General features: G+C 71.4%; 109 protein-coding genes and 7 tRNA genes (2 of these 116 running past the window's edge). 30 read left to right on the top strand and 86 right to left on the bottom strand.

The window, feature by feature from the left end; translation table 11 throughout:
- The 12 genes from coaBC to pyrR form a co-directional block, all read right to left on the bottom strand.
- Positions 1-395, bottom strand: the start of a protein-coding gene (coaBC, locus tag ACMTAK_RS11400) for a bifunctional phosphopantothenoylcysteine decarboxylase/phosphopantothenate--cysteine ligase CoaBC (RefSeq protein ID WP_413806108.1). It extends 814 nt beyond the left edge of the window; the window shows 395 of its 1,209 coding nt (coding positions 1-395); it begins with the start codon at positions 393-395; its stop codon lies beyond the left edge, outside the window.
- Between the two features lie 139 nt (positions 396-534).
- On the bottom strand, positions 535-795 hold the full coding sequence (gene rpoZ / locus ACMTAK_RS11405; RefSeq protein ID WP_020867048.1) for a DNA-directed RNA polymerase subunit omega: 261 nt from the start codon (positions 793-795) through the stop codon (positions 535-537).
- A 58-nt stretch (positions 796-853) separates the two neighbouring features.
- Positions 854-1,420: a guanylate kinase gene (gene gmk / locus ACMTAK_RS11410; protein ID WP_413806109.1), complete on the bottom strand. Its 567-nt coding sequence runs from the start codon at positions 1,418-1,420 to the stop codon at positions 854-856.
- 48 nt (positions 1,421-1,468) lie between these two features.
- Complete coding sequence (locus ACMTAK_RS11415; protein ID WP_009713618.1) at positions 1,469-1,792, bottom strand: integration host factor; 324 nt, start codon at positions 1,790-1,792, stop codon at positions 1,469-1,471.
- 203 nt (positions 1,793-1,995) lie between these two features.
- Positions 1,996-2,859: an orotidine-5'-phosphate decarboxylase gene (pyrF, locus tag ACMTAK_RS11420; protein ID WP_413806110.1), complete on the bottom strand. Its 864-nt coding sequence runs from the start codon at positions 2,857-2,859 to the stop codon at positions 1,996-1,998.
- 180 nt (positions 2,860-3,039) lie between these two features.
- A complete protein-coding gene (locus ACMTAK_RS11425) occupies positions 3,040-4,140 on the bottom strand; it encodes a quinone-dependent dihydroorotate dehydrogenase (RefSeq protein WP_413806111.1) in 1,101 nt (366 codons plus the stop codon).
- Between the two features lie 90 nt (positions 4,141-4,230).
- Positions 4,231-7,542 carry a carbamoyl-phosphate synthase large subunit gene (gene carB / locus ACMTAK_RS11430; RefSeq protein WP_413806112.1) on the bottom strand — a complete coding sequence of 1,104 codons (3,312 nt, stop codon included), beginning with the start codon at positions 7,540-7,542 and terminating at the stop codon, positions 4,231-4,233.
- Positions 7,535-8,674: a glutamine-hydrolyzing carbamoyl-phosphate synthase small subunit gene (carA, locus tag ACMTAK_RS11435; RefSeq protein ID WP_413806113.1), complete on the bottom strand. Its 1,140-nt coding sequence runs from the start codon at positions 8,672-8,674 to the stop codon at positions 7,535-7,537. Before carA ends, carB begins: the two co-directional genes overlap by 8 nt.
- Complete coding sequence (locus tag ACMTAK_RS11440; protein ID WP_413806114.1) at positions 8,671-9,267, bottom strand: PH-like domain-containing protein; 597 nt, start codon at positions 9,265-9,267, stop codon at positions 8,671-8,673. The genes carA and ACMTAK_RS11440 overlap by 4 nt, the downstream gene beginning before the upstream one ends.
- Positions 9,264-10,559 carry a dihydroorotase gene (locus ACMTAK_RS11445; RefSeq protein WP_413806115.1) on the bottom strand — a complete coding sequence of 432 codons (1,296 nt, stop codon included), beginning with the start codon at positions 10,557-10,559 and terminating at the stop codon, positions 9,264-9,266. Before ACMTAK_RS11445 ends, ACMTAK_RS11440 begins: the two co-directional genes overlap by 4 nt.
- 2 nt (positions 10,560-10,561) lie before the next feature.
- Positions 10,562-11,542 (bottom strand): aspartate carbamoyltransferase catalytic subunit, encoded by a 981-nt coding sequence (locus tag ACMTAK_RS11450; protein WP_413806116.1) that lies wholly within the window; start codon positions 11,540-11,542, stop codon positions 10,562-10,564.
- Between the two features lie 139 nt (positions 11,543-11,681).
- Entirely contained in the window at positions 11,682-12,263 is a 582-nt protein-coding gene (gene pyrR / locus ACMTAK_RS11455) for a bifunctional pyr operon transcriptional regulator/uracil phosphoribosyltransferase PyrR (RefSeq protein WP_137980357.1), read from the bottom strand.
- Positions 12,264-12,485: 222 nt separating this feature from the next.
- Here pyrR and bldD point away from each other — a divergent pair, with 222 nt between their 5' ends.
- Positions 12,486-12,986 (top strand): transcriptional regulator BldD, encoded by a 501-nt coding sequence (gene bldD / locus ACMTAK_RS11460; protein WP_014056259.1) that lies wholly within the window; start codon positions 12,486-12,488, stop codon positions 12,984-12,986.
- 103 nt (positions 12,987-13,089) lie between these two features.
- Here the strand turns inward: bldD and nusB are convergent, their stop codons facing one another.
- The 14 genes from nusB to rpsD all read right to left on the bottom strand — a co-directional run bounded on the left by nusB (position 13,090) and on the right by rpsD (position 27,265).
- Positions 13,090-13,539: a transcription antitermination factor NusB gene (nusB, locus tag ACMTAK_RS11465; RefSeq protein WP_413806117.1), complete on the bottom strand. Its 450-nt coding sequence runs from the start codon at positions 13,537-13,539 to the stop codon at positions 13,090-13,092.
- 2 nt (positions 13,540-13,541) lie between these two features.
- Positions 13,542-14,108 carry an elongation factor P gene (gene efp, locus ACMTAK_RS11470; protein WP_037951647.1) on the bottom strand — a complete coding sequence of 189 codons (567 nt, stop codon included), beginning with the start codon at positions 14,106-14,108 and terminating at the stop codon, positions 13,542-13,544.
- A 64-nt stretch (positions 14,109-14,172) separates the two neighbouring features.
- Positions 14,173-15,291, bottom strand: a complete 1,119-nt coding sequence (locus tag ACMTAK_RS11475; protein WP_413806118.1) for an aminopeptidase P family protein — start codon at positions 15,289-15,291, stop codon at positions 14,173-14,175.
- Positions 15,292-15,514: 223 nt separating this feature from the next.
- Positions 15,515-16,384, bottom strand: coding sequence for a Pro-rich N-terminal domain-containing protein (locus ACMTAK_RS11480; protein ID WP_413806119.1), 870 nt, complete (start codon positions 16,382-16,384; stop codon positions 15,515-15,517).
- Between the two features lie 281 nt (positions 16,385-16,665).
- Positions 16,666-17,823: a 3-dehydroquinate synthase gene (aroB, locus tag ACMTAK_RS11485; protein ID WP_413806120.1), complete on the bottom strand. Its 1,158-nt coding sequence runs from the start codon at positions 17,821-17,823 to the stop codon at positions 16,666-16,668.
- Positions 17,820-18,302, bottom strand: a complete 483-nt coding sequence (locus ACMTAK_RS11490; RefSeq protein ID WP_413812859.1) for a shikimate kinase — start codon at positions 18,300-18,302, stop codon at positions 17,820-17,822. The genes aroB and ACMTAK_RS11490 overlap by 4 nt, the downstream gene beginning before the upstream one ends.
- A gap of 44 nt (positions 18,303-18,346) precedes the next feature.
- On the bottom strand, positions 18,347-19,531 hold the full coding sequence (aroC, locus tag ACMTAK_RS11495) for a chorismate synthase (RefSeq protein ID WP_413806121.1): 1,185 nt from the start codon (positions 19,529-19,531) through the stop codon (positions 18,347-18,349).
- Between the two features lie 215 nt (positions 19,532-19,746).
- The gene (locus ACMTAK_RS11500) at positions 19,747-20,574 is read right to left on the bottom strand and encodes a shikimate dehydrogenase (protein ID WP_413806122.1); all 828 of its coding nucleotides are present in this window, start codon (positions 20,572-20,574) and stop codon (positions 19,747-19,749) included.
- Positions 20,575-20,580: 6 nt separating this feature from the next.
- Entirely contained in the window at positions 20,581-22,341 is a 1,761-nt protein-coding gene (mltG, locus tag ACMTAK_RS11505; RefSeq protein ID WP_413806123.1) for an endolytic transglycosylase MltG, read from the bottom strand.
- Positions 22,342-22,432: 91 nt separating this feature from the next.
- Positions 22,433-22,897, bottom strand: a complete 465-nt coding sequence (ruvX, locus tag ACMTAK_RS11510; protein WP_037951639.1) for a Holliday junction resolvase RuvX — start codon at positions 22,895-22,897, stop codon at positions 22,433-22,435.
- A gap of 2 nt (positions 22,898-22,899) precedes the next feature.
- Positions 22,900-25,572, bottom strand: coding sequence for an alanine--tRNA ligase (gene alaS, locus ACMTAK_RS11515; RefSeq protein ID WP_413806124.1), 2,673 nt, complete (start codon positions 25,570-25,572; stop codon positions 22,900-22,902).
- Positions 25,572-25,901: a DUF6167 family protein gene (locus tag ACMTAK_RS11520; RefSeq protein WP_413806125.1), complete on the bottom strand. Its 330-nt coding sequence runs from the start codon at positions 25,899-25,901 to the stop codon at positions 25,572-25,574. The genes alaS and ACMTAK_RS11520 overlap by 1 nt, the downstream gene beginning before the upstream one ends.
- Positions 25,902-25,909: 8 nt before the next feature.
- Positions 25,910-26,356 carry a DUF948 domain-containing protein gene (locus ACMTAK_RS11525; protein WP_413806126.1) on the bottom strand — a complete coding sequence of 149 codons (447 nt, stop codon included), beginning with the start codon at positions 26,354-26,356 and terminating at the stop codon, positions 25,910-25,912.
- 297 nt (positions 26,357-26,653) lie between these two features.
- Positions 26,654-27,265: a 30S ribosomal protein S4 gene (gene rpsD, locus ACMTAK_RS11530; RefSeq protein ID WP_210947494.1), complete on the bottom strand. Its 612-nt coding sequence runs from the start codon at positions 27,263-27,265 to the stop codon at positions 26,654-26,656.
- Positions 27,266-27,458: 193 nt separating this feature from the next.
- Between rpsD and ACMTAK_RS11535 the strand changes: the two genes are divergently transcribed.
- A complete protein-coding gene (locus ACMTAK_RS11535) occupies positions 27,459-28,223 on the top strand; it encodes a DUF2470 domain-containing protein (protein WP_413806127.1) in 765 nt (254 codons plus the stop codon).
- Positions 28,224-28,278: 55 nt separating this feature from the next.
- On the opposite strand, the gene ACMTAK_RS11540 is transcribed toward ACMTAK_RS11535, so the two are convergent.
- The 4 genes from ACMTAK_RS11540 to ACMTAK_RS11555 form a co-directional block, all read right to left on the bottom strand.
- Complete coding sequence (locus tag ACMTAK_RS11540) at positions 28,279-29,664, bottom strand: replication-associated recombination protein A (protein WP_413806128.1); 1,386 nt, start codon at positions 29,662-29,664, stop codon at positions 28,279-28,281.
- Between the two features lie 62 nt (positions 29,665-29,726).
- Positions 29,727-30,368 carry a vitamin K epoxide reductase family protein gene (locus ACMTAK_RS11545; protein WP_413812860.1) on the bottom strand — a complete coding sequence of 214 codons (642 nt, stop codon included), beginning with the start codon at positions 30,366-30,368 and terminating at the stop codon, positions 29,727-29,729.
- A gap of 394 nt (positions 30,369-30,762) precedes the next feature.
- Positions 30,763-32,025 (bottom strand): histidine--tRNA ligase, encoded by a 1,263-nt coding sequence (gene hisS, locus ACMTAK_RS11550; RefSeq protein WP_413806129.1) that lies wholly within the window; start codon positions 32,023-32,025, stop codon positions 30,763-30,765.
- Positions 32,026-32,038: 13 nt separating this feature from the next.
- Entirely contained in the window at positions 32,039-32,755 is a 717-nt protein-coding gene (locus tag ACMTAK_RS11555; RefSeq protein ID WP_413806130.1) for an MBL fold metallo-hydrolase, read from the bottom strand.
- Positions 32,756-32,907: 152 nt separating this feature from the next.
- Between ACMTAK_RS11555 and ACMTAK_RS11560 the strand changes: the two genes are divergently transcribed.
- Positions 32,908-33,774 (top strand): peptidylprolyl isomerase, encoded by an 867-nt coding sequence (locus ACMTAK_RS11560; protein WP_413806131.1) that lies wholly within the window; start codon positions 32,908-32,910, stop codon positions 33,772-33,774.
- A 209-nt stretch (positions 33,775-33,983) separates the two neighbouring features.
- Positions 33,984-35,213 (top strand): DUF349 domain-containing protein, encoded by a 1,230-nt coding sequence (locus ACMTAK_RS11565; protein WP_413806132.1) that lies wholly within the window; start codon positions 33,984-33,986, stop codon positions 35,211-35,213.
- Positions 35,214-35,343: 130 nt separating this feature from the next.
- On the opposite strand, the gene ACMTAK_RS11570 is transcribed toward ACMTAK_RS11565, so the two are convergent.
- The 15 genes from ACMTAK_RS11570 to pgsA form a co-directional block, all read right to left on the bottom strand.
- Positions 35,344-37,875, bottom strand: coding sequence for a RelA/SpoT family protein (locus ACMTAK_RS11570; protein WP_413806133.1), 2,532 nt, complete (start codon positions 37,873-37,875; stop codon positions 35,344-35,346).
- Positions 37,876-38,068: 193 nt separating this feature from the next.
- Entirely contained in the window at positions 38,069-38,665 is a 597-nt protein-coding gene (locus tag ACMTAK_RS11575; RefSeq protein ID WP_413806134.1) for an adenine phosphoribosyltransferase, read from the bottom strand.
- A gap of 17 nt (positions 38,666-38,682) precedes the next feature.
- A complete protein-coding gene (secF, locus tag ACMTAK_RS11580; protein ID WP_413806135.1) occupies positions 38,683-39,801 on the bottom strand; it encodes a protein translocase subunit SecF in 1,119 nt (372 codons plus the stop codon).
- Position 39,802: 1 nt separating this feature from the next.
- Positions 39,803-41,599: a protein translocase subunit SecD gene (gene secD, locus ACMTAK_RS11585; RefSeq protein ID WP_413806136.1), complete on the bottom strand. Its 1,797-nt coding sequence runs from the start codon at positions 41,597-41,599 to the stop codon at positions 39,803-39,805.
- Between the two features lie 151 nt (positions 41,600-41,750).
- Positions 41,751-42,305 (bottom strand): preprotein translocase subunit YajC, encoded by a 555-nt coding sequence (gene yajC / locus ACMTAK_RS11590; RefSeq protein ID WP_413806137.1) that lies wholly within the window; start codon positions 42,303-42,305, stop codon positions 41,751-41,753.
- Positions 42,306-42,578: 273 nt separating this feature from the next.
- Entirely contained in the window at positions 42,579-43,667 is a 1,089-nt protein-coding gene (gene ruvB, locus ACMTAK_RS11595; protein WP_413806138.1) for a Holliday junction branch migration DNA helicase RuvB, read from the bottom strand.
- A 67-nt stretch (positions 43,668-43,734) separates the two neighbouring features.
- Positions 43,735-44,355: a Holliday junction branch migration protein RuvA gene (ruvA, locus tag ACMTAK_RS11600; protein WP_413806139.1), complete on the bottom strand. Its 621-nt coding sequence runs from the start codon at positions 44,353-44,355 to the stop codon at positions 43,735-43,737.
- On the bottom strand, positions 44,352-45,011 hold the full coding sequence (gene ruvC, locus ACMTAK_RS11605) for a crossover junction endodeoxyribonuclease RuvC (protein ID WP_413806140.1): 660 nt from the start codon (positions 45,009-45,011) through the stop codon (positions 44,352-44,354). The genes ruvA and ruvC overlap by 4 nt, the downstream gene beginning before the upstream one ends.
- 148 nt (positions 45,012-45,159) lie before the next feature.
- Entirely contained in the window at positions 45,160-45,912 is a 753-nt protein-coding gene (locus ACMTAK_RS11610; protein WP_020867089.1) for a YebC/PmpR family DNA-binding transcriptional regulator, read from the bottom strand.
- A 114-nt stretch (positions 45,913-46,026) separates the two neighbouring features.
- Positions 46,027-46,647, bottom strand: coding sequence for a pyridoxal 5'-phosphate synthase glutaminase subunit PdxT (gene pdxT / locus ACMTAK_RS11615; protein ID WP_413806141.1), 621 nt, complete (start codon positions 46,645-46,647; stop codon positions 46,027-46,029).
- 91 nt (positions 46,648-46,738) lie between these two features.
- Positions 46,739-47,659, bottom strand: coding sequence for a pyridoxal 5'-phosphate synthase lyase subunit PdxS (gene pdxS / locus ACMTAK_RS11620; protein WP_078559159.1), 921 nt, complete (start codon positions 47,657-47,659; stop codon positions 46,739-46,741).
- A gap of 226 nt (positions 47,660-47,885) precedes the next feature.
- The gene (locus tag ACMTAK_RS11625; RefSeq protein ID WP_262700932.1) at positions 47,886-48,443 is read right to left on the bottom strand and encodes a hypothetical protein; all 558 of its coding nucleotides are present in this window, start codon (positions 48,441-48,443) and stop codon (positions 47,886-47,888) included.
- A 249-nt stretch (positions 48,444-48,692) separates the two neighbouring features.
- Positions 48,693-49,853 (bottom strand): glycosyltransferase family 4 protein, encoded by a 1,161-nt coding sequence (locus ACMTAK_RS11630; RefSeq protein WP_413806142.1) that lies wholly within the window; start codon positions 49,851-49,853, stop codon positions 48,693-48,695.
- Positions 49,850-50,803, bottom strand: a complete 954-nt coding sequence (locus ACMTAK_RS11635; RefSeq protein ID WP_413806143.1) for a phosphatidylinositol mannoside acyltransferase — start codon at positions 50,801-50,803, stop codon at positions 49,850-49,852. The genes ACMTAK_RS11630 and ACMTAK_RS11635 overlap by 4 nt, the downstream gene beginning before the upstream one ends.
- Positions 50,800-51,468, bottom strand: a complete 669-nt coding sequence (gene pgsA / locus ACMTAK_RS11640) for a phosphatidylinositol phosphate synthase (protein ID WP_413806144.1) — start codon at positions 51,466-51,468, stop codon at positions 50,800-50,802. The genes ACMTAK_RS11635 and pgsA overlap by 4 nt, the downstream gene beginning before the upstream one ends.
- 206 nt (positions 51,469-51,674) lie before the next feature.
- On the opposite strand from pgsA, the gene ACMTAK_RS11645 reads away from it, so the two are divergent.
- Positions 51,675-53,882, top strand: a complete 2,208-nt coding sequence (locus tag ACMTAK_RS11645) for an elongation factor G-like protein EF-G2 (protein ID WP_413806145.1) — start codon at positions 51,675-51,677, stop codon at positions 53,880-53,882.
- 257 nt (positions 53,883-54,139) lie between these two features.
- Positions 54,140-55,792, top strand: coding sequence for a hypothetical protein (locus ACMTAK_RS11650; protein ID WP_413806146.1), 1,653 nt, complete (start codon positions 54,140-54,142; stop codon positions 55,790-55,792).
- A 75-nt stretch (positions 55,793-55,867) separates the two neighbouring features.
- On the opposite strand, the gene ACMTAK_RS11655 is transcribed toward ACMTAK_RS11650, so the two are convergent.
- The 4 genes from ACMTAK_RS11655 to ACMTAK_RS11670 form a co-directional block, all read right to left on the bottom strand.
- Complete coding sequence (locus ACMTAK_RS11655; protein ID WP_413806147.1) at positions 55,868-56,434, bottom strand: HIT family protein; 567 nt, start codon at positions 56,432-56,434, stop codon at positions 55,868-55,870.
- Between the two features lie 91 nt (positions 56,435-56,525).
- Positions 56,526-58,505 (bottom strand): threonine--tRNA ligase, encoded by a 1,980-nt coding sequence (gene thrS, locus ACMTAK_RS11660; RefSeq protein ID WP_413806148.1) that lies wholly within the window; start codon positions 58,503-58,505, stop codon positions 56,526-56,528.
- A 217-nt stretch (positions 58,506-58,722) separates the two neighbouring features.
- Positions 58,723-59,883 carry a serine/threonine-protein kinase gene (locus tag ACMTAK_RS11665; protein WP_413806149.1) on the bottom strand — a complete coding sequence of 387 codons (1,161 nt, stop codon included), beginning with the start codon at positions 59,881-59,883 and terminating at the stop codon, positions 58,723-58,725.
- The gene (locus ACMTAK_RS11670; protein WP_413806150.1) at positions 59,883-60,461 is read right to left on the bottom strand and encodes a DUF4365 domain-containing protein; all 579 of its coding nucleotides are present in this window, start codon (positions 60,459-60,461) and stop codon (positions 59,883-59,885) included. Before ACMTAK_RS11670 ends, ACMTAK_RS11665 begins: the two co-directional genes overlap by 1 nt.
- A 160-nt stretch (positions 60,462-60,621) precedes the next feature.
- Between ACMTAK_RS11670 and ACMTAK_RS11675 the strand changes: the two genes are divergently transcribed.
- A complete protein-coding gene (locus tag ACMTAK_RS11675; RefSeq protein WP_413806151.1) occupies positions 60,622-61,347 on the top strand; it encodes a 3'-5' exonuclease in 726 nt (241 codons plus the stop codon).
- A 139-nt stretch (positions 61,348-61,486) separates the two neighbouring features.
- Here the strand turns inward: ACMTAK_RS11675 and ACMTAK_RS11680 are convergent, their stop codons facing one another.
- From ACMTAK_RS11680 to ACMTAK_RS11725, 10 genes are all read right to left on the bottom strand, one after another.
- Entirely contained in the window at positions 61,487-61,858 is a 372-nt protein-coding gene (locus ACMTAK_RS11680; RefSeq protein ID WP_413806152.1) for a VOC family protein, read from the bottom strand.
- 114 nt (positions 61,859-61,972) lie between these two features.
- Positions 61,973-62,047: transfer RNA gene (locus ACMTAK_RS11685), tRNA-Val, on the bottom strand.
- A 78-nt stretch (positions 62,048-62,125) separates the two neighbouring features.
- Positions 62,126-62,623, bottom strand: coding sequence for an SRPBCC family protein (locus ACMTAK_RS11690; RefSeq protein ID WP_413806153.1), 498 nt, complete (start codon positions 62,621-62,623; stop codon positions 62,126-62,128).
- Between the two features lie 41 nt (positions 62,624-62,664).
- Positions 62,665-65,412: an exo-rhamnogalacturonan lyase family protein gene (locus ACMTAK_RS11695; RefSeq protein ID WP_413806154.1), complete on the bottom strand. Its 2,748-nt coding sequence runs from the start codon at positions 65,410-65,412 to the stop codon at positions 62,665-62,667.
- 91 nt (positions 65,413-65,503) lie between these two features.
- The gene (locus ACMTAK_RS11700; protein WP_413806155.1) at positions 65,504-66,139 is read right to left on the bottom strand and encodes a YesL family protein; all 636 of its coding nucleotides are present in this window, start codon (positions 66,137-66,139) and stop codon (positions 65,504-65,506) included.
- Positions 66,140-66,146: 7 nt separating this feature from the next.
- On the bottom strand, positions 66,147-67,007 hold the full coding sequence (locus tag ACMTAK_RS11705; protein ID WP_413806156.1) for a carbohydrate ABC transporter permease: 861 nt from the start codon (positions 67,005-67,007) through the stop codon (positions 66,147-66,149).
- Positions 67,004-68,008, bottom strand: a complete 1,005-nt coding sequence (locus ACMTAK_RS11710; RefSeq protein ID WP_413806157.1) for a carbohydrate ABC transporter permease — start codon at positions 68,006-68,008, stop codon at positions 67,004-67,006. The genes ACMTAK_RS11705 and ACMTAK_RS11710 overlap by 4 nt, the downstream gene beginning before the upstream one ends.
- An 11-nt stretch (positions 68,009-68,019) precedes the next feature.
- Positions 68,020-69,300, bottom strand: a complete 1,281-nt coding sequence (locus tag ACMTAK_RS11715; RefSeq protein ID WP_413806158.1) for an ABC transporter substrate-binding protein — start codon at positions 69,298-69,300, stop codon at positions 68,020-68,022.
- 268 nt (positions 69,301-69,568) lie between these two features.
- Positions 69,569-69,640, bottom strand: a tRNA-Val gene (locus ACMTAK_RS11720).
- Between the two features lie 107 nt (positions 69,641-69,747).
- The gene (locus ACMTAK_RS11725) at positions 69,748-70,203 is read right to left on the bottom strand and encodes a TIGR02611 family protein (RefSeq protein WP_413806159.1); all 456 of its coding nucleotides are present in this window, start codon (positions 70,201-70,203) and stop codon (positions 69,748-69,750) included.
- 190 nt (positions 70,204-70,393) lie between these two features.
- Between ACMTAK_RS11725 and ACMTAK_RS11730 the strand changes: the two genes are divergently transcribed.
- The gene (locus ACMTAK_RS11730) at positions 70,394-70,807 is read left to right on the top strand and encodes an SsgA family sporulation/cell division regulator (RefSeq protein WP_003959770.1); all 414 of its coding nucleotides are present in this window, start codon (positions 70,394-70,396) and stop codon (positions 70,805-70,807) included.
- Between the two features lie 298 nt (positions 70,808-71,105).
- Positions 71,106-71,675, top strand: coding sequence for a CGNR zinc finger domain-containing protein (locus ACMTAK_RS11735; RefSeq protein ID WP_413806160.1), 570 nt, complete (start codon positions 71,106-71,108; stop codon positions 71,673-71,675).
- 91 nt (positions 71,676-71,766) lie between these two features.
- On the opposite strand, the gene ACMTAK_RS11740 is transcribed toward ACMTAK_RS11735, so the two are convergent.
- Both ACMTAK_RS11740 and ACMTAK_RS11745 read right to left on the bottom strand, forming a co-directional pair.
- Positions 71,767-71,940, bottom strand: a complete 174-nt coding sequence (locus ACMTAK_RS11740; RefSeq protein WP_198268756.1) for a hypothetical protein — start codon at positions 71,938-71,940, stop codon at positions 71,767-71,769.
- A gap of 68 nt (positions 71,941-72,008) precedes the next feature.
- Positions 72,009-72,470 (bottom strand): hypothetical protein, encoded by a 462-nt coding sequence (locus ACMTAK_RS11745; RefSeq protein WP_413812861.1) that lies wholly within the window; start codon positions 72,468-72,470, stop codon positions 72,009-72,011.
- A 133-nt stretch (positions 72,471-72,603) separates the two neighbouring features.
- On the opposite strand from ACMTAK_RS11745, the gene ACMTAK_RS11750 reads away from it, so the two are divergent.
- Positions 72,604-73,119: a DsbA family protein gene (locus ACMTAK_RS11750; RefSeq protein ID WP_413806161.1), complete on the top strand. Its 516-nt coding sequence runs from the start codon at positions 72,604-72,606 to the stop codon at positions 73,117-73,119.
- An 82-nt stretch (positions 73,120-73,201) separates the two neighbouring features.
- Here the strand turns inward: ACMTAK_RS11750 and ACMTAK_RS11755 are convergent, their stop codons facing one another.
- The 3 genes from ACMTAK_RS11755 to ACMTAK_RS11765 form a co-directional block, all read right to left on the bottom strand.
- Complete coding sequence (locus ACMTAK_RS11755) at positions 73,202-74,047, bottom strand: GNAT family N-acetyltransferase (protein ID WP_413806162.1); 846 nt, start codon at positions 74,045-74,047, stop codon at positions 73,202-73,204.
- A gap of 129 nt (positions 74,048-74,176) precedes the next feature.
- Positions 74,177-75,004, bottom strand: a complete 828-nt coding sequence (locus ACMTAK_RS11760) for an aminotransferase class IV (RefSeq protein ID WP_413806163.1) — start codon at positions 75,002-75,004, stop codon at positions 74,177-74,179.
- Complete coding sequence (locus tag ACMTAK_RS11765) at positions 75,001-76,056, bottom strand: chorismate-binding protein (protein WP_413806164.1); 1,056 nt, start codon at positions 76,054-76,056, stop codon at positions 75,001-75,003. Before ACMTAK_RS11765 ends, ACMTAK_RS11760 begins: the two co-directional genes overlap by 4 nt.
- A gap of 160 nt (positions 76,057-76,216) precedes the next feature.
- Between ACMTAK_RS11765 and ACMTAK_RS11770 the strand changes: the two genes are divergently transcribed.
- The 5 genes from ACMTAK_RS11770 (at position 76,217) to ACMTAK_RS11790 (ending at position 76,641) form a co-directional block, all read left to right on the top strand.
- Positions 76,217-76,289 (top strand) — tRNA-Gly (locus ACMTAK_RS11770).
- A gap of 28 nt (positions 76,290-76,317) precedes the next feature.
- Positions 76,318-76,388, top strand: a tRNA-Cys gene (locus tag ACMTAK_RS11775).
- A gap of 1 nt (position 76,389) precedes the next feature.
- Positions 76,390-76,461, top strand: a tRNA-Val gene (locus ACMTAK_RS11780).
- Between the two features lie 25 nt (positions 76,462-76,486).
- Positions 76,487-76,558 (top strand) — tRNA-Val (locus tag ACMTAK_RS11785).
- Positions 76,559-76,569: 11 nt separating this feature from the next.
- A tRNA-Val gene (locus ACMTAK_RS11790) sits at positions 76,570-76,641 on the top strand.
- 76 nt (positions 76,642-76,717) lie between these two features.
- Here the strand turns inward: ACMTAK_RS11790 and ACMTAK_RS11795 are convergent.
- From ACMTAK_RS11795 to ACMTAK_RS11810, 4 genes are all read right to left on the bottom strand, one after another.
- Entirely contained in the window at positions 76,718-76,999 is a 282-nt protein-coding gene (locus ACMTAK_RS11795; protein WP_020867118.1) for a TFIIB-type zinc ribbon-containing protein, read from the bottom strand.
- A 77-nt stretch (positions 77,000-77,076) separates the two neighbouring features.
- Positions 77,077-78,093, bottom strand: a complete 1,017-nt coding sequence (locus ACMTAK_RS11800) for a phosphotransferase (RefSeq protein WP_413806165.1) — start codon at positions 78,091-78,093, stop codon at positions 77,077-77,079.
- A 338-nt stretch (positions 78,094-78,431) separates the two neighbouring features.
- Entirely contained in the window at positions 78,432-78,650 is a 219-nt protein-coding gene (locus tag ACMTAK_RS11805; RefSeq protein ID WP_413806166.1) for a hypothetical protein, read from the bottom strand.
- Positions 78,651-78,936: 286 nt separating this feature from the next.
- Positions 78,937-79,173 carry a hypothetical protein gene (locus ACMTAK_RS11810; RefSeq protein ID WP_137980317.1) on the bottom strand — a complete coding sequence of 79 codons (237 nt, stop codon included), beginning with the start codon at positions 79,171-79,173 and terminating at the stop codon, positions 78,937-78,939.
- Positions 79,174-79,641: 468 nt separating this feature from the next.
- Here ACMTAK_RS11810 and ACMTAK_RS11815 point away from each other — a divergent pair, with 468 nt between their 5' ends.
- Positions 79,642-80,973, top strand: coding sequence for a serine/threonine-protein kinase (locus tag ACMTAK_RS11815; protein ID WP_413806167.1), 1,332 nt, complete (start codon positions 79,642-79,644; stop codon positions 80,971-80,973).
- 128 nt (positions 80,974-81,101) lie between these two features.
- Here ACMTAK_RS11815 and ACMTAK_RS11820 read toward each other — a convergent pair whose 3' ends face one another.
- From ACMTAK_RS11820 to ACMTAK_RS11860, 9 genes are all read right to left on the bottom strand, one after another.
- Positions 81,102-81,920, bottom strand: coding sequence for a TrmH family RNA methyltransferase (locus ACMTAK_RS11820; RefSeq protein WP_413806168.1), 819 nt, complete (start codon positions 81,918-81,920; stop codon positions 81,102-81,104).
- An 81-nt stretch (positions 81,921-82,001) separates the two neighbouring features.
- Complete coding sequence (gene cobA, locus ACMTAK_RS11825; RefSeq protein WP_413806169.1) at positions 82,002-83,222, bottom strand: uroporphyrinogen-III C-methyltransferase; 1,221 nt, start codon at positions 83,220-83,222, stop codon at positions 82,002-82,004.
- Positions 83,223-83,329: 107 nt separating this feature from the next.
- Positions 83,330-87,586, bottom strand: coding sequence for a nicotinate-nucleotide--dimethylbenzimidazole phosphoribosyltransferase (gene cobT / locus ACMTAK_RS11830; RefSeq protein WP_413806170.1), 4,257 nt, complete (start codon positions 87,584-87,586; stop codon positions 83,330-83,332).
- Positions 87,587-87,866: 280 nt separating this feature from the next.
- On the bottom strand, positions 87,867-89,120 hold the full coding sequence (gene cbiE, locus ACMTAK_RS11835) for a precorrin-6y C5,15-methyltransferase (decarboxylating) subunit CbiE (RefSeq protein ID WP_262700900.1): 1,254 nt from the start codon (positions 89,118-89,120) through the stop codon (positions 87,867-87,869).
- Between the two features lie 293 nt (positions 89,121-89,413).
- On the bottom strand, positions 89,414-90,061 hold the full coding sequence (locus ACMTAK_RS11840; RefSeq protein WP_413806171.1) for a GNAT family N-acetyltransferase: 648 nt from the start codon (positions 90,059-90,061) through the stop codon (positions 89,414-89,416).
- A 195-nt stretch (positions 90,062-90,256) separates the two neighbouring features.
- A complete protein-coding gene (locus ACMTAK_RS11845; RefSeq protein ID WP_413806172.1) occupies positions 90,257-91,081 on the bottom strand; it encodes a MetQ/NlpA family ABC transporter substrate-binding protein in 825 nt (274 codons plus the stop codon).
- Between the two features lie 92 nt (positions 91,082-91,173).
- On the bottom strand, positions 91,174-91,962 hold the full coding sequence (locus ACMTAK_RS11850) for a methionine ABC transporter permease (RefSeq protein ID WP_413806173.1): 789 nt from the start codon (positions 91,960-91,962) through the stop codon (positions 91,174-91,176).
- On the bottom strand, positions 91,959-93,014 hold the full coding sequence (locus tag ACMTAK_RS11855; protein ID WP_413806174.1) for a methionine ABC transporter ATP-binding protein: 1,056 nt from the start codon (positions 93,012-93,014) through the stop codon (positions 91,959-91,961). Before ACMTAK_RS11855 ends, ACMTAK_RS11850 begins: the two co-directional genes overlap by 4 nt.
- Positions 93,015-93,416: 402 nt before the next feature.
- Positions 93,417-94,064, bottom strand: a complete 648-nt coding sequence (locus ACMTAK_RS11860; protein ID WP_413806175.1) for an HAD-IA family hydrolase — start codon at positions 94,062-94,064, stop codon at positions 93,417-93,419.
- 149 nt (positions 94,065-94,213) lie between these two features.
- Here ACMTAK_RS11860 and ACMTAK_RS11865 point away from each other — a divergent pair, with 149 nt between their 5' ends.
- Together ACMTAK_RS11865 and ACMTAK_RS11870 are read left to right on the top strand one after the other, a co-directional pair.
- Entirely contained in the window at positions 94,214-94,582 is a 369-nt protein-coding gene (locus tag ACMTAK_RS11865) for a hypothetical protein (protein ID WP_020867132.1), read from the top strand.
- A gap of 16 nt (positions 94,583-94,598) precedes the next feature.
- Positions 94,599-95,075, top strand: coding sequence for a hypothetical protein (locus ACMTAK_RS11870; protein ID WP_413812862.1), 477 nt, complete (start codon positions 94,599-94,601; stop codon positions 95,073-95,075).
- 24 nt (positions 95,076-95,099) lie between these two features.
- Here the strand turns inward: ACMTAK_RS11870 and ACMTAK_RS11875 are convergent, their stop codons facing one another.
- From ACMTAK_RS11875 to ACMTAK_RS11885, 3 genes are all read right to left on the bottom strand, one after another.
- On the bottom strand, positions 95,100-95,603 hold the full coding sequence (locus ACMTAK_RS11875) for a GNAT family N-acetyltransferase (protein ID WP_262700894.1): 504 nt from the start codon (positions 95,601-95,603) through the stop codon (positions 95,100-95,102).
- A gap of 123 nt (positions 95,604-95,726) precedes the next feature.
- Positions 95,727-96,248, bottom strand: coding sequence for a sigma-70 RNA polymerase sigma factor region 4 domain-containing protein (locus ACMTAK_RS11880; protein WP_413806176.1), 522 nt, complete (start codon positions 96,246-96,248; stop codon positions 95,727-95,729).
- A 135-nt stretch (positions 96,249-96,383) separates the two neighbouring features.
- Positions 96,384-97,547: a glycerophosphodiester phosphodiesterase gene (locus ACMTAK_RS11885; protein WP_413806177.1), complete on the bottom strand. Its 1,164-nt coding sequence runs from the start codon at positions 97,545-97,547 to the stop codon at positions 96,384-96,386.
- 304 nt (positions 97,548-97,851) lie between these two features.
- Here ACMTAK_RS11885 and ACMTAK_RS11890 point away from each other — a divergent pair, with 304 nt between their 5' ends.
- Both ACMTAK_RS11890 and ACMTAK_RS11895 read left to right on the top strand, forming a co-directional pair.
- Entirely contained in the window at positions 97,852-98,484 is a 633-nt protein-coding gene (locus ACMTAK_RS11890) for a lysophospholipid acyltransferase family protein (RefSeq protein WP_166484177.1), read from the top strand.
- 219 nt (positions 98,485-98,703) lie between these two features.
- Positions 98,704-99,510 (top strand): alpha/beta fold hydrolase, encoded by an 807-nt coding sequence (locus tag ACMTAK_RS11895; protein ID WP_413812863.1) that lies wholly within the window; start codon positions 98,704-98,706, stop codon positions 99,508-99,510.
- Positions 99,511-99,583: 73 nt separating this feature from the next.
- On the opposite strand, the gene ACMTAK_RS11900 is transcribed toward ACMTAK_RS11895, so the two are convergent.
- The 3 genes from ACMTAK_RS11900 to ACMTAK_RS11910 form a co-directional block, all read right to left on the bottom strand.
- Positions 99,584-100,573, bottom strand: coding sequence for an aldo/keto reductase (locus ACMTAK_RS11900; protein WP_413806178.1), 990 nt, complete (start codon positions 100,571-100,573; stop codon positions 99,584-99,586).
- A 38-nt stretch (positions 100,574-100,611) separates the two neighbouring features.
- The gene (gene argH / locus ACMTAK_RS11905) at positions 100,612-102,042 is read right to left on the bottom strand and encodes an argininosuccinate lyase (protein ID WP_413806179.1); all 1,431 of its coding nucleotides are present in this window, start codon (positions 102,040-102,042) and stop codon (positions 100,612-100,614) included.
- A gap of 113 nt (positions 102,043-102,155) precedes the next feature.
- Positions 102,156-103,352: an argininosuccinate synthase gene (locus tag ACMTAK_RS11910; protein WP_413806180.1), complete on the bottom strand. Its 1,197-nt coding sequence runs from the start codon at positions 103,350-103,352 to the stop codon at positions 102,156-102,158.
- A 140-nt stretch (positions 103,353-103,492) separates the two neighbouring features.
- Here ACMTAK_RS11910 and ACMTAK_RS11915 point away from each other — a divergent pair, with 140 nt between their 5' ends.
- The 8 genes from ACMTAK_RS11915 (at position 103,493) to ACMTAK_RS11950 (ending at position 108,534) form a co-directional block, all read left to right on the top strand.
- Positions 103,493-104,035 carry a Uma2 family endonuclease gene (locus ACMTAK_RS11915; protein ID WP_413806181.1) on the top strand — a complete coding sequence of 181 codons (543 nt, stop codon included), beginning with the start codon at positions 103,493-103,495 and terminating at the stop codon, positions 104,033-104,035.
- A gap of 89 nt (positions 104,036-104,124) precedes the next feature.
- Complete coding sequence (locus tag ACMTAK_RS11920) at positions 104,125-104,310, top strand: hypothetical protein (RefSeq protein WP_413806182.1); 186 nt, start codon at positions 104,125-104,127, stop codon at positions 104,308-104,310.
- Positions 104,307-104,498, top strand: coding sequence for an SDR family oxidoreductase (locus ACMTAK_RS11925; RefSeq protein WP_413806183.1), 192 nt, complete (start codon positions 104,307-104,309; stop codon positions 104,496-104,498). The genes ACMTAK_RS11920 and ACMTAK_RS11925 overlap by 4 nt, the downstream gene beginning before the upstream one ends.
- 52 nt (positions 104,499-104,550) lie before the next feature.
- The gene (locus ACMTAK_RS11930; protein WP_413806184.1) at positions 104,551-104,784 is read left to right on the top strand and encodes a hypothetical protein; all 234 of its coding nucleotides are present in this window, start codon (positions 104,551-104,553) and stop codon (positions 104,782-104,784) included.
- 113 nt (positions 104,785-104,897) lie between these two features.
- Complete coding sequence (locus ACMTAK_RS11935; protein WP_413806185.1) at positions 104,898-105,752, top strand: endonuclease/exonuclease/phosphatase family protein; 855 nt, start codon at positions 104,898-104,900, stop codon at positions 105,750-105,752.
- A gap of 175 nt (positions 105,753-105,927) precedes the next feature.
- On the top strand, positions 105,928-107,256 hold the full coding sequence (locus tag ACMTAK_RS11940) for a ferredoxin reductase family protein (RefSeq protein WP_413812864.1): 1,329 nt from the start codon (positions 105,928-105,930) through the stop codon (positions 107,254-107,256).
- 13 nt (positions 107,257-107,269) lie between these two features.
- Positions 107,270-107,746: an FMN-binding protein gene (locus tag ACMTAK_RS11945; protein ID WP_413806186.1), complete on the top strand. Its 477-nt coding sequence runs from the start codon at positions 107,270-107,272 to the stop codon at positions 107,744-107,746.
- An 8-nt stretch (positions 107,747-107,754) separates the two neighbouring features.
- Complete coding sequence (locus tag ACMTAK_RS11950; protein WP_413806187.1) at positions 107,755-108,534, top strand: FAD:protein FMN transferase; 780 nt, start codon at positions 107,755-107,757, stop codon at positions 108,532-108,534.
- 72 nt (positions 108,535-108,606) lie between these two features.
- Here ACMTAK_RS11950 and ACMTAK_RS11955 read toward each other — a convergent pair whose 3' ends face one another.
- Positions 108,607-109,005, bottom strand: a complete 399-nt coding sequence (locus tag ACMTAK_RS11955; RefSeq protein WP_413806188.1) for a DUF488 domain-containing protein — start codon at positions 109,003-109,005, stop codon at positions 108,607-108,609.
- Positions 109,006-109,056: 51 nt separating this feature from the next.
- On the opposite strand from ACMTAK_RS11955, the gene ACMTAK_RS11960 reads away from it, so the two are divergent.
- Positions 109,057-109,647, top strand: coding sequence for a pyridoxamine 5'-phosphate oxidase family protein (locus ACMTAK_RS11960; protein ID WP_413806189.1), 591 nt, complete (start codon positions 109,057-109,059; stop codon positions 109,645-109,647).
- A 66-nt stretch (positions 109,648-109,713) separates the two neighbouring features.
- Positions 109,714-110,730: a bile acid:sodium symporter family protein gene (locus ACMTAK_RS11965; protein WP_413806190.1), complete on the top strand. Its 1,017-nt coding sequence runs from the start codon at positions 109,714-109,716 to the stop codon at positions 110,728-110,730.
- 56 nt (positions 110,731-110,786) lie between these two features.
- On the opposite strand, the gene ACMTAK_RS11970 is transcribed toward ACMTAK_RS11965, so the two are convergent.
- Both ACMTAK_RS11970 and ACMTAK_RS11975 read right to left on the bottom strand, forming a co-directional pair.
- Positions 110,787-112,484, bottom strand: coding sequence for an adenine deaminase C-terminal domain-containing protein (locus tag ACMTAK_RS11970; protein WP_413806191.1), 1,698 nt, complete (start codon positions 112,482-112,484; stop codon positions 110,787-110,789).
- A 51-nt stretch (positions 112,485-112,535) separates the two neighbouring features.
- On the bottom strand, positions 112,536-112,803 hold the 3' portion of the coding sequence (locus ACMTAK_RS11975; RefSeq protein WP_413806192.1) for a nucleoside hydrolase. It continues 845 nt past the right edge of the window; 268 of the gene's 1,113 nt are visible here — the last part of the coding sequence; the start codon falls outside the window, past its right edge — the gene reads right to left on this strand; the stop codon is at positions 112,536-112,538.

Raw genomic sequence — 112,803 nt, forward strand, 5'->3', positions numbered from 1 at the left:
TCCTGGGTGGCCGGGTGCTCCCACATCTCGGTGTGCATCGCGGGTGCGAAGACGACCGGACAGCGCGCGGTGAGCAGCGTATTGGTGAGCAGGTCGTCCGCCAGGCCGTGGGCCGCCTTGGCGAGCAGATCGGCGGTGGCGGGGGCGATCACGACCAGAGCGGCGGACTGGCCGATGCGGACGTGGGGCACCTCGTGGACGGACTCCCAGACCTCGGTCGTCGCCGGATGCCCGGACAGCGCCGACCACGTCGCCTCGCCGACGAAGTGCAGCGCCGAGGCGGTCGGCACGACGCGTACGTCATGGCCGGACTCGGTGAGGCGGCGCAGCAGCTCGCACGCCTTGTAGGCGGCGATCCCGCCACTGACGCCCAGGACCACCTCGGGCTTGTCCATCGCTGCTCTCCCCACCGGGTACGTCGCATGCCGCATCGGGCGTTACGTCCAGTCACGGTACGCCGGGTCGGCTCACGTACCCATGACACACCACGGGCCCGGCATCACTGCCGGGCCGGTGGTTCAAGCGATCCGGAACCTACTGGGCGGGGCCCTCGATGGCCTCCGAGGTCAGCAGGCCCGCGTTGATCTCACGGAGCGCGATCGAGAGGGGCTTCTCGTGGACGTGGGTGTCCACGAGGGGGCCGACGTACTCGAGCAGGCCCTCACCGAGCTGGGAGTAGTACGCGTTGATCTGACGCGCGCGCTTGGCAGCGTAGATCACCAGGCTGTACTTGGAGTCGGTGGCCTCGAGCAGCTCATCAATCGGAGGGTTGATGATCCCCTCGGGCGCGGTCATGGGAGAGGACACTCTCTAGCCTTCCTTATTTCGCCTGATGGCAAGAGTGAATCGAAGATCAAGCCACTCGCATCAAGGCTAGCAGCTCATTCGCCACGTCCTCGACGGAGGTATTGACCAAGGTCGTATCGAACTCTGGCTCGGCGGCCAGCTCGGTCCGCGCGGCCTCCAGCCGCCGCTCGATCACCTCGGGCGCCTCGGTGCCCCGGCCGGTGAGCCGGCGCACCAGCTCCTCCCAGCTCGGCGGAGCGAGGAAGACCAGCCGCGCCTCCGGCATGGACTCGCGGATCTGCCGGGCGCCCTGCAGATCGATCTCCAGCAGCACCGGCTCGCCGGCTGCGAGGCGGTCCATGACCGCCTCGCGCGGGGTGCCGTAGCGATTGCCCGCGAATTCGGCCCACTCCAGCAGCTCACCATTGGCTATGAGCTTGTCGAACTCCCCGTCGTCCACGAAGAAGTAGTGGACGCCGTCCCGCTCCCCGGGGCGCGGTCGCCGGGTAGTGGCGGAGACCGAGAGCCAGACCTCGGGGTGTTCCTTGCGCATATGGGCGACGACCGTGCTCTTGCCGACCCCGGAGGGGCCGGAGAGCACGGTCAGTCGCGGTCGTGCGGAGTGTGCTGCCATGGAGCGATTATCCAGGTTCCCGGGGGTGCCTGGAAACGCCGGGCCGGGTCAGCCGGCGGCGCCGCCGAACTCACGCTCGAGCGACGCGATCTGGTTGGAGCCCAGACCCCGCACACGACGGCTCTCGGAGATGCCGAGCCGCTCCATGATCTGCTTGGCGCGGACCTTGCCGACGCCGGGCAGGGACTCGAGGAGAGCGGACACCTTCATCTTGCCGATGACATCGTTCTCCTGGCCCTGCTTGATGACCTCGTGCAGGGAGGCGCCGGAGTGCTTGAGTCGATTCTTGACCTCGGCGCGCTCCCGGCGAGCCGCGGCGGCCTTTTCTAGCGCGGCTGCGCGCTGTTCAGGGGTAAGGGGCGGAAGAGCCACGCCTACGTCACCTCGGATGTCGAACTGTCGGATATGGACCGGTGAGGAACCTAGTCGCCCCTCACCTGGGGAGCAACGCGCAACGCAGCGCGCGTTCGCTCTCGTCGGAGACTAGCGGCCGATCCCGCTCCAGTCAGCGAGAACAGACGAAAAGTCCTGGTCAGACTCGCTCGACTTGGACATTTGCGGACAAAGTAGCCGGGTTATTCGGCCACGGTGCGCACTTCATCAGCCATTCGGGAGGCCGCCGCGACCAGCGACGCGGCGTCCGGACCATGCCGGAGCACCCCCCGGCTGACGCTCGGAAGAACATTTCGCACCGCCGCGCCGAAGACCGACGGAAGATCGGCGGGGGTCGCGCCCTGGGCCCCGATGCCGGGGGCCAGCAGCGGCCCGCCGATCGCCAGATCGGCGCCCAGCCGGTGCGCGGTGCCGCCGAGCGTGGCCCCGACGACGGCCCCGTACGAGCCGAGGCGGCCCTCAGCGGCCTCGGCGGCGTTCTCGGCCTTGAGCGCGGTCAGCACGGAGGCCGCCACGGTCGTCCCGTCGGGCCGTACCGCGTGCTGCACCTCGGCGCCCTCCGGGTTGGACGTCAGCGCCAGCGCGAAGACGCCCGCCCCCGCCGCCCGCGCCGCGTCCAGCGCCGGGCGCAGCGAGCCGAAGCCGAGGTAGGGGCTGACGGTGACCGCGTCCGAGAAGAGCGGGCCCGCCGGATCCAGATAGGCGGAGGCGTACGCGGCCATGGTCGAGCCGATGTCGCCGCGCTTGACGTCCATCAGCACCAGCGCCCCGGCGGCGCGGGCGTCGGCGACGGCCCGCTCCAGCACCGCGATGCCGCGGGAGCCGAACCGCTCGAAGAAGGCCGACTGCGGCTTGAGGACGGCCACCCGCCCGGCGAGGGCGTCCACGACGGTCCGGGTGAACCGCTCAAGACCGGCCACATCGTCCCCCAGGCCCCAGTCGGCGAGCAGGGAGGCGTGCGGGTCGATGCCGACGCAGAGCGGACCGCGGGCGTCCATGGCGGCGCGCAGGCGGGTGCCGAAGGGGGTGGGAGTAGGGGTCGTCATGGGTCTCTCCTCAAGAAGTTCCAGGCCTTCCGGGCGCGCCCTCAGCCCCTCCGGCACGCCGGGGGCCGGGCGGTGATGCCCCGATCCCGGCCCCTCAGGGGGCACCTCCCAGCGGTAGCTGGGGGAGTTTGCGGAGCGGGGTCCGGGGCGGAGCCCCGGCGGGGAGCGGAGCCCCAGCGGCTAGGCGGCGGCTTCGGCCCCGACCGCGTCGGCCAGGGTGTCGTACGGGGATGCTGCGAGCCGGGCGGCGAGGCCGCGGTGGATCTCGCGGGTCCAGAACGGCCCGCGGTAGATGAACGCGCTGTAGCCCTGCACCAGCGTCGCCCCCGCGAGGATGCGCTCCCAGGCGTCGTCCGCCGTCTCGATCCCGCCGACCCCGACCAGGGTCAGCCGGTCCCCCACCCGGGCGTACAGGCGGCGCAGCACCTCCAGGGAGCGCGCCTTCAGGGGCGCGCCGGACAGGCCGCCGGTCTCGGCGGTGAGCCGGGCGGGGGAGGTGAGACCGAGGCCGTCGCGCGCGATGGTGGTGTTCGTCGCGATGATGCCGTCCAGGCCGAGCTCGACCGCCAGATCGGCGACCGCGTCCACGTCCTCGTCGGCGAGATCCGGCGCGATTTTGACCAGAAGTGGCACCTTTCGGCCGGTGACCGTGCGGTCCGCGGCCTCGCGGACCGCGGTCAGCAGCGGCCGCAGGTGGTCCACGGCCTGGAGATTCCGCAGTCCGGGGGTATTGGGCGAGGAGACGTTGACGACGAGGTAGTCGGCGTGGGCGGCGAGCCGCTCGGTGGACGTCACATAGTCGGCGACGGCCTCCGCCTCCGGGACGACCTTCGTCTTGCCGATGTTGACGCCGACCGTCGTGCGGAAGGCCGGGCGCCGGGCCGCGAGGCGGGCCGCGACCGCCGCCGAGCCCTCGTTGTTGAAGCCCATCCGGTTGATCAGGGCGCGGTCGGCGACCAGCCGGAAGAGCCGCCGCTTGGGGTTGCCGGGCTGCGGCTGGGCGGTGACCGTGCCGATCTCGACATGGTCGAAGCCCAGCATGGCCATGCCGTCGATCGCGGCGGCGTTCTTGTCGAATCCGGCGGCGAGCCCGAAGGGCCCGTGCATCCGCAGGCCCAGCGCCTCGGTGCGCAGCGCCTTGTGGCGGGGGGCGAGGACGGCGGCGGCGAAGGTCCGCAGGACGGGGACGCGGGCGGTCAGACGGATCCAGGAGAAGGCCAGGTGATGGGCCTTCTCCGGGTCCATGCGCCGGAAGATCAGGTTGAAGAGGAGCGCGTACATGAGGGGCTTTCTGCGGAGTGGGCGAGGGGCTGAGGAAGCAGGGCGGGCTCATGAAGAGGGGGACACCGGCCGGTGTCCCCCTCTCTCGCCTCACTCCTCGCGGGCGGCGGTCAGATGTTCCGCGTGTTCCTGGAGCGACCGGACGCCGACCGCGCCCCGGCCCAGCGCCTCGATGCCCTGGACGGCGGCCGCGAGCGCCTGGACGGTGGTCAGGCACGGAACGCCGCGGGCGACGGACGCCGTACGGATGTCATAGCCGTCGAGCCGGCCGCCGGTGCCGTACGGGGTGTTGACGATCAGGTCGACCTCGCCCTCATGGATGAGCTGGACGATGGTCTTCTCGCCGTCCGGACCCTCGCCCTCGCTGTGCTTGCGCACCACGGTCGCGTTGATCCCGTTGCGCTTGAGCACCTCCGCGGTGCCCGAGGTGGCCAGCAGCTCGAAGCCGAGGCCGACCAGCTCCCGGGCCGGGAAGATCATCGAGCGCTTGTCACGGTTGGCGACGGAGACGAACGCGCGCCCCTTGGTCGGCAGCGCGCCGTACGCCCCGGCCTGCGACTTGGCATAGGCCGCGCCGAAGACCGAGTCGATGCCCATGACCTCGCCGGTGGAGCGCATCTCCGGGCCGAGGATGGTGTCCACCCCTCGCCCGGAGGCGTCCCGGAACCGGCTCCAGGGCATCACGGCCTCCTTGACGGAGATCGGCGCGTCCATCGGCAGCGTGCCGCCGTCGCCGCTGGAGGGCAGCAGCCCCTCGGCGCGCAGTTCGGCGATGGTGGCGCCCAGCGAGATCCGGGCCGCGGCCTTGGCCAGGGGGACGGCGGTGGCCTTGGAGGTGAAGGGCACGGTACGGGAGGCGCGCGGGTTGGCCTCCAGCACATAGAGGATGTCCCCGGCCATCGCGAACTGGATGTTGATCAGCCCGCGGACGCCGACCCCGCGCGCGATGGCCTCGGTCGAGGCGCGCAGCCGCTTGATGTCGAAGCCACCGAGGGTGATCGGGGGCAGAGCGCAGGCCGAGTCGCCGGAGTGGATCCCGGCCTCCTCGATGTGCTCCATGACGCCGCCGAGGTAGAGCTCAGCGCCGTCGTAGAGCGCGTCCACGTCGATTTCTATGGCGTCGTCGAGGAAGCGGTCGATCAGCACCGGGTGCTCGGAGATCAGCCCGGCGTGCCGCTCCAGGTACGCGGCGAGCGAGGGCTCGTCGTAGACGATCTCCATGCCGCGGCCGCCGAGCACGTAGGAGGGGCGCACCATGACCGGGTAGCCGATCTCGGCGGCGATGCCCTTGGCCTGCTCGAAGGAGAAGGCGGTGCCGTACTTGGGCGCGGGCAGCCCGGCCTCGGTGAGTACCCGGCCGAAGGCGCCGCGCTCCTCGGCGAGGTTGATCGCCTCGGGCGAGGTGCCGACGATCGGCACGCCGTTGTCCTTGAGCGCCTGGGCCAGGCCCAGCGGGGTCTGGCCGCCGAGCTGGACGATCACCCCGGCCACCGGGCCCGCCTGCGCTTCCGCGTGGACGATCTCCAGCACGTCCTCCAGGGTGAGCGGCTCGAAGTAGAGCCGGTCGGAGGTGTCGTAGTCGGTGGAGACGGTCTCCGGGTTGCAGTTGACCATGACGGTCTCGTAGCCCGCGTCATGCAGCGCGAAGGAGGCGTGGACGCAGGAGTAGTCGAACTCGATGCCCTGGCCGATGCGGTTGGGGCCCGAGCCGAGGATGATCACCGCGGGGGTCTCGCGCGGGGCGACCTCGGACTCCTCGTCGTAGGAGGAGTAGAAGTACGGGGTCCGGGCGGCGAACTCGGCGGCGCAGGTGTCGACCGTCTTGTAGACGGGCCGGATGCCCAGCGCGTGCCGCACCTCGCGGACCACGTCCTCACGCAGCGAGCGGATCCCGGCGATCTGGGCGTCGGAGAAGCCGTGCCGCTTGGCCTCGGCGAGCAGCTCGGGGCCGAGCTTGGAGGCGGCGGCGATCTCGTCCGCGACCTCCTTGATCAGGAACAGCTGGTCGACGAACCAGGGGTCGATCTTCGTGGCGTCGAAGACCTCCTGCGGGGTGGCCCCGGCGCGGATGGCCTGCATCACGGTGTTGATCCGGCCGTCGGTGGGGACCACGGCCGCCTGGAGCAGCTCGGCCTTGCTCCCGGGCTCCCCGGTGAAGTCGAACTGGCTGCCCTTCTTCTCCAGCGAGCGCAGCGCCTTCTGGAGCGCCTCGGTGAAGTTGCGGCCGATGGCCATGGCCTCGCCGACCGACTTCATGGTGGTGGTGAGCCGGGCGTCGGCGGCCGGGAACTTCTCGAAGGCGAAGCGCGGCACCTTGACCACGACGTAGTCGAGCGTGGGCTCGAAGGACGCCGGGGTCTCCTGGGTGATGTCGTTGGGGATCTCGTCCAGGGTGTAGCCGACGGCCAGCTTCGCGGCGATCTTGGCGATGGGGAAGCCGGTGGCCTTCGAGGCGAGCGCCGAGGAGCGGGAGACGCGCGGGTTCATCTCGATGACGATGACCCGGCCGTCCTCGGGGTTGACCGCGAACTGGATGTTGCAGCCGCCGGTGTCGACGCCGACCTCGCGGATGACGGCGATGCCGATGTCCCGCAGGATCTGGTACTCGCGGTCGGTGAGCGTCATCGCCGGGGCGACGGTGATCGAGTCACCGGTGTGCACGCCCATGGGGTCGAAGTTCTCGATGGAGCAGACGACCACCACATTGTCGTTGCGGTCGCGCATCAGCTCCAGCTCGTACTCCTTCCAGCCGAGGATGGACTCCTCCAGGAGCACCTCGGTGGTCGGCGAGAGGGCCAGGCCCTGTCCGGCGATACGGCGCAGCTCGTCCTCGTCGTGGGCGAAGCCGGAGCCCGCGCCGCCCATGGTGAAGGAGGGGCGGACCACGACGGGATAGCCACCGAGCTCCTCGACGCCCGCGAGGACGTCGTCCATGGAGTGGCAGATGACCGAGCGGGCGGACTCACCGTGGCCGATCCTGGCCTGGACGGCCTCGACGACCTCCTTGAACTGGTCGCGGTCCTCACCCTTGTGGATCGCCTGGACATTGGCGCCGATCAGCTCGACGCCGTACTCCTCGAGGGTGCCCGCCTCGTGCAGCGAGATGGCGGTGTTGAGCGCGGTCTGGCCGCCGAGGGTGGGCAGCAGCGCGTCGGGGCGCTCCTTGGCGATGATCTTCTCGACGTACTCCGGGGTGATCGGCTCGACATAGGTGGCGTCGGCGATCTCCGGGTCGGTCATGATCGTGGCCGGGTTGGAGTTGACCAGGATGACCCGCAGGCCCTCGGCCCTCAGCACCCGGCACGCCTGGGTGCCGGAGTAGTCGAACTCGGCGGCCTGGCCGATGACGATCGGGCCGGAGCCGATGACCAGAACGGACTGGATGTCGGTGCGCTTAGGCACGCTGGCCCTCCATCAGGGACACGAAGCGGTCGAAAAGGTACGCGGCGTCATGCGGACCGGCGGCGGCTTCGGGGTGGTACTGGACGCTGAACGCGGGGCGGTCGAGCAGCCGCAGCCCCTCGACCACGTTGTCGTTGAGGCAGACGTGGGAGACCTCGGCGCGGCCGAAGGGGGTGTCGGACGGCGCGTCGAGCGGGGCGTCCACGGCGAAGCCGTGGTTGTGGGCGGTGACCTCCACCTTGCCGGTGGTGCGGTCCTGCACCGGCTGGTTGATCCCGCGGTGGCCGTACTTCAGCTTGAAGGTGCCGAAGCCGAGCGCGCGGCCGAGGATCTGGTTGCCGAAGCAGATGCCGAACAGCGGCGTGGAGCGCTCCAGCACGGCCCGCATCAGGGAGACGGGGTGGTCGGCGGTGGCCGGGTCGCCGGGGCCGTTGGAGAAGAAGACCCCGTCCGGGTTCACCGCGTAGACGTCCTCGGCGGTGGCGGTCGCGGGCAGGATGTGCACCTCGATGCCGCGCTCGGCCATCCGCTGCGGGGTCATGCCCTTGATGCCCAGGTCGATGGCGGCGACGGTGAACTTCCTGGTCCCGATCGCCGGGACGACGTAAGCCTCCTCGGTGGCCACCTCGCCGCTGAGGTCGGCGCCCTTCATCTGGGGGGCTTCCCGCACCTTCGCCAGCAGCGCGGCCTCGTCGGCGAGCGCGCCACCGGAGAAGATGCCCACGCGCATGGCGCCGCGCTCGCGCAGATGGCGGGTGAGGGCGCGGGTGTCGATCCCGCTGATGCCGACGACGCCCTGGTCGCTGAGCTCCTCGTCGAGCGAGCGGCGGGAGCGCCAGTTGGAGGGCGTACGGGCCGGGTCGCGCACGACGTAGCCGGAGACCCAGATCCGCTTCGACTCCGGGTCCTCGTCGTTGACGCCGGTGTTCCCGATGTGCGGGGCGGTCATCACGACGACCTGGCGGTGGTAGGAGGGGTCGGTCAGGGTCTCCTGGTAGCCGGTCATCCCGGTGGAGAACACGGCCTCGCCGAAGGTCTCCCCCACGGCCCCGTAGGCCCGGCCGCGGAAGGTGCGGCCGTCCTCCAGGACGAGGACTGCGGGGCTCGTGGCCCCCCTGTTGGAGGTGGTCATCGTGCGCCTTCCTGGTTGTGCTCGGTGTTCTTGACGGCCAGGGCCTCGACCCAGGCCGGGTGCTCGGCCGCGTGGTCGGAGCGGAAACCGGAGTCGATCAGCCGGTCACCGTGGCTCCAGGTGATCAGCAGCAGCCCGCCCTCGGCGAGGACCTTGCCCGCGATGCCCTTGTCGAGCCGGGCGCCGCGCAGCTCGGCGGCGGGGATGAAGAAGTCCTGCGCGCCCGGCCGTACGACGCTCACGCCCTGGTCGGTGAGGGTGAGCTCAACCCTGCTTCGGGTGCCGAGGCCATGGGCGACGATCCGGTCCAGCCACTGCCCGGCGGTGGTGGAGCCGTGGTAGCGGCCGGTGAGCGTCAGCCTGGCCGCACCGGGCTCATCGGGGGCCGCGGGCAGCTCGGGGAGGTCGCCCTGGAGGGTGCCGCGCCACTTCCAGCCCTCGTGCATCAGCCAGTAGACCAGCGCGATGACCAGCAGCAGCCCGACGACCCAGCCGATGCGGGCGGCCCACTCCGTCACGTCCTGCGATTTCTGCTCGGCCGCGAGGCCCGCGAATCCCGCGAGGCCCGCCACCGGATGACTCGGAGTCGTCACGCCAGCTTCCCGTCCACAACCGTCGCCCGGCCCCGCAGGAAGGTGTACGTCACGCGGCCCGGCAGTTCGCGGCCCTCGTAGGGGGTGTTGCGGCTGCGGGAGGCGAAGCCCGCGGGGTTCACCACACCACGGTAAGCCGAGTCGAGCAGGGTGAGGTTGGCGGGCTCCCCGGCGGCGATGGGACGGCCGTGGCCGGTCAGGCGGCCGATGGCCGAGGGTCGCGCCGACATCCGGTCGGCGACGCCCGTCCAGTCCAGCAGCCCGGTGTCCACCATGGTGTGCTGGACCACGGACAGCGCCGTCTCCAGGCCCACCATGCCCATGGCCGCCGCGCCCCACTCGCAGTCCTTGTCCTCGTGCGGATGCGGTGCGTGGTCGGTGGCCACACAGTCGATGGTGCCGTCGGCGAGCGCCTCACGCAGCGCCATCACATCGGCCTCGGTGCGCAGCGGCGGGTTCACCTTGTAGACGGGGTCGTAGGAGCGTACGAGCTCGTCGGTCAGCAGCAGGTGGTGCGGGGTGACCTCGGCGGTGACGTTCCAGCCCTTGGACTTGGCCCAGCGGACGATCTCGACCGAGCCCGCGGTGGACAGATGGCAGATGTGCACCCGGGAGCCGACGTGCGCGGCGAGCAGTACGTCGCGGGCGATGATCGACTCCTCGGCGACGGCCGGCCAGCCGCCCAGACCCAGCTCGGCGGAGACGACGCCCTCGTTCATCTGGGCGCCCTCGGTGAGGCGGGGCTCCTGGGCGTGCTGGGCGATGACGCCGTCGAACGCCTTCACATACTCCAGCGCCCGGCGCATGATCACCGCGTCGTCCACGCACTTGCCGTCGTCGGAGAAGACCCGCACCCCGGCGGCGGAGTCGTGCATCGCGCCCAGCTCGGCGAGCTTCTTGCCCTCCAGGCCCACGGTCACCGCCCCGATGGGCTGGACGTCGCAGTAGCCGGACTCCTTGCCCAGCCGCCACACCTGCTCGACGACGCCCGCGGTGTCGGCCACGGGGAAGGTGTTGGCCATGGCGTGGACGGCGGTGAAGCCGCCGATGGCGGCGGCCCGGGTGCCGGTGAGGACCGTCTCGGAGTCCTCCCGGCCGGGCTCGCGCAGATGGGTGTGGAGGTCGACCAGGCCCGGCAGCAGGATCTGCCCGGTGGCGTCGATCACGGTGGCGCCGTCCGCGTCAAGCCCCGTGCCGACCGCGGCGATACGCTCGCCCTCGATCAGCACGTCGCGCGGCTCACCGCCGAGCGGCTTCGCCCCGCGCAGCAGCGTCTTGTGGGTGTCGCTCATGGTCACTTGCTCTCCTCGGTGCGGGCGGCGGCGACGGCGGACTCGTTCCCGCCGAGCAGCAGATACAGGACGGCCATGCGGATCGAGACGCCGTTGGCGACCTGCTCGACGGCGGTGCAGCGGTCGGAGTCCGCGACATCCGCGGTGATCTCCATGCCGCGGTTCATGGGGCCGGGGTGCATCACGATGGCGTGCTCCGGCATCCGCGCCATCCGGTCGCCGTCCAGGCCGTAGCGGCGGGCGTACTCGCGCTCGGTGGGGAAGAACGCGGCGTTCATGCGCTCGCGCTGGACGCGCAGCATCATCACGGCGTCGGTCTTGCCGACCACCGCGTCCAGGTCGTAGGAGACCTCGCAGGGCCAGCTCTCCACGCCGAAGGGGACCAGCGTCGGCGGGGCGACCAGGGTGACCTCGGCGCCCAGGGTGGACAGCAGATGGACGTTGGAGCGGGCCACCCGGCTGTGCAGGACGTCGCCGACGATGGTGATCCGGCGGCCGGACAGGTCCTGGCCCACGCCGGACGCCCCGGAGGCCAGCCGGCGGCGCATGGTGAACGCGTCGAGCAGCGCCTGGGTGGGGTGCTCATGGGTGCCGTCACCCGCGTTCACCACGGCGCCTTTGATCCAGCCGGAGGTGGCCAGCCGGTGCGGGGCGCCGGAGGCGTGGTGGCGGATCACCACGGCGTCGGCGCCCATCGCCTCCAGGGTGAGCGCGGTGTCCTTCAGGGACTCGCCCTTGGAGACCGAGGACCCCTTGGCGGAGAAGTTGATCACGTCGGCGGACAGCCGCTTGGCGGCCGCCTCGAAGGAGATGCGGGTGCGGGTGGAGTCCTCGAAGAAGAGGTTGACGACGGTACGGCCGCGCAGGGTCGGCAGTTTCTTGATCGGCCGGTCGGCGAGCCGGGCCAGTTCCTCGGCGGTGTCGAGGATCAGGACGGCGTCGTCGCGCGAGAGATCGGCGGCCGAGATGAGGTGGCGCTTCATCCGGTTGCTCCGTGGGTGAAGGAGGTGTGCGGGCGTGCGGGCGGGCAGGCGCGGGGACCGGTGACGTGGCGGCACCGGTGGTCCGTCGGGCGGGTTCCCCTTCGGTCGCCGGGGCGGCACTCGCCGTCGGTGAGAGGCGCTACTTCCCGTCCGCTGGGGTGGTCCCGCGCAGGCCGAGGAGCACGCTGTCGCGGCCGTCCTCCTCGGTGAGCTGGACCTTGACCGTCTCCCGCAGCGACGTGGGGAGGTTCTTGCCGACGTAGTCGGCGCGGATCGGCAGTTCCCGGTGGCCGCGGTCGACGAGGACCGCGAGCTGGACCGCGCGCGGCCGCCCGATGTCGCCGAGGGCGTCGAGTGCGGCGCGGATGGTGCGGCCGGAGAAGAGCACATCGTCCACGAGGACCACGAGGCGGCCGTCGATGCCGTCGTCGGGGATCTCGGTGCGGGCGAGCGCGCGGGCCGGGCGCAGCCTCAGGTCGTCGCGGTACATCGTGATGTCGAGCGAGCCGACCGGGATCCGGCCGGGCTTGCCGGTGATCTCTTCGAGCCGGGCGGCCAGCCGCCGGGCGAGAAAGACACCACGGGTGGGAATGCCGAGCAGCACCACGTCATCGGCGCCTTTGGCGCGCTCGACGATCTCGTGGGCGATGCGGGTGAGAACGCGCGCGATATCCGGTGCTTCCAGCACCGAGCGCGCGGCGTCCGAGGTGTGTGCGTCCATACGAAACGGACCTCCTTCTCCGCCTCACGGGACGGACCTTAAAGGACGGTCGGATTTGCGCCATTCACACTAGCAGGGGTGAGGACCGGCCCCGTCAACACCCCTGGCCGGAGCCCCTCCGCTCCATTCGGCTTGACGAATGGAAATTACGCTGCGTAACCTCACAGTGAGTGACCAGCCGCGCGGCACAGCCGCACGTCGATACAGCGTCCGGGGAGCTTTATGTCCAGCGAATACGCCAAACAGCTCGGGGCCAAGCTCCGCGCCATCCGCACCCAGCAGGGCCTCTCCCTCCACGGTGTCGAGGAGAAGTCCCAGGGCCGCTGGAAGGCCGTGGTGGTGGGATCGTACGAGCGCGGCGACCGCGCCGTGACCGTGCAGCGTCTCGCCGAGCTGGCCGACTTCTACGGCGTCCCGGTGCAGGAATTGCTTCCGGGCACGAGCCCGGCCGGGGCCGCCGAGCCGCCGCCGAAGCTGGTACTGGACCTGGAGCGACTGGCCCATGTGCCGGTCGAGAAGGCGGGCCCGCTTCAGCGGTACGCCGCGACGATCCAGAGCCAGCGCGGTGACTACAACGGCAAGGTGCTCTCGATCCGTCAGGACGATCTGCGCACCCTCGCCGTCATCTATGACCAGTCGCCGTCCGTGCTGACCGAACAGCTGATCAGCTGGGGCGTGCTGGGCGCCGACGCCCGCCGCGCGGTCCAGCATGAAGACGTCTGAGTCCCGCTTCCCCTGTTCACCAGCAGAAACGTGCCGCCGGGGGCAGTGGAGCCCTTCTGGGTCCTCCACCGCCCCCGGCGGCTTTGTCGTGTGATGAGCGCGGCTATGCCTGGTGCCGGGGCTCCTGCTCGCGACGCAGACTCGGCTTCAGCTCCTTGATGCGGCCCAGCAGGCCGTTGACAAAGGCCGGCGAGTCATCGGTGGAGAACTCCTTGGCGAGCTGCACCGCCTCGTCGATCACCACCGCGTCCGGGGTCGCGTCCTCCCACACCAGCTCATACGCGCCCAGCCGCAGGATGTTCCGGTCCACGACCGGCATCCGGTCCAGCGTCCAGCCCACCGCGTAGGTGGCGATCAGCTCGTCGATCCGGTCGATGTGCTGGGCATATCCCTCGACGAGCTGCATCGTGTATTCGCTGACCGGCGGCTGCCGGTCGTCGGTCCGGGCGAGCCGGATCCAGTCCGCGAGCACGGTCTGCACGGCGCTGCCGCGCTGATCGGCCTCGAAGAGGATCTGGAAGGCGCGCTTACGGGCCTTGTTGCGGGCAGCCACGGTTAGTTGTTCACCCGACCGAGGTACTCACCGGAGCGGGTGTCGACCTTGATCTTCTCACCGGTGGTGATGAACAGCGGCACACCGATCTCGTAGCCGGTCTCCAGCTTGGCGGGCTTGGTGCCACCGGTGGAGCGGTCACCCTGGACGCCCGGCTCGGTGTACTCGATCACCAGCTCGACGGCGGCGGGCAGCTCGACGTACAGCGGGTTGCCCTCGTACATCGCCACGACGGCCTCGAAGCCCTCGAGCAGGTAGCGGGCGTTGTCGCCGACGACCTCGGGGGTGATGTAGATCTGGTCGAAGGTGTCCATGTCCATGAACACAAAGCTCTCGCCGTCCTTGTACGAGAACTGCATGCCGCGCTTGTCGACATTGGCCGTCTCGACCTTCACACCGGCGTTGAAGGTCTTGTCGACCACCTTGCCGGACAGCACGTTCTTGAGCTTGGTGCGCACGAAAGCGGGGCCCTTGCCGGGCTTGACGTGCTGGAACTCGACTACGGACCACAGCTGGCCGCCGTCGAGCTTGAGCACCATGCCGTTCTTGAGGTCGTTCGTGGATGCCACGGTTGCGGGATCTCCTGGACTGCAGCTGGCGGAGACCAGAGAGCCGCCGGCGCGCCCGGTTCCGCTAGAGCGCGAGCAGCTCTTTGGTCGTGATGGTGAGTAGCTCGGGTCCGCCGTCCGCCTCGGGGCGGACGACGAGCGTGTCATCGATCCGGACACCGCCCCGGCCCGGGAGGTGGACCCCCGGCTCGACGGTGACCGGCACACAAGCGTCCAGTTTACCCATGGCGGACGGTGTGAGCCGAGGGTCCTCGTCGATTTCCAGGCCCACACCGTGTCCGGTGCACGGTTCCAGCCCGTCCCCGAAGCCCGCGGCGGTCAGCACCTGACGGGTCACCCGGTCCACGTCCCGGTACGCCCGGCCCGGCAACAGCGCCTCCCGCCCGGCCCGCTGAGCGGCGAAGACGGCGTCGTACAGCTCGACCTGCCAGTCCGCGGGCGAGGGACCGATGACGAAGGTACGGCCCACCTGGCAGCGGTAGCCGCGGTAGTCGGCGCCGAGGCAGATGGTGAGGAAATCGCCCTCCTCGACCCTCCGGTCGGTGGGCAGATGGCCGGGGCGCCCGGCGTTGGGCCCCGCCGCGACCACGGTGGGGAAGGCCGGGCCGTCCGCGCCGTGGTCCACCAGCCGGCGCTCCAGCTCCAGCGCCAGATGCCGCTCGGTGCGGCCCACCAGGATCGACTCCAGCAACTCACCGAGCGCCTGGTCGGCGAGCTCTCCGGCGATCCGCATACGGGAGATCTCCTCGCCGTCCTTGATGAGCCGCAACTGCTCGACGGCACGGCCCAGATCGGCGAGGCGGACGCGGGGGGCGGCGGCGCCGAGCGCCCGATGGCGGGCGACGGTCAGATCGTGCTCCTCGACGGCCAGCGACTCGGCGCCGTCCGCCGCGGCCAGATCGGCGGCTGCCACGGCCGGATCGCCGTCCGCGCCGGGCACCACCAGCAGCCGCGGCTCGTCGGAACGCGGCGGGCCCGAGCCCGAGGAGAGCGGGGGCGCGGACGGGACCTCGGTGGCCACCAGCACGTCCTGGACGGGGCCGAGCAGCAGCACGGCCCCGGGCGGCACGACGCCGCACAGATAGCGCACATTGGCGGGCCGGGACACCAGCGCCGCCGCGCTCCCGGCCGCGGTGCACTGATCGTGCAGACGGGCACGTCGGGCCGCGTACACCTCGGACATGTCCCCGAGCGTACGCAGACTCGGGGGCCACGGCTTCCCCAGTGGCTCCGGCGAGTGAGCCGAAGGGGCGCGTCGCCGTCGAAAGGGAGTCGCGCGCGGGGAGCGAGGGCAGCGACCGGCATGCGGCTCCGCCGCGTGGGCGACCGAGCACGTCGACCGTCGACAGGGGCACCTCCCAGCGGTAGCCGGGGGAGAACCGAGCCTCGAAAAAGGAGGCCGGGGGCTACCAGCTCGGGGGGCTCGCGATGGAGCGGGTGACGACCTCGTCGAGCATGCGGGCCGTGGTCTCCACGTCGTACGTGGAGTTGTCGATGATGGGCAGCCCCGAGCCGTACCACCCCGCCATCCGGCCGTGGATCCGTGCCACCTCCTCGTCGCTGAGGCGGCGGTTACCGCTGCGGGCCGCGTTCCGCTCCAGGACGATCTCCAGGCCCGGAAGGACCACCACCGGCAGCAGCCCGGGGCCCACATGGCGCTTCCAGCCGCCGAGGCCGACGACCGGGCGGTCGGGGAAGACGGCGTCGTCGAGGATGCAGGAGATCCCGTTGGCCAGGAAGTTACGGGCGGCGAAGCCGCAGGTGCGGCGGGCGAGACGATACTGCGCCTCGGAGTGCTCGTTCCACCCCGACTGGGGGTTGGCGAAGCCGGACCGGACCCACTCCCGCACATCGTCCAGGCTGATGTGCGCGGTCGGCACCCGGCGGCGGTCGGCCCAGTAGCGCGCGACCGTGGTCTTGCCCGCCCCGGCCGGTCCGATCAGCAGCACCGCCACCGCCGCCTGCGAGACATCGGCGAGCGACGGGTCCGACGGGGGGTGCGGCAGCGGCACCGGGCCGCCGGGCGGCAGCTGGACATGGCCGGTGGTGTTCACCGTCTCCAGCGGCGCCCCGGGGGGCGCGGGCGGGGCCGGCGGAGGGGACACCGGATGCTGCGCGGGCGGTACCGGGTGCCCGGCCGCGGGAGGCGCGGGGGGATTGGGGTGAGGTCCCGGGTGATGGCTCGCACTCGCGCCCTGGGCCCATCCCGCGCCCTGCGACCCGGGAACCGGCCCCGGCCGGTGGGGCGGTGGCAGCGGAGCTCCCGCATGCTGCATCCGGTGGCACTCCGTCTCGTACAGGGAGTTCTCGTCCGACAACTGTCAGGTGCTGATACGGCGGTGAGGCCGTTCCTACCGAACGGTACCTGCCCAAGGCTCCGCTGTGTGAACGGACCGCGAACCCGCTGTGTCCCCGCCGCCCCTCGCCAGCCAGGCATTTCGTCCCTCAAGGGCCGCAACCGCGAGGGCTCGGGGGCTGTTCGAACGCCCGCGGCGGGGCCGCGGGCGTTCGAAGGCGATGACAGAGTTGTGACGCGGGAAGTCGGTTACCGCCCGGGTCAGCCGGAGACCTCGGCGTACGCCGCGAGCAGCACCGCCGGGTCCGGGCCCTCCAGCACGGTGGGCTTGGCGATGCCGTCCAGGACGATGAAACGCAGCAGGTCACCGCGGGACTTCTTGTCGACCTTCATGGTCTCCAGCAGCTTGGGCCACTGGTCGCCGCGGTAGGTGAGCGGTAGGCCGACTGCCTCCAGGACGGTACGGTGCCGGTCGGCCGTGGCGTCGTCCAGACGGCCCGCCAGACGGCCCAGCTCGGCGGCGAAGACCATGCCCACGGAGACGGCCGCGCCATGGCGCCAGTTGTAGCGTTCGTTCTTCTCGATGGCGTGGGCGAGCGTATGCCCGTAGTTGAGGATCTCCCGCAGCCCGGACTCCTTGAGGTCGCTGGAGACGACCTCGGCCTTGACCCGGATGGAACGCTCGATGAGCTCGGCGGTGTGCGGACCGGCGGGCGTACGGGCGGCGACCGGGTCCCGCTCGATCAGCTCCAGGATCTCCGGGTCGGCGATGAAGCCCGCCTTGATGACCTCGGCGAGCCCGCTGACGTAGTCGTTGACCGGCAGCGAGTCCAGCGCGGCCAGATCGCACAGCACCCCGGCCGGGGGGTGGAAGGCGCCGACGAGGTTCTTGCCCTCGGCCGTGTTGATCCCGGTCTTGCCGCCGACGGCGGCGTCGACCATGCCGAGCACGGTCGTGGGGACGGCGATCCAGCGCACTCCGCGCAGCCAGGTGGCGGCGACGAATCCGGCGAGGTCGGTGGTCGCGCCGCCGCCGACGCCGACGATCACATCGGTGCGGGTGAAGCCGGTCTGGCCGAGCGCCTTCCAGCAGTACGCGGCGACCTCGGCGGTCTTGGCCTCCTCCGCGTTGGGCAGCTGGATCGCGATGGCGTCGTACCCCTGATCGGCGAGGTCCTGGCGGATCGCCTCACCGGTCTCGGCCAGCGCCTCGGGGTGCAGGACGGCGACGCGTTGGACATGGCCGCGGCGCGGAGCGCCTCCCTTGAGGGTGGTGGTGGGAGACGGGCGGGCAGCTGTGCCGAGCAGCCCGGGAAGCTCGCCGAGCAGCTGCCGGCCGATCAGCACCTCGTACGGCGCGGTGCCCGCGGTGCCTCCGACCTGGACGCGCGTGGGGGTATCGGCCACAGGGGGTGTCATGCGTTCTTCAGCTCCAGTACGTCCAGGACGGCCTCGGCGACGGCCTCGGGGGTGCGGTCCTCGGTCGACACCACGGCGCGGGCGACCTCGGTGTACAGCGGGCGGCGCTGCTCCATCAGCTCGCGCCAGCGCTGGCGCGGATTGACCGCGAGCAGCGGGCGCGGGGCGTCAAGACCGGTGCGCTTGACGGCCTCGGCGACGCCCATCTCCAGGAAGACGACGGGGAGGCCGGTGAGCAGCGCCCGGGTGCCCTCGTCGAGGACGGCGCCGCCGCCCAGCGCGAGCACGCCCCGGTGCTCGGCGACGGCGGTCCGCACCGCCTGCCGCTCCAGCTCGCGGAAGCGCGGCTCGCCCTCGTCGATGAAGATCTCCGAGATCTCCTTGCCCGCCGTCGCGACGATGTCGGTGTCGGTGTCGCGGAAGGTGGTGCCGAGCCGCTCCGCGAGCGCCTGCCCGACGGTGGTCTTCCCGACCCCCATGGGCCCGACCAGCACGACGGCGGGGCCCTGACTGACCTCCCCGGTCACCGGATGGCCAGGTTCTCGAGGAAGCCAAGCACATTGCGGTGGGTCTCGGTGACCGAGTCGCCGCCGAACTTCTCCGCGACCGCGTCCGCCAGGACCAGCGCGACCATCGCCTCGGCGACGATCCCGGCCGCCGGGACGGCGCAGACGTCGGAACGCTGGTGGTGGGCCTTGGTGGCCTCGCCGGTGGTCACATCGACCGTGGCCAGCGCCCGCGGCACGGTCGCGATCGGCTTCATCGCGGCCCGGACGCGCAGCAGCTCGCCGGTGCTCAGCCCGCCCTCGGTGCCGCCGGAGCGGCCCGAGGAGCGCCGGATGCCCTCGTCCGTGGAGAGGATCTCGTCATGGGCCTTGGAGCCGGGCACCCGCGCGAGGTCGAAACCGTCGCCGACCTCGACGCCCTTGATGGCCTGGATGCCCATCAGCGCACCGGCCAGCCGCGCGTCGAGCCGGCGGTCCCAGTGCACATGCGAGCCGAGGCCCACCGGCACGCCGTACGCGAGCACCTCGACGACGCCGCCGAGCGTGTCGCCGTCCTTGTGGGCCTGGTCGATCTCGGCCACCATCGCCTTGCTCGCGTCGGCGTCCAGGCAGCGCACCGGGTCGGCGTCCAGCCTCTCGACGTCGGAGGGCTTGGGGTAGACGCCGTACGGCGCCTTCGCGGCGGCCAGCTCCACGACATGCGAGACGATCTCGATCCCGGCCGTCTCCTTGAGGTAGGAGCGGGCGACGGTGCCCAGCGCCACCCGGGCGGCGGTCTCGCGGGCGCTGGCGCGCTCCAGGATCGGCCGGGCCTCGTCGAAGCCGTACTTCTGCATCCCGGCCAGGTCGGCATGGCCGGGGCGGGGACGGGTCAGCGGGGCGTTACGGGCGACTCCCTCGAGGATCTCGGGGTCCACCGGGTCGGCGGCCATGACCTGCTCCCACTTGGGCCACTCCGTGTTGCCGACCATGATCGCGACCGGGGAGCCGAGGGTCAGCCCGTGGCGTACGCCACCGAGGAAGGTGACCTCGTCGCGCTCGAACTTCATCCGGGCACCGCGGCCGTAGCCGAGCCGCCGTCGGGCCAGGGCGTCGGCCACCATGTCGGTGGTGATCGGCACCCCGGCGGGCAGCCCCTCCAGCGTCGCCACGAGTGCGGGGCCGTGCGACTCCCCCGCGGTCAGCCAGCGCAACCTGCTCAACGGTGCTCCCTCATGCGCGTGCCTCGACGTCCTGCGGCGCGGCCCGGTCCGCGCGACTCCGGCCCGCACCTCCGATCCTCCCACGACCGGGGCGTCCGCTCGGTTCCTGGTCCATGGGCTGGACGCCCGCGGCGCCCCGGGGACGGGCCGAACAGGGCCGACGAGGGGCCGGGGACGGGCCGGACGGGGGCCGGCAAAGGGCCCCGTGGGACGGCTCAGCGGGCCGCCAGCGCCTCGCGCATCGCGGCCAGCGGCGCGGGGGCGCGGCCCGTCATCTGCTCGACCTGGAGCACCGCCTGGTGCACCAGGAGGTCCAGGCCGCCGACCACCGAGCCGCCGCGCGCCGCCCAGGCGGCGGCCAGCGGGGTGGGCCAGGGCTCGTAGAGGACGTCGAAGAGCGCGCCGGGGCGGTCCGGTACGGCCGCGGCGAGCGCGTCGGCGGTGCCCGCGGGGGTGGTGGCGATCACCAGCGGCGCGCCGAGCGCCTCGGCCGCGTCGCCCCAGTCCGCCGTGCGCACCGCGACGCCCAGCCGCTCGCCCCACTGCCGCATCTCGGCGGCGCGGGCCTCGCTGCGGACGTATGCGGTGACCTCGCCGTCGCAGATCCGGGAGAGCGCGGCCAGCGCCGAGGAGGCCGTGGCGCCGGCGCCCAGCACGGCGGCGCGCGCCACGCGCCCGACGCCGCGCTCCCGCAGCGCCGCCAGCATGCCGGGGATATCGGTGTTGTCCCCGCGCCTGCGGCCGTCGTCTCCGAAGACCACCGTGTTGACGGCCTCCACCGAGGCCGCGGTGTCGCTGATCTCGTCCAGCAGCGGGATGACGGCCCGCTTGAGCGGCATGGTCAGGGACAGTCCGGCCCAGGCCGGTCCCGCGTCCTCGCCGAGGTGCTTGAAGAAGTCCGGCAGCCCGGTCTCGTCCACCTCGAAGCGGCCGTACGTCCAGCCGGTCAGGCCCAGTTCGCGGTAGGCGGCGCGGTGCAGCACCGGTGACAGGGAGTGGGCGATCGGCGAACCGAGCACCGCTGCCCTGCGGTTTTCCGACATCTTTCCTCAGCCGTTGTTCGTGCGCTGCTTATTGAACTTGTTGACCCACTTCTGGTGATCCGCGTAGGTCTTGGAGAACTGACTCGTCTTGCCGTCCAGCGAGACGAAGTAATACCAGCCGTCGCTGGTCGGATTCATCGCCGCCTTCAGCGCGTCGTGGCCCGGATTTCCGATCGGACCGGGCGGAAGTCCCTTGTAGAAGTACGTGTTGTACGGGTTGTCGTACTGCTTGATCTCACTGATCGGGATATCGATCTTGCTCTGGTTCTTGATGTAGTTGTAGGTGGAGTCGAATTCCACCTTGCCGTAGGTCTCGGGGTTCGCGGGCTTGAGCCGGTTGTAGACGACCTCGGCCATCTTCCGGAAGTCATCGTGGGTGACGCCCTCCGCCTGGACCAGGCTGGCCACGCTGATCAGCTGGAGCGGGGACTTGAGGCCCAATTCCCTGGCCTTGCCCTCCAGATCCTGACCCGAGTAGTTCCGATTGGCCTCGGCGACCATCTTCCGCAGCACGTCCGCGGGTTTGGCGCCCTCGCCCACGCTGTAGCGGGACGGGTACAGGAATCCTTCCAGCGGATCCTTGATCTTGCTGTTGTCGTCGGCCCAGGAGGGCAGCCCGAGGTTCTTGGCCTCCTTCTTGGCGACGCCCGCGGTGGTCCCCGCCTTGAGGCCGATCTTCTTGTCGATCGCCGCGTAGATCGTGGCGTCGCGCATGCCCTCGGTGACGATCAGGGCGTTGCTGCTGCTGGGGTCGAGCATCAGCTTGACCGCTGCCGCGCCGGACATCTCCTTGCGCAGGGTGTAGGTGCCCGGCTGGACGAACTTGCCGCTGTCCTCCACGGCATCGACGAAGGCGCCGCTGCTCTTGACCACGCCCTTGTCGGCGAGTATCGAGCCGATCTCGGCGTTGCCGGAGCCGGAGGGCACCTCCACCTCGATCCGGCCGGTGCCCTGGCCGGAGTAGTCGGGTGCGGGGCCGAAGCGGGTCTGCCAGAAGTCGTAGGCATAGTAGCCGCCTCCGCCGACCACGCCCACCAGGACGACGGTCACGAAGAGGCAGGCCACGCCGCTGCGGCGCTTCTTGGGCTTGCCCTTCTCGCCGGAGCGCTCGCCGTCCTCGCCGTCGTCGTCCGCGTCATCCGCGTCGCCCCGGCCGCCGCCGGTGAAGAACGGATGGTCGTCCTCGTCGTCCGCCTGGAGGGGAGGCTCGTCGGGGGCCTCGCGCTGGCGCGGCACCTGGTGCTCCGCGGGGACCGTGGGCATCTGCTGTGTGCCCTGTTGTCCCTGGTAGGCGTCCTGGCCCGGATAGGAACCGCCCTGGCCGCCCTGGCCGCCATAGGGATCCTGTGGGTCCATCCCGCCGTACGAGCCGCCCTGGGCCGGGTAGGGGCCGCCCTGGCCGGGGTACTCCTGCGGGTGCCGCTGATGCGGGTAGCCGGCGTCCTGGCCGTCCCACTGGGGCTGCTGATGCTGCTGCGGGTCCTGCGAATAGCCGTGCGGATACTGCTGGTGCCCGTAAGGGTCCTGGCCGTACGCGCCCTGGCCGTACGGATCCTGGCCGTAGGCGTCCTGTGCGTACGGGTCCTGGGCGTAGGTGTCCTGCTGGGCGTAGGTGTCCTGCTGAGCGTAGGGATCCTGCGCGTAGCGGTCCTGTGCGTAGGGATCCTGGCCGGCCGCCGCGTGGTGGCCGCTCCACTCTCGGTCCCCGTACAGCGGATCCTCGGGGTGCCACGGTTGGGAGCCGGGTCCCCGGCCGTACTCAGTCATCGATCCCCTAGCGACGGAGGTGGTCACCGCTCGGCGTGTGCGTGGCACGGGCGGCGGCGGCCATGCCGCGCGGAACGTTACCGTATCGCGATCAGATGACCACTTCGACGGCTTCCCCCGGAGCCCTCCCCGAGACCCGCTCGGTCTCCAGCGCGCTCTGCAGGATCACCACGGCCGCCGCCTGGTCAACGACGGAACGGCCCTTCTTGGACGTCATCCCGGAGGCGCGCAGCCCCTGGGACGCTGTGACAGTGGTCATACGCTCGTCGACGAGCCGTACCGGCACCGGGTTGACCCGCCGCGCCAACTCGCGGGCGAAGGTGCGTACTTTGGCCGCGGCCGGCCCCTCGCGCCCGTTGAGCGAGCGCGGCAGGCCGACCACCACCTCGATCGGCTCGTACTCCTCGACGATCGCCACGAGCCGCTTGTGGGCGGCCGGGATGTCACGTCCCGGCACGGTCTCCACGGGGGTGGCGAGGATCCCGTCGGGGTCGCACGAGGCGACCCCGATCCGGGCGTCCCCGACGTCGATGGCGATCCGCCTGCCGCGTCGCACGACTACCGGTCCGATTCCGCGACAAGCCGCTCGACGGCCTCGATGGCCTCGCCGACGGCCCCCGGGTTCTGGCCGCCGCCCTGGGCCACGTCCGGCTTGCCGCCGCCTCCGCCGCCGAGCGTCTTGGCGGCGGTGCGGACCAGGTCACCGGCCTTGAGCCCGCGCTCACGGGCGGCCTCGTTGGTGGCGATCACGGTCAGCGGACGGCTGTTCGCCACGGTGAAGAGGGCGACGACGGCCGGGCGGTCGCCCGGGATGCGGCCACGCACGTCCAGGACCAGCTTGCGCAGATCGTCGGGGGAGGTGCCGTCCGGCACCTTGGCGGCCACCAGGGCAACGCCCCGGACGTCCTTGGCGCCCTGGACGAGACCGGCGGCGGCCTGCAGCACCTTCTCGGCGCGGAACCGCTCGATCTCCTTCTCGGCCTCCTTGAGCTTGCTCAGCATGCCGGAGATCTTCTCCGGGAGCTCCTCGGGGCGGCCCTTGACCAGGTCGGTGAGCTGGGAGACGACCGTGTGCTCCCGGGCGAGGAAGTTGTAGGCGTCCACGCCCACCAGGGCCTCGACCCGGCGCACCCCGGAGCCGATGGAGGACTCGCCGAGCAGCTTCACCAGACCCAGCTGGGCGGTGTTGTGCACATGCGTGCCACCGCACAGCTCCTTGGAGAAGTCGCCGATGGTCACCACGCGCACCCGGTCGCCGTACTTCTCGCCGAACTCGGCGATGGCGCCCTGCTTCTTGGCGTCGTCCATGCTCATCACCTCGGCGGTGACGTCGAGCTCGCGCGAGAGCACCTCGTTGATCTTCTGCTCGACGTCCGTGAGGACCGCGCCGGGTACGGCGGTCGGCGAACCGAAGTCGAAGCGGAAGCGGCCGGGCGAGTTCTCCGAACCGGCCTGGGCGGCGGTCGGGCCCAGGGCGTCGCGCAGCGCCTGGTGGGTGAGGTGGGTGGCGCTGTGGGCGCGGGCGATGGCACGGCGGCGCTTGATGTCGATCCGGGCGTGGGCCCCGGCGCCGACCGTCACCTCGCCGACCTGGACGACACCCTTGTGCACGCTGACCCCGGGCACCGGCTGCTGGACGTCCCGGACCTCCACCACGGCGCCGGTGTCCAGCTTGATCCGGCCGGTGTCGGCGAGCTGGCCGCCGCCCTCGGCGTAGAACGGGGTGCGGTCCAGGACGACCTCGACCTCGTCGCCCTCGGTGGCGGCGGGCGAGGACAACCCGTCGACCAGCAGACCGACGACGGTGGACTCGCCCTCGGTGTGGATGTAGCCGGTGAACTCGGTCAGGCCGGAGCTGTCGGCCACCTCGCGGTAGGCGGACAGGTCGGCGTGGCCGGTCTTCTTGGCCTTGGCGTCGGCCTTGGCGCGCTCCCGCTGCTCCTTCATCAGGCGGCGGAAGCCCTCCTCGTCCACCGAGAGGCCCTGTTCGGCGGCCATCTCAAGGGTGAGGTCGATCGGGAAGCCCCAGGTGTCATGGAGCAGGAACGCCTTGTCGCCGGGGAGCACGCTGCCGCCGGTGGCCTTGGTGTCGGTGACGGCGGTGTCGAGGATGTTGGTACCGGCCTTGAGCGTCTTGAGGAAGGCCGACTCCTCGGCGAGGGCGACGGTCTCGATGCGCTTGCGGTCGGTGAGCAGCTCCGGGTACTGCTGGCCCATCGTCTTGAGGACGACGTCGACCAGCTCGCCGACGACCGGCTCGGTGGCGCCGAGGATGCGCATATTGCGGATGGCGCGGCGCATGATGCGGCGCAGCACATAGCCGCGGCCCTCGTTGCCGGGGGTGACGCCGTCGCCGATGAGCATGACGGAGGTGCGCATGTGGTCGGCGACCACGCGCAGCGAGACGTCGGAAGTGTGGGCGGCGCCGTAGGCGACCCCGGTCAGCTCGGTGGCCTTGTCCATGACGACGCGCAGGGTGTCGGTCTCGTACATGTTCCGCACGCCCTGGAGGATCATCGCCAGGCGCTCGAGGCCGAGACCGGTGTCGATGTTCTTGCTGGGGAGCTCGCCGAGGATCGGGAAGTTCTCCTTGCCCTCGCCCGGACCGCGCTCGTACTGCATGAAGACCAGGTTCCAGATCTCCACGTAGCGCTCGTCGTTGACGGCCGGGCCGCCCTCCTCGCCGAACTCCGGACCACGGTCGTAGTTGATCTCGGAGCAGGGGCCGCAGGGGCCGGGGACGCCCATGGACCAGTAGTTCGGGCCCATGCCCAGGCGCTGGATCCGCGTCGAGGGGACGCCGATCACCTCGCGCCAGATGCGCTCGGCCTCGTCGTCCTGCTCATAGACGGTGATCCACAGCCGCTCGGGGTCGAGGCCGTAGCCACCCTCCTCCTGGGAGCCGGTCAGCAGCTCCCAGGCGTACTTGATGGCGCCTTCCTTGAAGTAGTCACCGAACGAGAAGTTCCCGCACATCTGGAAGAAGGTGCCGTGGCGGGTGGTCTTGCCGACCTCTTCGATGTCCGGGGTGCGTACGCACTTCTGCACGCTGACGGCGCGGTCGAAGGGCGGCTTGACCTCACCGAGGAAGTACGGCTTGAAGGGCACCATGCCCGCGGGGACCAGCAGCAGCGTCGGGTCGTCCGCGATGAGCGACGCCGACGGCACGACGGTGTGCCCGCGCTCCTCGAAGAAGCGCAGCCAGCGGCGGCGGATTTCAGCCGACTCCATCAGTGGTCCTCATTTCCGGCTTTGTGGAGCTTGTAGGGGGTGGTGCGGCTCAGCTCGGCCCGGCCCCGCTGGGCCGGCAGCCGCTTGCGGTCGTCCGGCGGTGGCGCGGAGAGCCCGAGCGCGTCCTTGAGCGCGGCCTCGCGGTCGGCCATGCCGTCCCGTACGTCGAGGGCGAAGACCTTGATCCGCCGGCCCGCCAGCACCGCCCGGTCGGCGGCCTGCGCCGCCAGGCTCTCCGGGGTGAGCTGGTTGAGCTTGCGGTTGACCTTGGTGGTGGCCCATACCCCGGCGGCGACGCCGGTGGTGAACCAGAATGTGCGGCGGAACATCCGGTCTGTCAGCCCTTCGATCCACGGTTGCGGCGGCCGCCCCGGCGGGCGGACGGCAGGGTCTTGCCGATGACGACGTTGTGCGCGGGCGCGGGTTCGTCCTCCGCCCGCCCCTTGCGGCCGATCGCCCGCCGGACGCCGTAGCCGAACGCGGCCACCTTGACCAGCGGTCCGCCGAAGGCGGTGGAGACGGTCGAGGAGAGCGCGGAGGCGTTGGAGGTGACCTCCTGGACGTCGGAGGCGATCGAGTCCACCCGGGCGAGCTGGGTGTTGGCCTCGCGCACGGTCGCGGACGCCTCGCTCAGCAGCGGCACCGCCTGGTCGGTGACCTCCGCCACCAGCCTGGTGGCCGCCTTGAGCGTCTGTGCCAGCCTCACCAGCGCCAGCGCCAGGAAGGACACCAGGATCGCCCAGAAGACGGCCACGAGGATCCCGGCCACCTCTCCACCGGACACGTCGCACCGCTCCCTGTCGCCGCTCGTCGTCGTTGTCTCGTGTTGGTCGTGCTCGGCGCGCCGACGTGTCGTGATGACGCGTCGTCCGGCGTCGTCCGTCGCCCGCCGCTCTCGGGCGGTATCCGGGTGCGGGCGGCAGGTATCGACCTTATCGCGCCGCGGACGCGCACCCGAAACGCATAACGGCCGCCGGGCACCCGGACCGGACCCGCCACCGGACAAGCCCGCGGGTTCCCCGTTCGACCGGTGTCGAGGGGGAACCCGCGGGCTTGGGTGCGTACGGTCCGCTCCGCCGGATCAGCGGGCGTAGTACTCGACGACGAGCTGCTCGTCGCAGATCACCGGGATCTCCTTGCGGTTGGGGTCCCGGTCCAGGCGGAAGGCGAGCGCCTTCAGGTTGACCTGGAGGTAGCGCGGGGTCTCGCCGTCGGGGGCGTAGCCACCCTCGCGCGCCACCTGGAAGGGGACCTTCTCGCGGCTGCGCTCGCGGACCATCACCACGTCGTCCGGGCGGACCCGGAAGGACGGCTTGTCGACCTTGCGGCCGTTGACCTCGATGTGGCCGTGGGTGACCATCTGGCGGGCCTGGTAGATGGTGCGGGCGATGCCCGACCGCAGTACGAGCGCGTCCAGCCGGCGCTCGAGTTCGATGACCAGCGCCTCGCCCGTCTTGCCTCCGGCCTTCCGAGCGCGGTCGTAGGCACGGGCCATCTGGCGCTCGCTGATGTCGTACTGAGCGCGCAGCCGCTGCTTCTCCAGCAACCGGACCTTGTAGTCACTGGTCTGCTTGCGGCCACGGCCGTGCTCGCCCGGCGGGTAGGGGCGTGCCTCGAAGTACTTGACGGCCTTCGGGGTCAGAGCGATGCCGAGCGCCCGCGACTTCTTGACCTTGGGACGCGACTGGTTCACGGGGAACGAACCTCCATGTAAGTTAGGTGAGCCTTACCTTAGCCGAGGAGAACGCATGTTTCGACCTGGGATCCCCCTGCCCAGCACTGGTAAGAGCCCCGAGGAGGGTCAGCCGCGCCCCATGGAAAGCGCCCTGCGGCCCACACCGGCAGAGCGCGTACGTACTCTCGTCGAATCCAAGGCTACGGCTTCGTTGACGATTCCCGGAATCGAGGCCCTGGACGACTTGGGGATGGACGGTCCCGCCGCCCGTACGGTCGCCCCGGACGGGGACGTGCTGTTGCTGATGCCCAGCGCCTCCCCCGCCGCCCGCGCCGCCGCCCACGCCCAGGACGACGAGCTGACCTGCGTGATGGAGATCACCGACGTCGCCCCCGTCGCGATGCCCCACCGGATCCGCGGCCGCGCCTGGGTGGCCGGCTGGCTCACCCCCGTCCCCTGTGGCGAGCCCACGCGCACCGCGGCGGCGCTGCTGGCCGAGCGGCATCCGGTGGGCGAACTGCTCGGCCTCGACCAGGCGCCGCGGCCGCCGCGGCGCGGTGGGCCGGCCGCCGGGGTGGGGCCCGCCGGGAGAGCCGCCTGGACGCTGCTGCGGCTGGAGGTCGGCGAGGCGTGTGTGGACGACCTGTGGGGCGCGGACGGCGTCGAGCCGGACGACTTCACCTCGGCCGACCCCGATCCGCTGGTCCGGCACGAGGCCGAGCTGCTCCAGCATCTGCACGCCGCCCACAGCGAGCAGGTGCGCGGGCTGTGCGCACTGCTCGGCGACCGCTCCGACCTGGTCTGCACCCGGGGCCCGGCCGCCCCGGTGGCGCTGGACCGCTTCGGCCTGCGGGTGCGCTTCACGGACGAGGCGGACCGGCCGTTCGACGCGCGCTTCGACTTTCCCGAGCCGGTGCGGAACGTGTCCGAGCTGCGGTACGCGATGCACGCCCTGTTCGACGCGGCGACGGGCTGAGGACGTCCGCTATGCCGAGGCCGGGGCCCGTACGGCGAGGGCCTTGGCCCGGCCGCTACGTGGCCGGGGCCTGGCCGTCGGCTGACGGCGGCGGGTCGCCGCGCAGCCGCGCCCGCACCCGCTCCACCACATCCGCGTACCGCGCCTCGGCCCCGTACCGCGTGGGCTCGTAGTACCGCTTGCCGTGGATCTTGTCCGGTGCGTACTGCTGCGCCGCGATTCCGCCCGGCAGATCGTGCGGATAGAGATAGCCCTGTGCGTGGCCCAGCTTCTTGGCGCCCTGGTAGTGGCCGTCGCGCAGATGCGGCGGCACCGGCCCGGCCAGGCCCGCCCGCACATCGGCCAGCGCGGCGCCGATCGCGGTGGTGGCGGCGTTGGACTTGGGGGCGAGCGCCAGGGCGATGGTGGCGTGGCTCAGAGTGAGCGCGGCCTCCGGGAAGCCGATCAGGGCGACCGCCTGCGCCGCGGCCACGGCGGTGGGCAGGGCGGTGGGATCGGCCAGGCCGATGTCCTCGCTCGCCGAGATCATCAGCCGGCGGGCGATGAACCGCGGGTCCTCCCCCGCCTCGATCATCCGGGCCAGATAGTGCAGCGCCGCGTCCACGTCCGAGCCGCGGATGGACTTGATGAGGGCGCTTGCCACGTCGTAGTGCTGGTCCCCGGCGCGGTCGTACTTCACCGCGGCCCGGTCGACCGCCTCCTCCAGCGAGGTGAGCGTGACCTCGGACTCGCCCTTGTCCAGGGCCGCCCCGGCGCCCGCCTCCAGCGCGGTGAGCGCCCGCCGGGCGTCGCCACCCGCTATCCGCAGCAGATGCGCCTCGGCGTCCTCGGGGAGCGTGACCGCCCCGCCGAGCCCGCGCTCGTCGGTGAGCGCGCGCCGCAGCAGCCCGCGCAGATCGTCGTCGATCAGCGGCTCCAGAGTGAGCAGCAGCGAGCGGGAGAGCAGCGGGGAGATCACGGAGAAGTACGGATTCTCGGTGGTGGCCGCGATCAGCGTCACCCAGCGGTTCTCCACGGCGGGCAGCAGCGAGTCCTGTTGGGCCTTGCTGAAGCGGTGGATCTCGTCCAGGAAGAGCACGGTGTCCCGCCCGTACGCCCCGGAGGAGCGGCGCGCGCCGTCGATGACGGCCCGGACCTCCTTGACCCCCGCGGTGATGGCCGACAGCTCGACGAAGCGCTTCTGGGTGGCCTGGCTGACCACATACGCCAGCGTCGTCTTGCCGATGCCCGGCGGGCCCCAGAGGATCACCGACGACGGCCCGGCCGGCCCCCCGCCACCCTCGCCCACGAGCCGCCGCAGCGGGGATCCGGGGCGCAGCAGATGCTGCTGGCCCACGACCTCGTCGAGGGTGCGCGGACGCATCCGCACGGCCAGCGGACTGCTGGCCGGGTCCTTCTCCTGGCGGTCGTCTGCGGCGGCGGTGAACAGGTCTGGCTCCACCCGGGAAGCCTATGCCAACCCACCGACAACGCCGCCGCGCGCAGGGTCCGGAGGGCGCGGGCTCAGCCCTGGGCGCCCGTCCAGAAGTCCCACCAGCGGGTCAGGATCAGCATGCCGATGACGCCGATCCACATCACCGGGACCACCCAGTGGAACTCCATGAGCCCGCGCCGCAGCCCGTCCGGCGCGGGGAGGTATCCGTGTTTGAGGTTGTGGCCGGTGACGTAGCAGAACATCACGATGGTGGCGACCCAGGCGAGGCAGCACCACAGGCACAGCGAGCCGATGACGTACAGCGACTCGTACTGGAGCCAGGTCACGAAGCCGACGCCGAAGAGCGTGCCCGCGTTGAAGGTCAGCCAGTACCAGCGCGGGAAGCGCGCCCCGGTCAGCAGCGACATGCCCACGCAGATCACGATGGCGTAGGCGACGAGGCCGAGCATCGGGTTCGGGAAGCCGAACGCCTGCGCCTGGTCGCTCTCCATGATGTTGCCGCAGGAGACCACGGGGTTGAGGCTGCAACCGGGCGTGAAGACCTTACCGTCGGCCTTGTACTCGAGGATCTTGTTCTTGTCGATCGTGATGACCCAGGCGGCCAGCAGTCCCAGCGCTCCAGTGATCACGAGCAGGAGGGCGAAGGCACGGCTGCCTCCCGTCCCGGCCCGCGAGCCCTCCCGCGCCTCGCCGGACTCCACGTCGTCCATCACTGTCGTCGCCATACTCGCCGTCCGTCGCTCTCCGCAGTCTCCAGCCCCGTCGGGCAAGGCCATTGTGCCGCACCCGCTGTCGCCGCAAGGCGCGCTTATCACGGTCATGCCATGGTGCCCTGTCCCCCGTTCAGAGGACATAAGACGGGCTTCCCGGTCGTCCCTGCTGGGCCGGGACCCGCCTCCGGGGAGCGCGGGGGGCGGCCCCGAATCGGCATCGATTGGGAGGATGAATCCGCCCCGGCCGAGTTGACGGTCCGCGAGACCGTGCGCCGTTTCATGGCTACCACCCCCGGCAGGAAGCGGCGAAAGGGAGCCCAGGGCGTTCCCCGGGCCCCCTTTTGAGGCTCGCTCAGCGAGTGAGCCTCACTCAGCGAGTTATGAGGATCCCTCAGCCAAGGCGTCCGCGGACCGCCTCGACCACCTCGGTCAGCGGGACCGGGGACTGCTCGCCGGACTCCATGTCCTTCAGCTGGACCACGTTCTCGGCGAGGTCGCGCTCGCCCGCCACGATCGCGTAGCGGGCGCCGCTGCGGTTGGCGGCCTTCATCGCGGCCTTCAGGCCCTTGCCGCCGTAGGCGAAGTCCGTGGCGACGCCCGCCGTACGGAGCTCACCGACCAGGCCGAAGAGGACCTTGCGGGCCTCCTCCCCCAGCGGCACCGCGAAGACGCTGACGGCGGCGGGCAGGTTCAGCTCGACGCCCTCGGCCTCCAGGGCCAGCACCGTACGGTCCACGCCGAGCGCCCAGCCCACCGAGGGCAGGGCCGGGCCGCCGATCATCTCGGACAGGCCGTCGTAGCGGCCGCCGCCGCCGACCGCGGACTGGGAGCCCAGGCCGTCGTGGACGAACTCGAAGGTGGTGCGGGTGTAGTAGTCCAGGCCGCGCACCAGCCTCGCGTCGTCCTCGAAGTCCACCCCCCGCGCGGTGATCAGCTCGCGGACCTCCGCGTGGTACGCCTTGCACTCCTCGCACAGGTAGTCGCGCAGCAGCGGGGCGTCGGCCAGCTGCGCGCGCACCGCCTCGCGCTTGTCGTCCAGCACCCGCAGCGGGTTGATCTCCACGCGTCGCCGGGTGTCCTCGTCCAGGTCCAGGGCGCGCAGGAAGTCCTGGAGGGCGGCCCGGTAGACGGGGCGGCAGGTGGCGTCGCCCAATGAGTTCAGCAGGATGCGGAAGTTCCGCAGCCCCAGCGAGCGGTAGGCGTCGTGGGCCAGGACGATCAGCTCGGCGTCCAGGGCCGGGTCCTCGGCGCCGATCGCCTCCGCGCCGACCTGCGAGAAGTGGCGGTAGCGGCCCTTCTGCGGGCGCTCGTAGCGGTAGTACGAGCCCGAGTACCAGAGCTTGACCGGCAGCGATCCGGCCTTGTGGAGATTGGCCTCCAGGGCGGCGCGCAGCACCGAGGCGGTGCCCTCGGGCCGCAGCGCGAGCTCGTCGCCGCCCTTGGTGGTGAGGGTGTACATCTCCTTGGTCACGATGTCGGTGGACTCGCCGACGCCGCGCGCGAAGAGCTCCACGTTCTCGAAACCGGGGGTCTCGATGTAGCCGTAGCCGGAGCGCTTGAGCGGTGCGGCGATCGCCTCGCGCACCGCGAGGTAGGTCGCCGAGGCCGGCGGGATCAGGTCGTACGTGCCCCGGGGGGCTTTGAAGGTGCTCAACGGAAGTCTCTCGTCACATTCCTCGTCGCGGAGCCGGGCGCCGGGCGCCGTCTCCCAGGCCGGCGGCCACCTCGCGCAGATACGGGTTGGTGGCGCGCTCACGGCCGATGCTGGTCTGGGGGCCATGGCCGGACAGCACCACGGTCGAGTCGTCGAGCGGCAGGACCACACGGGCCAGCGAGTCGAGGATCTCGGCGTGATCGCCGCCGGGCAGATCGGTGCGTCCGATGGAGCCGGCGAAGAGCAGATCGCCCGCGAAGAAGACGGACGGGATGTCCGCCTGCTCGGGCATCTGGAAGGTCACCGACCCCTTGGTATGGCCCGGGGTGTGCGCGACGGTGAGCTCCAGACCGGCCAGGCCCAGCTCGGCGCCGTCGGCCAGCTCCTTGAGGTCGTCCGGCTCGCCCACGGTGAGTTCACCCATCAGCGGCATGCCGATGGAGCGCCCGAACGCCTTCTCGGGGTCGCTCATCATGTAGCGGTCGGCCGGGTGGATCCACGCCGGTACGTCATGCGCGCCGCAGACCGGGACGACCGAGGCGACATGGTCGATGTGGCCGTGGGTGAGAACGACGGCGACGGGCTTGAGCCGGTGCTTGGCGACCGCCTCCGCAACGCCTTGGGCCGCCTGGTGGCCCGGGTCGATGATCACGCACTCCTCACCGGCGGCGGGGGCGACCAGATAGCAATTGGTCCCCCAGGCCCCGGCGGGGAACCCGGCAATGAGCACGATCGTCCTTAGAAGTCGTCCGGTGAAAGATTGTCGGCGGCTTCAGAGCCTACCGGCGGCGCCCCGGCCACAGCGAACCCGTATACGGTACGGCCGAGCCCTCGTACACAACAGCAGCACACCGACGGCACACGCCATGAGGAGACGACCCGGTGGTCAGTAACGAGCAGCGGCGGCGGCAACTCGCCCGGGAGAAATACCTTCGGCAGCAGCAGCGGCGCGAAACCGCCCGGCACAAGTCGCGCCAGCGCAATGTGGTGATCGCCGCCGTGCTGGCCGTGGTGCTGGCCGGTGGCGGTGCAGTCGCGGCCACAGGCGCGCTGTCCGGGAACGACAAGGACAAGAAGAAGGACGACGCCGCCGCCTCCGCCACCCCCTCGACCGCCCCCACCAGCAAGGCGCCCGACCCCTGCGCCAAGGAGGCGAAGGCGGTCGCGGGCAAGAAGCCCAAGAAGCTGTCGTGGAAGAAGGAGCCGGCGGTCACGATCGACAAGTCGGCCTCCTACACGATGAAGCTGGAGACGACCTGCGGGGACATCTCCGTGACCATGGACGCGGGCAAGGCGCCGCACACGGTCAACTCCTTCAGCTTCCTGGCGGGCAAGGGCTACTTCGACCACACCAAGTGCCACCGGCTGGTGAACCAGGGGATCTACGTGCTCCAGTGCGGTGACCCGCAGGGCACCGGCGCGGGCGGCCCCGGCTACACCCTCCCGGACGAGAACCTGAAGGACGCCTCGCTCAAGGGCGGCAAGTACCCGGCGGGGACCGTCGCCATGGCCAACCAGTACAACCCGCAGACCAAGCAGGGCCGGAACACCGGCGGCAGCCAGTTCTTCCTGGTCTACAAGAAGAGTGACCTCCCGCCGGACTACACGCCCTTCGGCACCGTGGACAAGGCCGGGATGAAGGTCCTGCAGAAGATCGCCAACGCGGGGGCGGCTCCGCCGGACCAGACGATGAACACCGCCCCGAACGCCAGCGTGGTGATCAACAAGGCGACCGTCGGCAAGTCCTGAGGTCGCCGGGCTCGCGTACTGCGAAATTTCGGTCGCGCAGGATACGGACAGCCGGGGCACCGGTCGCCTATGTTGGCGTTGTGCAGGGTGCCTGGCCCGATGGCCGCCACCCTGATATGAGACCGGCCAGGGCGTATCCCGGCCGGAAGAAACTGTGGACGATGCCCGCGGGCCGCGCGCCCGCCCCGGCATCATGTGGAGGAGGCGCTGTGAGCAGCGAGCCTTGGGGCCGCGTCGACGAGGCGGGGACCGTGTACGTGCGTACGGCCGACGGGGAGCAGGTCGTCGGATCGTGGCAGGCGGGATCGCCGGAAGAGGCCCTCGCCTACTTCGAGCGCAAGTACGACGGTCTGGTCGTCGAGATCGGCCTCCTCGAGCGCAGGGTCAAGACCACCGATCTGTCGGCCAAGGACGCGACGGCGGCCATCGGGCACATCCGCCAGCAGGTCGACGAGCATCATGTGGTCGGCGATCTGGAAGCGCTGAGGAAGCGGCTCGACAAGCTCGCCGGAGAGGTCGAGGTCCGCCGCGAGCAGCGCAAGGCGGCCAAGGCGGTCCAGGCCGACGAGGCCCGCAGGGCCAAGGAGGACCTGGTCGCCGAGGCCGAGCAGCTGGCCGCCAGCGAGCAGTGGCGGGCGGCCGGGGAGCGGCTGCGCGCCCTGGTCGACACCTGGAAGGGCCTGCCCCGGCTGGACCGCAAGACCGACGACGAGCTGTGGCACCGCTTCTCGCACGCCCGCTCGGCGTTCTCCAAGCGGCGCAAGGCGCACTTCGCGGCCCTGGACGCACAGCGCGAGGAGGCCCGGCAGACCAAGGAGAAGCTGGTCGCCGAGGCCGAGGCGCTCTCCGGCTCCACCGACTGGGGTCCGACCGCGGCCCGGTACCGGGAGCTGATGTCGGACTGGAAGGCCGCGGGCCGTGCCCAGCGCGAGTCCGAGGAGGATCTGTGGAACCGCTTCCGCGGTGCGCAGGACGTCTTCTTCCAGGCCCGTAGCGAGGTCTTCGCGGAGCGTGACGCCGAGCAGCGGGAGAATCTCACCCGTAAGGAGGAGCTCGTCGTCGAGGCCGAGAAGCTGCTGCCGGTCTCGGACCTCAAGGCGTCCCGCGCGGCCTTCCGGTCGATCAACGAGCGGTGGGAGGCCATCGGCCATGTGCCGAGGGACGCCCGCGCCCGTATCGAGGGCCGGATGCACGCGGTGGAGCGCGCCATCCAGGACGCCGAGGAAACGGAGTGGCGGCGGACCAACCCCGAGGCGCGGGCGCGTGCCGCGGGACTCACCGGCCAGCTCCAGGACGCCGTCGACAAGCTGCGGTCCCAGATCGACGCGGCCCGCGCGGCGGGGAACAACGCGAAGGCCGACAAGCTCTCCAAGGAGCTCGAGGGCCGGCAGGCGCTGCTGGACCAGGCGCTGAAGGGCCTCCAGGAGTTCGGCGGCTGAGCGCGCGCTGATCCGCGTACGGCGGCGGCCCCCGGTGCGAAGGCGCCGGGGGCCGCCGCCGTCGTGTGCTCAGCGGACCCTCCCAGCGGATCCCCTCAGCGGATCCCCTCAGCGGATCCGCGGCGCGTTCTCAGCGGGCGCGGGCCGAGGTGACCCGGTAGACGTCGTAGACGCCCTCCACGCCGCGTACGGCCTTCAGGACGTGGCCCAGGTGCTTGGGGTCGCCCATCTCGAAGGTGAAGCGCGAGGTGGCCACCCGGTCGCGGGAGGTCTGCACGGCCGCGGAGAGAATGTTGACGTGCTGGTCGGACAGCACGCGGGTGACGTCCGACAGCAGCCGGGACCGGTCCAGCGCCTCGACCTGGATGGCCACCAGGAAGACCGACGACTGGGTGGGCGCCCATTCCACGTCGAGGATGCGCTCGGGCTGCTGGGAGAGCGAGTCCACGTTGACGCAGTCGGCACGGTGCACCGAGACGCCGCTGCCGCGGGTGACGAAGCCGATGATGGGGTCGCCGGGCACCGGCGTACAGCAGCGGGCCAGCTTGACCCACACATCCTCGACGCCCTTGACCACCACGCCCGGATCGGCGCTGGAGCGGCGCTTGGTGCGGCGGATGGGCGGGGCGGTCTCGGCGATGTCCTCGTTGGCGGCCTCCTCGCCGCCGAGCGCCTGGACGAGCTTCTGCACCACGTTCTGCGCGGAGACATGGCCCTCGCCGATCGCCGCGTAGAGCGCGGAGATGTCGGGGTAGCGCATCTCATGGGCGAGGGTGACCAGCGAGTCGCCGGTCAGGATCCGCTGGATGGGCAGGTTCTGCTTGCGCATCGCCCGGACGATCGCGTCCTTGCCCTGTTCGATGGCCTCGTCGCGGCGCTCCTTGGAGAACCAGGCGCGGATCTTGTTACGGGCCCGCGGCGACTTGACGAAGCCCAGCCAGTCGCGGGACGGACCGGCGCCCGCCGCCTTGGAGGTGAAGACCTCCACCAGGTCGCCGTTGTCCAGGGTGGACTCCAGCGGCACCAGCCGCCCGTTGACCCGGGCGCCGATCGTACGGTGGCCGACCTCGGTGTGCACGGCGTAGGCGAAGTCGACCGGGGTGGCTCCGGCCGGTAGCGCTATGACGTCGCCCTTGGGCGTGAAGACGAAGACCTCGTTGCGGGACAGGTCGAAGCGCAGGGACTCCAGGAACTCGCCCGGGTCCTCGGTCTCCTTCTGCCAGTCGAGGAGCTGCCGCAGCCACGCCATGTCGTTGATGGCGTCGTCCTTGCCCGCCTTACGGGGCACATCGGTGCGCACCTTGGAGGCGCCGGCCACCGCCTCCTGCTTGTACTTCCAGTGCGCGGCGATGCCGTACTCGGCGCGGCGGTGCATGTCGAAGGTGCGGATCTGCAGCTCGACCGGCTTGCCGCTGGGCCCGATGACCGTCGTGTGCAGCGACTGGTACATGTTGAACTTGGGCATCGCGATGTAGTCCTTGAACCGCCCCGGCACCGGGTTCCACCGCGCGTGGATGGTCCCGAGCGCCGCGTAGCAGTCGCGGACGGTGTCGACGAGGACCCGGATGCCCACCAGGTCGTAGATCTCGGCGAAGTCGCGGCCGCGCACGATCATCTTCTGGTAGACGGAGTAGTAGTGCTTCGGCCGGCCGGTGACGGTCGCCTTGATCCGCGCCGCCCGCAGATCGCCCTGGACCTGGTCGGTGACGACGGCCAGGTACTCGTCGCGCTTGGGGGCCCGCTCGGCGACCAGCCGCACGATCTCGTCGTACATCTTGGGGTAGAGGATCGCGAAGGCGAGGTCCTCCAGCTCCCATTTGATGGTGTTCATGCCCAGGCGATGGGCGAGCGGGGCGTAGATCTCAAGGGTCTCGCGGGCCTTCTTCTCCTGCTTCTCCCGCTTGAGGTAGCGCATGGTGCGCATGTTGTGCAGCCGGTCGGCCAGCTTGATCACCAGCACCCGGGGGTCCCGGGCCATGGCGACGACCATCTTGCGCACGGTCTCGGCCTGGGCCGCCTCGCCGAACTTGACCTTGTCCAGCTTGGTGACGCCGTCGACGAGCAGGGCGACCTGGTCGCCGAAGTCGCGGCGCAGGGTGTCCAGGCCGTACTCGGTGTCCTCGACGGTGTCATGCAGCAGCCCGGCCATCAAAGTGGCCGGATCCATACCCAGCTCGGCCAGGATCGTGGTCACCGCGAGGGGGTGGGTGATGTACGGATCGCCGCTCTTGCGCTTCTGGCCGCGGTGCCAGCGCTCGGCCACCTGGTACGCGCGCTCGATCTGGCGCAGCGTCGCGGCCTCCGCCTTGGGGTCGTTACCGCGCACGATGCGCAGCAGCGGCTCAAGCACCGGGTTGTACGGGCTGGAGCGCTGGACGCCGAGGCGCGCCAGACGGGCCCGGACGCGGTTGGACGAGCCCGAACGGGGCGCGGGGCTCTGTATGGGGCGCGCGGGGGGCGTGGTGGCGGGCAGGCTGTTGCCACGGCCCGCGGCGGGCTTCGGGCTGGTCTGCTCGGGGCCGCGCCGGACCGCGCCGTCACCGCTGTTCCTGGGCACGCCTGGGTCCGCCGTCGGCTCGGCGGCGGTGGGCGCGTCCGGCTGTGCGGAGGGGGTTCCGCCCGGACGGACTTTGGGCGAGAGCGGCTGGGCCTCGTCTGGCAAGAGCACTCCTAGCGGTCCGGACCCGAAAGGGTCGGGCTGCCATGGTATCGATCCCGCCACTCCGCTTGCCTCTCGACCGCCAAGCCGGGCATGACGGGGCGCGGGGCGGCATGGCGGAGGGCGGGGACCCGGCGGTGCGCGTCCCCGCCCTCCAGCGGTCCTCCCGGCCCGGTGTACGGGCTCCAAGCCCGGCTCAGACCGTGATCAGGGCCTCCAGCGGGGCGCTGTCGAGCGAGCCCAGCAGCCGGTCACGGCCGTCGAGGAAGCCGAGCTCCAGCAGCACGGCGACCCCGGCGATCCGGGCGCCGGCCCGCCGGATGAGCCTCAGGGACGCCTCGGCGGTGCCGCCGGTGGCCAGCACGTCGTCGATCACCAGCACCCGGTCACCGGGCTCCAGCGCGTCGGCGTGTATCTCGATCTCGGCCGTGCCGTACTCCAGCTCGTACGCCTGGGCGAGCGTGGCCCCGGGGAGCTTGCCGGCCTTGCGGACCGGTACGAAGCCGATTCCGGCGCGGACCGCGGCCGGGGCGGCGAGGATGAAACCGCGCGCCTCCAGGCCCACCACCTTGTCCGCCCGGTGCCGGAGGCACAGCTCGGCGAGCGCCTCGGTGAGCGCGCCGAAGGCCGCGGCGTCGGCGAGCAGCGGGGTGATGTCCTTGAACATCACGCCCGGCTTGGGGTAGTCCGGCACGTCCTGGATGCGGCTGAGCAGCAGCGCGCGCAGCTCCTCGGCGGAGGCTCCGCCGAATCCGTCCGGGCTGCCCGCCGTGGTCTTCGCCGTCTCGGTCATCTCCCAGGCTCCCCCGCTCATCGCCGCTTGCCCGACGGCCGGCCGCGCCCCCGGTTGCGGGAAGGCTGGCGGCGCTGGCCGACGACTCCGGCGGGGGCCGCGGCGGCGTCCTCCAGGGCGGGCGCGTCGTCCTCCTCGGCGGCCGGGTCGGCCGCCTCGGCCTTGGCGGCCGCGGCACGCTTGGCCTTCACCCGCTTGGCCAGGGACTTCATCCTCGGTTCGCGCTCCTTCAGATCGGCGACCAGCGGGGTCGCGATGAAGATCGAGGAGTACGCACCGGCGGCGAGGCCGACGAAGAGCGCCAGGGAGATGTCGTTGAGCATGCCCGCGCCGAGCAGACCGCCGCCGATGAACAGCAGCGCGCCGACCGGCAGCAGCGCCACGATCGTGGTGTTGATGGACCGCACCAGGGTCGAGTTGAGGCTGCGGTTGGCGATCTCGCTGTAAGTGAAGCGGGTCTGTTTGGTGATGTCCTTCGACGCTTCCTTGAGACCGTCGAAGACCACGACGGTGTCGTAGAGCGAATAACCGAGGATCGTCAGCAGACCGATCACGGTGCCCGGGGTGACCTCGAAGCCGACCAGTGCGTAGACACCGACCGTGATGGTGAGGTCGTGGATCAGGGCGATCAGGGCGGCCAGCGCCATCCGCCACTCGAAGGCGATGGCGAGATAGATCACCACCAGCACCATGAAGATCGCCAGACCCTGCCAGGCCTTGCTGGCGATCTGCTCACCCCAGCTCGGGCCGACCAGCTGGGTGTCGATCTTGCTGGTCTTGACGCCCAGCTCCTTCGCGAGCTCCTCCTGGACCGGCAGCGCCTCCTTGGTGCCCAGCTCGCTGATCTGGATCCGCATCCCGCCGCGGCCGAGCTCCTGGACGACGACGGTGTGGCCGCCGGAGGCGTCCTCGGCCGCCTGGCGCACATCGGTGCTGGAGACCTTGGTGTTGGGGGTCGTGAAGACCGCGCCGCCGGAGAACTCGATGCCCATGTTCAGGCCGCGCACCGCCAGGCCCACGATGGCCGTGATGGTGATCAGTATCGAGATGCCGTACCAGATCTTCCGCTTGCCGACGAAGTCGTAACCGACCTCGCCTCGGTAGAGCCTGGCGCCGAGAGTGCCGAGTCGCGACATCTCACGCCTCCTTCGTGTCGGCGGGGCCGGGGGCGGCGGAACGGCGGCGGCGCAGCGGCGGCGTGGCCCCGAGGCGCTTGGGGTCAAGGCCGGACCACGAGTGGCCGCTCCCGAAGAACGGACGGCGGGCGAGGATCGTCATCAGCGGCTTGGTGAAGAGGAACACCACGGCGATGTCGAGCAGCGTGGTCAGGCCCAGGGTGAAGGCGAAGCCCTGCACCTTGCCCACGGTGACGATGTAGAGCACCGCGGCGGCCAGGAACGACACGAAGTCGGACACCAGGATGGTGCGCCGGGCCCGCGGCCAGCCGCGCTCGACGGCGGGGCGCAGCGAGCGGCCCTCCCGGATCTCGTCGCGGATCCGTTCGAAGTAGACGATGAACGAGTCGGCGGTGATACCGATGGCCACGATCGCGCCGCAGACCGCCGGGAGGTTCAGCGCGAAGCCGATACCGGGGCCGAGCAGCACCATGATCGTGTACGTCAGGATCGCGGAGACGCCGAGGCTGGCCATGGCCACGAGGGCGAGACCGCGGTAGTAGACGACCAGGTAGATCACGACGAGCGCGAGGCCGATGGCGCCGGCGATCAGACCGGCGTTCAGCTGCTCACCGCCGAGCGCGGCCGAGACGGTGGTCTCGTCGGCGATGTCGAAGGACAGCGGGAGCGCGCCGAAGGACAGCACGTTGGCCAGGTCCTCGGAGCTCTGCTGGGTGAAGCCGCCGGAGATGGTGGCCCGGCCGCCGGTGATGGCGCCCTGGGTGACCTCGGGGTCGGAGACGACCTCGCCGTCCAGGACGATCGCGAAGCGGTTCTGCGGGGACTGCTGCTTGGTCAGCTCGCCGGTGGTCTTGGCGAACTTCTTGGAGCCCTTGCTGTTGAAGTCGAGCTGGACGATCCAGCCCGCCCCGTTCTGGCTCTCGAAGACCGACGAGGCGTCGTCCACGTCGGTGCCCTCGACCTCGGAGGGGCCGAGGACGAACTTGGCGTCGCCCTTCTGGCTGCAGGCCAGCACCGAGTCGGTCGGCTTGGCGTTGGCCGCCTTCTCGGCCGCCGCGGCGCGTCCGGCCGGCTTGGTGCAGTCCAGCTTCGCGAACTGCTTGGCCAGCTCTTCCTGACTGTTGGAGCCCGACGGGCTCTTGGACGGGTCGGGCTTCGGGGTCTTCGACGGCGAGGGGCTCCCGCTGGGCTTCTCGTCGGCCTTCAGGCCCTCGGAGAGGGCCCGCCCCTGGGTGCTGGGGCTGGCGGAGGAGGACGAGGAGGCCGATGACGAGGCCGATGGCGTACCGGACGGCTTGCCGCCCTTGTCGTCGCCCTTGTCCTGGCCCTTGCCGCTGGCGCTGGCCGACGGGCTGGGGGTGGAGTTGGGCTTCTCGGGGGTCTTCTGGCCGCTGGTGGTCGTGACCACCGGCCGGAAGTAGAGCTGGGCGGTGGTGCCGACCTGCTGCCGGGCCTGCTTCGCGTTCGTCCCCTTGGGGATGTTCACGATGATGTGCTTCTCACCCTGCGTCTGGACCTCGGCCTCGGACACACCCAGACCGTTGACCCGCCGCTCGATGATCCCCACGGCGGTGTTCATGTTGTCCGTGTTGATCGCGTTGGGCTTGCCCGGTTGGTTCTTGGCCTCCAGCGTGAAGCTGGTGCCGCCCGCGAGATCGATGCCCAGTCGCGGCGTGGTGTGACCGGAGACGAACATGCCTCCGGTCAGCGCCGCGATGGCGATCAGGATGACGGCCAAGGGGCGCCCTGGCCTGCCCTGTGACCCGGAGGACCTGCGGCCCTTCTTCGGTGCTGCCACCTTCTCGTATCTCCCTGTCCAACCGCCCCGCATCGGGTGTGCGCGGGGCGGCCACGAAGTCTTGTGGGGACAAGCCCCCGCCGGAGCCTAGACCGTCCAGGGAACCGCGGCGCACCGATCGAGGGCGCGCCGCGGTTCCCGGATGACGGACTTACTTCGCGTCGGTGCCGCCGTCCCGCTTGTCGTCCTCGGAGGTGCCCGCCGCGGCGGCGGCGTCGTCCTTGCCGAGGTCGATCTTCTTGACGTCCGTCTTCCCGGCCTCGTCGTCCGCCTCGTCGGCCGCGTCGGCCTTCTCGACCGCGTCGTCGTCCGCCTCGTCGGCCGCGTCGGCCTTCTCGGCGGACGAGTCGGCGTCGGCGGCCTCGGTCAGCGAGGAGGCGTCGTCGGGAACGACAGGGGTGTCGGCGGCGTCCTCGTCGGGGTCGATGCCGTGCACCACACGGTTGTACTCGTCGTCCGGCAGGACGGCTCCCACCGCGTTCTTCGCGTAGATCGCGTGCACGCCGGGGGCCACCTCGAGGAGGACCGTGTCGTCGTGGACCTCCTTGACCGTCGCGTACATGCCGCCGATGGTCCGCACGCCGGAACCCGGCTGCATCTCATTGCGCATCGACTGGGCCTGGCGCTGCTTGTTCTTGGCCGAACGCGTCATCAGGAACATGGCCCCGATAAGCACGATGAACGGCAGGAGAGTCACGATATTCACGGGACGGAAATTCCTTCACACGACCGCGGGGAGCGGCCTGGTCTACGGGGGTGGGTATACCGCACAGTGAGCGGACGGCATACGGACGGCATCGGCGGAGTCTAAGCGAGCCCACGCCACTGGAACAACGCCCGGCGCGGTACCGGGGTTCCTGACCCCGCCATTATTGGTCCTCTAGGCCATGATGCAGGGTAAGCGAGCGCTTATGCCTTGCCGCGGCCCGTCCGGCCCGTCATGGCACGTCACGCACCATCCTGCCGCGCCCCCGGCCCATCATGTCTCGAAGAGGCCCGCCTGACCACCGGCGGCGGTCTGCGGCGGTGGGGTGAGCCCCATATGCGCCCAGGCCGCCGGGGTACCGATCCGCCCCCGGGGGGTACGGGCCAGCAGCCCCTCCCGGACCAGGAAGGGCTCGGCGACCTCCTCCACCGTCTCACGCTCCTCCCCCACCGCGACCGCCAGGGTCGACAGGCCCACCGGCCCGCCGCCGAACAGCTTGAGCAGGGCGCTGAGCACCGCCCGGTCCAGCCGGTCCAGGCCGCGCTCGTCCACGTCGTAGACGGCCAGGGCGCTGGCGGCGATCTCGCGGGTGATCACGCCGTCCGCCTTGACCTGGGCGTAGTCGCGCACCCGGCGCAGCAGCCGGTTGGAGATCCGGGGGGTGCCGCGGGAGCGGCCCGCGATCTCGGACGCCCCCTCGGGGTCGATGGTCACGTCGAGCAGCCCGGCGGAACGGTGGACGACCCGCTCCAGCTCGGCCGGGGCGTAGAACTCCATATGGCCGGTGAAGCCGAAACGGTCGCGCAGCGGGGGCGGCAGCAGCCCGGCCCGGGTGGTGGCGCCGACCAGGGTGAACGGCGGCAGCTCCAGCGGGATGGCGGTGGCCCCGGGCCCCTTGCCGACGATGACGTCGACGCGGAAGTCCTCCATCGCCATGTAGAGCATCTCCTCGGCGGGCCGGGACATCCGGTGGATCTCGTCGAGGAAGAGCACCTCGCCCTCGGTGAGGGAGGAGAGGATCGCGGCCAGGTCGCCGGCGTGCTGGATGGCGGGGCCGGAGGTGATCCGGATCGGCGCGCCCATCTCGGCCGCGATGATCATGGAGAGGGTGGTCTTGCCCAGCCCGGGCGCGCCGGAGAGCAGCACATGGTCGGCGGTGCCGCCGCGCTGCCGGGCCGCCTTGAGCACCAGGTCCAGCTGCTCGCGGACCCGCTCCTGGCCGACGAACTCGCCGAGGTCCTTGGGGCGCAGCGCGGCCTCCACCGCCTGGTCGTCGCCGTCCGCGTCGGCGCCCACCAGCCTGCCGCCCGCGCCGGACGGGGCGTCGTCGGCGGTGGCCGGAGGGGTCTCGTCCCAGTTCACTGCGTTTCGCCTCGCGATGTCGTCTTCGGGGGTGCCGCCGGTCGCGGCCAGCCGCGGCCGCGGTGGCTCACCGTGTGCGGTTCAGGGTCTGCAGGGCGGCCCGCAGCAGCTGAGCCACCTGGGGCGTACCGCCCGCGGCCATCGTCTCCTCGGCCTTCGGGGTGACGGCGGCCACCGCCTCGTCGGCCTCCCGGGTGGCGTAACCGAGGCCGACCAGCGCGGTGTGCAGCTGGTCGCTCCAGCCGGGGGCGGCCGCCGAGCGGGCGCCGGGCACGGCGGAGCCGAGCGGCTCGCCGAGCCGGTCCTTGAGCTCCAGCAGCAGCCGCTGCGCCCCCTTCTTGCCGATACCGGGGACGGCGGTGAGCGCCTTCTCGTCCCCGGTGGACACCGCGAGCCGCAGCGCGTCCGGGGAGTGCACGGCCAGCATGGCCTGGGCCAGCCGGGGGCCGACCCCGCTGGCGGTCTGGAGCAGCTCGAAGGCCTGGCGCTCGTCGTCGTCGGCGAAGCCGTAGAGGGTCAGCGAGTCCTCACGGACGACGAGGGAGGTGGCCAGCCGGGCCTGCTGGCCGACGCGCAGCCCGGCCAGGGTGGCCGGGGTGCACTGGACCGCCATCCCGACCCCGCCGACCTCGATCACGGCGGTGTCCGGGGCGACGGCCGCCACCGGACCGGAGACGAACGCGATCATGAGGTACGGCCTTTCGTGGTACGCGCGCTGCTCGGGGTACGGGCGGGGCTCGTCGGGCGGGCGGAGCTCGGGGTACGGGCGGGGTCGGTGGTGCCGGCGGGGTCAGTGATGCGAGCGGGGCTCGTGGTGCTGCCGGGGCTCGTGGTGCGGTGGGCGGCGACGGCCTGCTGGAGGCGGTTGGCCGCGGGGGCCCGCCAGATATGGCAGATGGCGAGCGCCAGCGCGTCGGCGGCGTCGGCCGGCTTGGGCGGTGCGTCCAGCCGTAGCAGCCGGGTCACCATCGAGCCGACCTGCGCCTTGTCGGCGCGCCCGGACCCGGTGACGGCCGCCTTGACCTCGCTGGGGGTGTGCAGCGCGACCGGCAGCCCGCGGCGGGCCGCGCACAGCATGGCGACGGCGCTGGCCTGGGCGGTGCCCATGACGGTGCGGACGTTGTGCTGGCTGAACACCCGCTCCACGGCGACGAATTCCGGCCGGTGGGCGTCCAGCCACTCCTCGATGCCGCGCTCGATGAGGACAAGCCGGTCGGCGGTCGCGGTATCCGCTCCGGTCCGTATGACGCCGACGCCGAGCATCCGCAGCGGGCGGCCCGCGACCCCCTCGACCACGCCGACGCCGCACCGCGTCAGCCCCGGGTCCACGCCCAGCACACGCACCGCGCCCCTCCCCTCACCGCGCTTCGGCCACCTGTTCCTGCGCAGGCTAGCGGCTGCCGCCGACAACGCCCGCCGACAACGCCGACGGGCCGGTGGGGTGCTGCCCCGCCGGCCCGTCCCTGTCGTCGACCGCCGTGCCGATCCGCCGTCAGGCGTCCACCTTGGCCATGACCTCGTCGGAGACATCGAAGTTGGCGAAGACGTTCTGCACGTCGTCGCTGTCCTCGAGAGCGTCGATCAGCTTGAAGATCTTGCGCGCGGCGTCTTCCTCGAGCTGGACCTGCATCGTGGGCACGAAGTTGGCATCGGCCGAGTCGTAGTCGATGCCCGCCTCCTGGAGGGCGGTACGGACCGCGACCAGGTCGGTGGCCTCGCTGATGACCTCGAAGGACTCACCGAGGTCGTTGACCTCCTCGGCGCCCGCGTCCAGGACCGCGCCCAGCACGTCGTCCTCGGTGAGCTCGCCCTTGGGGACGATGACGACGCCCTTACGGTTGAACAGGTACGACACGGAGCCCGGGTCGGCCATCGAGCCGCCGTTGCGCGTCATCGCGACGCGGACGTCGGAGGCCGCGCGGTTGCGGTTGTCGGTCAGACACTCGATGAGGACGGCCACGCCGTTGGGGCCGTAGCCCTCGTACATGATCGTCTCGTACTCGGCGCCACCGGCCTCGAGACCGGCACCGCGCTTGACCGCGCTGTCGATGTTCTTGTTCGGAACCGAACTCTTCTTCGCCTTCTGGATGGCGTCGAAGAGCGTCGGGTTGCCCTCCGGATCGGCACCGCCCATCCGGGCCGCGACCTCGACGTTCTTGATCAGCTTCGCGAAGAGCTTGCCGCGCTTGGCATCGATCACGGCCTTCTTGTGCTTCGTCGTAGCCCATTTAGAGTGGCCGGACATCCGCCTGTCTCCTTCGCGTAACCCATTGCTGTACGAACGCCTGAGATCCTACCGGGATCGGCCCGGCCTGCGGCGAGGACGGCCCTCCCGTCTCCCACCACCCTCAACGGAGCGCTACGCGCGCCGCACCATGTCCACGAAGAGCCGGTGCACCCGGTGGTCCCCGGTCAGCTCGGGGTGGAACGAGGTCGCCAGGACGTTGCCCTGACGGACGGCGACGGTGTGCCCGTCGAACGTCGCGAGCACCTCGGCACCGCCGCCCACGGACTCGACCCACGGCGCGCGGATGAAGACCCCCTCGACCGGGCCGTCCTCGATGCCCTGGATGTCGACCTCGGCCTCGAAGGACTCGTTCTGACGGCCGAAGGCGTTACGGCGCACGATCATGTCGATGCCGCCGATGGTCTCCTGGTCGTCCCGGCCGTCGAGGATCTTGTCCGCGAGCATGATCATGCCCGCGCACGTACCGTACACCGGCATCCCGGCCCGGACCCGCTCGCGCAGCGGCTCCAGCAGCCCGAAGATGACCGCCAGCTTGGACATGGTGGTCGACTCGCCCCCGGGGATCACCAGGGCCGCGACCTCGGCGAGTTCCTCGGGCCTGCGGACCTGCCGGGGCGTGGCCCCGGCCGCGGTGAGCGCGGCGAGATGCTCGCGGACATCGCCCTGGAGGGCGAGCACACCGATCACGGGGGCGTCGGCGGTGGACTTGGCCGGTATGGACGACGTAGTCACGGAAGCGAAGACCTCTCGAACGTCAGGGGCACCACGCGCCGGACCGCTGGGCCGGGGCGCGTGGTGCCATGTGGTGCCGTACGGGCGCCGGTTACCAGCCGCGGCTGGCGTAGCGCTCGGACTCGGGGAGGGTGTCGCAGTTGATGCCGACCATGGCCTCGCCGAGGTTCCGGGACGCCTCCGCGATGACCTTGGGGTCGTCGTAGAAGGTGGTGGCCTTCACGATCGCGGCGGCGCGCTTGGCCGGGTCGCCCGACTTGAAGATGCCGGAGCCCACGAACACGCCCTCGGCGCCGAGCTGGCGCATCAGCGCGGCGTCGGCCGGGGTGGCGACGCCACCGGCGGAGAACAGCACGACCGGCAGCTTGCCGGTCTGCGCGATCTCGGCGACCAGCTCGTACGGGGCGCGGATCTCCTTGGCGGCCGCGTAGAGCTCATGGTTGTCCAGGCCGCGCAGCCGGGCGATCTCGCCCTTGATCTGACGCAGGTGGCGCACGGCCTCGACGACGTTGCCGGTACCGGCCTCGCCCTTGGAACGGATCATGGCCGCACCCTCGGCGATCCGGCGCAGCGCCTCGCCCAGGTTGGTGGCTCCGCAGACGAACGGGGTGGTGAAGGACCACTTGTCGCTGTGGTTGACCTCGTCGGCGGGGGTGAGCACCTCGGACTCGTCGATGTAGTCGACGCCGAGCGACTGCAGCACCTGCGCCTCGACGAAGTGGCCGATCCGCGACTTGGCCATCACCGGGATGGAGACCGCGTTGATGATGCCCTCGATCATGTCCGGGTCGGACATCCGGGCCACGCCGCCATCCTTACGGATGTCGGCCGGCACCCGCTCGAGGGCCATGACCGCGACGGCTCCGGCGTCCTCGGCGACCTTGGCCTGCTCGGGGGTGACGACGTCCATGATCACGCCACCCTTGAGCTGCTCGGCCATACCGCGCTTGACGCGGGCGGTGCCGGTCGCGGGGGCGTCGGAGTTGGACGTGCTGGCGGGCGTGATGGACACGGTTTGACCTCACTCGATAATGAAAAGTGCGATGAGCCCATCGTAGGGCCGTTCGATACCGGTTCATGACCCGGCCATCTGGTCCAGGTCATGAGCGTGTGTGCTACACGAATGACAAAACCGCGTCGGGGCGGGGATCGGCAAGGGCCAATCAAAGGCCGGTGGCTCGAAACGACCGGTGAATCATCGGCGCGCGAAGGGCGGTCACCCCTCGGCACAGGGCTCCTCAGCGCTCGGCTTCCTCGGTGCCCGGCACCCGCCCCAGCGCCGCCGGTGGCTCGTCGTCCATCTCGAAGGCGAGCGGGAACGGAGCGTGGCCCGCCAGCCGGAACCAGCGCACCGTCCGATGGCGGCGCAGCGCCCGCGCCGCGCGCACCGCGTCGTTGTGGAACCGCCGGGCCATCGGCACCCGCCTTACCGCCTCCGTGAGCTCCCCCAGCGCGTCCTCACCGCCCGGCGCCTCCCGTACCGCCTCGGCCTGGGCACTGTCCTCGAAGACGGCCCGCAGCGCCTGGCTCAGCTCGCTCTCGGCGACCTCGCGGTGCTCCTCCTCGGACTGCCGGGCGGCGTGCGCGGCCTGGTACAGCACGATCGAGGCGGCGGGGTCGAGCACTCCGGCGGTGGCCAGCTCCTGGGCGACGGAGGCACGCCGCAGCAGCTGCGCGTCCAGCGCGGCCCGTGCCGCGTCCAGACGGCTGTGCAGCCGGTCGAGGCGTCCCGCGGTCCAGCTCAGATAGACGGCGATGACGACCAGTGCGACCGCGATCCAGATCAAGGTGCTCACGGCCCGCCACGCTACCGCCTGGCGCCCCCGGAGTCCGGGGCGGAACCCTCAGCCGGGGCCGCCGCGCGGGGCGGTGTGAGGCGCCTCCGGGCGGGTCCTGAGCAGGTCGGAGGAAGCCCGCTACGGTTCGGACAGCGCCCCGAAGGGGCGCGGGGGTGTGCCGATGTGCGGCTCCGCCGCGCGGGCGCGACCAGCCACGACGGCACCGCAGCCGACCGACGACCCGTCGCGACACTTCCAGCGGAGCGCTTAGTCCCTCGCGAGCCCCAGCCGCGCCCACAGCCCCGTACGGTCGTCGGCGGCCACCGACGCCGCCCCGTCCGTCACCGTCTCGTAGACCGCCAGGATGTCCGCCCCCACCGTCGACCAGTCGAAGCGCCGTACGTGCCGACTGCCCCGCTCCCGCAGCTCGGCCAGCCGCTTCCCGTCGCCCAGCAGCCTCACCGCGGCCGCCGCCAGGGCGTCCGCGTCCTCGTTGGCGAACAGCTCGCCCGCCGCTCCCCCGTCCAGCACCTGGGCGAACGCGTCCAGATCGCTGGCGAGTACCGCTGCCCCCGCCGACATGGCCTCGACGAGGATGATGCCGAAGCTCTCGCCGCCCGTATTGGGCGCGATGTAGACATCGACGCTGCGCAGCAGCCGCGCCTTGTCCTCGTCGCTGACCATCCCCAGGAACTCCACGCGCTCCCGCAGCGGAGCGGGCAGATCGGACACGGCCTCCTTCTCGTCACCCCGCCCGGCGATCAGCAGCCGCACCCCCGGCCGGGCCTCGAAGACCTTCGGGAGGGCGCGCATCAGCACCGGCAGCCCCTTACGGGGCTCGTCGATCCGGCCGATGAAGCCGATCGTCTCCCTCTGCCACTCCTCCTTCGGCTCGGCGTCCGCGAAGAAGTCCACATCGACGCCGTTGGGGATGACCACCGCGTCCCCGCCGAGGTGCTCCACCAGCGTCCGGCGCGCGTACTCGCTCACCGCGATCCGCGCGCTGATCTTCTCCAGCGCCGGCTGGAGGATCGGATACGCGGCGATCATGGCCCGGGAGCGCGGATTGGAGGTGTGGAACGTCGCGACGATGGGCCCCTGGGCCGCCCAGCAGGCCAGCAGCCCCAGCGAGGGCGAGGTGGGCTCGTGGATGTGGATGACGTCGAAGGCGCCGTCGTGCAGCCAGCGGCGCACCCGCGCGGCCGACAGGAACCCGAAGTTCAGCCGGGCCACCGAGCCGTTGTACGGCACCGGCACCGCGCGCCCGGCGGAGACCACGTACGGCGGCAGCGGCGTCTCGTCGTCCGCCGGGGCCAGCACGGAGACCTCGTGGCCGCGCCGGATCAGATGGTCGGCCAGATCGCGGATGTGGAACTGGACACCGCCTGGGACATCCCAGGAGTACGGGCAGACGATCCCGATCCTCAAGACTTCTCCGTTTCAGGGCGTCCAGGGCCGCCGGGGCCCTCGGGACCTCCAGCGCTTCCGGGACCGCGGTCCAGGTCCACGAGCCACAGCCGCTGCAGCATGTGCCAGTCCTCCGGGTGCTCGGAGATCCCCGAGGCGAAGGCGTCGGCCGTCTCCTGGGTCATGACGGCGACCCGCTCCGCGCGGTTCCCGTCCCCGGGCGCCTCGACCGGCGGATGCACCCGCCCGCGCATCACGGGCGACTCGTCGTACCAGAGGGTCACCGGCAGCAGCAGGGCGCCGGTCTGCAGGGCGAGCGCGGCGGGCCCGGCGGGCATCTTCGCGCGCTCGCCGAAGAAGGACACCTCCACGCCGGAGGCCGACAGATCGCGGTCGGCCACCAGACACACCAGACCGCCCGCGCGCAGCCGCCGCGCCAGCGTCCCGAAGGCGCTCCCGCCCTGGTGCGGCAGCACCTCCATGCCCAGCCCCTCGCGGTAGGCCACGAACCGGTCGTACAGCGACTCCGGCTTCAGCCGCTCCGCGACCGTGGTGAAGGGCACTCCCAGATGGGTGGTCACCCAGGCCCCGGCGAGGTCGTAGTTGCCCATGTGCGGCAGCGCCAGGATCACGCCCCGCCCCTCGGCGAGACCGTCCACCAGATAGTGCACGTCCTTGACGTCGAAGCCGCCCCGTATGCGCTCCGGGCTCCACGCCGGAAGCCGGAAGGACTCCATCCAGTAGCGCAGGTACGAGCGCATGCCCGCCCGCGACAGCTCGGCCAGCCGCCGGGGCGAGGCATCCGGCACCACGCGCGCCAGATTGGCCTCCAGGCGCAGCACGCCCTTGCCGCGCCGCTTCCACGTCTGGTCGGCGATGCGCTGCCCCAGCGCCACGGCGACCGGCTCCGGGAGCTTCTTGACCACGCTCCAGCCGAGTCCGTACAGCGCGTCGGTCAGCCTCTCCTTCACCGCGCCTCGCCCTCCTGGGGCACCGTCCGCTCCCCGGCGTCCGCCTCGGCGGCCTCCCGGCGCACTGTCACCACCCGCTGGACGAGGGTCACCGCGCTGCCGACGGCCACGATCCACAGCGCGATCGGGAGCAGGATCTCGATATGCGGCACGCCGAACTTGTGCAGCCCCGAGAAGCCGCACGCCACCAGCGAGATCACCAGCCGCTCGGCACGCTCCACCAGCCCGTTGACGTTCACCGGCAGGCCGATGCTCTCGCCGCGGGCCTTGGTGTACGAGACCACCTGACCGCTGGCGAGGCAGAAGATCGTCACCGCACACAGCACATTGTCGTCCCCGCGGCCCGCGTACCACAACGTCAGACCGCCGAAGATCGCGCCGTCGGCCACCCGGTCCAGCGTGGAGTCGAGGAACGCGCCCCAGCGGCTGGAGCGCCCCAGCTGCCGCGCCATATTGCCGTCGACCAGGTCGGAGAAGACGAACAGCGTGATGACGACGGTGCCCCAGAAGAACTCCCCCCGGGGATAGAAGACCAGTGCGCCCGCGCACACGCCGGCGGTGCCGGTGAGGGTCACCGCGTCGGGACTGACCCCGAGGCGGATCAGCAGGGCGGCGAACGGTGTGAGAACACGCGTGAAGAATGCACGCGCGTACTTGTTCAGCATGGCCTTCCCGGGGGGTCGAAACGGGCCGGGTGGTCAAGAGGCCACCGGCGCGCCCATCGTAGCCACGCCCCGGAGGGGCGCCGTGCACCTGTCGGACGGCTCCGCGACCCCGCGCGCGGTACGGCCGCATGTGTGACGTATGGACGCACCGTTACAGGGGTGGAAAGCTCGAAGTATCGCAAGGTGTCGACCGGGAGGCGAGACACATGGGCGACAAGACGAGTACACACCCAGGGGCCGCCGGAAGGGCAGTGGCGGCCGACCGGCCCAGCTCCCTGCGGAATGTGGTTCTGGTCGGCCACAGTGGGACCGGAAAGACGACGCTGGTGGAGGCCCTCGCACTGGCGACGGGCGCGGTCAACCGGGCAGGCAGAGTCGAGGACGGCGGCTGTCTCTCGGACTACGACGACATCGAGCACCGGCAGCAGCGTTCGATCCAGTTGTCGCTGGTCCCCGTCGAATGGGGCGGGATGAAGATCAATCTCCTGGACACCCCGGGCTATGCCGATTTCGTCGGCGAACTCAGGGCCGGTCTGCGAGCCGCGGACGCGGCCCTTTTCGTTGTCTCGGCCGCCCAGGACGCCCTGGGCATCACCGGAGCCACCCGCATGATCTGGGACGAGTGCGCCGCGGTCGGGATGCCGCGCGCCATCGTGATCACCCACCTCGAGGCCGCCCGCGCCAGCTTCGAGGAGATGACCGAGCTGTGCCGGGACAGCTTCGGCGGCGACGACCCCGACGCCGTGCTCCCGCTGTACCTGCCGCTGCGCGGCGAGCCGGGGCCGGACGGGCACGCCCCCGTGACCGGGCTCATCGGACTGCTCACCCAGCGGGTCTTCGACTACTCCTCGGGAGTGCGCACCGAATCACCGCCCCAGGAGGACCAGCTGCCGCTGGTCGAGGAGGCCCGCGGCCGGCTCATCGAGGGGATCATCGCCGAGAGCGAGGACGAGACCCTCATGGACCGCTATCTCGGCGGTGAGGAGATCGACGTCAAGACGCTGATCGAGGATCTGGAGAAGGCCGTCGCACGCGGCAGCTTCCACCCCGTGCTGGCGGCGGCGCCCGCCGCGGCGGGGTCCAAGCAGGGCCTGGGCACCGTCGAACTGCTGGACCTGGTGACCGGCGGCTTCCCGTCCCCGCTGGAGCGCGAGACGCCTGCCGTCACCACCCCGCAGGGCACCGCACGCCCGCCGCTGAGCTGCGATCCGGACGGTCCGCTGGCAGCCGAGGTGGTCAAGACCTCCTCCGATCCGTATGTCGGCCGGATCTCCTTGGTGCGGGTCTTCTCCGGCACCCTCCGCCCCGACGAGACCGTCCATGTGTCCGGCCACGGTCTGGAGGACCGCGGCCATGAGGACCACGACGTGGACGAGCGGGTCGGCGCCCTGTCCGCGCCCTTCGGCAAACAGCAGCGCACCCTCCCCCAGGCCATCGCGGGCGATCTGGCGTGCGTGGCCAAGCTGACCCGCGCCGAGACCGGGGACACGCTCTCGTCCAAGGACCGGCCGCTCCTGATGGAGCCCTGGCAGATGCCCGATCCGCTGCTGCCGGTGGCCATCCAGGCGCACAGCAAACCGGACGAGGACAAGCTGTCGCTGGGCCTGTCCCGGCTGGTCGCCGAGGACCCGACGATGCGCCTGGAGCAGAACCCGGACACCCATCAGGTGGTGCTGTGGTGCCTGGGCGAGGCACATATGGACGTCGCGCTGGAGCGGCTGCGCAGCCGGTACGGCGTCCAGGTGGACGCGGTGCCGTACAAGGTCTCGCTGCGCGAGACCTTCGGGGCGAAGTCGGCCGGGCGCGGCCGCCATGTCAAGCAGTCCGGAGGGCACGGCCAGTACGCGATCTGCGAGATCGAGGTGGAGCCGCTGCCGGAGGGCTCGGGCATCGAGTTCGTGGACAAGGTCGTGGGCGGCGCGGTGCCCCGGCAGTTCATCCCGTCCGTCGAGAAGGGCGTGCGCGGTCAGGCCGCGCGCGGCGTCGCCGCCGGGTATCCCCTGGTCGACGTGCGGGTCACGCTGCTGGACGGCAAGGCGCACTCGGTGGACTCCTCCGACGCCGCCTTCCAGACGGCGGGCGCGCTCGCGCTGCGCGAGGCGGCCGCCGACGCCCGGATCGACCTGCTGGAACCGGTGGTGGAAGTGAGCGTGCTGGTCTCGGACGACTATGTCGGCGCCGTCATGAGCGATCTGTCCGGCCGGCGCGGCCGGGTCGTCGGCACCGAACAGTCCGGCGGCGGACAGACCTTGATCAAGGCAGATGTGCCGGAGATCGAGATCGGTCGGTACGCGGTCGATCTGCGATCGCTTTCGCATGGCACGGGACGGTTCAGCCGCTCCTACGCCCGGCATGAGCCGATGCCCCACCAGCTGGCCGAGCGAATGCGCGAACAAGTCGCCGCTGAGGCGTAGTTCACGGCCCGTCCGTGGCGCAGTTCACGGCCGTGCCACGGCCCGTCCGCGGCGTACGTCACGGCCCGCCCGCCCCGACCGCGCCGGGGCGGGCGGGCCTTTGCCGTCGGCCGTCCACCGGCGGTTCCACCGGCGGTTCCGCGGGCGGTCTTCGCCACGAGGGTTTTCCACAGGCCGCACACGCCCTGGCGACAGGCGGTGCACACCCCGGATACGCTGAGGTCGCAGCGCAAGAGCGTGCCGTATTGGGGGCGTTGGTGACGGACGGATTCGACTTCAGTCCCGGGGCGCAGGTTCCCCTGTCGGGAGCGGCGGGACAGACGGCGGCGACGCAGGCCCTGGCCTCGGCCGCCTACCGCGACGACCCCGTGGCAAAGTTGCTCGACGCCAATTCGGAGTGGACGGTCTCGGAGGTCAAGAAGCCGAGGATCTCCCTCTTCGAGCCGAACCTGGGCGAGGCGTTCGCGCGCGCCGTCCAGTTGAGAATGCTCGGCGGCGGCCGGGGCCAGGTGATCCAGTCCTTCGGCATGGAGCCGCAGACGGTCGTCGAGCACTGTCTGGCAGCCAACCGCATCCGCAAAACCCGTGACGCCCGGCTCACCGCCGTCATGGTGATCTTCGGGCTGCTCTTCCTGCCCGGGACGCTGCTGTGGCTCGGCGTCTTCCAACTGCGCCGCTCGGTCGCCGGGGCCCAGGACAAGCGCATGGGCGCACTCGGCACGGCGCTGCTGGTGGCGCTCGGCGTGATGGTCGTCATCTTCCTGATCAAGCTGCCCTTCGGGGGCTTCTGGGGGATCTATCTCCGGGGCGTCGTGGTCGCCCCGGTGATCGGCTGGTACATCGCCAAGCAGATCTGCGAGCGCACCGCCAAGGACCTCCGGGACTCCTGGGGCGGGCTGCTCTCCGGCGGCGGCGTCGGCGCCAAGGTGCCCGAGACGGTGCCCAACCACCCGGGCCAGACCGCGGCCGAGGAGCTGCGCAAGTCGCTCCACAAGCTCACCGCCGAGCAGTACAGCAATGTGGTCTTCTACGCCGGTCCCAAGGGCATATTGGGCATGGGCACCCGCTGGGGCAGCTGGCAGCTGGCCGAGGACCTGGTCTCGGCCGATCCCGACAAGGAGATCGACCCCTTCCGCAGCTGGGACGTCATACGGGCGATCCACGACCAGCTGCGCATGCTGGAGCGCACCCCGCTGCACACCGGCGGCTTCCCCACACCCTCCGTGCGCCACTGGGTGGTCTCGCCGATCGGCGAGGGGGCCAAGGCGGTCGAGCGCGGCGGCACCTCCGAGGAGGAGGGCTTCCAGATAAAGGGCGTCGAGCTCCAGCGGATCTGCGACCAGCAGCAGTTCGGCGCCGGTGACCGGCACTACCTGGGCGTGCAGTTCGTGCTCTGGGACGGCCAGTTGGTGATCACCCTGATGATCACGGTGACCCTGCTGCACAAGACGCTGCGGATCGAGGTCACCGGGCATGCGCTGGGGCCGGTGCACCCGCTGTTCACCAGCAAGCCCTCGGCTCCCTCCAAGACGGTCGCCAAGACCTTCCGGTTCTGGGAGACCAAGTCCATCCCGCTGCCGCTGGTGAACGCGAAGGAGGTCGTGCGGCTGACCGCGCGCGCCCCCTTCACCTGGTACCCGCCGATACTGGACCACCTCGGGGGCAAGCTGGTGCTGCCCGAGCCGTTCGGTCTGCGGCACGCCTGGGCGGACAAGCCCTGGCGGCACCGCTTCATGGCGGACGACGCGCTGCGCGCCGCCACCCCCGTACTGCGGGTGGTCCATGAGGCGGCCATCGGGGTGCTCAAGAACCACGGCGTGGACACCGAGCGCTTCGGCAACCGCTCGCTGGCGCTCAGCGGCCAGGTCCAGGACGTGGCCCCGAAGAAGGCCGATCTGTACGACGCGTAAGGGCGCGACGCGTAAGGCGGCCGCTCATGGGTCGGGCCCTGGCCGTGCGGCCGGGTCCCGACCCATGAGCGGCCGCTAGGCCGCCGGCCGGGGCCAGGCGTCGGCGAGCAACCGGCGGGTGTCGGCGAGGAGTTGCGGCAGTACCTTGGTCCTGCCGATCACGGGCATGAAGTTGGTGTCCCCGCCCCAGCGCGGCACCACATGCTGATGCAGATGCGCCGCGATTCCGGCGCCCGCCACGGTCCCTTGGTTCATGCCGATGTTGAAACCGTGCGCACCCGAGGCGGTACGCAGCGCGGTCATCGCGGCCTTGGTGTATTCCGCGAGCTCGACCGTCTCCTCGGCGGTGAGCTCGGTGTAGTCGGCGATGTGCCGGAACGGGACGACCATGAGATGGCCGCCGGTGTACGGATACAGATTGAGCACGGCGTACACGGACTCGCCACGAGTGATGATCAAGCCGTCCTCGTCGGACTTCTCCGGAATGGAGCAGAACGGACAGCCATCGCCCGCGCCCGGGCCGGTCGGCTTGTTCTCACCCTGGATGTAGGCCATCCGATGGGGCGTCCACAGGCGCTGGAACGCGTCAGGCGTCCCCACTCCGATCTGCTGTTCCGGCTCACTCGTCATGCGGGCCAGCATATTCGCCCCGCAGGGGTGAGGAAGAGCCGAGGGGCGGCCCTGGTCAGGGCCGCCCCTCGGAATCCTGGCCTCCGTGGAGACCGCTGTTGGATCAGACCTGGATCCGGCGCTCCACGGCGTCGGCGATCTCGGCCAGCGCCTGGTCGATCGGGATGCCGTTCTTCTGCGAGCCGTCGCGATAGCGGAAGCTCACGGCGCCGTTTGCGACGTCCTCGTCCCCGGCGATCACCATGAACGGGATCTTGGACTTCTGGGCGTTGCGGATCTTCTTCTGCATCCGGTCCGAGGACGAGTCCACCTCCATCCGCAGGCCCTTCGCCTTGGCCTGCGCGGCGAACTCCTCCAGGTACGGCACATGGGTGTCGCCGATCGGGATGCCGACCGCCTGGACCGGGGCGAGCCACACCGGGAAGGCGCCCGCGTAGTGCTCCAGCAGCACCGCGAAGAAGCGCTCGATCGAGCCGAAGAGCGCCCGGTGGATCATGACGGGCTGCTGGCGGGAGCCGTCCGCCGCGGTGTACTCCAGCTCGAACCGGGCCGGCTGGTTGAAGTCGACTTGGATAGTCGACATCTGCCAGGTGCGGCCGATCGCGTCCCGGGCCTGGACCGAGATCTTCGGGCCGTAGAAGGCCGCGCCGCCCGGGTCCATGACGAGCTCCAGGCCCTGCTTCTCGGCGGCCTTGCGCAGCTCCTCCGTGGCCTCTTCCCACTGGTCGTCGCTGCCCATGAACTTGTCGGAGTCGTCCCGGGTGGACAGCTCCAGATAGAAGTCGTTCAGACCGTAGTCGCGGAGCAGATCCAGCACGAAGGTGAGCAGATTGTCCAGCTCATCGGCCATCTGCTCCTTGGTGCAGTAGATGTGCGAGTCGTCCTGGGTGAAGCCCCGGGCCCGGGTCAGGCCGTGGACGACGCCGGACTTCTCGTAGCGGTAGACCGTGCCGAACTCGAAGAGCCGCAGCGGCAGCTCGCGGTAGGACCGCCCACGCGCCCGGAAGACCAGGTTGTGCATCGGGCAGTTCATGGCCTTGAGGTAGTAGTCCTGGCCCTCGAACTCCATGGGCGGGAACATGCCGTCCATATAGTGCGGCAGATGGCCGGAGGTCTCGAAGAGGCGGGCCTTGGTGATGTGCGGGGTGTTGACGAACTCGTACCCCGCCTCCTCGTGCCGCTTGCGCGAGTACTGCTCCATCTCCTTGCGGATCACGCCGCCCCTGGGGTGGAACACCGCGAGGCCCGAGCCCAGCTCGTCGGGGAAGGAGAACAGGTCCAGCTCCGCGCCCAGCTTGCGGTGGTCGCGCTTCTCGGCCTCGGCGAGGAAGTCCAGGTACGCCTTCAGCTCGTCCTTGGTCGGCCAGGCGGTGCCGTAGATCCGCTGGAGCTGGGGGTTCTTCTCGCTGCCCCGCCAGTACGCGGCGGCGCTGCGCATCAGCTTGAAGGCCGGGATGTTCCGCGTGGTCGGCAGGTGCGGACCGCGGCACAGATCCTTCCAGCACAGCTCGCCGGTCTTGGCGTCGAGGTTGTCGTAGATGGTCAGTTCGCCCGCGCCGACCTCGGCCGACGCGCCCTCGGCGGCGTCCGCGGCCGACCCCTTGAGGCCGATCAGCTCCAGCTTGTACGGCTCGGCGGACAGCTCCTCGCGCGCCTCCTCGTCGGTGACCGCGCGGCGGGAGAACCGCTGCCCCCTCTTCTGGATCTCCTGCATCTTCTTCTCGATGCGCTTGAGATCGTCCGGGTGGAACGGGGTCTCGACGTCGAAGTCGTAGTAGAAGCCGTCCTTGATCGGCGGGCCGATGCCCAGCTTCGCCTCCGGGAACAGCTCCTGCACCGCCTGGGCCATCACATGCGCGGTGGAGTGGCGCAGAATGTCCAGACCGTCCTGGCTGGTGATCTCCACGGGCTCGATCTCGTCGCCCTCGGCCGGCCGGTACGCCAGATCCTTGAGCTGCCCGCCCACGCGCACGGCGACGATCGAGCGGTCGCCGGCGAAGAGGTCAGCCGTCGTAGTGCCCGTGGCCACCACGCGTTCTTCCCGCTCGGAATCGCGTTGGATGATCACACGGACGTCTGACACCGGTCTCTCCTGACTGATGGATGGCTCCCCGCGGCGAATGCCGCGCAGCGTGAATCGTACCGAGCCGACGGGCGGGACCGCGAAACGGTTGCGGACGCCGTCACCCGCCCGGGGTGACGGTCACCGGACGCCGCCACCGCGGGCGAGGGCCGACGGACGGACGCCACCACCGCCCGGGGCGGCTCTCGCCCGCCGCCATCACGATCCCCGGCGGCGGTCAGGGGCCGCCGCCGCACGCCTCCTCGAAGAAGTCCAGGTTCTCCTGGAGCGACTTGACCAGGCGGTCCCGCTCGGCCTCGTCCACCTGGACCGGGGTGACGCCACCGGCCCCGCTGAGCCGCCGGAAGCCGCCGCGGCTCTCCAGCCGCCCCCGCACCCGGATCGGCAGCCCCACCAGATGGGCATGGCCGGCGATGCGGTAGTCCTCCTCGTCCAGGGTGATCCGCACCTGTGCGACCTCCGCGCCGGAGAGCACCCGCAGCCGCACCGCCCCGGGACCGCCGGGGCCGGTACGGCGCAGCCGCACCACCGCGCCCGTGAGGCACACCGGTACGGAGGGCTCATCCCGGACATAGCGGGCGCCCGCCTCCCTCAGCCCCGGGAGATCGCCGGGCGAGAACTCCACCGGATCGGGCCGGGCGGCGAACCCCTGGGGCGAGCCGGCGGCCGGTGACCACTCCAGCGACACCCGCGCCCCCTCCGTGCCCTGGACCAGCGCGATCACCGCCTCGGTCAGCTCCCGGCTGACCCCCGCCGCGACCGCCGCGTCATACGCCTCCATCCCGCCGGTCGTCCGGTGGTAGTCGGCGGCGTCCCGGAGGGCGTACAGCGCGCGCAGCAGGGTGACGGCGATGACGCGGCCGTCCTCCTCGACGGGCACGAAGACGGTCAGCTCACGGCCGCCGGACTCGGCGCCCGGGGGCCCGGTCAGCACCCGCTCCAGGGACGCCTCGGCGGCGCGGCGGTGCCGGGCGCCGTAGTAGCCCGCGCGGACGCGGGCGGCGAGCGCCCCGGCCAGCAGGGTGTCGCGGGCGGCGGCGCGCAGCCGCTCCTGCGCGGTCCAGGCGGAGGTGCCACCGGGGGATTCGGGCACCTCGCGCCGCCAGCGGATCTCGTCGCTGGGCACGGCGAGGCCGGTGAGCACCTCGCGGGCGGAGGGGGCGGCGCTGCGGCTGAGCGCCATCAGCGCCTCGCCGAGCAGATCGCCGCTGTCGGGGAAGTCCCGGCTCTCGGGCACCAGCAGGCTGGTGCCCGAGAGCCGGCCCGGCGGGGTCCAGCGGGCATAAGCCCCGGGGGCGCCGAGGACGGCCGGGTCCACCTCGTCGGGGCGCGGGACCGGCAAGGGTGCCGGGTCGTCCTGGGGCCATGGTCGGTCCATCACGGTCTCCCTCCCGCCCCGACCCGGGTCATGATCTCGCAGAGCGCGCGGTCGTCGAAGATCCGCGAGGTCGGGATCCGCACGGTGGTCCGGCGGCGGCCCGTGACCGCGTGGCCGGCCAGATTGATCCAGTAGCAGCAGTGGCGCAGGGACAGGCGGTCATGCCCGGCTCGCAGCCAGTCCTCCCGGCCACGCGGCACGATCATCACCACGAGGATCTTGTGCACGGAGACCGGGCTGCGGGCCAGCTTGACCAGGTGGTCGTTGTCGAGCGTGAAGGCGAAGGTCGGCCCCGGAGGGTCCGGCGCGATCTGGTACGTGGCCTTGAGCTGCACCTTGATGGTGACCTCGTCGTCCACGGCGTGGCCGCGCGCGCTGTGGCTGACGTGCCAGTCGATGCCGTGGTCGGGGAAGGGCTGGGCAAGTGAGCAGCCCGCGGCGGCGGCCACCGCGTGCAGATAGCCCACCTGAAGGGTCTCCATGCAGGCGGTGGTGGCGATTTGGCCACGCACGGGAGGTGGTCCGCTCAGGGCAAGACCGCTCGCCGTCGAGGCCGGGTCGGGTGCTGCGAGCGTCATGTCCGTGACGCCTTCCGGTCGTCGCCGGCTTCGTACACCTGTGTTGTCTCCGCGTCAGGACCTCGGCAAACAGCGGTGGTTCGCGGTCCTCCCTCCGGGTATCACCTGGTCGGGGCGGGATCAGATGTCATCGAGGGGAAATGCACGAGGAGTTGAGGCCATGCCGTCCTGGTTCGAAGGGCCGCTCGCCGCCTTTGACACGGAGACCACGGGTGTCGATGTCGAGCATGACCGGATCGTATCGGCGGCCCTGGTGGTGCAGCGCGGGACCGGAAGTCTGCCGGAGGTCCGGCGCTGGCTGGTGAGTCCGGGGGTGCCGGTGCCGCCGGCCGCCACCGAGATACACGGCCTGACCGACGCTCATCTCCAGCGCCACGGCAGATGGCCGGCGCCGGTGGTGGACGAGGTGGCGCGGGCGATAGCGGAGCAGGTCACGCGGGGCACCCCGCTGGTGATCATGAACGCGCCGTTTGATCTGACCCTGCTGGACCGGGAGTTGAAGCGGCATCGCAACTCCAGCCTGGCGGGCTATCTTTCGCTGCACTCGATGGCCGTTCTGGATCCGCGGGTGCTGGACAAGCATCTGGACCGCTATCGCAAGGGCCGCCGCACCCTGATCGATCTGTGTGAGCACTACGGCGTGGAGCTGACCGGCGCGCATGACGCGGCGGCGGACGCCGCGGCCGCACTGCATGTCGTGCGGACGGTGGGACGCCGGTTCGCCTCCCGTCTGGAGACGCTGACGCCCGCCGAGCTGCACGCCCGCCAGACGGTCTGGTACGCGGCGCAGGCCCGGGGGCTGCAGGCGTGGTTCGCGCTCAACGGCTCGGACGAGGTCTGTGACCCGGCATGGCCACTGCGTCCGGACCTTCCGGCCGCGGCCTGACGCTCGAACGCGGCGCGCGCCTGACCGCTCGGGCCCGGCGCGCTTGACCCCTCGGGCCCGGCGCGCGTGACGTTCAGGCCCGGCGCGCGTGACGTTCAGGCCCGGCGCGCGTGACGTTCAGGCCCGGCGCGCGTGACGTTCAGGCCCGGCGGAGCGAGAAGGGGTGGCCGGCCGGGTCGGAGTAGATCCGTACGTCGCGCAGGCCACCGTTGTTCTTGGTGTCCAGCGGCCGGGCGCCCAGGTCGACGACCTGGCGCTCCGCGGCGTCGACGTCCTCCACCAGCAGATCCAGATGCGCCTGCTGGGAGTCGTCCGGCCGTGGCCAGCTCGGCGGGGCGAAGCCGTGGTCCCGCAGGAAGGCCATCCGCGACCCGCCGGGCGCGACGATCTCGACCCGGTCGGGGGTGGTCAGTGGCTGGATCTCCGCGCCGAGCACCCGGGCGTAGAACTCGGCGAGCTCCTCGGGTTCGGCACAGTCCAAGGACAGTACGGCTGCGGTCGCGACGGCCATGAGTTCCCCTCCACATCGTCACCCACGGGGGTTTTATCCGGATACCCCGCTCCTGGCCGTACAAGCACACAAACATGAGGCCGGGCCGCCTGTTGGCGGCCCGGCCTCATGGGGTGGTGGGCGATACTGGGTTCGAACCAGTGACCTCTTCGGTGTGAACGAAGCGCTCTCCCACTGAGCTAATCGCCCGGGTTGTTCTCTTCGGGATCTCCCCGGCGGAACGACCTGAACAATACAGGTCGCGGCGGGTTTGGTTCAAACCGCATTTCAGCCGGAGGGCCCGGAGGCCGGACCGGGCGGCGCCCCGGCCGGACCGGCGGGCCGCGCGGCGAGGTGCGCCCGCAGCCCCCGCAGCCCGGAGCGCATCATCAGGGCGTGGTTGGCCCGGAAGACGGGGCGCCCGGGGAGCGCGAGACGGCGCAGCAGGGGCTTGCGGGCCACCACCTCCTGTTCGAAGAGGGCGCGGGTGCCGGTTCCCTGGGGCAGCACCGTCCAGCGCGCCCAGCCCTCCAGATCGCCCGCGAAGCCGATCTCCAGCACGCCGTCCGCCGGATCCTGCCGTGCCTCGCTGACGATCAGCCGCAGGTCGTACGGGACGAGGGAGCGGAAGCGGGCGGCGCCGCTGCGCTCGTCGATCCTCCGGACCTCACGGACCTGGGGCCACCACCGCGGATAGTCGTCGCCGTTCGCCAGCGCCGCGAAGACGGCGGCGGGCGGGGCGTCGAGGTCCCATCGGCTGCGGAAGCGGTAATGGCACCAGTCCATGCCCTCAAGTGTGGTCCGGCCGTGACGGCGTGGCCAGCCGGCTAGCCCGGCAGCTTGTCGCCGACGAGCGCGAGGTTCTGGATCGCGGCGAGGCCGTACTGGGCGGTGGCGTTAGTGCTCACCCAGGCCGCCTCGACGCCGGGCTCCAGCACGTCCGGGCCCTCCACCTTCACCGACTTCCAGCTGACGGTGGCATCCGGGTAGCCGTCGCCCTCGTGGTGTTCGGTGAACTTCTGCCAGGCGCGGGCGGCCAGCTTGTCGTCCTTCAGCTGGACGGCGGCGTAGGCGTCGAGCCGGGAATGGCCCTGGACCAGGATCAGCGAGCCGAAGTCGGTGCCGTAGCGGGCCTTCTGCTCGGCCTTGGTGGCGTTGAAGTAGCGGCAGTAGTCCAGCCATGCCTCCTTGAACTTCGGCAGGTCGATGAGGTCGATCACCTCGGCGCAGACCTCGACCAGGCCGAAGACCGCGGACAGATGGGAGACACTGACCCTGGGCTGGTCGGCGATGGCGTACTTGCCGGTGGCGAGGTCGTACAGCCCGCTGCCCTGGACGAAGCCGTTGGGCTGGGCCGCGATGGTCTCCATCGTGGAGCGCAGCCGCGCCTCGGCCTTCTCCGCCTTCGGCCCGCGCCGCTCCCATTCGGTGAGCCAGGCCCCGGCGAGGCCGCTCCAGTCGGTGCCGAAGCCGATGTCCAGGGCGTGCGGATCGGGCTCGTAGTCGGGGTCCTCGCGGACCTTGCGCAGTGGATCGAGGACGAGGAAGGTCTCGTCGGAGTCGACGAGGGCGTGCATGATGTCGCCGATCCGCTCGTCCGCGGTGAGGAAGTAGTAGTAGCGGCGGTACAGGGCGGTGGAGATGCGCTGCTGTTTGGCGCTGTCGGCGAAGTGCTGGACGCCGTGCCGGGTGCCGAGCCCGGCCCACTTGCCGAGGTGGTAGGCGTCGACCTCGCCGGTGTGCCGGGTCATGGACTCGGCGAAGCGGAAGATGTCGGAGCGGCCGGAGCGCAGATACGCCAGCCACAGCCACAGGTCGGGCGAGAGCTCGGAGTTGTCCCAGGCGTAGCCGCCGACGTCGTACCGCCACTGGTGCCGGTCGCCGTCGTAGGTGTGCATGATGTCGCCGTAGTCCCAGAAGCCGTACCAACGGCGCTGTTCGACCTGGCCCCTGTGGTAGTCGAAGAGGAAGTCCAGCCGGTCCTCGACCTTCGCCTTGGCGGGGGTGGAGCGGTCGACGGGGGCGAAGAGGCCGCCGAAGACCTTGGCGCGGACCAGGTCGGTGGGTCCGGCGGCCAGTTGGGGCGGGGTGCGCACGGCGGCGGCCTGCCGGACGAGGGTGTCGGCGTCGGGGGTGGCCGCGTTGGCCCAGAAGGTGAGTTCGCTGGTGCGGGCGATGCCGTAAGGGGTGCCGAAGCCGGGCTCGTAGTCCTCGTAGGTGATCTCGAGGCCTTCGAGCTGTTCTGGGTAGGTGTCCTGGCCCATGCCGTCGTGGTAGAAGCGCAGGTCCATGGGCCGGGCCTCGGGCGACCAGAGCCACAGGGTGACCTCGGCCTCGGCCCCGGCGGCGCCGCGGATGTCCAGCTGGGCGGGGAACTTCTCCCAGAAGTCGCGCAGCCCGAAGGAGAGTCCGCCGCTGACACCGCCGACATAGCCGAAGCCGCTCGCCCGGCCGCCGCCGCCCGCGGCGATCCAGCCGTGGCCGGGCTTGGTGCGCTTGCGCAGGGTGAAGCCGTCGGCGGAGAGCTGGGAGAGGGTGTAGTCGCCCCAGGTGGGGATGAGGTGCAGCCGCGAGGTGACGCGCTGGTCCCAGTCGGCCGGGTCGGGCAGCTTCTCGCCCTTGACCTGGGCGGTGCGGACGCCCTCGCCGGGGTCGCGGCGCAGCCCGGTGACGCCCTTGACGGCCTCGGTGAGGAACCCCTCGCCCTCGCCCGCGATGCGGATGTGGCGGTCGTACGCCTCGTCACGCATCGGCACGGAGAAGCGGACGCCGAGACCCCGGATGAAGTCTTTGTTCTGATCGCCGTCGAACGTGATGGTGTGCACCATCCGGAAGGAGTCGGCGCCCGCGTAGAAGTAGAGCCGGATACTGAAGGGGAGCCAGGCGCGGCGGCCCTTGCGGTGCTTGCCGTCGATGCGGACGACGGCGCGGACGGGGCCCTTCTGCTCGACCTTCGCACCGCTGATCTCGCCGTCGAACCGCTCCCACTCGGCACGGCCGCGGTCGCCGTCGTCCACGTCGCCCTGGCGGAGCAGGACCAGCCGGCCGTCGCGGGCGATCTCGGTGGAGCCGCGGGTGACGGAGCGTACGAGCTGCTTGCCGTCCTTACCGATGACGGCCGTGATGACCCCGGTGTCGACGGTGATCCTGCCGCCGCTCTCGGAGACGGTGACCTTCTTGGCGGGTGCGGCGGGCGTGCCGGTGGTGAGCCGGTAGGAGCTGCCGGTGAGGCCCTCCCCCGCCGCGTGCGCGGTCCACTTCAGCGAGCCGTCGGGCCAGTAGGCGGTGGCCCAGGTCTGCAGGGGCACATGGGTGCCGTCGGCGGTGGTCAGCGCGAAGGCCCGGTCGCCGGGGTGGGCGCCCTTGGGCCAGGGGACGCCGAAGGTGGAGCCCGCGGCCGCGCCCAGGCCGCCGTCCTCCAGCCAGGTGATGTCCACGGGCTCGTCGGCGGCCTTCCCGGCGGGGCTGTCGGCAGCGGCCTGCGGGGCGTTGTGGGCGAGCAGCCAGGAGAACGGCACGGCGGCGCCGGTGGCGGCCGCGGCCTTGAGGAGGTTGCGACGGGGGATCGGGGGCATGTCCGCTTCACCTTTCATCGGGGTCAGGTGCATGACATGAGCGCGAGGGAGGCGCCGGGGCGGGCGGCGCCTGGGGAGGGGCGGCGCCGGGTCAGACGCGGGCGCGGCGCTCCACCGCGACCGCACAGCCCGCGAGGGCGCCCGTCGCCGGGGCGATCAGCGGCAGCATCTGCCAGGCGGCGACGGCGAGTACGGCGAGCCCGCCGATCAGCAGCAGCGATCCGCCGGGGTCGGTGGCCAGCCCCTGGCGTGCGGCGGTACGGGCGGCATCCGGCCAAGCGGTGCCGGGCCGCCGTAAGGCCGCCGTCCGCAGCCCGAGGACGACCACCGCGAGCAGGCCCGCCACGCTCACGGCGATCAGCGCGGGCCCGCCGGGCAGGGCCCCGGAGCGGGCCACCCGCAGATCGAAACCGAGCAGCGCGAGCGCCGCCCACCACAGCAGGGAGAACCGCCAGCCGCTCCGGGTCGCCTCCCGCAGCCCGGCCAGGAAGTCCCGCCAGGTGGACCGTTCACCGTCCAGATGGCGGCCCAGGTGCGCACAACCGGCGGCGAACGCGGGCAGCAGGGTGATCACCGGCAGGGCGGCGAGCACCACCCAGACGCCGGTCAGCAGGCATTCGGCGAACAGCGCGAAGTGCAGCGGGGTGCGCGCGGGCCGGTTCGCGGTGCGCCGTGCGGTGGTTTCTCCCCCGGCTTCCGGCCTGGCGGCTCCCATCGTCTTTTCCATGACGGCCTCAGCCCTTCAGCCCGGAGGTCGCCGCGCCCTCGACCAGATAGCGCTGGAAGGCCAGGAAGAACAGCAGCACCGGCAGCAGGGCGACCATCGACATGGCGACCATGCCTCCGTAGTCGGCGACGGAGTCCTGGTCGATGAAGAGCTTCAGGCCCAGCGAGACCGTGTACTTGTCCGGTTCGTTGAGGTAGAGCAGCGGTCCGATGAAGTCGTTCCAGGACCAGATGAAGGTGAAGATCGCGCTGGTGATCAGGGCCGGGCGGCACAGCGGCAGCACGATGTTCCAGTAGATGCGCAGATGGCCACAGCCGTCCAGCCGGGCCGCCTCGTCCAGTTCCCGGGGCAGCCCGCGCATGAACTGCACCATCAGGAAGACGAAGAAGGCGTCCGCCGCCAGGTACTTGCCGAGCAGCAGCGGCACGTACGTATTGATCAGGTCCAGCTTCTGGAACAGGATGTACTGCGGAATGATCAACACCTGGAACGGCAGCAGCAGGGTGGAGATCATGAGCGTGAACAGCACGTTGCGCCCCGCGAAGCGGATCCTGGCGAAGGCGTAGGCCGCCAGTGAGCACGAGAACAGCACGCCGATCACCGAACCGACCGCCAGCAGCAGCGAGTTGGTGAAGAAGGTCGAGATCGGCACGTCGGCTATGCCGTCGCTGAGCCGGCGGTAGTTGTCGGTGATCGGATCGGTGGGCAGCAACTGGAGGCTGCCGACGATCTGGTCACCGGGCTTGAACGAGCCGCCGATCACCCACACCACGGGATAGAGGATCACCGCCAGCACGGCGAGCGCCCCCACATGCCAGATGACCGAGCGCACCCGCCGCCGCCCGACCGTAAGAGAAGCGGCACTCACCTGGCATCCTCCTCGTAGTGCACCCAGCCGCGCTGGGTCTTGAACAGCACGGCGGTCACCAGGCCGATGCCGAGCATCAGCATCCAGGCCATCGCGGCGGCGTAGCCCATGCGCAGATTGCGGAAGCCCTGCTCGTAGAGGTACCAGCCGTAAACCAGCAGGGAGTCGCCCGGTCCGCCGGTGTTGGTACCCGACCCGGCGATCACCACCGCCGAGGTGAAGACCTGGAACGAGTGGATGAGCTCCAGCAGGAGGTTGAAGAAGAGCACCGGCGAGATCATCGGCAGGGTGATGGACCGGAACCGCCGCCAGCGGCCGGCGCCGTCCATCTCGGCGGCCTCGTACAGCTCGCCCGGTACCTGCTTCAGCCCGGCCAGGAAGATCACCATCGGCGCGCCGAACTGCCAGACAGTCAGGGTGATGAGGGTGGGCAGGGCCCAGTCCGGGTCGCCGATCCAGCCGCCGACGTCCCATCCGAAGAGACTCATCGACTTGTCAACGATCGCGTCGTCGTTGAAGATCGCCCGCCAGACGACGCCGATGCTCACACTGGCGCCGATGAGCGAGGGGGCGTAGAAGGCCGAGCGGTAGAAGCCCTGGCCCTTACGGGGTTTGACCAGCAGCAGCGCCACGGCGAGCGCCGCCGCCAGCTTCAGCGGGGTGCCGATCAGTACGTACTTGAGCGTCACCTGGACCGAGGTCCACCAGCGGTCGTCCTCAAAAAGGTCCTGGAAGTTCTTGAACCCGATCCACCGGGGCGAGTCGAAGAGGTTGTAGTCGGTGAACGCCAGATAGAGCGAGACGAGCATCGGGCCGAGGGTGAGCAGCAGGATCCCGATACACCAGGGCGTCAGGAAGAGATAGCCCGCGAGGGTCTCCCGGCGGCCCTGGCGACGCCGCCCAGCCGCCGGGGCGGGGCGGGCGCCGGGGGCGGCCTGCTCGGGGGACGTCCCGCCGGGAGGCCGCACTCCGTCCGCCGTACGTGTCGTGGTCGGTGTCACGGAAGCTCTCCTCACGAGCCGAGCGCGGACTCGGCCTCGCTGAAGAACTGGTCGACCGCCTTGCCCATCGAGGTCTGCCCCAGCGCGACCTGGGTGTAGATCCTCAGGAAGGCGGCCTCGGCGACATCGGCGCCGGCCGGATGCGGGGTGATCGGCTCCAGCTTGGCGCTCACGCTCTTCTCATACGCGGCGATCTTGGCGTCGACGCCCCGGGGCTGGTAGGCGTCGTACTGGGCGGTGGTCGCCGGGATGCCGCGGTTGTAGCCCATGATCTTGCCCACCTCGGGGTCATGGGTCATGAAGTCGATGAACTGGGCGACTTCCTTGGGGTGCTGGGTGCGGGCGGAGCCGCTGAGCATCAGCGAGGAGAGGTACTGGGCGGTGCGCTTGCCGTCCGTGGTCGGGATCGGCCCGAGGTCGAGGGTGGTCTTGGTCTCGGCGGCGAAGCGGACCAGGAAGTTGTCCCAGGTGAACTCGGAGGCCGACAGATCTGCGCTGATCGACGCCTTGGGCTTGGCCTGCTCGTACTTCTTGCCCGGCACCAGCTCATCGGCCTTGGCGTGGCTCTGCCAGCGGCCCCACCACTCGGTGAGGTCGTCCTTGGTGAAGCCGAGCTTGTTGTCCTTGGTGAAGAACGCCTTGCCGTTCTGCCGCAGATACAGGTCGTAGAGGTACATCACATTGGCGTTGTCGCTGGCGCCGTAGAGCGTGCCGTCGCTCTTGCGCACCTTCTTGGCGGCCGCGAAGAAGTCGTCCCAGGTCCATCCGTCCTTGACGGCCACCCCGGCCTTCCGATACGCGTCCGGGTTGTAGAAGAAGGCGAAGGTATTGGCGCCGACCGGCACTCCGAGGAGCTTGCCGTCGATATCCCCGGCCTTCTCCAGTCCGTCGCGGAATCCCTTCAGGCTGAGATTTCCGGCGTCGGCCTGACCGTTCAGATCCAGCAGGAGGTTCTTGTCGCCGTATTTGCGCAGGAAGGCGTAGGAGTTCTGGAAGACATCCGGGGCGTTTCCGCCCGCCGCCTGGGTATTGAACTTGCTCCAGAAGTCGGTGTATTCGGAGAAGTCCGTCTTGACCTTGATGTTCGGATGTTCCTTCTCGAAGAGCTTGACCGTCTTCTGGATCAGCTCCGCGCGGTCCTTGGCACCCCACCACGAGTAGCGGATGGTCACCTTGCCGTCCCCGGAACCGCTTCCCCCGCCGCAGCCGGTGGCCAGCAGCCCCAACGCGGCCACCACGGCCGCGGCCACCCGGACCCCTCTCGCCCTCGCCGTCCATCGCCCAGCACTCATGACACGCCCCTCCCGGGCAGGTCGTCCGACTGCCCCCGCTAGTTGAAACGTTTTAGGCAAGCGCTTGCCGGGACAAGTTAGGGACCAACGAGGCGTACGTCAACGGTTCGGACAGGATCACTCAGGATCGAGGTGAAGCGCTTCGACGAAAGCGCTTGGGGGAAGCGCCTGGGGGGACCGCGCCGGCCACCCGGCACCGGACGCCTTCGGACATGCGACAACGCCGAGGGCCCGGAAGGCAGATGCCTTCCGGGCCCTCGGACCAGGGTGGGCGATACTGGGTTCGAACCAGTGACCTCTTCGGTGTGAACGAAGCGCTCTCCCACTGAGCTAATCGCCCTGGCGCACGCCCAACATTAGCGTATGCCGAACCGTGCTCATGACCAGTCCCATGACCTGACCAGTCCCATGACCGGTCCCATGACCAGTCCTACGACGCCGGGCCGCTCACTGCTCGATCTTCCACGGCATCACGACACCGAACTTCCACACATAGGCCGACACCGCCACGGCGCAGATCACCACCGCGATCGTGGTCAGTATGAGATTGCGCCTGCGCACCCTCGGGTCCATGGCACGGTGCGCCGCCTCGGTGACCTTGCGCTTGGTCCAGGCCAGCACCAGCTGGGCCCAGACGAACTCGGTCGCCCAGATCGCCATTCCGGCGAAGATCACCAGCCATCCCGGACCGGGCAGGGGCAGCAGGACAACGCCCAGACCCACGACCCCGAGACCGACGATGAACACGCCGACCTGCCAGCTCAGGTGGAGCGGGCGCGACCGCTTGATGAACAGCGGCGCCCGGGAGCCCCATACCGGCTCCTTCTTCGGCGCATCGCCCCCCGTCGCGACCTGGGGCCCCGTTTCGGCAGTCCCGCGCCGCCCGTCACTCTCCGCATTCATGTGACCCAACTTACCTGATCGTTTGAAGTCACCGGAACGGCGGTAGAGGCCGGTCCGGAGCTGGGCCGCATGAGCTACCAGAAGAGCCGCAAAACGGTCAGAGGGGTTTACAACGGCACCGTAGGTGGCATGTCGATTTCGCCGACGTGCGAATCCCCGAGCGCACACTGAGCGAAAGGCCCTGGCGCTTATGAACACCACGGTCAGCTGCGAGCTGCACCTGCGCCTCGTTGTGTCGAGCGAATCCTCACTGCCTGTACCCGCGGGCCTGCGGTATGACACGGCCGACCCTTACGCCGTGCACGCCACCTTCCACACCGGAGCCGAAGAGACGGTCGAATGGGTTTTTGCCCGCGATCTTCTCGCCGAGGGTCTGCACCGGCCCACCGGCACCGGCGACGTCCGGGTGTGGCCGTCCCGCAGCCACGGCCAGGGAGTCGTCTGCATCGCCCTGAGCTCCCCGGAGGGGGAGGCACTGCTCGAAGCCCCGGCGCGGGCCCTGGAGTCGTTTCTGAAGCGAACCGACGCCGCGGTGCCACCCGGTACCGAACACCGCCATTTCGACCTCGACACAGAGCTCTCCCACATCCTGGCGGAGAGCTGAGACCCGGCGAGAGCTGAGCGCTCGGCCGTCCGACTCGGGGAGACGGCGCGAGCCGGGGCGCGACCGCATCACGTACCGACGATCCCGACCATGGCAATCCCGACAACGGCAGAGGCAGGCGACGGTGCCGTCGCCGCGGCAGCATCCGCGGTGACGGCACCGTCGTGTGACCGTCCGGCACCGTCGCATGACCGCCGGGGGCCGCCTGGTGAACGCCCGGGGCCCGGCAGGACTAGAGTCGAGCAGATCGAGGGCAGCCCAGGGGCAGCCGCCGACCCAGCCGGCCAGGGAGCCAATCGTGCTGATCAACCACGACACCCGGTGCGCGCTCGACGCCGTCGTCGATCTGGTGAACACCGCGCCCGAGGGCGCGGACCGGGACGACCTCGCCGACGTCGCCGCACTGCGCCGGTTCGTCGAGCGCAATGACATCAGCGACATCGGCACGCTCGGGGAGCGCGACCTCATCGCGGTACGGGCCGTACGGGCCAGGTTCGCCGAGGTCTTCGCGGCGGCCGGGAACGAGGCCGCCGCCCGCCGCACCGCCGAACTGCTCAACGCGATGATCGCCGCGGCCGGCACCACGCCCCGGCTCACCGACCACGACGGCTACGACTGGCATGTGCACTACTTCGCGCCCGGTGCCTCGCTGGCCGACCACCTCGCCGCCGACTGCGGGATGGCGCTGGCGTTCCTCGTGGTGGGGGGCGAGCGGGAGCGGCTGCGCCGCTGTGAGGCCCCGGACTGCCGCCACGCCTTCGTGGACCTGTCCCGCAACCGCTCCCGGCGCTACTGCGACAGCCGCACCTGCGGCAATCGGCTGCATGTCGCCGCGTACCGCGCCCGGCGCCGCGAGGCCGCGAGCTGACCACCCGCGTACGGGGGCCGGAGGCCGGGCGGGACGCCTCACCGCGGGTAGACGCCTCATCACCGGTAGACGCCTCATCACCGGTAGACCCTCACCACCGGTAGAGGTCGTGGACGGCGGTCACGAAGAGCAGGGTGCCGATGAACGCCAGGAACAGCATCAGCGGCGGCTGCGAGAGGGCGAAGAGACAGCCACGGGTCTCGTCGCTCGGCGGAACAGGGGGTCCTTCGATGGGGGATTGCTCCCCGGGCGGTGATTGCAACATCTCGCGGAGATCATGACCCAGCCATGAGCCCGCCTGCGACCGGTGATCGTTTTTTGATCGGTCGCTTGTCAGATCCCGTGCTTTTTGAGTATGGCCTCGATGTCGGAGAAGTCATCTGTGCCAGAGCTCGTTCCGCCCTTGGTCTTCGGCTTCCCCGACGCCTTGACCCCGGTGGCTCCCCGGCCGGGCCCCAGGGCGGGCTCCGACGCCCCCGCGGACACCCCGCCGGCACGTTCGGCGGCGGCCGCCGCGCGGCGCTCCTTACGGGTGCCGCCGGAGCGGTGCTCGACCGCCCGCGTGATCATGAACAGCGCCCAGGAGAGGCCCAGCAGGCCGAAGCCCAGCCAGATGCTCGGCTTGAAGACCAGGTCGGTCAGCCAGTCCAGGATCCCGGTCATGGCCAGGCCCAGCGGGATCAGGGCGTAGGCGGCGATCCGCGTCGCCGCCAGGAACCGCTTGCGGTAGGCGGTCACCCCGGCGATGCCCAGACCGGCCGCGGACAGCGCGGCGCAGATGGTGTCGGTCAGCATCGTTCCTCCCATGAACTGGGCTTCCGGTACATCCATCGTGCACCCCGTAAGGCTGCCGGGGCCATGGCCCGAGCCCGGGATCAGGGACATCTCCGGGTAGGGAGCAGGGTCCGGGGGCTGGAAGACTGGTCCCATGAGCCACACCGACCCCTCCCCCCGTCCCGTGCTCGACGTCTGGTGCGAGCTGCAGTGCCCCGACTGCCGTACCGCCCTGGGCGATCTGCGCGCGCTGCGCGACCGCTTCCAGGACGCGCTGGACATCCGGCTGCGCCACTTCCCGCTCGAGCGCCACGGACACGCCCACGCGGCGGCTCAGGCGGCCGAGGAGGCCATCGCCCAGGGGCGCGGCTGGCCGTTCGTCGAGGCCGTCCTGGAGCGCACCGAGGAGCTCGGGACCCGCGGTGAGCCGCTGCTGGTGGAGGTGGCCCGGGAACTGGGGCTGGACGCCGAGGAGATGGACACCGCGCTGGTCGACGGCCGGCACATTCTGATCGTGGACGCGGACCAGGCCGAGGGCAAGGCGATCGGGGTCACCGGCACCCCCACGTATGTGATCGGCGGCGAACGGCTCGACGGCGGCAAGAGCCAGGAGGGGCTGCGGGAGCGCGTCGAGGAGATCGCCGCCCGGCTCGTCGCCGAGCGGTCCTGAAGCCCAGAAAGCCCGCAGTCCCGCGCTCCCGAAGCCCTCGGTCCCGCGCTCCCGAAGCCCTGAAAGCCCTCGGAACAGGCCCTTACAGCAGCGGCTTGTAGAACTGGTACTCGATCGGCTCGTAGCCCAGCGACTCGTACAGCCGCAGCGCCGGGGTGTTGCCGCCGAAGACGTGCAGGCCCAGGCTGTGCGCCCGGTGCGCCAGGCTCGCGCGCTCGGCGGCCAGCATCAGGGTGCGGCCGTGACCGTGGCCGCGGTGCTCCTCGGCGACCTCGACGGCGTAGACGTACGCCTCACCGCTCTCGGCGGCGTCGGGCTCCCCCTCGCGCAGCGCGATCCAGATGGTGCCCACATCCGTGCCGTCGTGGGCGAGGACGCGCAGCAGGGCCGCGGGGGTGTCCGGGCCCTGCGGCAGCAGCGTCGCGTAGTCGGTGTCCGCCTTGGTGTCGGCCTGCTGCCGGGTGAGCCCGCGCGCCAGCAGATCGGCGACGTATCCGGCCCGCTCGTGGGCGTGCCACGCCGGGTAGTCGGCCTCCGTGAGGGGACGTATCGCGCTGCCCTCCGGCAGCTCGGGCGGATCCGTGAGCCGCTTGAGCATGTTGCGGCCGCGCTCGCGGTAGCCGAGCGCGGCCGTGAGCCCGAGGGCGGTCGTGGCCGACGCGGGCACGCTCACCATCAGCTGGGTGCAGCCCCAGCCGCGCAGCACCTCCTCGGCGGCGAGCGCGGCGACCGTGCCGCGGCCGCGGTGCCGGTCGGCCTCGTCGATGTGGAGCTGCTCGATACGCCCGGCCGCCGGGCCCAGACGGGCGTCGGTGGCGAGGCGTACGGAGCCGACGGGGCGGCCATTGACGCACACCTCGTACGCGCGGGCACGCCCGCCGCCGTCGGTGAGCCGTTCGGGCGCGGTGGGCCGCAGAGTGGTGGTCACGAAGGTGTTCTACCGGCCCGCCGGGCGATCGTCACCCGTTTTCCGGCGCGGATCCGCCGCGACGGGCCGGTCGGGTCCCGGGCATACCCGCTCAGAGTGCGATACCCCCACCGCCCGCCCAGAGCCCGCTCAGGGGTCGATGTCCTCGGCCGCCCGCTCGACGAAGATCCGCAGGGCCTCGGCGGTGACCGGACCTGGGGCGCCGGGCAGGGTGTGGCCGTCCACGCGGTGGACGGCCTGTACGTCGCGGGTCGTGGAGGTCACGAAGACCTCCTCGGCCCGGTACAGCGCGTCCAGCGGCAGATCGGTCTCCTTTGCGCCCACCCACTCCAGCACCAGGGCGCGGGTGATCCCGGCGAGGCAGCCGGAGGAGAGCGGCGGGGTGTGCAGCTGGCCGTCGAGGACCACGAAGACATTGGAGCCGGTGCCCTCGCAGAGCGCGCCGACCGTGTTGGCGAAGAGGGCCTCGGTTGCGTCGTGCTCGCGGGCGCGGGCGAGCGCGACCACGTTCTCGCCGTACGAGGTGGTCTTCAGGCCGGTGAGGGCCCCGCGCTCGTTGCGCGCCCAGGGGACGGTGACCACGGCCGTGGCGTCGGGCCTGCGGGCCGCCTCGACCAGCGCGACCACCACGGTGGGCCCGGCCGTGCCCCGGTCGGAGCCGAGCGGTGAGATCCCTCCGGTGTAGGTGATCCTCAGCCGTCCGAACGCCACGGGGTGGGCCTTGAGCACCTCCTCGCAGCCCCGCCGCACCTCGTCCAGGTCCGGCTCGGGGAGCCCCAGGCCCGCGGCCGAGCGGGCCAGCCGCCGCAGATGGCGGGTGAGGGCGAACGCCCGCCCCTCGGTGGCCTTGACGGTCTCGAAGACGCCGTCGCCGACCGTGAGCCCATGGTCGAACACGGACACCATGGCGCTGTCCGGGTCGCAGAGGGATCCATCGAGCCAGATGGCCGGTTTCATCGCGTCGCCCTTCCCGTTGTCTGCTGTACACCCGACGCTACCGCGAGCAGCCGGGCGGCCTTGAGTTCCGTTTCGCCCCATTCGCGCTCCGGGTCCGAGCCCCATGTGATGCCCGCCCCGGTGCCGAACCGCAGCACGGCCCCGGCCGGGCCGCGGTCGATCCAGAAGGTCCGTATCCCGACCGCCAGCTCACCGGTGCCGCGGTCGGCGTCGACCCAGCCGATACCGCCGCAGTACGGGCCGCGGGGCGCGGTCTCCAGCTCCTCGATGACGCGCAGCGCGCTGGACTTGGGCGCGCCGGTGACCGAGCCGGGTGGGAAGGTGGCCGCGAGCAGTTCCGGCCAGCCGGTGCCGGGGGCGAGTTCGCCCCGCACCGTGGAGACGAGATGGACCAGACCGGGGTGCGGTTCGACCGCGCAGAGCGCCGGGACGGTCACCGAGCCGGTGGCGCAGACCCGGCCCAGGTCGTTCCGGACCAGGTCCACGATCATCACGTTCTCGGCGTGGTCCTTCTCCAGCAGATCCTCGGGGACGCGGCCGGTGCCCTTGATGGGGCCGGACTCCACGGTGCGCCCGGTGCGCCGCAGAAACAGTTCGGGCGAGGCCGTGGCGACCTCCACCCCGTGGGCCGGCAGCCTTACGGTGCCCGCGTACGGGGCGGGGTTGCCCAGGGCCAGCAGCGCGGTCAGCGCGTCCACATCGGCCCCGGCGAGGTCGGGCAGCGGCGCGGACAGCACCCGGCAGAGGTTGGCCTGGTAGACCTCACCGGCCGCGATCCGCCGCCGGACGTCGCGCACCCCCGCGGTGTAGGCGGCCCGGTCCAGTGACGAGATCCACTCCCCCGCCGTGGGGCCGCGCCAGCCGCCGGGCGCGGGCGGCGGCACCGGCTCGGTCCGTACATCCCCGAAGCGAGCACAGACCAGACGGCCCTCGAAGTCCGCGACAACGGCCCAGAAACCCTGGGTTTCCAGGGCCGACGGGTCGCTGGTGACATCCCGTAGATCGGTGGCGAGCAGGCCGCCGAAGCGGGCGAGCGGGGGCAGGTCGTGCACGGTTGCGAGTCTATGGTGCCCAGGTCAGGGCGGCCTCGGGAGGGAGTGCGGCGCGCGAGCAGGGCAGCACGCTGCGGAAACGGAATTTGAGCTGGCCCCGGAATCCGCTAGAGTTCAACACGTCGCCGGGACGCGGAAGCGCCCCGGAGAAACGACACCTGCGGACGTGGCTCAGTTGGTAGAGCATCACCTTGCCAAGGTGAGGGTCGCGAGTTCGAATCTCGTCGTCCGCTCGGTGTGGGGGTTTCGACCCCCACGGCTGGTGGAGTGGCCGAGAGGCGAGGCAACGGCCTGCAAAGCCGTCTACACGGGTTCAAATCCCGTCTCCACCTCGGACGATTAGCTCAGCGGGAGAGCGCTTCCCTGACACGGAAGAGGTCACTGGTTCAATCCCAGTATCGTCCACTCGGATCCTCATTGGATCCATCCTGCGCGATTAGCTCAGCGGGAGAGCGCTTCCCTGACACGGAAGAGGTCACTGGTTCAATCCCAGTATCGCGCACGCAGTGCTGCGGACGATTAGCTCAGCGGGAGAGCGCTTCCCTGACACGGAAGAGGTCACTGGTTCAATCCCAGTATCGTCCACATCGATCGGCGGAGGGCCGGAGCGAAAGCTCCGGCCCTCTGACGTTTCCCGACGTTTCTCCGGCCAGGAAGCTTCTCAGGACGAGAAGAGCATGTGCCCGAAGCCGCGTTTGTGGTGGCCGTGGTGGCCACCGTGGTGCCCGTGCTGCGGCGCGCCCCAGGCGGGTGCGGCCGGGTACGCCTGCGGGGCACCGGGCGGAGCGGGCGGCACCGCTTGCGTCCACTGCGACTCAAGGCGGGTCAGCGCCTCCAGCTCCCCGTAGTCCAGGAAGATCCCCCGGCAGCCGCTGCACTGCTCTATCTGGACGCCATTGCGGTTGTACGTGTGCATCGGCGCATGGCACTTGGGACACTGCATGGTCCGCTCAACTCCTCATGCTTCTGACAGAGCGCGCCGGAACATGCGTCCGGGCGCGTGGACTTCACCCTACGGCCTCATCCTGCGGCCTCCATGAAGTGGGCGATGCGGACGGACGCCTCCACCATCGCCTCCTCGGCCTCGTCCAACGCCCGCCCGGCGGCGGCCGCCTTGGCGAGCGCGAGCGCGGCCGTCTGGACGGTGAGGGCGCGGGCCGGCACGTCCAGCCGCGGCCAGGGATCGCCCTCCCCCGCGGCGGAGCCGCCCGCGGCCCGGTACGCCCCCAGGAACCGCTCCCAGTCCTCGGCGGCGAGCAGCCCGGCGGCGTACCAGGCGGCGGGCCGGGCGAGGTCCCAGGCCGGGTCGCCGAGGCCGAGGTCGTCGATGTCGATCAGCCGCCAGTCGGTGGCGCGGTGGCGGACGAGCTGGCCGAGGTGGAGATCGCCGTGGCAGAGCCTGTGGTGTCCGCTGCTTGCCCTGCCTTCGTTGCGTTCGTTGGCTTCGATGCCATCGCTGGCTTCGATGCCATCGCTGGCTTTGTTCATGCGATCCGTACGGTCCACGCCGCGCGCCCAGCCGGGCAGTCCGGCCCAGGCCCGCAGCACGGCCCGGGTGGCCAGGCTGTCGGGGAGCGCCGCCGCCCGTAGCCGGGCGATGGCGCGGGCCGCCTTGTCCGGGCCGCGCATCGCCGGGAGCGGGCCGGGCAGTTCGGCGATCGGCACGGAGTGCAGCCGGGCAAGCAGCTTCCCCGCCTCGACCCAGGGGGCGGCGTCCGGCGCGTCGGGGGCCACGGGTTCGCCGTACGGCCAGAGGGTGACCTGCCGCCCGTCGGGCAGCGCGGCCATTCCGTCGGACAGCGCGGCCATTCCGTCGACCGGCGGCAGCAGTATCTCCGCGCACCGGGGATGGGCCGCGACGCCGAGCCGGACGGCCAGCTCGGCCGGGTCCGTGCCGGGCGGATGCGCCTTGGCGACGATGTGGCCGCACCGGACGACGGTGCCGTCGGGCCGGTCGGCCAGGACGGTCACCTCGGCGGTGGCGTCGCGCTGGGCCCGGCGGAGGGCGGTGACGAGCTGCGCCGCGGTTTGGCTCACGGCTCCCCCATGTCATCGGCTGCCCCGGGATCGTAGCTCCTGCCGGGCGGGTCGCCGGGGCTCTGACCCTTCTGGTGTCGGGCGCCTGCGCCCCCGCTGATCCCGTGTGGGCGCGCGCCCTCGGGCTTCCGCGTGAACCACGCCGCCGACGGGTCCGACTGAGGCGTCCCTGCGGCGGCCCGCGTCAATCCACATCGACCTGAATCAGTCCTGAAAGGCGCGATGCCCGGACAGCTCCCCAGCTGTCCGGGCATTCGTGCCGTCCGCCGCACCCCCGTCCCCACGGGGTTAATGGCCGGAAGTCCCCGGCCCGGGCCGCTCTCCCGGGCCCGGGGCGCTCAGCGCCCCAGCATTCCCGCCACGGACGACGCTTGTGTGACGACGGCATCCCAGCCGCCGAAGGTGATGGTCAGGAGGATGGCCATCGGCAGCACCATCGCCGCCGCGACCAGAGGATGGCGGGTGCCGGTCTGCGGGCCGCCGAACGCGTCCACCACCGCGCTCACGGACCTGCGACGACGTGTTCCGATGACCGTGCGTCCAGCCGTGTCCGCCATCGTCCCTCCTCCGTCACATCTGGGGGCGGCGAGCGTCTGACCTCGGGGGACGAGTGCTGCGCCCGCCGCTTGACGACAACATTAGGCGCGCGGCCCGGTCCTCGGCGTCATGCCTTCGTACCGATTGCCGGGCCTCCCGGAGGATGACCCCGGGAGGCGTCGACTACTCCCCTGGGTGGAGATGCGCCCTCACGCCTTGGGGTCTTCCCGGAGGGGACCGCGGAAGAGGTCCCTCCGGAGGCCCTCCGGAGTCCATGGAGTATGCCCCTCCGAGCGCCCGCGGGCTCTACTCACCCTCCCCCTCCTCACTCCGCGGCACCGGCTGCTCGACCAGGGCCAGGACCCGGTTGGCCATGAAGCGGGCCGTCCGCACCGCGGACCCATTACGGGTGACTTCGCTCACTTCCACCACCCCCCGCCGGACCGCCGTCTCGACCCTCCGGCCCGCCCTGGTGGCCACCACTTCATATGTCCGCGTCGTGTCCCCCGCGTCCACGACTATCTCCACACGATCACCCTTCACGGTCTCAATCCCCCTTCTGAGACGGCCTTTTGAGATCACGCAGCAGCGGGCCCGAGCGCGGATTGCCACGATTCCGGCCCACTTCTCCAGGATCCCAGGCACCACTGACAATCCATCGGCAGACGCATGCGCGGCCTCTCAGCGCGAGGGGCCGTCAATCCGTAAGCTGTGCACGTCAGACGGACGGCAACGGAACCACAGCGGCGAACCGGCGGCAGTTCGACGGCGAACGGCAAGCAGACGGCAGCGGATGGGGCTCCCCACCAGGGGTCAGGGCCTGTCCGGAGTTGTGATCTGGATCAGGGAGCGGGGCGTGGTGCGTGCGATCGCAAGGCGCCGGAAGGCCCTCGTAGCGGAGCTACCAGGGCCTTCCGGCAACGCCGCGAGCGTGCGTGCCACGCCCCGCGAGCCCAGATCACAACTCCGGACAGGCCCTAGGGGCCTCCCCACCGGAGGTAGGGGACGGACATGGCGATGATGCGGCTCCGGCGCGAGGACCCGCGTGTCGTCGGCTCCTTCCGCCTCCACCGGCGGCTCGGCGCGGGCGGCATGGGGGTGGTCTACCTCGGTTCCGACCGGCGCGGGCAGCGGGTGGCCCTGAAGGTGATCCGGCCGGACCTCGCGGAGGACCGGGAGTTCCGGTCCCGGTTCGCCCGGGAGGTCTCCGCCGCGCGGCGGATCCGGGGCGGCTGTACGGCCCGGCTGGTCGCCGCCGACCTGGAGGCCGACCGCCCCTGGTTCGCCACCCAGTACGTACCGGGCCCTTCCCTCCACGACAAGGTGAACGAGGAGGGCCCGCTGCCCGCCGCCCAGGTCGCGTCGATCGGGTCGGCGCTGGCCGAGGGGCTGTTGGCGGTCCATGAGGCGGGGGTCGTCCACCGCGACCTCAAGCCCTCCAACATCCTGCTCTCGCCCAAGGGCCCGCGCATCATCGACTTCGGCATCGCCTGGGCGACCGGCGCCAGCACCCTCACCCACGTGGGCACGGCGGTCGGCTCGCCCGGCTTCCTCGCGCCCGAGCAGGTGCGGGGCGCGGCGGTGACCCCGGCGACCGACGTCTTCGCGCTGGGCGCCACGCTCGCGTACGCCTCGACGGCGGACTCGCCGTTCGGACACGGCAGTTCCGAGGTGATGCTGTACCGGGTGGTCCATGAGGAACCGCAGCTGCTGGGCGTCCCCGACGCCCTGGCGCCGCTGCTCCACGCCTGTCTGGCCAAGGATCCGGAGGACCGGCCGAGCACCCTGCAACTGTCGCTCCGGCTGAAGGAGATCGCCGCGCGCGAGGCGCACGGCCACGGCTCCGGTGCCGGGGGCTACGGCGGCGGGCCGGGCCGTCCCCCGGCGCGGCGCCCGGAGGCGTACGCCGACCAGCACACGGAGCGGCGCCCCGGCGGTACGCCCGCGCCGCGGAGCGGGCCCCCGTCCCAGCGGCCGGGAGCCGGTACGGGCGGGAGCTCGGGACGGCCCTCTGGGCGGAACACGCCCGCTCGCCCGGCACAGCGCCGGGGTGGCCCGAGGCCGCCCGCGCGTACGGGGCGCCCGGCCCAGACCGTGCGCACCTCGCCGAACGGACGCCGCCCCAGCGGGCCCAACCGCCGGCTGCTGCGGCAGCGGCTGACCGTGTTCGTCGTGGTGACGCTGCTGGTGGCGCTGGGGATCGCGGCGGCGCAGGGCTGCCAGGGCCCGGCGAACGGGCTGGGCGGCGCGCCGCCCAGGCCGACGGAGTCGGTTTCGACGGCGGCGCTGGACCCGGTGGCGGCCGAGCCTGACGGCCGCCAGGGCGTGTCCGACGGGGCGTGACGCCTGCGGCGGGCTGTTCCCCTACCCGCCCCTTCCCACAATTGGGGCTCCGCCCCAGACCCCGCTCCTCAAACGCCGGAGGGGCTGGAAGGTGGGGCAGGGGCGAAGCCCCGCCACGTGGCGGGCCGTCAGAGCCCCGGTCTGCCCGAGGTGACCGCGTAGAAGGCGACCGCCGCCGCCGCGCCCACGTTGAGGGAGTCCACGCCGTGGGCCATCGGGATCCGGACCCACTCGTCCGCGGCCATCAGCGCCTGGGTGGAGAGCCCGTCGCCCTCCGCGCCCAGCATCAGCGCGACCCGCTCCAGGCGGTGCGGGGCAGCGTCGTCGATGGTGGTGGCCTTCTCGTCGGGGGTCAGGGCGAGGATCTTGAAGCCCGCCTCGCGGACCGCCTCCAGTCCGCGGGGCCAGCTCTCCAGGCGGGCGTACGGCACGGAGAAGACGGCGCCCATGGAGACCTTGACCGAGCGCCGGTAGAGGGGGTCGGCGCAGTCCGGGGAGAGGAGCACGGCGTCCATGCCGAGGGCCGCGGCGCTGCGGAAAATGGCGCCGGTGTTGGTGTGGTCGTTGACGGACTCCATGATGGCGACGCGCCGCGCGTCCGCCAGGATCGTCTCCGCGTCCGGCAGCGGCTTGCGCTGCATGGAGGCGAGGGCGCCGCGGTGGACGTGGTAGCCCGTCACGCGTTCGGCCAGTTCGGGGCTGACGGCGTAGACGGGGGCGGGGACGTCCTCGATGACGTCCCGCATCACATCGACCCACTTGGACGACAGCAGCATCGAGCGCATCTCGTAACCGGCGACCCGGGCGCGCCGGATCACCTTCTCGCCCTCGGCGATGAACAGGCCCTCGGCCGGCTCCCGCTTGCGTCGTAGCTCCACATCGGTCAGACCCGAGTAGTCGCTCAGCCGCGGGTCGTCCGGATCATCGACGGTGATGAGATCAGCCACTTAAGTGATACTGCCTTGTCCTGGATGCGGTGCCAATGAGCCCGACGTGAATAAGTTACCGGCGGTTACGTCCCGATGGCGTCACCGGTGGTCACGGGAGGAGAGGGCGACGACCTCACCGATCACCACGACCGCCGGGGGTCGTACGCCCTCGGCGGCGACCTTCTCCCCGACGGTGGCCAGCGTCGCGTCCACCCGGCGCTGGGCCGGGGTGGTGCCCTCCTGGACCACGGCGACGGGGGTGTCGGCGGCGCGGCCGTGGGCGACGAGGGCCGCGGCGATGGCGCCGATCTTCTCCACGGCCATGAGCAGCACCAGCGTGCCGCGCAGCCTCGCCAGCGCCGCCCAGTCCACCAGGGAGCTGGGGTCGTCGGGGGCGACATGGCCGCTGACCACCGTGAACTCATGCGCGACGCCCCGGTGGGTCACCGGGATCCCGGCCGCACCCGGAACGCTGATGGAGCTGGAGATACCGGGCACGACGGTGCACGGGATCCCGGCCTCGGCGAGCGCCTCCGCCTCCTCCATGCCGCGCCCGAAGACGAAGGGGTCGCCGCCCTTGAGGCGGACCACCGACTTGCCCGCCTTGGCGTGCTCGATCAACGCGTTGTTGATCGCTTCCTGGGCCATGAAGCGGCCGTACGGGATCTTCGCGGCGTCGATCACCTCGACATGCGGCGGCAGTTCATCGAGCAGATCGCGCGGGCCGAGGCGGTCGGCCACCACCACGTCCGCCTCGGCGAGCAGACGGCGGCCGCGCACGGTGATCAGGTCCGGATCGCCGGGGCCGCCGCCCACCAGCGCCACATGGGGACCGCGGGTGCGATGGCGGGGCGCGGCGAGGGTGCCGTCGCGCAGCCCCTCCACCACGGCGTCCCGTACGGCGGCGGAGCGGCGCGGGTCCTGTCCGGTGAGGACGGCGACGGTGACGCCCTCGCTGCGCCCGGTGGCCGGGGTCCAGGCGGAGGCGGCCTCGGCGTCGTCGCTGCGCACACACCAGACGCGGCGCGCCTCGGCCTCGGCGGACGCGGCGGCGTTGGCCTCCGGGTCGTCGGTGGTGATCAGGACATACCAAGCGCCCTCGAAGTCGCCCTCCTGGTAGCGGCGGCGCTCCCAGCGCACCTCCCCCGCCTCGGCCATGGCCTCGACGGAGGCCGTGGCGGACGGCGAGATCAGCAGGATGTCCGCACCGGCCGCTATCAGCGCGGGCAGCCGGCGCTGGGCGACCTGACCCGCCCCGAGGACGACGACACGCCGCCCGGAAAGGCGCAGCCCGACCGGGTATGCGAAGTTTTCGGACATGGCGGTGCGGCTCTCCTCGTGCGAAGCAACGGCCGCTGCGGCGCTGGAGCGGCTGATCGTCTGTGGGGCGGGGCCCCCGCCGACACCCTACGCGGCGGGGGCACGCATCAGTTCTTCTCCGTGACCCCCGCGGAGTCAAACGTGGCCACCTCGTGCATCGCCCGTGCCGCGCTCTGCACCACCGGGAGGGCGAGCAGCGCCCCGGTGCCCTCGCCAAGCCGCAGATCCAGGTCGACCAGGGGGCGCAGGCCCAGCTTGTTCAGCGCCGCCACATGGCCCGGTTCGGCGCTGCGGTGGCCCGCGATGCAGGCTGCCAGCACCTCGGGCGCGATGGCGCGGGCGACCAGCGCGGCGGCGCCCGCGCTCACCCCGTCCAGGATCACTGGCGTACGCAGCGAGGCGCCGCCCAGCAGCAACCCGGCGATCGCGGCGTGCTCCAGGCCGCCGATCGCCGACAGGACGCCGATGGGGTCGGCCGGATCGGGCTGGTGCAGCTCGAGACCGCGCCGTACGACATCGATCTTGCGCGCGTGCATCTCGTCGTTGATGCCCGTGCCGCGCCCGGTCACCTCGGCCGGGTCGGCGCCGGTGTAGATGGAGACCAGGGCGGCCGACACGGTCGTGTTGGCGATCCCCATCTCCCCGGTGAGCAGCGCCTTGTTCCCGGCGGCCACCAGATCGCGGGCCGTCTCGATGCCCACCTCGATGGCGCGCAGCACCTCCTCACGGGTGAGCGCGGGGCCGGCGGTGAAGTCTCCGGTGCCCGCCCGCACCTTGCGCGGCAGCAGCCCGGGAGTGCTGGGCAGATCGCTCGCCACGCCGACGTCCACGACGCACACTTCGGCGCCCACCTGACCGGCGAAGGCGTTGCAGACCGCGCCGCCGCCCAGGAAGTTGGCCACCATCTGACTGGTGACCTCCTGCGGCCAGGCGGTGACGCCCTGTGCGTGCACCCCGTGGTCGCCCGCGAAGATCGCGACGGCCGCGGGCTCCGGGATCGGTGGCGGGCACTGCCGGGACAGCCCGCTCAGCTGGGCGGAGATGATCTCCAGCATGCCGAGCGCGCCGGACGGCTTGGTCATCCGCTTCTGCCGCTCCCACGCCTCGCCGAGCGCCTTGGCGTCCAGCGGGCGGATGCCCCGCAGGGTCTCCTGGAGCAGATTGTGCGGGTCCCCGCCGGGCAGGGTGCGGCGGCCGTACGACTCCTCGTGGACCACCCAGGACAGCGGGCGGCGCTTGGACCACCCGGCCTTCATCAGCTCCGGCTCCTCCGGGAACTCGTCGACGTATCCGACACACAGATACGCCACGACCTCCAGATGCTCGGGCAGCCCGAGCTCCCGCACCATCTCGCGCTCGTCGAAGAAGCTGACCCAGCCGACGCCGAGGCCCTCGGCACGGGCGGCGAGCCACAGGTTCTCCACCGCGAGCGCGGAGGAGTACGGCGCCATCTGCGGCTGGGAGTGCCGGCCGAGGGTGTGGCGGCCGCCACGGGTGGGGTCGGCGGTGACGACGATGTTGACCGGCGTCTCGAGGATGGCCTCGATCTTCAGTTCCTTGAACTGCTTGGCCCGGCCCTTGGGGAGCGACTTGGCGTACGCGTCCCGCTGGCGCATGGCCAGCTCGTGCATGGCGCGCCGGGTCTCCGCCGAGCGGATCACGACGAAGTCCCACGGCTGGGAGTGCCCCACGCTGGGCGCGGTGTGCGCGGCCTCGAGGACGCGCAGCAGGACTTCGTGCGGGATGGGGTCGGGCCGGAAGCCGTTACGGATGTCCCGGCGCTCGCGCATCACGCGGTGGACGGCGGCGCGCTCGGCCTCGTCGTACCCTTCGGCGCGGGGGCCGATGGGGATGGGGACCGCCTCGGGCTCCGGCTCCCGCTCCGGCTCGGTTTCCGCCTCGGGCTCCGGCTCCCGCTCGGGCTCGGGCTCCGGCTCCGCGGCGGATTCGGGGCCCGTCTCGGAGGTGTCGTCCTCGGGGTTGGTGTCCTCGGGGGCCGTCTCGGGTTCCGATTCCGACTCGGGCTCCAGCTCGGGGGCGATGGCCTCGGCGTCGGTGGTTTCGGCCGTGTCGGCTTCGGCCGCGCCGGCTTCGGGCTCCGTGGCTTCGGGGTCGGCGGCTTCCGCGTCCGTGGCCTCCGGTCCGGCGGTCCCGGGCTCGGGCTCGGTGGCTTCCGGGGCATCGGATTCCGGGGCACCGGCCTCCGGCTCCGGGGCGTCCTGCTCCGCGGCCCGGGTCTCGGGCTCGATGGTCGCGGGCTCGATGGTCTCGGGCTCGATGGTCTCGGGCTCGGTGGCTTCGCCTTCGGGGGCCGAATCGAGGGCTGCGGCCTCGGGTTCGGCGGGCTGGGCCTCCGCCCCTGCTTCAGCCTCCGCCGTGGGCTCGATGGCCTCCGTACCGGCCTCCGGTGCTGCCTCGGCGGCCGCTTGTGCCTCCGGCTCCGCGGACGTCGCCCCGGCCTCGGCGGTCTCGGACGCCTCCGCCTCGGGCGCTTCGCTCGCGGCGGCCTCGGCGTCCGGGGTGTCCGCCGCTTCGGCCCCGGGAGCATGCTCCTCCGGTGACGGCTCCTCAGCCACGCCCTCGGCCGCTGCCTCGGGGGGCTCCGGCTCGGCGGCGGTCGGCTCGGGCTCCGGCTCGGCCGCCGTCTGCTCAGGCGCCTCGGCCGCCATCCGCTCCTCGGCGGACTCCTCCGGCATCACGGCCTCGGCCTCGGTCTCCGGTGCGGCCTCCGCCTCAGGTGCCCCCTCCGCCTGCGGCTCGGCGGGCGCCTCCCGGTGGGACGCCTCGGCGGCGGACGGTTCCTCGGCTGCGGACTCCTCGGGCCGAGGCGTCTCGTCGGCCACTATCGAGTGACCCGGGGCCACGGCGGTCTGCTCCACCGTTTCGGCGGGCTGCTCAGGGAGTTGCCGAACGGCCTCCTCGGCGGGGGCCTCGGCGGCGGGAGCGGGCGGCACCTGGATCGCGATCGGCTCATGGGCCAGTTGCGCCGGAATCTCCGGCGCGGCCCCCGCGACCGGAGCCGGGACGGGCTGGGCCTCGGGCAATTCGGTGACCGGCTCGGTCTGGGCCTGGGCCGGGATGTCGACAACCTGGTCCTCGGCCACGGCGGCCTGCGGGGCGGGCTCCACGACGGGCGCCCCGGCCTGGGCCGGGATGGTCGCACCCGTCTGGTGCGGATCCACGGCAGCCGGGTCCACATACCCCTGGTCCATCGGGACCGGCTGCGCCTCAGGCGCCACCGCCTCGGGCTGGGCGAACTGCTCGGGAGCGGGCTCCGCTTCGAGTACCTCCGCGACCTGGGGCTCCTCGGCCGGAATCCCCGTCTCCACGGGAACGGCCTGCCGCACCGGCGGCGTGGAGTCCCACGCGTCCCCCGGCGGCGGGGCGTCGACGAGCTGCGAGAGGTCCGCGAGCTGGGGCCCGGGGAGCCGACCCGGGTCTTCGGGCTGCGGGGTGAAGTACTGCGGTCCGGCGGCGTACTGGGGCGCGGTGGAGTAGTCCGCCGCCAGCGGCTGCTCGGGCATGACCGGCTGCTGCTCAGGCATGACCGGCTGATGCTCGGGAACGGCGAACAGCTCCGGCGCGGTGAACGGCTGCTCGGGCATGACGAACTGCTCGGGCCCGGCGAACGGCTGCTCGGGCATCCCGCCCTGCCCGGCCATCCCGCCCTGCTCGGGCGCCGGGACGCCCTGCCGCGCCCCCACCCCGTACTCCGGCTGCGGCTCGGACAGCGCCTCGGGCTGGGACGCGACCTGGTGCGGCACCTGCGGCTGCTGCTCGGGCGCGACCTGCGGGTCCGGGACCTCCGGGACGGCCTGTTGCTCGGGCGGGACCTGCTGCTCCTGCGGCTGGGACTCCGGCTGGCGTACGGGCGCGGCGTGCCGCCCCGCCGCCGGACCCCGGTCGGCGAGCGAACGCACCACGCCGTTGGAGGTGTCGGGCACCGGCGGGCCCATGTGGAGCGGCCGCCGGGCGGGGGCGGCGGGCGCCGCGTAAGCGGCCGGGGCGGGGGCCTGCTGCGGTACGGGCTGCTCCGCCACGGGCTGTGGCTCGGGCATCTGGGCCTCGGCGTACGCGGCGGGGTCGAGCACGCCCGCCTCGTACGCCCCGGTCTGGTACTGGGCCTGCTGCTCGCTCCAGGCGCCCTGGGCGCCCGGCATCAGCAGCAGGTCGTCCTCCTCGCCCACGTGTTCGGAGCCGTCGGGGAAGGCGTAGGCGGCGCCGGGAGGGACACCGGGCTGCGGCTGTTCGGTGTAACCGGCGTCGGCGGGCGGGGCGTGGACATCCGCCGGGTGCGGATGTCCGAGTCGTCCGCCTGCGTTCTCCGGCAGTCCCTCGCCCGGGACCTGGCCGGTGTCGGTCATGCGTACCCCTCGCCCATCGCTAGTGCTCCTTCCAACCGCCTACCGCCGAGAGCAAGCCCCCTGAGCAAGAACGAGCATGCGCCGTGCGCGGCACGTAGACACGCCCGAGGCTTGCCTACCGCGGCCCCGCCAAGGGAGGGGCACATTCCGGCCTTTGGCCAATAAAGCACCGAACGCCGGGCAGCGGTATAGGCAGTACAACGATCCGCCAGCCTACCCCGGGCGGTGCCCGGAGCAGGTCACCGGGGCGAAGCTCGGGGCGAACGTCACAAGGACAAAATCACTGGTGCGGGCGGTGGCCGCACAGCATGAAGGCGACCGCGCGCTCCCGTTCGGTCCAGCCCCGCGTGTCCAGTTCGACGGATTGCGACAGCACGCATTCGACGGCGTAGCCGCCGTCCTCCAGCGCCGCGCCGATGGCCTCCGCCTCGTCCCGGGTCGCGGCTTGCGTGACGATGCGCTCGGGGCGGCGCGCGGCGCACGCGGCGACCACGGGCGCGCCCCCGCCGCCGATCCGCACCACATCCGGCTCCGGCAGATCCTCCAGCACCTCGGGCGCGACGCCCTGGACCACCTGGAGCTGTACGGCGAAGCGGCGGGCCAGGGTGGCGGTGCGCTCGCAGGCGTCCGGGTCGCGGTCGACGGCGATGACGGCGGCACCGAACCCGGCGGTCTCGACGGCCGCCGCGCCGCTGCCCGCTCCGATGTCCCAGACCAGGTCGCCCAGGCGGGGGCCGACGCGGGCGAGTTGAAGGGCGCGCAGCTGCGGGGACTCGCTCTCGCTCAGCGCGGTCCCGTACGCGGGTCCTGGCAGCGCCCAGCCGCGGACGGTGCCGGGATAGCCGGGCTCCCGTCCGGCGATCCAGCCGCCGCCCTGGAGCGCGCCGCGGCCGGCACCGGCCGACGAGCCGCCGCGGACGGGCGCTATGCCGGAGCCGCCGATGACGATGACGACGTTGGGGTCGCGCCAGGCGTGGTCGGCGGCCTTGTCGGAGGTCAGCACGGTGACCTGTTCGCGCTCGGTGCCCAGGGCCTCGCAGATGACGAAGGTGCGGTGCACCGGGCCGAGCAGCAGCGCGAGTTCGGCGGGCCCCGCGCCGGGCGAGGTGAGGACGGCGACCTTGGTGTGGGCGCGGCAGACGTTGACCGCGCGGCGCAGATCGCGGCTGTGGGCGACCACGACCTGGGCGTCGTCCCAGGGCATCCCGGCCCGCGCGAAGGCGGTGGCGACGGAGGAGACGGCGGGGACGACCTCGACCTCGAGCCCGTGCTCGGGGGCGCGCAGTGCGCGGACGACGCCGAAGAAGCCGGGGTCGCCGTCGGCCAGGACCACGGCGGAGCCGCGGTGCTGGGCGATCCTGCGGGCCGCGAGGTCCACGCTGCCGAGCCGGATCCGCTCGGCGCCGGGCGGCACTTCGGGCAGCGCCAGGTGATGGGCGGCGCCGGCCACGAGGGTGGCCGCGCCGAGGGCGGAGCGGGCCGCGTCCGTGAGCGGGGTGCCGTCCCAACCGATCACCGTGACGCGGTCGGCCATCGTCCTTGTTCTCCCCTATGTGTGGCGGGTCGGGTCTGTCGGGTGCGTCGCGGTGGGGTGCGGATGCGTCGCGGTGTGGTGCTCGCGGAGGTCCACGGGCGGTCGCGGCCGGTGCGCCGCGGATGCGCGGGTCACGGCCACGGACGCCGCCGAGACCCGGGGGGCTCGGCGCGGACAGAGAGTACCCCGGCTGGTCCGGACCGCCGGAGCGGGGGCGGGCGCTGGGGTGGTGCGCCGAGGCGCGGACGGCGCGAATGCGCCGGATGTCCGCCCCGGCCGGATGCGGCCGGGGGTCAGCCCCAGTCGGAGTAGGTGGGGTAGACGCCGAATCCGTCGGGCCCGGAGATCCGGTCGGAGGCGCCGTCGAGATCCTCGGCGAGCAGGCTCCAGACGATGAGGTCGGTGCGCAGATCGGTCCAGCCGCCGTCCTCCGTCTGGATGCGGGCTATCCAGGCGTGGCGCAATACGCCCTCGCTGACGCAGCCGACCTTCTGGGCGACCTGCTGGGCGGCGGTGTTACCGGCGGCGGTGCGCAGCTCCAGGCGCTCGAACTTCTGGTCGTGGAACAGCCAGCGGGCCACGGCCAGCACCGACTCCGAGGCATAGCCCTCACCGCGCGCCCAGTGGGCGACGATATAGCTGACCTCGGTGGCCAGCAGCCGCCAGTCGGTATTGCGCAGATGCACGATGCCGACGAGCCGCTGGGTGAGGAATTCGGCGACCGCGAAGACGATTCCGCGGCCGGTGGTCCGTTCCGCCGGGGCGAGCCGCAGCGCCTGGTCGCGGGCGTCGGCGAGGTTGTACGGATAGGGCGCCCGGGTCCAGGCGATGACGCTTTCGTCGTTCATCATGTCCGCGAGCGCGGGTATGTCCGCTTCCTCGAACGGGCGCAGCACCAGCCGTTCCGTGCTGATGGAGATGTCCGGGAAGGTGGATGTCATGCGCCGCTCCGTAACCGGGGTGGTTGTCTGGGCCGTGGAAAGGCCCAGCATGCAGCATCACGCAGGGGAAACGCAGCACGGGGGGTGAATCGGAAGGCTCCGCATCCGGTTGTGGTCCGGATGCGGAGCCTCGGGGATCCGCCGGCGGGCGGGTAACGTCGGCGTATTCCTTGCGGTGTGACGGTGTGCCGCGGATCAGAAGGACGGCAGTACGGAGCCCTGGTACTTGTCCTTGATGAACTTCTTCACCTCGGGGGAGGTGAGGAGCTTGGCCAGCTTCTTGACGCGCGGGTCGTCCTCGTTGCCCTTCTTCACGGCCAGGAAGTTGCCGTACGGGTTGTTCTTGGGCGATTCGAGGATGATGGCGTCCTTGGCGGGCTTGAGGTTTGCCTCGATGGCGTAGTTGCCGTTGATGACCGCGGCGTCCACGTCGTCGAGCGACCGCGGCAGCTGGGCGGCCTCCAGCTCCTTGAACTTCAGGCCCTTGGGGTTGGCGGTGATGTCCTTGGGGGTGGCCTCGTTGCCGACGCCGCTCTTGAGCTTGATGACGCCGCCTGTGTCCAGCAGCTTCAGCGCGCGGGCCTCGTTGACCGTGTCGCTCGGGACGGCCACGGTGGCGCCCTTCTTGAGCTCGTCGGCCTTCTTCACCTTGTGCGAGTAGAGGCCGAGCGGTTCGAGGTGCACGGTGACGACGGGCACGATGTCGGTGCCCTTCTTCTTGTTGAAGTCGTCGAGGAACGGCTGGTTCTGGAAGTAGTTGGCACCGACCGAGCCGTCCTGGGTGGAGAGGTTCGGCGTGTTGTAGTCGGTGAACTCCTTCACCTCGAGCTTGAGGCCCGCCTTGTCGGCCAGGTGGTCCTTGACGTAGTCGAGGATCTCCGCGTGCGGGACGGGGCTCGCGGCGACGACCAGCGCGCCGTTCTTGTCGTCCGACGAACCCGGGGCGCCGCACGCGGCGGCACCGAGGGCGAGCGCTCCGGCGGCGAGGACGGTGGTGACGGTCTTGGTGGTGTTGCGCACGAAAAGTGCCTTTCTTCAGGGGCGCACGAATCCGCCGCGGGTGCGGAAGCGGAATTCGGGCGGGGTGGTACGGGGTGCGGGGGTGTGGGGGCTCAGGGGACCTTGGTGGGCTCCACGGTCTCGATCTCGGCGGGCGCGGCCCGCCGCTCCGGCGCCGGAGCGGGCTTCCGGGCCCGGGACGCGCCGCCGCGCAGCAGCACCAGCCGCGGGGCGACCGAGGAGCGGCCGCGGTGCGACAGGGCGCGGGCGGCGAGGTCGCCCGCGAACTGGATGATGGCGATGACCACCGCGAGGATGGCGACGGTGATCCACATCAGCTTGGTCTCGAACCGCAGATAGCCGTAGCGGACCGCCAGGTCACCGAGGCCACCGGCGCCGACCGTGCCGGCCATCGCGGAGTAGCCGATGAGCGCGACGATCGTGGTGGTCGCGCTGGAGATCAGCGACGGCAGCGACTCGGGCAGCAGCACCTTGCGGACCACCGTCCAGGTGGAGCCGCCCATCGACTGCACGGCCTCCACCAGCCCGCCGTCCACCTCGCGCACCGACGTCTCCACGAGCCGGGCGTAGAAGGGGATGGCACCGATGGCCAGGGGCACGATGGCGGCCTCGGGGCCGATGGTGGTGCCGACGATCGCGCGGGTGAAGGAGATCAGCGCGACCATCAGGATGATGAACGGCATTGAGCGGGCGATGTTCACGACCTGCCCGACGACCTTGTTCACCACCACGTTCTCGAGTACCCCGCCGCGGTCGGTGAGGACCAGCAGCACGCCGAGCGGCAGTCCGCCGCCGACGGCGATCAGCGCCGACCAGCCGACCATGTAGAGGGTGTCCCAACACGCCTGCTCCAGCAGGGGCTCCATCTCGGACCAGGTCACTTGGCGCCCTCCTTGAGGAGCGGGGTCGGGTTCGCGCGCGGGCCGTCGGCGATGGCCGCCACGTCGACCTGGAGGCCCTGCTCCCGCAGGAAGCCGATCGGGACGACGTTCTCCTCGAACCGGCCGGGCAGCTCGATCCGCATCCGCCCGACCTGGTGGCCGCCGACGGTGTCCATGGCGGCGCCGAGGATCGAGATGTCGATGTTGTACGTACGGGACAGCTGGGAGATGACCGGCTTGGTGGCCGCCTCGCCCTGGAAGGTGACGTCCACGACCGTGCGGTCCTCGCCCGAGGGCACCCCGCCGACCGGGAAGAGCTCCTGGGCCAGCTCGGAGCCGGGCGTGGCCAGCAACTCGCTGACCTTGCCGGACTCCACGATCCGCCCGTCGCGCATCAGCGCGGCCGAGTCGCAGATCGTCTTGACGACGTCCATCTCGTGGGTGATGAGCAGCACGGTCAGGCCCAGCTGCTCATTGAGGTCGCGCAGCAGCTGGAGGATCGAGCGGGTGGTCTCGGGGTCCAGCGCGGAGGTCGCCTCGTCCGAGAGCAGCACCTTGGGGTCGCCGGCGAGCGCGCGGGCGATGCCGACGCGCTGCTTCTGGCCGCCGGAGAGCTGTGCGGGGTACGCCTTCGCCTTGTCGGCGAGGCCCACCAGCTCCAGCAGTTCCAGGGCCTTGCGGGTGCGCTCCTTGCCGGAGACGCCGAGGATCTCCAGGGGCAGCTCGACGTTGTCCCGCACGGTGCGCGAGGAGAGCAGGTTGAAGTGCTGGAACACCATGCCGACGCGGCTGCGGGCCTGGCGCAGCGCGGACCCCGCGCGCCGGCCGCGCCCGGCGAGCGCGGTGAGGTCCTGGCCGGCCACGCTGACCGTGCCGGAGGTGGGGCGCTCCAGGAGGTTGACGCAGCGGATGAGGGTGGACTTCCCGGCGCCGCTCTGGCCGACGACGCCGTACACCTCACCCTCGCGGACATGCAGATCGACGCCGTCGAGGGCGGTGACCTCGCGGCCTCGTGAGCGGTAGACCTTGGTCAGGTCCGTGGTGGTGATCACAGGGTTTCCATCACTGTTGAGTGCACGGCGGCTGGTGCCGCCGGGCACGGCTCGTTCATTTCGGAACGCGGCAGGGTGGACCCGAGGGCATGCCCGTTGTGTGGGCGCGGTTCGGGTTCCGGTGACGCGGGGCGGCGCGGTCCGGCGCGATGGACGCACGGATCCGGCTCAGCGGGTCTCGCTTCGGGGCGCGAGGCTCAGCGGGGGCCCTCAGCAGTCACACATTCGACACCGACAACGAGCACCGGGCGTGGGGATCGCCTCGGTCGCAGGGATGCGGCAGCTCGTCGTGGTCATGGCTGCAAGTAAAACAGACACTGGTGCGGACCCATCAAGCATGTCCGTATAACGGACGGCGCTGCTCGGTCCGTGGACGGTCGGCGGGGTGGCCGGGACCCGGGTTCAGACCCGGCAGGTGATCTCCACTCCCCCTTCGGAGACCTGTGCGGTCACGGCCGACAGGTCCTCGACCACGACATCGGCGACCAGCTCGGCCCGGTCGGTCGTTGTGGCCAATCCCACGGTCCGCATCCCGGCCGCGCGGCCCGCCGCGAGCCCGGCCGGGGCGTCCTCGAAGACCACACAGCGTGCCGGGTCGACTCCGAGCCGCTCGGCGGCCAGCAGGAACGGCTCGGGGTGGGGCTTGCCGCGGGTGATGTCATCGGCGCTGATCAGTGTCCCGGGCCGGATCGCCACCTCCGCCAGGCGGGCCTCGGCCAGCTCGCGATTGGCGGACGTGACCACGGCCCAGCGCCCGGCGGGCAGCCCCTCCAGCAGCTCGGCGGTGCCGGGGAGCAGCTTCACCCCGCCCGGTACGTCCTCCAGCTCCAGCTCGTCGATGCGCGCCCGGGCCCGCGGGGCGCGGTCGGCGGGGAGCAGGTCGGCGATGATGTCGTCGGCCGGGCGGCCGTGCAGCTCGACCCGGGCGAAGTCCTCCGCCGCGATCCCCTGCTCCTCGGCCCACCGGGTCCAGCAGCGATGCACCGAGTCCAGGGAGGAGACGAGGGTTCCGTCGTTGTCGAACAACAGCGCGTCAGCGGAGATCTTCATGTGCCGCAGCGTACGTGGGGGTGGCGGAGGCCCTCCGGGCGCGGGGCCGGGCGCAGTGCGGTGGGCCGCGCCGATTACCCTCGTCCCATGCTTGTCACTCCCTGTGTGCGCCGCCGTCGGGTGCGCCGCCGCACCGCGCGGAGGTCCCGTTGATCGACGCGCTGACGGTCGCGCTCGGTGTGACCGCGCTCCTCCTCGCCGCGTGGTGCGGCTTCGCCGCCTACCGGGACCAGCCGACCAAGGACTGGCACTTCATCGGCATGGCCGTGGTGGCCCTGCTGGCGATCGTGCAGCTGGTCATAGGAGTGGTGCGGCTGGCGGGCGGGGCCGACCCCCAGCAGGGTGTGGCCATCTTCGTGGCGTATCTCATCGGCTCGGCGCTCGCGGTGCCGATCGCGGCGTTCATGTCGCTGACGGAGCGGACCCGCTGGGGGTCGGCGACGGTCTCCGCGGCGGCCGTGGTGCTGGCCGTGCTCGAGGTGCGGCTCTACGACATCTGGGGAGGCGTCGGTGGCTGAATCACGGGAGGCGTCGATGGCCGAGGACCCGGCGGCCGGGAAAGCGGCCGAGAGGGCGACCGGTAAAGCAGAGAAGGCGGCCGGGAAACCGGAATCCGCCGCGCGCACCGGGCTCGGTCAGGGCCCGGGGCGGCTGCTGGTGATGCTCTACGGGGTGTTCACGGTGGCCGCCGCGTCCCGCTCGATCTACCAGCTGATCGCGCAGTACCAGGAGGCCCCGCTCGCCTACGTCCTCTCGGCGGTCTCCGCCGCGGTGTACGCGTTCATCACGGTCTCGCTGGTGCGCGGCGGCGAGGGCGCCCGTAAGGCGGCGATCGTCTGCTGTGCGCTGGAGCTGCTGGGGGTGCTGACCGTGGGCACCTGGACCCTGGCCGACCCGTCGGCGTTCCCGGACCAGACGGTGTGGTCCGACTACGGGATGGGCTATCTGTTCATCCCGATCTTCCTGCCGGTCACGGGCCTGCTGTGGCTCAGGAAGGCCCGCCGGGGCTGACCCCGGCGGGCCCGCGGCCCCGCGTCAGGCGCTGGCGGCGTACGCGGTGGCCGTGGCGTCCTTCTCCAGGGTGACCAGGCTCAGCCTGCGGTTGACCTCCTCGGTGCCCACCTGGGCGTAGCCGTAGCGGCGGTACAGCCGCAGATTGCCCTCGCTGCGGTGGCCGGTGAACAGGCGGTACCGCTTGGCGGCCCGCTCCCCGGAGAGCCGCTCCTCGATCGCCGCGAGCAGCCGTCCGCCCAGGCCGTGCCGCTGCATCCGGGGGTGGACGATCAGCTTGGCGATGGCGGCGGTCCCCTTGTCGTCGACGACTCCGCGGACCGAGCCGACGACCTCCGCGCCGAGCCGGGCGACGAGCACACAGCCCTCGCTCAGTTCGGCGCGCAGGTCGTCGAGCGACTGCGTCAGCGGTTCGATCGAGTAGTCGCCGTAGAGCTCCGCCTCGCCCTGGTAGCACAGATACTGCAGCTTCAGGATCTGCTCGGCGTCGTCCGCGGTCGCCGCGGAGATGGTCACGCTCATGCCCATGTGCGCATGCCTCCCCTATGTCGTCAGTCCACCGGTCGCGGTGAGGGTAGGAGTGCGACCGGGGGTTCATGGCCTGGGTGGAGGCGCCGCGTGGTCGGCGTCCGCCTCCGAGGCGCCGGTTGTCTATCGCTCCTTTCCCCACGGTTCAGGAGCCGCAACCTCCGCCGTGAGCATTCTGCGCAGGCAACCCAGACATCGGGAACGTACCGGGCCCAGACTGCCCTGTGACATTCCCAACTGACCGGCGATTTCGCGATACGTGGGATCCGCGCGGGAGAGCATCGCCGCGAGCAGCACGGGGCAGCGGCCGGGCAGCCGCCGCACCGCCGCGCGCAGCGTCCGGCGGGTCTCCGCGGCCAGCACGGCGTGTTCGGACGGCCGGGGCTCGGGACCGCTGGGCGGGCCGCCGGCCACCGGGTCGTACGGCACCTCGCGGCGCGCCCGGCGCCTGGCCCCGCGCACCTCGGCCCGTACGGCGCAGCGCAGCCAGCGGGCGGGGTGGGGCGGCGGTCCGACGTCCCGGGTGCGTTCCAGCAGCCGCAGCCAGACGGCCTGTTCGAGTTCGGCGGGCTCGACGCCGACGCCGTGTGCCTCGGCCGCCGCTTCGGCGGCCAGCAACGGGCCCAGCTGCTTCACAAGGTCCATGCCGGGCGGGACGAGGGCCGGTCGCGGGGTGGTTGCCGGGTGACCGCGGTCTCACCCGACCGGGGAAGCGGCGGGGCCGCGCGTTGACGCCCGCGCGCCTCCGCCACCGCCCCGCCGCCGCATCTCACGGACGGATCACTTGCGGAAGTCCGCCGCCGCGAGCAGCGCGGTGTCCGCGTTGTCGGAGAAGATGCCGTCGATCCCGGTCGCGAAGTACGCCTTGAACGCCCCGAAAGCGTCACCGTAGGCGTTGGGGTCGCTGCCGCGCCGGAAGTCGGCCGGGAGGAAGGTGTTCTCGTTGCGCATGGTGTACGGGTGCAGGATCAGCCCCGCCGCGTGGGCGTCCTTCACCACGCTCGTCGGCGTGCCCAGCTTGCCGTCCGGCGTCCGGGGGATGATGACCGACAGATCGGGGCCGATGCCCTGGGCGTAGCTCGCGATCCACTTGAGCCCCTCGGGCTTCACCAGGTCCGCGACCGTCCGCGGGTCGTTCGCCTCGACGAAGTCCCAGGGCCGGCTCTCGACGGTGGACAGCAGCACGACGGACGGGGTGTCCACCAGCTTGCGCAGCCGCTGGATGCTGCTGGGCTCGAAGGACTGGAGGAACAGCGCCGAGTCCTCGCGGTGGCGGCCGTAGCGGCGGAGCAGCCTGGCCACCCGCTCCTCGAGACCGAGGCCGAGCTTGCGGAAGTAGGTGGGGTGCTTGGTCTCCACGTACAGCCAGATCCGGCGGCCGCGCTCGCGGCCCTCGCGCTCGGCCCACTGGAGCACCTCTTCGAAGGTGGGCACCTCCCAGCGGCCGTCGTAGAGGGTGTTGCGCTGGCGGTTGCCCGGGATGCGCTCCTTGGCGCGCAGCGTCTTCAGCTCGGCGAGGGTGAAGTCCTCGGTGAACCAGCCGGTGAGCTTGGTGCCGTCGACCGTCTTGGTGGTCTTGCGGTCGGCGAACTCCGGGTGGGCGGAGACGTCCGTGGTGGCCGTGATGTCGTTCTCATGGCGGCAGACCAGATGGCCGTCCTTGGTGGGCACCAGGTCCTGCTCGATGATGTCCACGCCCATGTCCAGGGCGAGCTGGTACGAGCCGAAAGTGTGCTCGGGCCGGTAGCCGCTGGCGCCGCGGTGGCCGATCACGGTGGGAACCGGCAGCTCATGGCCCCGGCCGGACGTTCCCGCGGCCGCGCCCGGCGCGGTCCGGGTCTCCGCGGCCGTCGCCGTGCCCGCACCGCTCAGCGCCATCGCTCCCGCACCGAGGGCAGCGGCCCCCAGCAGGGCGCGCCGTCCGGGCTTCTGCTCCCGCTCCATGCAGCACTCCTTGATGTGGTGTTCAACACCTGTCAAATCCCGTCAGAGAACGGCCTGATGGTAGGCGTGGGCGGCTTTCCTGCGGGAGACATCGGGCGAAACGCGTGGGGAACGCGGGGCAACACCGGGTACCAGGTGGGTGAACCTGGTGTGCGCCGGAGCGCGACCGGCGAGTATCGTCCTCATCGGCGCTCGGGTGCGGTACGAGGTTGACGGACCGTACACGGTTGCGTCCCAGACCTTGACCCCGACCGGAGGGCCCGTGTCCCGATTCGCGTTTCTGAAGGCAGTACTCGGTCCGCTGATGCGCCTGATGTTCCGCCCACGGGTCGAGGGGGCCGAGGGCATTCCGGGCTCGGGCCCGGTGATCCTCGCCGGGAACCATCTCACCTTCATCGACTCGATGATCCTGCCGCTGGTCTGTGACCGTCAGGTCTTCTTCATCGGCAAGGACGAGTACGTCACGGGCAAGGGCCTCAAGGGCCGGCTGATGGCCTGGTTCTTCACCGGCGTCGGCATGATCCCGGTGGACCGGGACGGCGGGCGCGGCGGCGTCGCGGCTCTGATGACGGGGCGCCGGGTGCTGGAGGAGGGCAGGGTCTTCGGCATCTACCCCGAGGGCACCCGCTCCCCCGACGGCCGCCTCTACCGCGGCCGCACCGGTATCGCCCGCCTAGCGCTGATGACCGGTGCGCCCGTGGTGCCGTTCGCGATGATCGGAACCGACCGGATCCAGCCGGGCGGCAAGGGGCTGCCGCGGCCGGGCAAGGTCGAGGTCCGCTTCGGCGAGCCGCTGGAGTTCACCCGCTACGAGGGCATGGACCGCGACCGCTATGTGCTGCGGGCCGTGACCGACGAGGTGATGAGCGAGGTCATGCGGCTGTCGGGGCAGGAGTACGTGGACATCTACGCCACGAAGGCGAAGTCGGCCGCATGACGGCTGACGCCTGATGTTTCGGGCGAACCGCGGCGGTCCGGGTTTTCCGGACCGCCGTACTTGTGCGCCCCGGTCGGGTTTGGCCCAAAACGCCGCCTCGCGGGCCGGCGAGCCGACGCTCCGGCCGGTGTCGCGGGCCGGCAGATTTGCGGAAGGCCTGATTCCGCTACCCGCTGGTCACCACCGGGCACGGCCACTATGGTGCCGCGGGTGACCACGATGACCGTGCCCTCCCCCGACTTCGTGATGCTGCGCGGTCGGCGGTTCGCCGTGACCGATTTCGGCGGACCGGGCGACCCGGTCCTGGCCCTGCACGGCCACTTCGGCCGGGGCCGGATGTACGCGCCGCTGGCCGCCGCCCTCGCCCCCGAACGGCGGGTGATCGCCCTCGATCAGCGGGGGCACGGGCTGACCGGCGGCGGTGGCCCCTTCACGCTGGACGAGTACGTGGCCGACGCCGCCGCACTGCTGCGGGAGCTGCGGCTTGGCCCGGTCCCGGTCGTCGCCCACTCCACCGGCGCGGTCGGCGCGTACGCGCTGGCCGCCCGCCATCCGGAGCTGGTGAGCGCGCTCGTCGTCGAGGACATCGGCGCGGTGACGGACCGTCCGGTGGTCAGCCATCCGGTGCTCGATGTCTCCGGGTGGCCGACCTGGGCCGTGGACCGGGAGAAGCTGCGCGCCGCCATCGAGTCCCGGGGCATCCCGGACGCCTCGTACTTCCTGGACAGCGCCGAGCCGGACCCGCAATCGGGCGGCTGGCGGCTGCTGTTCGAGCCCAGCCATATGATGGCGTCCCAACAGGCCATGTGCGGTGACTTCTGGGACGACTGGCTGGGCTCCTCCTGCCCCGCGCTGCTGATGCGCGGCGAGCACAGCTCGCTGCTGCCGCCGGGCCACGCGCACGAGATGGCCACCCGCCGCCCCGGCACCAAGCTCCGCGAATTCGCCGGGTGCGGTCACTGGATCCATGACGACGCGCCCCGGCCGTACGCCCGCGCGGTCCGTTCGTTCCTGAGCCTGCTCTAGCCGCGTCTCCCCCGTCCCCCGCACGCCCCTCCAGGCGTGGCCTCAATCGCCGGCCGGGCCTGAAGGCGAGCGGTCAGGCCCAGGGCAGCTCCGAGCGGTGCTGCCAGTAGGTCTGCGGGGGCTCGGCCAGTCGCTCCAGCCGGGCCAGTCCGGACTCGTCCAGGCCGAGGTCGGCGGCGGCCAGGTTGGAGCGCAGCTGGTGCTCCGTGGCGGCGCCGGAGAGGACGACCGTCACCCAGGGCCGGTGCAGCACCGCGGCCAGCGCGACGGCGTCCGGAGTGGCGCCCGTCTCCTCGGCCACCCGGCACAGGGGTTCCGGAAGCCGCTCGGCCGCCTCGGTGAGCCGGCCGTTGGCCACGGCTTCCTTCACGATGACCGCCCGGCCCGCCTCATGCGCCTCGGCCAGCGCCGCACCGGCCGAGGGCTCCAGCAGGTTGTAGGTGGACTGGACGGTACGGAAGAGCGGACGGCCGTCGACCTCCACGGCCAGCGCGGCGCGGATCGCCTCGGCCTGGCGCGGACCGCTGGTGGAGACGCCGACCGTCACGCCCTCCGCGGCGAGCCCGGCCAGCCGCGCGTGCAGCTCGGGGTCGGTGAGGGCGGGGCTGTCGGGGGTCACCGAGTGGATCTGATACAGGTCCAGCCGGTCGCCGAGCAGCGCGTCGGTCAGCTCGCGCTGCCGGTCGAAGGTCTCGACGCCATGGTCCTTGACCTCGTGGGTCTCGGCGTCCGTACGCCACTCGGCGACATACGTATAGCCCCACTTGGAGCCGACGACCACGTCCCGGGCGGCGTCCGGGCGGTCCCGCAGCCAGTCGGCGAGGAACTCCTCGGCCCGGCCGTAGGAGCGCGCCGCGTCCAGATAGCGCACCCCGGCGGCATACGCGGCGTCCAGCAGCTCATGGCTGCGCCGCCGCATCACCTCGACCGGGCGCTCGGCCGGGAGGTCACGGTCCCGGCCGAGGTTGATGTAGGCGGGGCGGCCGACCGCGGCCAGCCCGAGCCCCATCCGGGCCGCCCCCGCCCCGGGGGCCGCGATCTCCACGAGACGTTCGACGCCCATACTCCGTGTCCCCACCTCTCCCTTTCGGTCTGTCGCTGTCAGCGCTTGGCGCCCGCCCACGCGTACTGAGCGGCCAGATCCTCCTTGACCTCCGCGAGCTGGGCCCGCACCGCCACGGGTGCGGTGCCGCCGCGGCCGCCGCGCGCGGCCAGCGCGCCCTGCACATTGAGGACGCCGCGGACCTCCGGCGTCAGATGCGGCGAGATCTTGGCGAACTGCTCGTCGGTGAGCTGGTCGAGCTCGATGCCCGTCCGCTCGCACTCCTTGACGCATTCCCCCGCGACCTCGTGCGCCACCCGGAACGGCACGCCCTGTCGCACCAGCCATTCGGCGATGTCGGTGGCGAGCGAGAACCCGGCCGGGGCCAGCTCCTCCATGCGCTCGCGGTTCACGGTCAGCGTGGCCATCATCCCGGTGAAGGCCGGGAGCAGCACCTCCAACTGGTCGCAGGAGTCGAAGACCGGCTCCTTGTCCTCCTGGAGGTCGCGGTTGTACGCGAGGGGCAGGGCCTTGAGCGTGGCCAGCAGCCCGGTGAGGTTGCCGATCAGCCGGCCGGACTTGCCGCGCGCGAGCTCCGCGATGTCCGGGTTCTTCTTCTGCGGCATGATCGAGGAACCGGTGGAGAAGGCGTCGTGCAGGGTCACGAAGGAGAACTCCTTCGTGTTCCAGAGGATGATCTCCTCCGCGATCCGCGACAGATCGACGCCGATCATCGCGGTGATGAACGCGAACTCGGCGACGAAGTCACGGGAGGCCGTGCCGTCGAGCGAGTTGGCGGACGAACCCCGCTCGAAGCCGAGGTCGGCGGCGACCGCCTGCGGGTCAAGCCCCAGCGAGGACCCGGCCAGCGCGCCCGAGCCGTACGGCGAGACGGCGGTGCGCTCGTCCCACTGCCGCAGCCGCTCCGCGTCCCGCGACAGCGCCTGGACATGGGCGAGGACATGGTGGGCGAAGAGCACCGGCTGGGCGTGCTGGAGGTGGGTACGGCCGGGCATCGCGACGTCCGGGTGCGCCTCCGCGAGCCCCACCAGGGCCTGCTGGAGGTCGGCGATCAGCCCGCCGACGATCCGGGCGTGGTCGCGCAGATACATCCGGAAGAGGGTGGCGATCTGGTCGTTGCGGGACCGCCCGGCCCGCAGCTTGCCGCCGAGGTCCGGGCCCAACCGCTCCAGCAGACCGCGCTCCAGGGCGGTGTGGACGTCCTCGTCGGCGATGGTGCCGGTGAAGTCGCCGGAGGCGACATCGGCCTCCAGCCGGTCCAGGCCCGCCAGCATCCGCTCCAGCTCATCGGGGTCAAGCAGTCCCGCCGTGTGCAGCACCCGGGCGTGGGCGCGGGATCCGGCGATGTCGTACGGCGCCAGGCGCCAGTCGAAGTGCACGGAGGCGCTGAGCTTCTCCAGTGCCTCGGACGGGCCGTTGGCGAAGCGGCCGCCCCAGAGCCGGACGTCGCCGCTGTTGCCGTTGCTCACGCTGTTGCTCCTGTCGGCTGTGGGTGTGCGACCGCCTCCCCGCCGCGGGGCGGGGAGGCGGCTCGTGATACGTCGCGTACGTCGAGTACGCGGGCTTGACGCTGGTACGCAGGCTACTGCCGCAGATCCCGCTTCGCGGCGATCTTGCTGGACATCCCGAAGATCTCGATGAAGCCCTTGGACAGCGACTGGTCGAACGTGTCGCCGGTGTCGTAGGTCGCCAGGTGGAAGTCGTACAGCGAGGTATGCGACTTCCGTCCGGTGACGACGGCCCGGCCACCGTGCAGGGTCATCCGGATCTCTCCGGACACATGCTCGTTCGCCTCGGCGATGAATCCGTCCAGGGCCCGCTTGAGCGGCGAGAACCACAGACCGTCGTAGACCAGCTCGCCCCAGCGCTGCTCGACCTGCCGCTTGTAGCGGGCCAGCTCGCGCTCGACGGTGACGGCCTCCAGCTCCTGGTGGGCGGTGATCAGCGCGATGGCGCCGGGCGCCTCGTAGACCTCCCGCGACTTGATGCCCACCAGCCGGTCCTCGACCATGTCGATCCGGCCGACGCCCTGGGCGCCCGCCCGCTCGTTCAGCCGCTGGACGGCCTGGAGCACGGTGACGCGCTCGCCGTCGATCGCGACGGGGACGCCCTTGTCGAAGGTGATGATCACCTCGTCGGCCTCGCGCGGGGTGGCCGGGTCGGAGGTGTACTCGTAGACGTCCTCGATCGGCGCGTTCCAGATGTCCTCCAGGAAGCCGGTCTCCACGGCCCGCCCGAAGACGTTCTGGTCGATCGAGTACGGGGACTTCTTGGTGGTCGCGATCGGCAGGCCCTTGGCCTCGCAGAAGGCGATCGCCTTGTCCCGCGTCATCGCGTAGTCCCGGACCGGCGCGACGCAGTTCAGATCGGGGGCGAGGGAGGAGATACCGGCCTCGAACCGCACCTGGTCGTTCCCCTTGCCGGTGCAGCCGTGGGCGACGGTCCCGGCGCCGTGCTTGCGGGCGGCGGCCACCAGGTGCTTCACGATGGTGGGCCGGGACAGCGCGGAGACCAGCGGGTAGCGGTCCATGTACAGCGCGTTGGCCTTGATCGCCGGAAGGCAGTACTCCTCGGCGAACTCGTCCTTGGCGTCCGCGACCTCCGCCTCGACCGCCCCGCAGGCGAGCGCGCGCTTGCGGATGACGTCCAGGTCCTCACCGCCCTGGCCGACGTCCACGGCGACGGCGATGACCTCGGCATCCGTCTCCTCGGCGATCCAGCCGATGGCGACGGAGGTGTCCAGGCCGCCCGAGTAGGCGAGTACGACGCGCTCGGTCACGGGTGCCTCCTTACGATCCATACGCTTCTCTGCATGAGTATGCATTGGACCGTATGTTTCGTCAATGCGGGATGCGGCGGACTGTCGGCGGGCGGCGCTACGATGCCGCTATCAGGTGCCCGAAAGGGGAGGTAGCCAGCATGAGCGTGCAAGACGACATCCTCTGGCAGGCGGCTGAGCGCGCCGCGGCACAGTTCGAGGGCTTCAAGATCGAGGTCGTGGGGGGCCATATCGTCATGACGCCGCAGAGCAGCATCCAGAGCTGGACCATTCTCGACGTCCAGATGGCCGCGATGGCCGCTGGAATCGACAAGTCCCGTCTGCTGTCCGACGTACTGATCCAGTTCCCGGGAGAGCCCCCCCGGGTACCGGATGTGACGATCCTCGAAGAAGGCGCGACCGATCCTTACTCATATGAGGACATGCTGGCCGCCGTAGAGATCGTCTCCACAAAGAATGACAGCAACGACTATGCGGTCAAAGTGCGACAGTACGCACATTTCGGCGTTCCGATCTATCTGATCATCGACCCCTTCGCCGGCCGGTGCACCCTACTGACCCGCCCGAAGGACGACGACTACGCATCGCGAGACGAATACGCCTACGGCGAGACCGTCACGCTTCACCTGAGGGATGGCGGCACGGTCGACATCCCCACGAGCGAGTTCAAGCGCAAGGACTGAGCCGGCCCCGCGGGTCTTCCGAGACCCGGTGGAACTCATCGGCCGGGCGGGGGCGTCAGGCCCGGCCGCAGAACGGCCCGCCGTACCCCGTGCGGTCCCCGTCGCTCGCCCAGCGGCACAGCAGCCTGTCCCAGAACCTGCTCACCGCGGTGCTGACCACCGCCTCGGTCCAGGAGAAGCTGGCCGGCGGCAGCTCCGTCATCAGCATCGGCTCGATCGGCGCCGAGCGCCGGGGCGGCTCCTACGGCGCGGCGAAGGCCGCCCTGGCCGCGTGACCGACGAACGCCGCGGCGCGCTCGTGGCGGAGACCCGCAACAAGCGTGCGGGCACGGCCTGGGACATCGCCCGGACCGCCTTCTTCCTCGCCCCGCCCGGCGCACGGCTCATCACCGGCCGGACCATTCACGTCAGCGGAGGCGCTTTCACCACGCGGCAGCACCTGCCCATTCGGCCGCCGGGCTGAGACCATGGCGGGGCGGGGAGCGCAGCTGCGGACCGAGGGGGAGTCGGGGCCGGTGCAGAAGAAGCAGATGATGGTGCTCGGCGTATTCGTGGTCGGGGTCCTGTGGATCAACAACCACGGTGACGGCAACGCCCGTGACGACAAATCGCCGAATCCGCGTCAGACGGCCCGGTATCCCGTCCACTTCGAGAAGGACGACGGGAAGAAGGACGGCGGGAAGGGCACCAAGAAGCAGCCCGAACCGCGCTCAACGGTGTCCTACCCGATCAAGTTCCACCATCGGTGATATCCGTGCGGGCGCGGACGGCGAACCGTTCCGGCCGAGACGACTCCCACCCGCCCAGGGCCGTTCATGGCGCCGTGGGAAGGCGTTCGGAACCGGAACGCACGCTGACCGCCATGAACCACCTGAACCCCGCCCCCAGCCGCCGCCGGTTCCTCGCCGCGGCGGCCGGCCTCGGCGCCACCGCCGCCGCGACGTCCGGGGTGGCGGTCGCCGCCACCGGCCCGGGGCCGCTGCGTGTGGCCACGTTCAACATCCACCACGGCGCGAGCCCCGCCGACGTCCTGGACCTGGACCGCGTCGCCCGGGTGATCCAGGCCATGCGGGTGGACGTCGTCGGCCTGCAGGAGGTCGACCGGTTCTGGAAGCGCAGCGGCTTCGTCGACCAGCCCGCCTGGCTGGGCGAGCGACTGGGGATGCACCACGCCTTCGGTGCCAACCTCGACTTGGACCCGGAAGAGCCCGGCCGACCGCGCCGTCAGTACGGCACCGCGGTACTCTCGCGGCGGCCGATCAGGGCCTGGACCAACACCCATCTGCCGCTCGTCCCCGGCCATGAGCAGCGCGGTCTGCTCCGGGCCACGCTGGATGTGCGCGGCGGCTGCGTCGAGTTCGCGGTGACGCATCTCCAGCACGACGACAACCGGGAGCGCGAGCGGCAGTCCGCCCGGATCGTCGAGCTCCTCGGCTCCTCCCCCGGGCGCACCGTCCTGGTCGGCGATCTGAACGCCACGTCCGAGACTCCGGAGATCCGGACCCTGACCGACGCGCTGGGCGATGTGTGGCCCCAGGCCGGCACCGGCGACGGCTTCACCTACGACTCCGTCAACCCGCACGCCCGGATCGACTTCCTCCTCCCCTCCCACGACCTGCGCCCGCTCACCGCCCAGGTGTTCACGGCGGACCCGGAGGCGTCGGACCACCTGCCGGTGGTGAGCGATCTGCTGCTGCCCGTGCGCCACCGCCGGTGACGCCCGAAGCCGGTGAATCCTGAGCCGGACCTGTGAGCCACGGCCGAAACCTGTGAATCCCGGCGGCCTTTGAGTCATCCCGTGCTCGGGGCCGTATTCCCTTGCGCCGGAGCCCAAGGGAAGGGGACAGGCCGTGACGACGCTACTGAACAGCCGGGCCGGGCGGCGGCAGGCCATGCGCCGCATCCAGCCTCGCCGTTCGCATGCCGTGCCGTTGATCCTGCTCAGCCTGGCAGGTGCGGCGGCGGTGCTGTCGCTGTGGTGGCAGAACACTCCGAACGTCGACGGCACCGCGCAGTGGCTGACCCACGCCGGGCGGCTCAGCGGGCTGCTCGGCGGCTATGTCCTCGCCCTCGTCGTCCTCCAGATGGCGCGCGTTCCGGCGCTGGAGCGGCGGGTGGGGTCGGACCGGGTCGCGCGGTGGCACGCGTTGAGCGGGCGGTACGCGCTGTGTCTGATCGTGGCGCATGTCGGGCTGATCATCGCGGGCTACGCGGAGCAGGCGGGCACCGGCCTCGTCGACCAGTCCGTCACCGTGGTCATGGACTACCCGGACATGATCAAGGCGGCGGTCGGCACCGCGATGCTGGTGGTGATCGGGCTGATCTCGGCGGGGATGGTGCGCCGCCGGATGCCGTACGAGGTGTGGTACTACCTGCATCTGCTCACCTATCTGGCGGTCTTCCTGACGTTCTGGCACCAGCTCGCGACCGGTGCGGAGTTCGTCGGGAACAAGACCGCGGAGACCGCCTGGTACGCGCTGTACGGCACGGTCACCGCGCTGGTGGTCTGGTACCGGCTGCTGGTCCCGCTGCGGCTGAACCTGCGGCACCGGATGCGGGTGGAGGCCGTCGTACCGGAGGCGCCCGGAGTGGTGTCGGTGCTGATCAAGGGGCGCAAGCTGCACCGGATCGGGGCGCAGGCCGGGCAGTTCTTCCGATGGCGGTTCCTGGCCCCGGGGATGCGCTGGGGCTCCCATCCGTACTCGCTCTCCGCGCCGCCCCGGCCGGAGCTGCTGCGGATCACGGTGAAGGCGGTGGGCGGCCACAGCACGGGGCTGGCCTCGCTGGAGCCGGGGACGCGGGTGTGGGCGGAGGGTCCGTACGGGGCGATGACCGCGGCGCGGCGCAGCCGCGGCAAGGTGCTGATGATCGCGGGCGGTGCCGGGATCACCCCGATCCGGGCGCTGTTCGAGACGCTGCCCGGCAAGGGCAGCGATCTCACCCTGCTCTACCGGGCCCGCAGCGTCGAGGACCTGGCGCTGTGGAACGAGCTGAAGCAGATCGCGACCGAGCGCGGGGCCCGGCTGCTGTACGCGGTGAACGGCCCGGACGGCGCCCGGCCGGAGATCACCGCGGAGCGGCTGGGCCATCTCCTCCCCGACATCGAGGACCACGACGTCTATCTGTGCGGCCCACCGGGCCTGGCCGAGCACGCGTACGGGGCGCTGCGTGAGGCGGGGGTTCCGGATCGCCGGATCCACCACGAATCCTTCGAGCTGTGACCGAGGTGAAGCCATGAAGAGGAAGCATCCGCTGCGCCGCATCGTCGTGGGAACGGCCGCCACCGTCTCCGGTGTGGTGCTGCTGCTCGCGCTGAAGCAGCCAGGTTCGGGGGGCGGCCAGGCCGTCGCCGAGAACCAGCCGGGGCAGGCGCCCCCGGTCGCGGCCACGGCACAGCCGGGCGGGGGAGGCGCCGGGGCGGGTGCGGGTGCGGGCGGCGCCCGTACGGTCACCGGCGACGCCGTGCAGACGCAGTACGGCCCGGTCCAGGTGAGCCTCACCGTCAACGGCGGGAAGATCACCGGCGCGCAGGCGGTCAAGACGCCGGACTCCGGGCCGCGCAGCGACCAGATCGCCAAGGACTCCATCCCGAAGCTCAACCAGCAGGCGGTGTCCGCGGCGAAGGTGGACACGGTCTCCGGGGCCACCTACACCAGCGAGGGCTACGCCAAGTCCTTGCAGAGTGCGCTCGACAAGGCGGGTACCAAGTGATGTACGGAATGGACGAACCCGAGCCGCTGCGCCATGTCGAGCACGTCATGGGCACGGTCTTCTCCTTCGACGTCCGCGAGGTCGCGCCCGCCGACCGGCCCCGGGTGCAGGCCGCGCTGGACGGGGCCGTGGTGGGGCTGCACCGGGTGGACGAGCTGTTCTCCACCTACCGCCGGGACAGCCAGATCAGCCGGCTGGGGCGCGGTGAGCTGACGCTGTCGCGTTGCGATCCCGAGGTCCGGGATGTGCTGCGGATGTGCGAGGACGCCGAGCACCGCAGCGGTGGCTGGTTCACCGCCCGCTACGCCGGTGGCCGGCTCGACCCGACGGGCCTGGTCAAGGGCTGGGCGGTGGAGCGCGCCGCCCGGATGCTGGTCTCCTCGGGCGCCGGGTCGGTGTGTGTGAACGGCGGCGGCGACGTCCAGGTGCACGGCGGCCCCTGGCGGGTGGGCATCGCCGATCCGCTGCGCCGGGGCGAGCTGGCGGCGATCGTGGAGGCCCGCGGCGAGCTGGCGGTGGCCACCTCGGGCCCGGCCGAGCGGGGCTGCCACATCCTGGATCCCCACACCGGCCGCCCCCCGGCGCGGGGCCTGGCCTCGGTCACCGTGATCGCCACCAGCCTGGCCGACGCGGACGCCGTGGCCACCGCGGCCTGCGCCATGGGCGCCGAGCGCGCCCGCCCCTGGCTGGGACGACTCCCCGACGCCGAGGCATTCGTCATCACCGCGGATGGCTCCACCTGGCACACCAGCGGCTTCGCCCGCTATTCGGCGGAGCTATGTGTATAAGGCGATCCCTCTGTACGAGATGATCCCTCTGCATAAGGCGATCCCTCTGCGTAAGCGATCCTTCAGCGACGCTCATTCCTGGTCACGGATCGCCTCGGCGAGCACCTGGACATGGCCGACGTCGAGGTCCTTCACGGCCGTGAGGAGGGTCAGGGGGCCGGAGGCGGTCAGCTCGCGGAGGTGGGCGACGGCCTCGCGGCGCTCGGGGGTGGTGAGCTCGGCGCGGTAGCGGCTGGTGAATTCCGGGAAGAGGTCCGGGTCATGGCCGTACCAGCGGCGCAGCTCGGTGGACGGGGCGGCGTCCTTGGCCCACTCGTCCAGCTGGGCGTCGGCCTTGGCGAGGCCGCGCGGCCAGACGCGATCCACCAGGACGCGGGTGCCGTCGTCCGGGTCAGGGGCGTCGTACACCCGGCGGATCCGGATCGCGGGCTCGGCAGCGGACGCTCGCGCGGAGGCTTTCTTGGTGGCCATACGCCCATGGAAACATCGACCCGGCGCCCACCCGTAGGGATAATGCGCCACATGGGAAAGGTGTACGAACGTATCGACGGCAGGCTCCGCACCTTCATCGAAGAGCAGAAGATGTTCTTCACCGCCACCGCCCCGCTGGCCGGTGACGGCACGGTGAATCTCTCCCCGAAGGGGCTGGCCGGCTCCTTCGCCGTGGTCGACGAACTGACCGTGGCCTATCTGGACTTCGCGGGCAGCAACGCGGAGACCATCGCCCATCTGCGGGAGAACGGCAGGATCACCCTGATGTGGTGCGCCTTCACCGGCCCGCCGAACATCGTGCGCGTCCATGGCCGGGGCGAGCCGGTGTTCCGTGACGATCCACGCTTCCCCGCGCTGCTGAAGCACTTCCCGGACATCGACGTCGATGACCACGGGCTGCGGGCGATCATCGTGGTGACGGCCGAGCTGATCCGGGACACCTGCGGTTACGCGGTCCCGTTTATGGACTACCGCGAGGACCGCCCGCTGCACGCCTCCCGCTTCCGGCGGGAGGACGACGAATCGCTGGACCGCTACTTCCACAAGAAGGAGCACATCGCCAGCAGCATCGACGGTCTGCCGGGGCTTCCGCTGCCGCTGCCGCCACTGAGTTCCACATAGTGGGTGTAGTGACCACATAACGAGACGGTGTTGCGGAAGACGCCTCCGGAAGCGTTCCATCACGCGGTGCGATCCGAATCGAAGAGCTCCGCGGACAACTCCCCGACGACGGCGGGGCAGACGCCCTCGCCGTCACCGGAGCCCGCCGCCGCCGACCGGGCGGCCCGGCGGGCCGTCACCGTCTTCCCCCTCCTCGTCCTCGCCGCCGGTGCGGCGGGCCTCGCCACGCCCGGCACCTTCAGCGGCTGGGCGCCGAACGTGCCCTATCTGCTCGGCGTGGTCATGTTCTGCATGGGGCTCACCATGACCCCGCGGGACTTCTCCGGTGTGGCCAAGCGGCCGTGGGCGGTGGCGCTCGGGCTGGTCGCGCACTATGTGATCATGCCGGGGCTGGGGTGGCTGATCGCCAACGCCCTCGGTCTCTCGCCGCAGTTGGCGGCCGGTGTCATCCTGGTCGGCTGTGCGCCGAGCGGAACGGCCTCCAATGTGGTGACGTATCTGGCGCGCGGCGACGTGGCGCTGTCGGTGTCCGTCGCCACCGTCTCCACGGTGCTCGCGCCGCTGGTCACCCCGCCGCTGACGCTGCTGCTGGCCGGGGAGTTCCTGCCGGTGGACGCGGAGTCGATGGTCACCGACATCCTCAAGACCGTGCTGCTGCCGGTGATCGGCGGACTAGTCGTACGGCTGGTCGCCGGGCGGTTCATCCAGCGGGTGCTGGGGCTGCTGCCCTGGCTGTCGGCGGTCACCATCGGCGTGATCGTGGCCATCGTGGTGGCCGCGAGCGCGGACGCCATCAAGTCGGCGGCGGCGCTGGTGCTGCTGGCCGTGGTGCTCCACAACGGGCTCGGCCTGGCGCTGGGCTACGGGGCCGGCAAGCTGGCCCGGCTGGGCGCGCCCGCCAGCCGGGCCATGGCCTTCGAGGTCGGCATGCAGAACTCCGGGCTCGCCGCCTCCCTGGCCGCCGCCCACTTCAGCCCGCTGGCCGCGCTCCCGGCCGCGGTGTTCTCCGTCTGGCACAACGTCTCGGGGGCGGTGGTGGCGGCCTGGATGTCGTACCGCGCGCGGACGGCCTCGGCCGACTGACGGTCCCAGGCCGCTGGCGGCCGGACCACGGTCGGCGGCCGGACCACGGAAAGCGGTCAGAGGACGGCCGGCTCCCACGCCCGGTCGACCACCCGGACCAGGCCCTTGTCAGTGAGCTTGATCTGTGGTGACACGGGCAGCGTCATGGTCGAGATGCTCATGAAGGCGTTGCGGTGCCGCCAGCCCCACCGGTGCAGCGCCTCCCGTACGGCGGCCGCCCCCTGGGCGACCGCGGCGGCCGGTGCCGGGGACATCACACCGCCCACCGGCAGCGGGAGACGCACGGTCGGCTCTCCGGTGACGGCCACGCAGATGCCACCGTGTGAGCCGATCACCGAGTTGGCCGCACGGCGCAGCGCGGGGGCGTCGGTGGCCACGACGGTGAGGTTGTGGCTGTCGTGCGCGTACGTGGTGGCGACCGCGCCCCGGGCCAGGTCGAAGCCGACCACGGGGGCCATGGTCCGGCGGCCGGAGCGCTGGTGGCGCTCGTACACCGCGAGCACGGCCGTCCTGCCCTCCCACTCCACGACGCCGTCCCGTACGGGCAGCACGACCTCGGCCGGTTCGGTGAAGGTGTCCACGGGGTTCACCCGCAGTGCCCGGAAGGTGTGCTCACCGTCGGGGAGATCGACCCGCCAACGGCAGTCGCTCTCGTCCAGCGAGGTGAGGCGTACCGAGTCGGCGAAGGGGTTGGACACCGGGGCCGTCGCCCCGGCCTCCTCGGCGGTCTCCTCGACGATCCGGCCGCCGCAGACGACGGTCACCGGTGTCGGGTCCTCCAGCGCGCGCAGCAGGACGAGGTCGGCCCGCTTCCCGGGCGCCACCACGCCCCGGTCGTCCAGGCCCAGCCGACGTGCCGGGTGCAGGGTGAGGGCGCGCAGCACGGTCAGCGGGCTCAGCCCGGCGTCCAGCGCCACCCGGGCGATATGGTCCAGATGTCCGCGCTCGAGGATGGCATCGGCGGCCAGATCGTCCGTGACCAGGCAGAAGTCGGGCAGGACGGGGAGTTCATGGAGCCGGGCCACCAGATCGGGGGTGAGGCACTTCTCCTGGAGCATCAGCAACATCCCGAGCCGGGCCTTCTCCACGGCGACCTCGGGGGTGTTCTTGGTGTGGTCGGAGTCGATCCCGGCCCAGAGGTACTCGCCCAGCTCGTCCCCGGAGAGTCCCGGGCAGTGGCCGTCGAGCCGGACGCCCTTGCGCCGGGCGGCCTCGACGATCGACCGCATCCGAGCCGAGCCCGAGACGACGGCGCGGTAGTCCATCACCTCGCCGAGCGTGGTCACCCCGTCCCAGTCGAGCATCTCGGCGACGTCCTCGGCGGTCAGCCGGGATCCCGCGGTCTCGAAGCCTTCGAGCGCGGGTACGCAGGAGGGCACGGCCCACAGCATGGTCTGCGCTGGCGCGCGGCCCTGCTCGATCATCCAGGCCATGGCCTCGCGCCCGGCGACGTTGACGATCTCATGCGGATCGGCGAGCACCGTCGTCGTACCGCGCCGCACCGTGATCCGGGCGAACTCGGCGGGGGTGAGCAGCGAGCTCTCGATGTGCATATGGGCGTCGATGTACCCGGGCGCCAGCAGCAGCCCCTCGGCGTCCAGAACGCGGTCGGCGTCGATCCGCACCCCGGGGGCGGCGACGGCGCGGATGAGGTCCCCGGTCACCACCACGTCCGCCGGCCGGATCTCGCCGGTGTGCACCGAGACGACTCCGGCCCCACGGATGAGGAGGTCGCAGCGGCTTGGCATCGGCATGGGGGTCTCCTGCTCGTTCTCTGCTCTGGGGATCGGGGGTGGGCGGGTGTGTCAGCTCGACGCCACGGCACTCGGCCCGGCGGCACCGGACGCCGCAGCGCCCGACGCCGGATCACTCGGCACCAGATCACTCGGTGCCGGATCACTCGGCGCGGCGGCGGTGTGCGCGGGAGCGGTCCGCGCGCCGTACCGGCCGCGCAGCCGGGACATCAGGAACGCGCGGAACGCCTCCGCGTCGACGTCCGTCGCCACCTTCGCGTTGGGCGGCAGCCCGGTGCGCCCGTGGACGTCGGCGACCAGGGCGCCCCGGGTGAACTCG

Source organism: Streptomyces lacaronensis (assembly GCF_047337785.1).
Taxonomy (GTDB): Bacteria; Actinomycetota; Actinomycetes; order Streptomycetales; family Streptomycetaceae; genus Streptomyces; species Streptomyces lycopersici.

Coding starts and splice junctions, on each gene's coding strand:
- rpoZ (WP_020867048.1), bottom strand. CDS start 795: ATGACCGCGCCCGAGGGGATCATCAACCCTCCGATTGATGAGCTGCTC.
- gmk (WP_413806109.1), bottom strand. CDS start 1,420: ATGGCAGCACACTCCGCACGACCGCGACTGACCGTGCTCTCCGGCCCC.
- pyrF (WP_413806110.1), bottom strand. CDS start 2,859: ATGACGACCCCTACTCCCACCCCCTTCGGCACCCGCCTGCGCGCCGCC.
- ACMTAK_RS11425 (WP_413806111.1), bottom strand. CDS start 4,140: ATGTACGCGCTCCTCTTCAACCTGATCTTCCGGCGCATGGACCCGGAG.
- carA (WP_413806113.1), bottom strand. CDS start 8,674: ATGACCACCTCCAACAGGGGGGCCACGAGCCCCGCAGTCCTCGTCCTG.
- ACMTAK_RS11445 (WP_413806115.1), bottom strand. CDS start 10,559: ATGAGCGACACCCACAAGACGCTGCTGCGCGGGGCGAAGCCGCTCGGC.
- ACMTAK_RS11450 (WP_413806116.1), bottom strand. CDS start 11,542: ATGAAGCGCCACCTCATCTCGGCCGCCGATCTCTCGCGCGACGACGCC.
- pyrR (WP_137980357.1), bottom strand. CDS start 12,263: ATGGACGCACACACCTCGGACGCCGCGCGCTCGGTGCTGGAAGCACCG.
- bldD (WP_014056259.1), top strand. CDS start 12,486: ATGTCCAGCGAATACGCCAAACAGCTCGGGGCCAAGCTCCGCGCCATC.
- ACMTAK_RS11475 (WP_413806118.1), bottom strand. CDS start 15,291: ATGTCCGAGGTGTACGCGGCCCGACGTGCCCGTCTGCACGATCAGTGC.
- ACMTAK_RS11480 (WP_413806119.1), bottom strand. CDS start 16,384: ATGCAGCATGCGGGAGCTCCGCTGCCACCGCCCCACCGGCCGGGGCCG.
- aroB (WP_413806120.1), bottom strand. CDS start 17,823: ATGACACCCCCTGTGGCCGATACCCCCACGCGCGTCCAGGTCGGAGGC.
- ACMTAK_RS11490 (WP_413812859.1), bottom strand. CDS start 18,302: ATGGGGGTCGGGAAGACCACCGTCGGGCAGGCGCTCGCGGAGCGGCTC.
- ACMTAK_RS11500 (WP_413806122.1), bottom strand. CDS start 20,574: ATGTCGGAAAACCGCAGGGCAGCGGTGCTCGGTTCGCCGATCGCCCAC.
- mltG (WP_413806123.1), bottom strand. CDS start 22,341: ATGACTGAGTACGGCCGGGGACCCGGCTCCCAACCGTGGCACCCCGAG.
- alaS (WP_413806124.1), bottom strand. CDS start 25,572: ATGGAGTCGGCTGAAATCCGCCGCCGCTGGCTGCGCTTCTTCGAGGAG.
- ACMTAK_RS11520 (WP_413806125.1), bottom strand. CDS start 25,901: ATGTTCCGCCGCACATTCTGGTTCACCACCGGCGTCGCCGCCGGGGTA.
- ACMTAK_RS11545 (WP_413812860.1), bottom strand. CDS start 30,368: ATGGACGACGTGGAGTCCGGCGAGGCGCGGGAGGGCTCGCGGGCCGGG.
- ACMTAK_RS11575 (WP_413806134.1), bottom strand. CDS start 38,665: ATGACCGAGACGGCGAAGACCACGGCGGGCAGCCCGGACGGATTCGGC.
- secF (WP_413806135.1), bottom strand. CDS start 39,801: ATGTCGCGACTCGGCACTCTCGGCGCCAGGCTCTACCGAGGCGAGGTC.
- ruvA (WP_413806139.1), bottom strand. CDS start 44,355: ATGATCGCGTTCGTCTCCGGTCCGGTGGCGGCCGTCGCCCCGGACACC.
- ACMTAK_RS11610 (WP_020867089.1), bottom strand. CDS start 45,912: ATGTCCGGCCACTCTAAATGGGCTACGACGAAGCACAAGAAGGCCGTG.
- pgsA (WP_413806144.1), bottom strand. CDS start 51,468: ATGCTGAACAAGTACGCGCGTGCATTCTTCACGCGTGTTCTCACACCG.
- ACMTAK_RS11645 (WP_413806145.1), top strand. CDS start 51,675: ATGGGCGACAAGACGAGTACACACCCAGGGGCCGCCGGAAGGGCAGTG.
- ACMTAK_RS11655 (WP_413806147.1), bottom strand. CDS start 56,434: ATGCTGGCCCGCATGACGAGTGAGCCGGAACAGCAGATCGGAGTGGGG.
- ACMTAK_RS11665 (WP_413806149.1), bottom strand. CDS start 59,883: ATGGACCGACCATGGCCCCAGGACGACCCGGCACCCTTGCCGGTCCCG.
- ACMTAK_RS11670 (WP_413806150.1), bottom strand. CDS start 60,461: ATGACGCTCGCAGCACCCGACCCGGCCTCGACGGCGAGCGGTCTTGCC.
- ACMTAK_RS11675 (WP_413806151.1), top strand. CDS start 60,622: ATGCCGTCCTGGTTCGAAGGGCCGCTCGCCGCCTTTGACACGGAGACC.
- ACMTAK_RS11680 (WP_413806152.1), bottom strand. CDS start 61,858: ATGGCCGTCGCGACCGCAGCCGTACTGTCCTTGGACTGTGCCGAACCC.
- ACMTAK_RS11690 (WP_413806153.1), bottom strand. CDS start 62,623: ATGGACTGGTGCCATTACCGCTTCCGCAGCCGATGGGACCTCGACGCC.
- ACMTAK_RS11695 (WP_413806154.1), bottom strand. CDS start 65,412: ATGCCCCCGATCCCCCGTCGCAACCTCCTCAAGGCCGCGGCCGCCACC.
- ACMTAK_RS11700 (WP_413806155.1), bottom strand. CDS start 66,139: ATGGAAAAGACGATGGGAGCCGCCAGGCCGGAAGCCGGGGGAGAAACC.
- ACMTAK_RS11715 (WP_413806158.1), bottom strand. CDS start 69,300: ATGAGTGCTGGGCGATGGACGGCGAGGGCGAGAGGGGTCCGGGTGGCC.
- ACMTAK_RS11725 (WP_413806159.1), bottom strand. CDS start 70,203: ATGAATGCGGAGAGTGACGGGCGGCGCGGGACTGCCGAAACGGGGCCC.
- ACMTAK_RS11730 (WP_003959770.1), top strand. CDS start 70,394: ATGAACACCACGGTCAGCTGCGAGCTGCACCTGCGCCTCGTTGTGTCG.
- ACMTAK_RS11740 (WP_198268756.1), bottom strand. CDS start 71,940: ATGTTGCAATCACCGCCCGGGGAGCAATCCCCCATCGAAGGACCCCCT.
- ACMTAK_RS11745 (WP_413812861.1), bottom strand. CDS start 72,470: ATGCTGACCGACACCATCTGCGCCGCGCTGTCCGCGGCCGGTCTGGGC.
- ACMTAK_RS11750 (WP_413806161.1), top strand. CDS start 72,604: ATGAGCCACACCGACCCCTCCCCCCGTCCCGTGCTCGACGTCTGGTGC.
- ACMTAK_RS11760 (WP_413806163.1), bottom strand. CDS start 75,004: ATGAAACCGGCCATCTGGCTCGATGGATCCCTCTGCGACCCGGACAGC.
- ACMTAK_RS11795 (WP_020867118.1), bottom strand. CDS start 76,999: ATGCAGTGTCCCAAGTGCCATGCGCCGATGCACACGTACAACCGCAAT.
- ACMTAK_RS11805 (WP_413806166.1), bottom strand. CDS start 78,650: ATGGCGGACACGGCTGGACGCACGGTCATCGGAACACGTCGTCGCAGG.
- ACMTAK_RS11815 (WP_413806167.1), top strand. CDS start 79,642: ATGGCGATGATGCGGCTCCGGCGCGAGGACCCGCGTGTCGTCGGCTCC.
- cobA (WP_413806169.1), bottom strand. CDS start 83,222: ATGTCCGAAAACTTCGCATACCCGGTCGGGCTGCGCCTTTCCGGGCGG.
- cobT (WP_413806170.1), bottom strand. CDS start 87,586: ATGACCGACACCGGCCAGGTCCCGGGCGAGGGACTGCCGGAGAACGCA.
- cbiE (WP_262700900.1), bottom strand. CDS start 89,120: ATGGCCGACCGCGTCACGGTGATCGGTTGGGACGGCACCCCGCTCACG.
- ACMTAK_RS11840 (WP_413806171.1), bottom strand. CDS start 90,061: ATGACATCCACCTTCCCGGACATCTCCATCAGCACGGAACGGCTGGTG.
- ACMTAK_RS11860 (WP_413806175.1), bottom strand. CDS start 94,064: ATGAAGATCTCCGCTGACGCGCTGTTGTTCGACAACGACGGAACCCTC.
- ACMTAK_RS11870 (WP_413812862.1), top strand. CDS start 94,599: ATGGCCGAGGACCCGGCGGCCGGGAAAGCGGCCGAGAGGGCGACCGGT.
- ACMTAK_RS11875 (WP_262700894.1), bottom strand. CDS start 95,603: ATGGGCATGAGCGTGACCATCTCCGCGGCGACCGCGGACGACGCCGAG.
- ACMTAK_RS11880 (WP_413806176.1), bottom strand. CDS start 96,248: ATGGACCTTGTGAAGCAGCTGGGCCCGTTGCTGGCCGCCGAAGCGGCG.
- ACMTAK_RS11885 (WP_413806177.1), bottom strand. CDS start 97,547: ATGGAGCGGGAGCAGAAGCCCGGACGGCGCGCCCTGCTGGGGGCCGCT.
- ACMTAK_RS11890 (WP_166484177.1), top strand. CDS start 97,852: ATGCGCCTGATGTTCCGCCCACGGGTCGAGGGGGCCGAGGGCATTCCG.
- ACMTAK_RS11895 (WP_413812863.1), top strand. CDS start 98,704: ATGACCGTGCCCTCCCCCGACTTCGTGATGCTGCGCGGTCGGCGGTTC.
- ACMTAK_RS11900 (WP_413806178.1), bottom strand. CDS start 100,573: ATGGGCGTCGAACGTCTCGTGGAGATCGCGGCCCCCGGGGCGGGGGCG.
- ACMTAK_RS11915 (WP_413806181.1), top strand. CDS start 103,493: ATGAGCGTGCAAGACGACATCCTCTGGCAGGCGGCTGAGCGCGCCGCG.
- ACMTAK_RS11935 (WP_413806185.1), top strand. CDS start 104,898: ATGAACCACCTGAACCCCGCCCCCAGCCGCCGCCGGTTCCTCGCCGCG.
- ACMTAK_RS11940 (WP_413812864.1), top strand. CDS start 105,928: ATGCGCCGCATCCAGCCTCGCCGTTCGCATGCCGTGCCGTTGATCCTG.
- ACMTAK_RS11945 (WP_413806186.1), top strand. CDS start 107,270: ATGAAGAGGAAGCATCCGCTGCGCCGCATCGTCGTGGGAACGGCCGCC.
- ACMTAK_RS11950 (WP_413806187.1), top strand. CDS start 107,755: ATGGACGAACCCGAGCCGCTGCGCCATGTCGAGCACGTCATGGGCACG.
- ACMTAK_RS11955 (WP_413806188.1), bottom strand. CDS start 109,005: ATGGCCACCAAGAAAGCCTCCGCGCGAGCGTCCGCTGCCGAGCCCGCG.
- ACMTAK_RS11960 (WP_413806189.1), top strand. CDS start 109,057: ATGGGAAAGGTGTACGAACGTATCGACGGCAGGCTCCGCACCTTCATC.
- ACMTAK_RS11970 (WP_413806191.1), bottom strand. CDS start 112,484: ATGCCGATGCCAAGCCGCTGCGACCTCCTCATCCGTGGGGCCGGAGTC.